General features: G+C 60.5%; 108 protein-coding genes and 1 riboswitch (2 of these 109 cut by a window edge). Of the genes, 55 read left to right on the forward strand and 53 right to left on the reverse strand.

Annotated features, from left to right (window positions below; all coding sequences use genetic code 11):
• The 3 genes from WGT02_RS12545 to WGT02_RS12555 form a co-directional block, all read right to left on the reverse strand.
• Positions 1–523, reverse strand: the 5' portion of a protein-coding gene (locus WGT02_RS12545; RefSeq protein ID WP_024312759.1) for an RNA methyltransferase. It extends 308 nt beyond the left edge of the window; the window shows 523 of its 831 coding nt (coding positions 1–523); its start codon is at positions 521–523; its stop codon lies off the left edge, out of view.
• A gap of 57 nt (positions 524–580) precedes the next feature.
• Positions 581–2569, reverse strand: a complete 1989-nt coding sequence (locus tag WGT02_RS12550) for an FUSC family protein (RefSeq protein ID WP_208250320.1) — start codon at positions 2567–2569, stop codon at positions 581–583.
• Between the two features lie 149 nt (positions 2570–2718).
• On the reverse strand, positions 2719–3249 hold the full coding sequence (locus WGT02_RS12555; protein WP_208250319.1) for a hypothetical protein: 531 nt from the start codon (positions 3247–3249) through the stop codon (positions 2719–2721).
• Between the two features lie 186 nt (positions 3250–3435).
• On the opposite strand from WGT02_RS12555, the gene WGT02_RS12560 reads away from it, so the two are divergent.
• From WGT02_RS12560 to WGT02_RS12570, 3 genes are all read left to right on the forward strand, one after another.
• On the forward strand, positions 3436–4647 hold the full coding sequence (locus WGT02_RS12560; protein ID WP_208250318.1) for an NADP-dependent isocitrate dehydrogenase: 1212 nt from the start codon (positions 3436–3438) through the stop codon (positions 4645–4647).
• A gap of 80 nt (positions 4648–4727) precedes the next feature.
• Positions 4728–5174 carry a GNAT family N-acetyltransferase gene (locus WGT02_RS12565; protein ID WP_024312762.1) on the forward strand — a complete coding sequence of 149 codons (447 nt, stop codon included), beginning with the start codon at positions 4728–4730 and terminating at the stop codon, positions 5172–5174.
• Between the two features lie 107 nt (positions 5175–5281).
• A complete protein-coding gene (locus WGT02_RS12570) occupies positions 5282–5902 on the forward strand; it encodes a glutathione S-transferase family protein (RefSeq protein WP_024312763.1) in 621 nt (206 codons plus the stop codon).
• A gap of 11 nt (positions 5903–5913) precedes the next feature.
• On the opposite strand, the gene WGT02_RS12575 is transcribed toward WGT02_RS12570, so the two are convergent.
• The 3 genes from WGT02_RS12575 to recA form a co-directional block, all read right to left on the reverse strand.
• The gene (locus tag WGT02_RS12575) at positions 5914–6765 is read right to left on the reverse strand and encodes a GyrI-like domain-containing protein (RefSeq protein ID WP_208250317.1); all 852 of its coding nucleotides are present in this window, start codon (positions 6763–6765) and stop codon (positions 5914–5916) included.
• Between the two features lie 140 nt (positions 6766–6905).
• A complete protein-coding gene (gene alaS, locus WGT02_RS12580; RefSeq protein ID WP_024312765.1) occupies positions 6906–9566 on the reverse strand; it encodes an alanine--tRNA ligase in 2661 nt (886 codons plus the stop codon).
• Positions 9567–9719: 153 nt separating this feature from the next.
• Entirely contained in the window at positions 9720–10805 is a 1086-nt protein-coding gene (gene recA, locus WGT02_RS12585) for a recombinase RecA (RefSeq protein WP_024312766.1), read from the reverse strand.
• Between the two features lie 241 nt (positions 10806–11046).
• On the opposite strand from recA, the gene WGT02_RS12590 reads away from it, so the two are divergent.
• The gene (locus tag WGT02_RS12590) at positions 11047–11991 is read left to right on the forward strand and encodes a carbohydrate kinase family protein (protein ID WP_024312767.1); all 945 of its coding nucleotides are present in this window, start codon (positions 11047–11049) and stop codon (positions 11989–11991) included.
• A gap of 28 nt (positions 11992–12019) precedes the next feature.
• Positions 12020–12946 (forward strand): pseudouridine-5'-phosphate glycosidase, encoded by a 927-nt coding sequence (locus WGT02_RS12595; protein ID WP_208250316.1) that lies wholly within the window; start codon positions 12020–12022, stop codon positions 12944–12946.
• A gap of 29 nt (positions 12947–12975) precedes the next feature.
• On the opposite strand, the gene cckA is transcribed toward WGT02_RS12595, so the two are convergent.
• Positions 12976–15576 (reverse strand): cell cycle histidine kinase CckA, encoded by a 2601-nt coding sequence (gene cckA / locus WGT02_RS12600; protein ID WP_208250315.1) that lies wholly within the window; start codon positions 15574–15576, stop codon positions 12976–12978.
• 287 nt (positions 15577–15863) lie between these two features.
• Between cckA and WGT02_RS12605 the strand changes: the two genes are divergently transcribed.
• Entirely contained in the window at positions 15864–16877 is a 1014-nt protein-coding gene (locus tag WGT02_RS12605; protein WP_024312770.1) for a flagellar biosynthetic protein FliO, read from the forward strand.
• 71 nt (positions 16878–16948) lie between these two features.
• Here WGT02_RS12605 and dksA read toward each other — a convergent pair whose 3' ends face one another.
• Positions 16949–17368 carry an RNA polymerase-binding protein DksA gene (gene dksA / locus WGT02_RS12610; RefSeq protein ID WP_024312771.1) on the reverse strand — a complete coding sequence of 140 codons (420 nt, stop codon included), beginning with the start codon at positions 17366–17368 and terminating at the stop codon, positions 16949–16951.
• 273 nt (positions 17369–17641) lie between these two features.
• Here dksA and WGT02_RS12615 point away from each other — a divergent pair, with 273 nt between their 5' ends.
• The 4 genes from WGT02_RS12615 to WGT02_RS12630 all read left to right on the forward strand — a co-directional run bounded on the left by WGT02_RS12615 (position 17642) and on the right by WGT02_RS12630 (position 21531).
• Positions 17642–18139, forward strand: coding sequence for a histidine phosphatase family protein (locus WGT02_RS12615; protein ID WP_208250313.1), 498 nt, complete (start codon positions 17642–17644; stop codon positions 18137–18139).
• 78 nt (positions 18140–18217) lie between these two features.
• A complete protein-coding gene (locus tag WGT02_RS12620) occupies positions 18218–19693 on the forward strand; it encodes a YcjX family protein (protein ID WP_208250312.1) in 1476 nt (491 codons plus the stop codon).
• Positions 19690–20769: a YcjF family protein gene (locus WGT02_RS12625; RefSeq protein ID WP_024312774.1), complete on the forward strand. Its 1080-nt coding sequence runs from the start codon at positions 19690–19692 to the stop codon at positions 20767–20769. The genes WGT02_RS12620 and WGT02_RS12625 overlap by 4 nt, the downstream gene beginning before the upstream one ends.
• Before the next feature lie 210 nt (positions 20770–20979).
• A complete protein-coding gene (locus WGT02_RS12630; RefSeq protein ID WP_024312775.1) occupies positions 20980–21531 on the forward strand; it encodes a hypothetical protein in 552 nt (183 codons plus the stop codon).
• Positions 21532–21582: 51 nt separating this feature from the next.
• Here WGT02_RS12630 and folK read toward each other — a convergent pair whose 3' ends face one another.
• The 3 genes from folK to folP are packed head-to-tail and all read right to left on the reverse strand — an operon-like array spanning position 21583 to position 23325.
• Positions 21583–22101, reverse strand: coding sequence for a 2-amino-4-hydroxy-6-hydroxymethyldihydropteridine diphosphokinase (folK, locus tag WGT02_RS12635; protein WP_024312776.1), 519 nt, complete (start codon positions 22099–22101; stop codon positions 21583–21585).
• Positions 22094–22462, reverse strand: a complete 369-nt coding sequence (folB, locus tag WGT02_RS12640) for a dihydroneopterin aldolase (RefSeq protein ID WP_024312777.1) — start codon at positions 22460–22462, stop codon at positions 22094–22096. The genes folK and folB overlap by 8 nt, the downstream gene beginning before the upstream one ends.
• Positions 22459–23325 carry a dihydropteroate synthase gene (folP, locus tag WGT02_RS12645; protein ID WP_024312778.1) on the reverse strand — a complete coding sequence of 289 codons (867 nt, stop codon included), beginning with the start codon at positions 23323–23325 and terminating at the stop codon, positions 22459–22461. The genes folB and folP overlap by 4 nt, the downstream gene beginning before the upstream one ends.
• 98 nt (positions 23326–23423) lie before the next feature.
• Between folP and WGT02_RS12650 the strand changes: the two genes are divergently transcribed.
• A complete protein-coding gene (locus WGT02_RS12650) occupies positions 23424–24050 on the forward strand; it encodes a DUF922 domain-containing Zn-dependent protease (RefSeq protein WP_024312779.1) in 627 nt (208 codons plus the stop codon).
• A 292-nt stretch (positions 24051–24342) separates the two neighbouring features.
• Here WGT02_RS12650 and WGT02_RS12655 read toward each other — a convergent pair whose 3' ends face one another.
• A complete protein-coding gene (locus WGT02_RS12655) occupies positions 24343–24663 on the reverse strand; it encodes a 2Fe-2S iron-sulfur cluster-binding protein (protein ID WP_024312780.1) in 321 nt (106 codons plus the stop codon).
• A 211-nt stretch (positions 24664–24874) separates the two neighbouring features.
• Positions 24875–25243 carry an Hpt domain-containing protein gene (locus WGT02_RS12660; RefSeq protein WP_024312781.1) on the reverse strand — a complete coding sequence of 123 codons (369 nt, stop codon included), beginning with the start codon at positions 25241–25243 and terminating at the stop codon, positions 24875–24877.
• Positions 25244–25709: 466 nt separating this feature from the next.
• Between WGT02_RS12660 and WGT02_RS12665 the strand changes: the two genes are divergently transcribed.
• Positions 25710–32198 carry a hypothetical protein gene (locus tag WGT02_RS12665; RefSeq protein WP_208250311.1) on the forward strand — a complete coding sequence of 2163 codons (6489 nt, stop codon included), beginning with the start codon at positions 25710–25712 and terminating at the stop codon, positions 32196–32198.
• An 84-nt stretch (positions 32199–32282) separates the two neighbouring features.
• Entirely contained in the window at positions 32283–33221 is a 939-nt protein-coding gene (locus WGT02_RS12670; RefSeq protein WP_208250310.1) for an IS4 family transposase, read from the forward strand.
• A gap of 50 nt (positions 33222–33271) precedes the next feature.
• Here the strand turns inward: WGT02_RS12670 and istB are convergent, their stop codons facing one another.
• Both istB and istA read right to left on the reverse strand, forming a co-directional pair.
• A complete protein-coding gene (gene istB / locus WGT02_RS12675) occupies positions 33272–34009 on the reverse strand; it encodes an IS21-like element ISRel16 family helper ATPase IstB (protein WP_024317380.1) in 738 nt (245 codons plus the stop codon).
• Between the two features lie 11 nt (positions 34010–34020).
• Positions 34021–35550 carry an IS21 family transposase gene (gene istA / locus WGT02_RS12680; RefSeq protein ID WP_208245675.1) on the reverse strand — a complete coding sequence of 510 codons (1530 nt, stop codon included), beginning with the start codon at positions 35548–35550 and terminating at the stop codon, positions 34021–34023.
• 233 nt (positions 35551–35783) lie between these two features.
• Here istA and WGT02_RS12685 point away from each other — a divergent pair, with 233 nt between their 5' ends.
• Positions 35784–36227, forward strand: coding sequence for a transposase (locus WGT02_RS12685; protein WP_208249392.1), 444 nt, complete (start codon positions 35784–35786; stop codon positions 36225–36227).
• Between the two features lie 150 nt (positions 36228–36377).
• Here WGT02_RS12685 and WGT02_RS12690 read toward each other — a convergent pair whose 3' ends face one another.
• The 4 genes from WGT02_RS12690 to WGT02_RS12705 are packed head-to-tail and all read right to left on the reverse strand — an operon-like array spanning position 36378 to position 40413.
• Positions 36378–36986 (reverse strand): ABC-type transport auxiliary lipoprotein family protein, encoded by a 609-nt coding sequence (locus tag WGT02_RS12690; protein WP_024312783.1) that lies wholly within the window; start codon positions 36984–36986, stop codon positions 36378–36380.
• 22 nt (positions 36987–37008) lie between these two features.
• On the reverse strand, positions 37009–38379 hold the full coding sequence (locus tag WGT02_RS12695) for an MlaD family protein (protein ID WP_208250309.1): 1371 nt from the start codon (positions 38377–38379) through the stop codon (positions 37009–37011).
• 9 nt (positions 38380–38388) lie between these two features.
• Complete coding sequence (locus WGT02_RS12700) at positions 38389–39234, reverse strand: ABC transporter ATP-binding protein (RefSeq protein ID WP_024312785.1); 846 nt, start codon at positions 39232–39234, stop codon at positions 38389–38391.
• A gap of 9 nt (positions 39235–39243) precedes the next feature.
• On the reverse strand, positions 39244–40413 hold the full coding sequence (locus WGT02_RS12705; RefSeq protein ID WP_208250308.1) for an MlaE family lipid ABC transporter permease subunit: 1170 nt from the start codon (positions 40411–40413) through the stop codon (positions 39244–39246).
• A gap of 99 nt (positions 40414–40512) precedes the next feature.
• On the opposite strand from WGT02_RS12705, the gene dgcA reads away from it, so the two are divergent.
• The gene (gene dgcA / locus WGT02_RS12710) at positions 40513–41496 is read left to right on the forward strand and encodes an N-acetyl-D-Glu racemase DgcA (protein ID WP_208250307.1); all 984 of its coding nucleotides are present in this window, start codon (positions 40513–40515) and stop codon (positions 41494–41496) included.
• Here dgcA and WGT02_RS12715 read toward each other — a convergent pair.
• Positions 41448–42668 carry an MFS transporter gene (locus tag WGT02_RS12715; RefSeq protein WP_024312789.1) on the reverse strand — a complete coding sequence of 407 codons (1221 nt, stop codon included), beginning with the start codon at positions 42666–42668 and terminating at the stop codon, positions 41448–41450. The genes dgcA and WGT02_RS12715 overlap by 49 nt on opposite strands.
• A gap of 160 nt (positions 42669–42828) precedes the next feature.
• Entirely contained in the window at positions 42829–43635 is an 807-nt protein-coding gene (locus WGT02_RS12720) for a UDP-2,3-diacylglucosamine diphosphatase (RefSeq protein ID WP_024312790.1), read from the reverse strand.
• Positions 43636–43880: 245 nt separating this feature from the next.
• Here WGT02_RS12720 and WGT02_RS12725 point away from each other — a divergent pair, with 245 nt between their 5' ends.
• The gene (locus WGT02_RS12725; RefSeq protein ID WP_208250305.1) at positions 43881–46193 is read left to right on the forward strand and encodes an NADP-dependent malic enzyme; all 2313 of its coding nucleotides are present in this window, start codon (positions 43881–43883) and stop codon (positions 46191–46193) included.
• A gap of 131 nt (positions 46194–46324) precedes the next feature.
• Positions 46325–47410, forward strand: coding sequence for a DUF2865 domain-containing protein (locus WGT02_RS12730; protein ID WP_208250590.1), 1086 nt, complete (start codon positions 46325–46327; stop codon positions 47408–47410).
• Positions 47411–47416: 6 nt separating this feature from the next.
• On the opposite strand, the gene bluB is transcribed toward WGT02_RS12730, so the two are convergent.
• On the reverse strand, positions 47417–48106 hold the full coding sequence (gene bluB, locus WGT02_RS12735; protein ID WP_208250303.1) for a 5,6-dimethylbenzimidazole synthase: 690 nt from the start codon (positions 48104–48106) through the stop codon (positions 47417–47419).
• Between the two features lie 40 nt (positions 48107–48146).
• Positions 48147–48329: riboswitch (cobalamin riboswitch) on the reverse strand.
• Between the two features lie 25 nt (positions 48330–48354).
• The gene (locus tag WGT02_RS12740) at positions 48355–49188 is read right to left on the reverse strand and encodes a TolB family protein (protein WP_024312794.1); all 834 of its coding nucleotides are present in this window, start codon (positions 49186–49188) and stop codon (positions 48355–48357) included.
• Positions 49189–49393: 205 nt separating this feature from the next.
• Between WGT02_RS12740 and WGT02_RS12745 the strand changes: the two genes are divergently transcribed.
• The 3 genes from WGT02_RS12745 (at position 49394) to WGT02_RS12755 (ending at position 52932) form a co-directional block, all read left to right on the forward strand.
• On the forward strand, positions 49394–51322 hold the full coding sequence (locus WGT02_RS12745; RefSeq protein WP_208250299.1) for an LTA synthase family protein: 1929 nt from the start codon (positions 49394–49396) through the stop codon (positions 51320–51322).
• A gap of 81 nt (positions 51323–51403) precedes the next feature.
• A complete protein-coding gene (locus tag WGT02_RS12750; RefSeq protein ID WP_024312796.1) occupies positions 51404–51925 on the forward strand; it encodes a DUF1003 domain-containing protein in 522 nt (173 codons plus the stop codon).
• A 131-nt stretch (positions 51926–52056) separates the two neighbouring features.
• The gene (locus WGT02_RS12755; RefSeq protein ID WP_208250298.1) at positions 52057–52932 is read left to right on the forward strand and encodes a hypothetical protein; all 876 of its coding nucleotides are present in this window, start codon (positions 52057–52059) and stop codon (positions 52930–52932) included.
• A gap of 154 nt (positions 52933–53086) precedes the next feature.
• Here the strand turns inward: WGT02_RS12755 and WGT02_RS12760 are convergent, their stop codons facing one another.
• Positions 53087–54460 carry a class II 3-deoxy-7-phosphoheptulonate synthase gene (locus tag WGT02_RS12760; protein WP_024312798.1) on the reverse strand — a complete coding sequence of 458 codons (1374 nt, stop codon included), beginning with the start codon at positions 54458–54460 and terminating at the stop codon, positions 53087–53089.
• Positions 54461–54749: 289 nt separating this feature from the next.
• On the opposite strand from WGT02_RS12760, the gene WGT02_RS12765 reads away from it, so the two are divergent.
• Positions 54750–56078, forward strand: a complete 1329-nt coding sequence (locus tag WGT02_RS12765) for a TadE/TadG family type IV pilus assembly protein (RefSeq protein ID WP_208250297.1) — start codon at positions 54750–54752, stop codon at positions 56076–56078.
• 6 nt (positions 56079–56084) lie between these two features.
• Here the strand turns inward: WGT02_RS12765 and gor are convergent, their stop codons facing one another.
• The 3 genes from gor to rpiA form a co-directional block, all read right to left on the reverse strand.
• The gene (gene gor, locus WGT02_RS12770) at positions 56085–57470 is read right to left on the reverse strand and encodes a glutathione-disulfide reductase (protein WP_024312800.1); all 1386 of its coding nucleotides are present in this window, start codon (positions 57468–57470) and stop codon (positions 56085–56087) included.
• Between the two features lie 105 nt (positions 57471–57575).
• Entirely contained in the window at positions 57576–58163 is a 588-nt protein-coding gene (locus WGT02_RS12775) for a DUF2059 domain-containing protein (RefSeq protein WP_024312801.1), read from the reverse strand.
• Between the two features lie 17 nt (positions 58164–58180).
• Positions 58181–58879: a ribose-5-phosphate isomerase RpiA gene (gene rpiA / locus WGT02_RS12780; protein ID WP_208250296.1), complete on the reverse strand. Its 699-nt coding sequence runs from the start codon at positions 58877–58879 to the stop codon at positions 58181–58183.
• Positions 58880–59070: 191 nt separating this feature from the next.
• On the opposite strand from rpiA, the gene WGT02_RS12785 reads away from it, so the two are divergent.
• Positions 59071–59778, forward strand: a complete 708-nt coding sequence (locus tag WGT02_RS12785; protein ID WP_037069758.1) for an HAD family hydrolase — start codon at positions 59071–59073, stop codon at positions 59776–59778.
• A gap of 57 nt (positions 59779–59835) precedes the next feature.
• Here the strand turns inward: WGT02_RS12785 and WGT02_RS12790 are convergent, their stop codons facing one another.
• Positions 59836–61710, reverse strand: a complete 1875-nt coding sequence (locus WGT02_RS12790) for a murein L,D-transpeptidase (protein ID WP_024312804.1) — start codon at positions 61708–61710, stop codon at positions 59836–59838.
• A 399-nt stretch (positions 61711–62109) separates the two neighbouring features.
• On the opposite strand from WGT02_RS12790, the gene fumC reads away from it, so the two are divergent.
• Positions 62110–63501, forward strand: a complete 1392-nt coding sequence (fumC, locus tag WGT02_RS12795; protein ID WP_024312805.1) for a class II fumarate hydratase — start codon at positions 62110–62112, stop codon at positions 63499–63501.
• Positions 63502–63661: 160 nt separating this feature from the next.
• Positions 63662–65269 (forward strand): fumarate hydratase, encoded by a 1608-nt coding sequence (locus WGT02_RS12800; RefSeq protein ID WP_208250294.1) that lies wholly within the window; start codon positions 63662–63664, stop codon positions 65267–65269.
• Between the two features lie 6 nt (positions 65270–65275).
• On the opposite strand, the gene WGT02_RS12805 is transcribed toward WGT02_RS12800, so the two are convergent.
• Positions 65276–65491, reverse strand: a complete 216-nt coding sequence (locus WGT02_RS12805) for a hypothetical protein (protein ID WP_208250292.1) — start codon at positions 65489–65491, stop codon at positions 65276–65278.
• 349 nt (positions 65492–65840) lie between these two features.
• Here WGT02_RS12805 and WGT02_RS12810 point away from each other — a divergent pair, with 349 nt between their 5' ends.
• Entirely contained in the window at positions 65841–66911 is a 1071-nt protein-coding gene (locus WGT02_RS12810) for a GGDEF domain-containing protein (protein WP_208250291.1), read from the forward strand.
• Positions 66912–67040: 129 nt separating this feature from the next.
• Here WGT02_RS12810 and WGT02_RS12815 read toward each other — a convergent pair whose 3' ends face one another.
• Both WGT02_RS12815 and WGT02_RS12820 read right to left on the reverse strand, forming a co-directional pair.
• A complete protein-coding gene (locus WGT02_RS12815) occupies positions 67041–67652 on the reverse strand; it encodes a pyridoxamine 5'-phosphate oxidase family protein (protein ID WP_208250289.1) in 612 nt (203 codons plus the stop codon).
• Between the two features lie 50 nt (positions 67653–67702).
• A complete protein-coding gene (locus tag WGT02_RS12820) occupies positions 67703–68656 on the reverse strand; it encodes an alpha/beta hydrolase (RefSeq protein ID WP_208250287.1) in 954 nt (317 codons plus the stop codon).
• Positions 68657–68701: 45 nt separating this feature from the next.
• Here WGT02_RS12820 and WGT02_RS12825 point away from each other — a divergent pair, with 45 nt between their 5' ends.
• Positions 68702–69169: a MarR family winged helix-turn-helix transcriptional regulator gene (locus WGT02_RS12825; protein WP_024312811.1), complete on the forward strand. Its 468-nt coding sequence runs from the start codon at positions 68702–68704 to the stop codon at positions 69167–69169.
• 1 nt (position 69170) lies between these two features.
• Here WGT02_RS12825 and WGT02_RS12830 read toward each other — a convergent pair whose 3' ends face one another.
• Positions 69171–70358 carry a low temperature requirement protein A gene (locus tag WGT02_RS12830; protein WP_024312812.1) on the reverse strand — a complete coding sequence of 396 codons (1188 nt, stop codon included), beginning with the start codon at positions 70356–70358 and terminating at the stop codon, positions 69171–69173.
• 26 nt (positions 70359–70384) lie between these two features.
• Positions 70385–70759, reverse strand: coding sequence for a gamma-butyrobetaine hydroxylase-like domain-containing protein (locus WGT02_RS12835; RefSeq protein WP_024312813.1), 375 nt, complete (start codon positions 70757–70759; stop codon positions 70385–70387).
• Positions 70760–70893: 134 nt separating this feature from the next.
• On the opposite strand from WGT02_RS12835, the gene moaA reads away from it, so the two are divergent.
• On the forward strand, positions 70894–71940 hold the full coding sequence (moaA, locus tag WGT02_RS12840; RefSeq protein WP_024312814.1) for a GTP 3',8-cyclase MoaA: 1047 nt from the start codon (positions 70894–70896) through the stop codon (positions 71938–71940).
• Between the two features lie 20 nt (positions 71941–71960).
• On the opposite strand, the gene WGT02_RS12845 is transcribed toward moaA, so the two are convergent.
• A complete protein-coding gene (locus WGT02_RS12845; protein ID WP_208250286.1) occupies positions 71961–72731 on the reverse strand; it encodes an SDR family oxidoreductase in 771 nt (256 codons plus the stop codon).
• A 201-nt stretch (positions 72732–72932) separates the two neighbouring features.
• Between WGT02_RS12845 and WGT02_RS12850 the strand changes: the two genes are divergently transcribed.
• Genes WGT02_RS12850 through WGT02_RS12865 form a run of 4 tightly spaced genes read left to right on the forward strand, consistent with a single transcriptional unit; the run spans position 72933 to position 75346 of the window.
• Entirely contained in the window at positions 72933–73841 is a 909-nt protein-coding gene (locus WGT02_RS12850; RefSeq protein ID WP_024312816.1) for a DMT family transporter, read from the forward strand.
• A 7-nt stretch (positions 73842–73848) separates the two neighbouring features.
• Positions 73849–74481 carry a molybdenum cofactor guanylyltransferase MobA gene (mobA, locus tag WGT02_RS12855; protein WP_024312817.1) on the forward strand — a complete coding sequence of 211 codons (633 nt, stop codon included), beginning with the start codon at positions 73849–73851 and terminating at the stop codon, positions 74479–74481.
• Positions 74481–74996 (forward strand): molybdopterin-guanine dinucleotide biosynthesis protein B, encoded by a 516-nt coding sequence (gene mobB / locus WGT02_RS12860; RefSeq protein ID WP_208250285.1) that lies wholly within the window; start codon positions 74481–74483, stop codon positions 74994–74996. The genes mobA and mobB overlap by 1 nt, the downstream gene beginning before the upstream one ends.
• Before the next feature lie 17 nt (positions 74997–75013).
• Positions 75014–75346, forward strand: coding sequence for a hypothetical protein (locus WGT02_RS12865; protein ID WP_225039662.1), 333 nt, complete (start codon positions 75014–75016; stop codon positions 75344–75346).
• Here the strand turns inward: WGT02_RS12865 and WGT02_RS12870 are convergent.
• Positions 75343–75519, reverse strand: coding sequence for a hypothetical protein (locus WGT02_RS12870; RefSeq protein WP_225039665.1), 177 nt, complete (start codon positions 75517–75519; stop codon positions 75343–75345). The two genes, WGT02_RS12865 and WGT02_RS12870, sit on opposite strands and share 4 nt — an antisense overlap.
• Before the next feature lie 34 nt (positions 75520–75553).
• Here WGT02_RS12870 and WGT02_RS12875 point away from each other — a divergent pair, with 34 nt between their 5' ends.
• Positions 75554–75802, forward strand: coding sequence for a GNAT family N-acetyltransferase (locus WGT02_RS12875; RefSeq protein WP_375678336.1), 249 nt, complete (start codon positions 75554–75556; stop codon positions 75800–75802).
• Positions 75803–75886: 84 nt separating this feature from the next.
• Here WGT02_RS12875 and WGT02_RS12880 read toward each other — a convergent pair whose 3' ends face one another.
• Positions 75887–78106: an OmpA family protein gene (locus tag WGT02_RS12880; RefSeq protein ID WP_208250281.1), complete on the reverse strand. Its 2220-nt coding sequence runs from the start codon at positions 78104–78106 to the stop codon at positions 75887–75889.
• Between the two features lie 324 nt (positions 78107–78430).
• Here WGT02_RS12880 and WGT02_RS12885 point away from each other — a divergent pair, with 324 nt between their 5' ends.
• The 4 genes from WGT02_RS12885 to WGT02_RS12900 all read left to right on the forward strand — a co-directional run bounded on the left by WGT02_RS12885 (position 78431) and on the right by WGT02_RS12900 (position 81376).
• Positions 78431–79207: an ABC transporter substrate-binding protein gene (locus WGT02_RS12885; RefSeq protein ID WP_208250279.1), complete on the forward strand. Its 777-nt coding sequence runs from the start codon at positions 78431–78433 to the stop codon at positions 79205–79207.
• A gap of 113 nt (positions 79208–79320) precedes the next feature.
• Positions 79321–80124: an ABC transporter permease gene (locus WGT02_RS12890; protein ID WP_024312822.1), complete on the forward strand. Its 804-nt coding sequence runs from the start codon at positions 79321–79323 to the stop codon at positions 80122–80124.
• Positions 80121–80951: an ABC transporter permease gene (locus tag WGT02_RS12895; protein ID WP_024312823.1), complete on the forward strand. Its 831-nt coding sequence runs from the start codon at positions 80121–80123 to the stop codon at positions 80949–80951. Before WGT02_RS12890 ends, WGT02_RS12895 begins: the two co-directional genes overlap by 4 nt.
• Positions 80952–81109: 158 nt before the next feature.
• Entirely contained in the window at positions 81110–81376 is a 267-nt protein-coding gene (locus tag WGT02_RS12900; RefSeq protein ID WP_208250277.1) for an usg protein, read from the forward strand.
• A gap of 15 nt (positions 81377–81391) precedes the next feature.
• Here the strand turns inward: WGT02_RS12900 and WGT02_RS12905 are convergent, their stop codons facing one another.
• Positions 81392–82114, reverse strand: a complete 723-nt coding sequence (locus tag WGT02_RS12905; protein WP_024312825.1) for a DUF2270 domain-containing protein — start codon at positions 82112–82114, stop codon at positions 81392–81394.
• A 125-nt stretch (positions 82115–82239) separates the two neighbouring features.
• Here WGT02_RS12905 and WGT02_RS12910 point away from each other — a divergent pair, with 125 nt between their 5' ends.
• The 5 genes from WGT02_RS12910 to WGT02_RS12930 all read left to right on the forward strand — a co-directional run bounded on the left by WGT02_RS12910 (position 82240) and on the right by WGT02_RS12930 (position 85102).
• Positions 82240–83055 carry a class I SAM-dependent methyltransferase gene (locus WGT02_RS12910; RefSeq protein WP_208250275.1) on the forward strand — a complete coding sequence of 272 codons (816 nt, stop codon included), beginning with the start codon at positions 82240–82242 and terminating at the stop codon, positions 83053–83055.
• Between the two features lie 303 nt (positions 83056–83358).
• On the forward strand, positions 83359–84042 hold the full coding sequence (locus WGT02_RS12915) for a glutathione S-transferase family protein (protein WP_024312827.1): 684 nt from the start codon (positions 83359–83361) through the stop codon (positions 84040–84042).
• Entirely contained in the window at positions 84039–84371 is a 333-nt protein-coding gene (locus WGT02_RS12920) for a helix-turn-helix transcriptional regulator (protein WP_024312828.1), read from the forward strand. Before WGT02_RS12915 ends, WGT02_RS12920 begins: the two co-directional genes overlap by 4 nt.
• 8 nt (positions 84372–84379) lie before the next feature.
• Positions 84380–84856, forward strand: a complete 477-nt coding sequence (locus WGT02_RS12925) for an SRPBCC family protein (RefSeq protein ID WP_024312829.1) — start codon at positions 84380–84382, stop codon at positions 84854–84856.
• 63 nt (positions 84857–84919) lie between these two features.
• Positions 84920–85102: a hypothetical protein gene (locus tag WGT02_RS12930; protein ID WP_024312830.1), complete on the forward strand. Its 183-nt coding sequence runs from the start codon at positions 84920–84922 to the stop codon at positions 85100–85102.
• 46 nt (positions 85103–85148) lie between these two features.
• On the opposite strand, the gene WGT02_RS12935 is transcribed toward WGT02_RS12930, so the two are convergent.
• Positions 85149–85964: a class I SAM-dependent methyltransferase gene (locus WGT02_RS12935; RefSeq protein ID WP_024312831.1), complete on the reverse strand. Its 816-nt coding sequence runs from the start codon at positions 85962–85964 to the stop codon at positions 85149–85151.
• A 111-nt stretch (positions 85965–86075) separates the two neighbouring features.
• Between WGT02_RS12935 and WGT02_RS12940 the strand changes: the two genes are divergently transcribed.
• The 4 genes from WGT02_RS12940 (at position 86076) to WGT02_RS12955 (ending at position 90255) form a co-directional block, all read left to right on the forward strand.
• Positions 86076–87209, forward strand: a complete 1134-nt coding sequence (locus WGT02_RS12940) for an ABC transporter substrate-binding protein (protein WP_208250273.1) — start codon at positions 86076–86078, stop codon at positions 87207–87209.
• A gap of 96 nt (positions 87210–87305) precedes the next feature.
• Entirely contained in the window at positions 87306–88442 is a 1137-nt protein-coding gene (locus tag WGT02_RS12945) for an ABC transporter substrate-binding protein (RefSeq protein ID WP_208250271.1), read from the forward strand.
• Positions 88442–89509, forward strand: coding sequence for an iron ABC transporter permease (locus tag WGT02_RS12950; RefSeq protein WP_024312834.1), 1068 nt, complete (start codon positions 88442–88444; stop codon positions 89507–89509). The genes WGT02_RS12945 and WGT02_RS12950 overlap by 1 nt, the downstream gene beginning before the upstream one ends.
• The gene (locus WGT02_RS12955; protein ID WP_208250269.1) at positions 89503–90255 is read left to right on the forward strand and encodes an ABC transporter ATP-binding protein; all 753 of its coding nucleotides are present in this window, start codon (positions 89503–89505) and stop codon (positions 90253–90255) included. Before WGT02_RS12950 ends, WGT02_RS12955 begins: the two co-directional genes overlap by 7 nt.
• A gap of 33 nt (positions 90256–90288) precedes the next feature.
• On the opposite strand, the gene WGT02_RS12960 is transcribed toward WGT02_RS12955, so the two are convergent.
• From WGT02_RS12960 to WGT02_RS12975, 4 genes are all read right to left on the reverse strand, one after another.
• Positions 90289–91113, reverse strand: coding sequence for an ABC transporter ATP-binding protein (locus WGT02_RS12960; RefSeq protein WP_024312836.1), 825 nt, complete (start codon positions 91111–91113; stop codon positions 90289–90291).
• 10 nt (positions 91114–91123) lie between these two features.
• A complete protein-coding gene (locus WGT02_RS12965) occupies positions 91124–91960 on the reverse strand; it encodes an ABC transporter permease subunit (RefSeq protein WP_024312837.1) in 837 nt (278 codons plus the stop codon).
• Positions 91961–92062: 102 nt separating this feature from the next.
• Complete coding sequence (gene ssuD, locus WGT02_RS12970) at positions 92063–93238, reverse strand: FMNH2-dependent alkanesulfonate monooxygenase (RefSeq protein WP_024312838.1); 1176 nt, start codon at positions 93236–93238, stop codon at positions 92063–92065.
• Between the two features lie 30 nt (positions 93239–93268).
• Positions 93269–94234, reverse strand: a complete 966-nt coding sequence (locus WGT02_RS12975; RefSeq protein WP_024312839.1) for an aliphatic sulfonate ABC transporter substrate-binding protein — start codon at positions 94232–94234, stop codon at positions 93269–93271.
• A gap of 250 nt (positions 94235–94484) precedes the next feature.
• On the opposite strand from WGT02_RS12975, the gene WGT02_RS12980 reads away from it, so the two are divergent.
• Both WGT02_RS12980 and WGT02_RS12985 read left to right on the forward strand, forming a co-directional pair.
• Positions 94485–95354: an NAD(P)-dependent oxidoreductase gene (locus tag WGT02_RS12980; RefSeq protein WP_024312840.1), complete on the forward strand. Its 870-nt coding sequence runs from the start codon at positions 94485–94487 to the stop codon at positions 95352–95354.
• Entirely contained in the window at positions 95351–96052 is a 702-nt protein-coding gene (locus WGT02_RS12985) for a DNA alkylation repair protein (protein ID WP_208250268.1), read from the forward strand. Before WGT02_RS12980 ends, WGT02_RS12985 begins: the two co-directional genes overlap by 4 nt.
• Before the next feature lie 68 nt (positions 96053–96120).
• Here WGT02_RS12985 and WGT02_RS12990 read toward each other — a convergent pair whose 3' ends face one another.
• Entirely contained in the window at positions 96121–97110 is a 990-nt protein-coding gene (locus WGT02_RS12990; protein WP_024312842.1) for a substrate-binding domain-containing protein, read from the reverse strand.
• 46 nt (positions 97111–97156) lie between these two features.
• The gene (locus tag WGT02_RS12995; protein ID WP_024312843.1) at positions 97157–98137 is read right to left on the reverse strand and encodes an NAD(P)-dependent oxidoreductase; all 981 of its coding nucleotides are present in this window, start codon (positions 98135–98137) and stop codon (positions 97157–97159) included.
• 213 nt (positions 98138–98350) lie between these two features.
• On the opposite strand from WGT02_RS12995, the gene WGT02_RS13000 reads away from it, so the two are divergent.
• Together WGT02_RS13000 and WGT02_RS13005 are read left to right on the forward strand one after the other, a co-directional pair.
• Entirely contained in the window at positions 98351–99094 is a 744-nt protein-coding gene (locus tag WGT02_RS13000; RefSeq protein WP_208250589.1) for an ATP-binding cassette domain-containing protein, read from the forward strand.
• Positions 99095–99129: 35 nt separating this feature from the next.
• The gene (locus WGT02_RS13005; RefSeq protein ID WP_024312845.1) at positions 99130–100128 is read left to right on the forward strand and encodes an ABC transporter permease; all 999 of its coding nucleotides are present in this window, start codon (positions 99130–99132) and stop codon (positions 100126–100128) included.
• A gap of 29 nt (positions 100129–100157) precedes the next feature.
• Here the strand turns inward: WGT02_RS13005 and WGT02_RS13010 are convergent, their stop codons facing one another.
• From WGT02_RS13010 to WGT02_RS13020, 3 genes are all read right to left on the reverse strand, one after another.
• Positions 100158–100646 (reverse strand): Lrp/AsnC family transcriptional regulator, encoded by a 489-nt coding sequence (locus tag WGT02_RS13010; protein ID WP_024312846.1) that lies wholly within the window; start codon positions 100644–100646, stop codon positions 100158–100160.
• A gap of 67 nt (positions 100647–100713) precedes the next feature.
• Positions 100714–101364, reverse strand: a complete 651-nt coding sequence (locus tag WGT02_RS13015; protein WP_024312847.1) for a uracil-DNA glycosylase family protein — start codon at positions 101362–101364, stop codon at positions 100714–100716.
• Positions 101358–101894 carry a thermonuclease family protein gene (locus tag WGT02_RS13020; protein ID WP_024312848.1) on the reverse strand — a complete coding sequence of 179 codons (537 nt, stop codon included), beginning with the start codon at positions 101892–101894 and terminating at the stop codon, positions 101358–101360. The genes WGT02_RS13015 and WGT02_RS13020 overlap by 7 nt, the downstream gene beginning before the upstream one ends.
• Before the next feature lie 106 nt (positions 101895–102000).
• On the opposite strand from WGT02_RS13020, the gene WGT02_RS13025 reads away from it, so the two are divergent.
• On the forward strand, positions 102001–103536 hold the full coding sequence (locus tag WGT02_RS13025; RefSeq protein ID WP_208250267.1) for a sensor histidine kinase KdpD: 1536 nt from the start codon (positions 102001–102003) through the stop codon (positions 103534–103536).
• A gap of 10 nt (positions 103537–103546) precedes the next feature.
• Here WGT02_RS13025 and WGT02_RS13030 read toward each other — a convergent pair whose 3' ends face one another.
• The 3 genes from WGT02_RS13030 to cobT all read right to left on the reverse strand — a co-directional run bounded on the left by WGT02_RS13030 (position 103547) and on the right by cobT (position 105450).
• Positions 103547–103744, reverse strand: a complete 198-nt coding sequence (locus WGT02_RS13030) for a hypothetical protein (RefSeq protein WP_024312850.1) — start codon at positions 103742–103744, stop codon at positions 103547–103549.
• A 189-nt stretch (positions 103745–103933) separates the two neighbouring features.
• Positions 103934–104314, reverse strand: a complete 381-nt coding sequence (locus WGT02_RS13035) for a diacylglycerol kinase (RefSeq protein WP_029709865.1) — start codon at positions 104312–104314, stop codon at positions 103934–103936.
• 119 nt (positions 104315–104433) lie between these two features.
• The gene (cobT, locus tag WGT02_RS13040; protein ID WP_024312852.1) at positions 104434–105450 is read right to left on the reverse strand and encodes a nicotinate-nucleotide--dimethylbenzimidazole phosphoribosyltransferase; all 1017 of its coding nucleotides are present in this window, start codon (positions 105448–105450) and stop codon (positions 104434–104436) included.
• A gap of 139 nt (positions 105451–105589) precedes the next feature.
• Between cobT and WGT02_RS13045 the strand changes: the two genes are divergently transcribed.
• The 3 genes from WGT02_RS13045 to WGT02_RS13055 are packed head-to-tail and all read left to right on the forward strand — an operon-like array spanning position 105590 to position 107304.
• Positions 105590–106372 (forward strand): adenosylcobinamide-GDP ribazoletransferase, encoded by a 783-nt coding sequence (locus tag WGT02_RS13045; protein ID WP_024312853.1) that lies wholly within the window; start codon positions 105590–105592, stop codon positions 106370–106372.
• A gap of 18 nt (positions 106373–106390) precedes the next feature.
• The gene (locus tag WGT02_RS13050; protein ID WP_024312854.1) at positions 106391–106606 is read left to right on the forward strand and encodes a DUF1289 domain-containing protein; all 216 of its coding nucleotides are present in this window, start codon (positions 106391–106393) and stop codon (positions 106604–106606) included.
• Positions 106603–107304: a TIGR02281 family clan AA aspartic protease gene (locus WGT02_RS13055; RefSeq protein WP_024312855.1), complete on the forward strand. Its 702-nt coding sequence runs from the start codon at positions 106603–106605 to the stop codon at positions 107302–107304. The genes WGT02_RS13050 and WGT02_RS13055 overlap by 4 nt, the downstream gene beginning before the upstream one ends.
• 31 nt (positions 107305–107335) lie before the next feature.
• Here WGT02_RS13055 and WGT02_RS13060 read toward each other — a convergent pair whose 3' ends face one another.
• From WGT02_RS13060 to WGT02_RS13070, 3 genes are all read right to left on the reverse strand, one after another.
• Positions 107336–108097: an ABC transporter permease gene (locus WGT02_RS13060; RefSeq protein ID WP_024312856.1), complete on the reverse strand. Its 762-nt coding sequence runs from the start codon at positions 108095–108097 to the stop codon at positions 107336–107338.
• Positions 108094–109020, reverse strand: a complete 927-nt coding sequence (locus WGT02_RS13065) for an ABC transporter ATP-binding protein (protein ID WP_024312857.1) — start codon at positions 109018–109020, stop codon at positions 108094–108096. The genes WGT02_RS13060 and WGT02_RS13065 overlap by 4 nt, the downstream gene beginning before the upstream one ends.
• A gap of 390 nt (positions 109021–109410) precedes the next feature.
• Positions 109411–110742: an extensin family protein gene (locus WGT02_RS13070; protein WP_024312858.1), complete on the reverse strand. Its 1332-nt coding sequence runs from the start codon at positions 110740–110742 to the stop codon at positions 109411–109413.
• A 287-nt stretch (positions 110743–111029) separates the two neighbouring features.
• On the opposite strand from WGT02_RS13070, the gene WGT02_RS13075 reads away from it, so the two are divergent.
• Both WGT02_RS13075 and WGT02_RS13080 read left to right on the forward strand, forming a co-directional pair.
• Positions 111030–112076, forward strand: coding sequence for a GGDEF domain-containing protein (locus WGT02_RS13075; protein WP_208250266.1), 1047 nt, complete (start codon positions 111030–111032; stop codon positions 112074–112076).
• Positions 112077–112185: 109 nt separating this feature from the next.
• Positions 112186–112370 carry the beginning of a DoxX family protein gene (locus tag WGT02_RS13080; RefSeq protein WP_024312859.1) on the forward strand. It continues 235 nt past the right edge of the window, so the window shows 185 of its 420 coding nt (coding positions 1–185); the start codon lies at positions 112186–112188; the stop codon falls past the right edge of the window.

Raw genomic sequence — 112370 nt, forward strand, 5'->3', positions numbered from 1 at the left:
CTTCCATGCCCGACTTCATCCACTCATAGGACATCAGCAACACGGCTTGCGCGATATTCAGCGACGCGAAAGCGGGATTGACCGGGAAAGTGACGATCTCATCGGCGAGCGCGACTTCCTCATTGGTCAAACCCCACCGCTCGCGGCCGAACAGGATTCCGGTGCCCTCGCCTGCGCGGAATTTCGCCCGTAGCGTCTCTGCCGCCACGACAGGCGAACGCACTGGTTTGAAACCGTCCCGCTCGCGCGCCGTCGTCGCATAGACGAAGTTCAAGTCGGCGATCGCCTGTTCCAGCGTCTCGAAGACCTTCGTGCCTTCGATCACATGATCTGCTTTCGAGGCGGCAGCCTGAGCCTTGTCGTTCGGCCAGCCGTCGCGCGGGTTGACGAGCCTGAGTTCCGCTAGGCCGAAGTTCGCCATGGCGCGCGCAACCATTCCGATGTTCTCTCCCATCTGGGGTTCGACGAGAATGATAACCGGACCTTCTGTGAGAAGTTGCCGCTCGCTGTTCGTGCCTGCCATGACGCTGGATCCTTTTGTTACGGGCGGAATAGCCAAGCCGGGCCAAAACGGCAAGGGTCAAGCGTTCGGGTAGAGCCTGTCCAACGTCGAAGTAATCATTTCCACGCCCAGGCGCGCGCCGGCATGTGACAGCGCCAAGTGCCGTCCGGGCGCACCGCTAGTCTTTCGGTCGACGAAAAAACACTCCGACTGACGCCCTGCCAGAAGCGTCACGCGTTGGAGCTCTGCGTCAATCAGCTTAATGCTCTCAGCATCGCACGCAGGGCCACCGTAGTAGTCTTTGGCCATGATCCGCGCCCAATAGGTCGCCGCGAGAAAGATTGCCAGCGTCTGCCTGGTGTGTCCCGGTCTGGTGACAACTGACCAGGTCGAACCGAGAGGACGTGCTGCAGCCGTTAGATCGCGGTAGGCAGCGTCTAGCTTTTGCGAAAGAGCGATCAGCAAATCTGTCGCTTCCCTCGCAGCCGCGGCCGAAAGCAGCTCCTGCAGCGCGGCAAACCATTTGCCAAGCGCGACATCGAGCGCCACCCGCGTTCGCGCCGGAAAGACGACGAAGGCAACGAACGTGCCCGCCGCCGCCCCAAGCATCGTTTCTTCGATACGCAGCATGAGCAGGTCGACCGTCAGCGTCCCGATCATCCCGTAGACCAGGCAGAGCGCGATTGAGACGAAGAAGGTCATCGTCGCGTAGGACGTCTGCAGGAAATAGAACGCGAGGAAAATGGCAACCGTCGTGACCGCCAGCGCAGCTACCACATGCGGCGTGAGAAACGTCGTCAAGACCAGCCCCATCGCAATCCCAAAGAGCGTCCCAAGGGAACGCTGCAGGGCCTTCGTCGCGGTGTCGCCACGGGAGTTCGTGTTGGTGAACACCAGGAAGGAAGCGAGCACGGCCCAAAACCAGCGCTCGCGCGATAGCATCAAGCCGAACGTCATCGCGATCGCGGATGCTAGCGTTACCTGCAGCGCCGAACGGATCAGGGGATTGGCGAGCGAAAAGTCGATCTTGGCAGGGGCGCCAACCGTTTCTGTCACGGCAGCGACCTCGACAAATCCGGTCGCGTAGCCCGTTTCGATCGTCCGCGCGAGCAGCGCGCGCGCCTCACCGAGGCGGATCAATGCCTGGCTCGTCTCAGCTTGCAATTCATCGGGCGTCACCGGCGTCCTGGGGATGGGATCTCCCTCGATGATGGCGTGAACGAGAGCAAACGGCGGCACGCTTTGCGAACTGAGTACAATCGCGCTCTCGGCGGCAAGGTGAGCGTCGAACAGGCGGATAGCCAACTCGGCGGCGGACTCCGTGCCGGCATCGAACACTCCCGTCGGTGGTCGCGGAATGAAGCCCTCCGCCATGAGCACGACTTCCTTCAGGCGCTCCTCCAGCTGGCGCAGTTCCTGCGCATCTTTGTCCGTCATTCGCCCCACGGACGCGAGCGCCGCGATCTTGAATAAAATTTGGTTGATGCGGCCGCGCACACTTTCCAGCGAACGCAAGAGATCCCGACGCCAATCATCGGGAAGCACGAGAGAACGCACAACATGCCCGATCAGCGCCGGAGCGACCGGTCCGATCGCAATCAGCGGAAGCTCTGCAATGGACGGGCGGAAGTAAGCACCCATGAAATAGGATGTGAAGGCGAACATGCCGATCGCATGCCCCCGCGGGCCGAACACCCGTCCGGCCGCGGCAAGAAAGATGATGAGCAGGAAGGCTGCGTCTGAGACAGAGCGATTTGCTTCCAGCGCTGCGGCAAGGCCAACAACGCAGACACTCGCCGCGCAACCAAATAGACGCGTCACAAGCTGCGACGCGCTACCCTTGTCTTTTACCGCGACGGCGCCTTCGATCGACAAGACAATGCCGAGACCGTAGGCAGCCGTCGGCAGCGGAAACAGCAGATGGTGGATTGCAAGCAGCGCCCCAAATGAAAGCGCTATCGTCAGCGTTACACGCGACGCCACTCGCAGACGCGACAGCGCCGGGTCGTGGGCGAGCAACCAGTCACGAAAGTCAAAACCGGAAAGCAAGCTGCTCTGGCCCCTCATTCGCGCCCCTCAGACAGCCAATGATAGAGGGCGTTTTCGACAAGTACCAACGGACGGGTTCGCCGTCCCTCCACACAACCGCTACTCGACGGTGAGAACCTAGCGCACCGACCATCTCGGAAAAATACGGCCCCGAGTTATCCGAGCCATCACTGGCCCTTGGCGATCTGCACCATGGTGTTCTTGAGCGAATTCGGTGGTTGCCCAGGATCACCCTCGGTGACGATGTCATCGATCACAGGCTTGCCGGCCTCGTCGAGCATCTCGAACCGAACGGTGGTCACGGCCTGCTTGTCCGATCCGTCATCCATGCATGTCGCCTTCTTGAAAGTGACAATCACTTCCGTCGCTCCGTCAGCGCCAGGCTTCGGCGTATAAGTCAAATCCTCGAGAGGGCATGCATCCTCGCCATTGACGATCACGTCGTAGTCGAAAGGCGAAACCCCGTCTTCGTCGGCAGCCGGGTTCTGGATCGCCGCCTGGTATTTGGTCACGAAGTCCTTGCTATACAGCCTCGAAAGCTTGCTTGCATCGAAGATGTCGATCCAGTCGCTGTCCGCACCCGACCAGTTCTTGATCGTTGCATCCATGATCTCCTTGACCGGTGCCGTAACATCGGCGGCAAGGATCAGTGCGGTCGAGCCGAGAAGGACCGCTAGGGCAAGAGAAATCTTCTTCATGACGAATATCCGGGCAATGGTTTCGCGGCGGAGACTAGCCATTTTCCACGGCTTGGCAATGGCCGCAAAAACGCCGCCGCCTCCCGCTTCCGGCTTTGCACTCCCGGCGCACAATGCTATAGCGCTCCGGATTTGATATCACCCACCCGGGACGCCCGTCCCTTCTAAGCTTAACGAGGCAGATACATGAAGAAGATCAAGGTCGCCAATCCCGTCGCCGATCTCGACGGCGATGAAATGACTCGCATCATTTGGCAGCTCATCAAGGATAAGCTGATCCATCCGTATCTTGACCTCGACATCGACTACTTCGACCTCTCCGTCGAAAACCGCGACGCCACCAACGACCAGGTCACGATCGACGCCGCCAACGCCATCAAGAAGCACGGCGTCGGCATCAAGTGCGCGACGATCACGCCCGACGAAGACCGCGTCAAGGAATTCAACCTCAAGCAGATGTGGAAGAGCCCGAACGGCACGATCCGCAACATCCTCGGCGGCGTGATCTTCCGCGAGCCGATCATCTGCCAGAACGTTCCGCGCCTCGTTCCGGGCTGGACCAAGCCGATCGTCGTCGGCCGTCACGCTTTCGGCGACCAGTACCGAGCCACCGACTTCAAATTCCCCGGCAAGGGCAAGCTGACCATCAAGTTCGTCGGTGAAGACGGCCAGGTCATCGAAAAGGAAGTCTTCGACGCCCCGGGCGCCGGTGTTGCCATGGCCATGTACAACCTCGACGAGTCGATCCGCGAGTTCGCCCGCGCCTCGATGATGTACGGCCTGATGCGCAAGTGGCCGGTCTACCTGTCGACCAAGAACACGATCCTCAAGGCATACGACGGTCGCTTCAAGGACATCTTCGAAGAAGTCTACCAGACCGAATTCAAGGATCAGTTCAAGGAAGTCGGCATCACCTACGAACACCGGCTGATCGACGACATGGTCGCATCCGCTCTGAAGTGGTCCGGCGGCTACGTCTGGGCGTGCAAGAACTATGACGGCGACGTCCAGTCCGACACGGTCGCACAGGGCTTCGGCTCGCTCGGCCTGATGACCTCGGTTCTGCTCACCCCGGATGGCAAGACCGTCGAAGCCGAAGCCGCACACGGCACGGTTACCCGCCACTACCGCCAGCACCAGAAGGGCCAGGAAACCTCGACGAACTCGATCGCCTCGATCTTCGCCTGGACCCGCGGCCTCGCGCACCGCGCCAAGCTCGACGACAATGGCGAACTCGCAAAGTTCGCGGCCACGCTCGAAAAGGTCTGCGTCGACACTGTCGAAGCCGGCTTCATGACCAAGGATCTGGCGCTGCTCATCGGCCCCGATCAGCCTTGGCTGTCGACCACTGCCTTCCTAGATAAGATCGACGAGAACCTGCAGAAGGCCATGGCATAAGCCATCAGCGATATGCGAACGGTGCGGCGGGGATTTCCCCGCCGTTTTCGTTTCAGCGACGTCAAAGGGGAACATGAACAATGACCACAACGATCCGTCCGCTACAACCATCCGACCGCGCCGCCTGGGAGCCGCTTTGGGCCGGCTATCAGCGCTTCTACGAGGTCGTCATTGCGCCGGAGACGACGGATCTGACCTGGGGTCGCTTTCAGGATCCCGCCGAGGACATGCACGCGCTCGGCGCGTTCGACGATAGCGGCCGCCTCGTCGGCATCGTCCACGCCATCTTCCATCGCTCGACTTGGTTGCCAAAGAGGACCTGCTATCTGCAGGATCTCTATGTCGACGACACGCAGCGCGGTCTCGGCACCGGCGCGTCTCTCATCGACGCCGTCGCCGATCTCGCCCGTGAACATGGTGCCGGTCGACTCTACTGGATGACGCACGAAACAAACGCAACGGCGCGAAAACTCTACGACAGGATCGCCGAGCGATCTGGCTTCATCCAATATCGCAAGGCGCTCTAAATAGTTGCGGACTTTGCGCTGGACCTCTCTGTCCTATCTCCCTGGTGGCCGGGCTTGATACACTATGTTCGGATCCAGGAACGCAAACAGAAAATGAGGAGGAGTGCATGGCAGACGAACTAATATTCTATACCAACCCCATGTCGCGTGGTCGCATCGCCCGCTGGATGCTGGAGGAGACAGGCGTACCGTACAAAACAGAGATCATGACCTTTGGCGGAACCATGAAGTCGCCGGAGTACCTTGCCGTCAACCCGATGGGCAAGGTTCCCGCGGTCCGGCATGGCAAGACGGTCGTCACCGAGTGCGCCGCAATCTGCGCTTACCTCGCTGACGCCTTCCCCGAGGCAGACCTTGCGCCAACGCCGGATGAACGCGGCAGCTACTATCGCTGGATGTTCTTTACCGCCGGACCGCTCGAAGCCGCAGCCACCAACAAGGCATTGGGCTTTGAAACGCCTCCCGACAAAGCCCGGATGGCGGGATATGGCAGATTCGCCGATGTGATGAACACGCTGGAGCACGCCGTCAGTACCACGCCCTACGTTGCCGGAGATCGCTTCACGGCGGCCGACGTCTACGTCGGCTCGCATATTGGCTGGGGCCTGGGCTTCGGCACCATCGAGAAGCGGCAGGCCTTTGTCGATTATCTCGGCCGAGTCACCGATCGCCCGGCCCATAAGCGCGCCGTCGCAATCGATGACGAGGCCATGAAGATCGCCCAGTAGCGGCCAGAGGCTCAGGCAATCGGCAAGTGGATGTCAGTCAAAAGCTCGGTCGGCGGCACATCGCGTGGGTTGTTGAGATACTCCTCGAACATCACACTGTCGCGAAGCTGCCGGCCTGAAGCGGGCAACCATTCCGCATAGAGCCACTGGTAAGCCTTATGCATGTCAGCATAGGGGCCTTTGTGGCGCTGCACCGCATACTCCCCGCCGTCCAGCACGCGGCGTTCGAACGGCGCCGCGGCGGAAATCTCGCCGTCGGTGGTCACACATGCGACCGACCGCAGCTTTTCGGCCGGCACAATGTCGGGATCGTCGAGATAGACACCAATCATGCGCATCGTAGGCTTGGCAAGCCCACGCGCATAGAGCGTGCCGAACAAGGTCTCGAACGCCTGGCTGATCTGCATGTACGAGCCGACATGCGGCACGCCAAGCAATTGAATTGGTTCAATCTCCCGTGAGGTAATGTCAAACATCGCTGCAGTCTTTCCGTTGGGTAAGGGATCAAAGGCTTTGTGGCTTCCCTCTTTCCGGTATTGCGCCGGCGGCATGCCGTAGACCGATTTGAAGATACGGTTGAAGGACTGGAGGTTGGGATAGCCCGATCGCTTTGCGATTTCCCCAACAGAAAGAGCGGTGCACACGATGTCGCCGGCGGCGCGATGCAGCCGCAGCCGCTTGACGGTCGCCGCAAGCGTTTCGCCGTGAACCGCCCGATAGATCCTGTGCCAGTGGTAACTCGACATGCAGGCGATGTCGGCAAGTCTGTCCATGTCGAGCTCTTCGTCGAGATGATCATGGATATAGGCCGATACCCGTCGCAGACGGTGCTCGTAGAGTGCCCATGCCGTTTCGCCATTCATGTCTGAACCTCGTGCAAGTCGATCGGCTGCAGAACACCATACTGCGATTTGACAAATCCTGCGGACTTTGACGGTTCCGCCAATGAAAAGGCGGGGACCTGCCCCGCCTTCCAAAGAGTTTCGTGCGAACGTCAGTTCGCTCAGCTTGCCAGCGCGACCGCCACAGCCTCGATCGCCTCGTCCGCCTTTGCCCCATCCGGGCCGCCCGCCTGCGCCATATCGGGACGACCGCCGCCGCCCTTGCCGCCAAGAGCAGCCGACGCGACGCGAACGAGATCGACGGCGCTGAACCGGCCCGTCAAGTCCGGGGTCACTGCAACGACTGCGCTTGCTTTGCCGTCTTCGGCAACGCCGATCAGCGCGACGACGCCGGAACCGAGGCTCGCCTTGCCGTCATCCGCGAGACCCTTGAGATCTTTGGGATCCACGCCCGAGATCGCCTTGCCGAGGAATTTCACACCGGCGACATCACGGACCGCATCGGCAGAACCGCCCTGCCCGCCGCCCATCGCAAGCTTGCGCTTGGCTTCGGCCAGTTCGCGCTCCAGCTTGCGGCGTTCATCCATCAGCACCTCGACACGAGCAAGAACATCGGCAGGCTGCACCTTGAGCGACGTCGCAAGCGATTTGACGCGCTCGTCCTGTTCCGCCAGGTATTCGCGCGCGGACTCGCCGGTGACCGCCTCGATACGGCGCACGCCAGCGCCAACCGCACTTTCGCCCAGAACGCGGATCAGGCCGATCTGACCGGTCGCGCCGACATGCGTGCCACCGCAAAGCTCGATCGAATAAGGCTTGCCCGCCTTGCCGCCGCGCACGCCCTGGCCCATGGCGACGACGCGAACTTCGTCGCCGTATTTTTCGCCGAACAGCGCCATGGCGCCCTCGGCAATCGCGTCATCGACGCTCATCAGGCGGGTTGTGACCGGCGAATTCTGCAGCACGATTTCGTTCGCCATGTCTTCGACGACCTTCAGCTCGTCCGCGGTCATCGGCTTCGGATGCGAAACGTCGAAGCGCAGGCGCTCGGGGGCGACCAATGAGCCTTTCTGGGTGACATGGGTACCGAGCACTTCGCGCAGCGCCTCGTGCAGCAAGTGCGTGGCGGAGTGGTTGGCGCGCAGGCGCGAGCGGCGCGAATGGTCGACCGTCAACGCCACCGCATCGCCTGCCTTCACGCTACCTTCGACGACGCAGCCGATGTGGACAAAGAGGCCCTCGCCCCTCTTTTGTGTATCCGTGATCTCGATCTTGGCCGTATCAGAGGTAATGACGCCAGTATCGCCCATCTGGCCGCCGGACTCGCCGTAGAACGGCGTTTGGTTGACGACGATCTGAACCTTGTCCCCGGCCGACGCAGACGCGACCGACGCACCGTCCTTCACAAGGGCCTGAACAACGCCTTCTGCGGTCTCGGTATCGTAGCCGAGAAACTCCGACGCGCCGTGTTTTTCCTTGAGTTCAAACCAGATCGTCTCGGTAGCCTTGTCGCCGGAGCCAGCCCAATGCGAGCGTGCTTCGGCTTTCTGGCGTTCCATCGCGTCGGTGAAGCCCGATATGTCGACACCGATTTCGCGGGCGCGAAGCGCATCCTGCGTCAGGTCGAGCGGGAAGCCATAGGTGTCGTAGAGCTTGAACGCCGTCTCGCCATCGAGCATGTCACCCTTGCCGAGCGTCGTCGTGGCATCGGACAGCAGCGAGAGGCCACGCTCCAGCGTCTTGCGGAAGCGGGTTTCCTCAAGCTTGAGCGTCTCGGAGATCAGCGATTCCGCACGGACCAGCTCCGGATATGCACGCCCCATCTCCTGAACGAGCGCCGGGAGCAGCTTCCAGATCAACGGTTCCCGGGCGCCGAGCAGCTCGGCATGCCGCATAGCGCGGCGCATGATGCGACGAAGCACATAGCCGCGGCCTTCGTTCGAGGGCAACACGCCATCGGCAATCAGGAACGCTGAGGAACGCAGGTGGTCGGCAATGACGCGGTGGCTTGCACGCCGCTCGCCCTCTGCCCTTACGCCTGTCACTTCTTCCGAAGCCTCAATCAGAGCCCGGAACAGGTCGATGTCGTAGTTGTCATGCTTGCCCTGCAGAACAGCGGCAACGCGCTCCAGCCCCATTCCCGTGTCGATCGACGGACGCGGAAGGTCGATGCGCTCATCCTTCATGACCTGCTCGTACTGCATGAAGACGAGGTTCCAAATCTCGATGAAGCGGTCGCCGTCTTCTTCCGGCGAGCCGGGAGGGCCACCCCAGATATGATCACCGTGGTCATAGAAGATTTCCGAGCAAGGGCCGCACGGGCCGGTATCGCCCATCGCCCAGAAATTGTCGCTGGTCGGGATGCGGATGATCTTCTCGTCCGGCAGACCCGCAATTTTCTTCCAGAGGTTAAAGGCCTCGTCGTCCGTATGGTAGACGGTGACCAACAACCGCTTGGCGTCGATCGCAAATTCCTTGGTGATCAGGTTCCAGGCGAGCTCGATCGCCCGCTCCTTGAAGTAGTCGCCAAAAGAGAAATTGCCCAGCATCTCGAAGAAGGTGTGATGGCGCGCGGTATAGCCGACATTATCGAGGTCGTTATGCTTGCCGCCGGCACGGACGCACTTCTGGGCTGTCGAGGCGGTCTTGTACAGGCGCTGCTCCAGGCCGGTGAAAACGTTCTTGAACTGCACCATGCCGGCATTGGTGAACATCAGCGTCGGATCGTTGCGTGGCACCAATGGGCTCGACGGAACGATTTCATGGCCGTTCTTCTTGAAGTAGTCGAGGAAGGTCGACCGGATATCATTCACACCGCTCATGCTATGCCCTTCAATGCTGCCAATAGGCAGGTCAAATCTTAAATCCAGTGGCTTTTATCGCTCGCATTAACCACTGTCCAGCAGACAAACAAAACCGGCCGCATTCTGATCGAGAATGCGGCCGGTTTCGAACTGTTCGGAACCTGTTGGGAACTATCCTTCGACGTCGTCCCCATCATTTGCATCAGGCCCGCCATTCTGCAGGAAGCGGTCGGCGATCAGTCCAGCATTCTGACGAAGCGATGCTTCGATCTCGCGTAGGACCTCCGGATTGTCGCGCAGGAAAATCTTCGCGTTTTCGCGACCCTGACCGAGGCGCTGACTGTTATAGGAGAACCAGGCACCTGATTTCTCGACGATACCGGCCTTCACGCCGAGGTCGACCAACTCGCCGGTCTTGGACACGCCTTCGCCATACATGATGTCGAATTCGACCTGCTTGAAGGGAGGCGCCATCTTGTTCTTGACGACCTTGACGCGCGTCTGGTTGCCGATCACCTCTTCGCGTTCCTTGACCGCGCCGATACGGCGAATGTCGAGACGAACGGAAGCATAAAACTTCAGCGCGTTACCGCCGGTCGTCGTTTCCGGCGAGCCGAACATAACGCCGATCTTCATGCGGATCTGGTTGATGAAGATGACCATGGTCTTCGACTTCGAAATCGAAGCCGTCAGCTTGCGCAGCGCCTGGCTCATCAGTCGTGCCTGAAGGCCCGGCAGGCTATCGCCCATTTCACCTTCGATTTCAGCGCGCGGCGTCAGCGCAGCCACGGAGTCGACAACGAGCACGTCGATGGCGCCGGAGCGCACCAGCGTATCGGTAATCTCGAGCGCCTGCTCGCCGGTATCCGGCTGGGAGATCAGAAGGTTCTGCAGATCGACGCCAAGCTTGCGGGCATAGACCGGATCGAGCGCGTGTTCGGCGTCGACAAAGGCGCAGATACCGCCCTTTTTCTGGCTTTCCGCAATCGTCTGCAGTGCCAGCGTCGTCTTGCCCGAGCTTTCCGGCCCGTAAATCTCGATGATGCGTCCCTTCGGCAGTCCGCCGATACCGAGCGCAATATCGAGCCCGAGAGAGCCCGTCGAGACCGTCTCGATCTCGACCACGCTCTCGTTCGAGCCCAGCTTCATGATAGAGCCCTTGCCGAACGACCGCTCGATCTGTGAGAGTGCCGCTTCAAGTGCCTTGCTTTTGTCCACCGATTTGTCCTCTACAAGCCGCAATGTATTCTGTGACATTCGATCCACCTTTAGGTTATTGAAGCCGCTCAAGCAATGTCGCCGCCGATCTCGATTTTGTACCGTATTTGTTCTCATCGCGCAAGCGAGGTTCAAATAATTGAAAGAAAAAGGTAAAATAGCCTGTGTTCTACATTTGTTTTAGTAATGGAAAGCAACGGCTTAGAGATAGGGCACTCGTCGCCAACCCGACGGCGGCGGCGGGACGATTCGTATCTTTCCGGCGATGCAGGACGATGAAATGAAGCAGAAGATTCTTGTCCTCGGCGGCGCACACATCGACAGGCGCGGACGCATTTCTGGCGGCACGGTGGCCGGCGCCAGCAATCCGGGCTCATGGTTCGAGGAGCCAGGCGGCGGCGGCTTCAATGCGGCGCGCAACCTTGCCCGGCTGGGCTTCGACGTGACGATGATCTCGCCCCGTGGCGGCGATCCGGTCGGCGAGATGGTCAGCGAGGCAGCCGATTTCGCAGGCGTTCACGATCGCCCCTTCGTTTTCTTGGATCGGAAGACGCCGAGTTATACTGCCATCATCGAGAACGACGGAAACCTGGTGATTGCCCTTGCCGACATGGATCTCTACCGCATGTTCATGCCGCGCCGGCTCTCGATCCGCGCCGTCCGCGATGCCTTTGCCGCGACTGATTTCATCCTCTTCGATGCCAACCTGCCGGCAGACACCCTGGCGTCGATCGTCGAGCGCGCCAAAGCGCTCGGCAAGCCGGTGGGCGCGATCGCAATCTCACCGGCGAAGGCAATCAAGCTGAAGCCGTGCATTCAAGGGATAGACTATCTTTTCCTCAACGAGGCAGAGGCCGCCGCGCTGACGGGCGAACGCCCCAACGATCCGGCGCACTGGCCATCACTGCTGGGTGACATCGGTTTGCGTGGCGGCGTCGTCACGCGCGGCCAGCGCGAGCTGATCGCCTTTGCGGATCGCCGCGTCGTTGCCCTGCAGCCGGCAAACCTCGAAGGCGTCGCAGATGTCACAGGCGCCGGCGACTCGCTCGCGGCCGGCGTTATTTCGGGATTGATGCGCGGGATTCCCTTGGCCGATGCCGTTCGGGAGGGCGCCGCTGCCGCAGCTCTTACGGTACAGTCTCCGCACGCCGTCAATGAAAACCTCTCCCCCGAGTTGGTCAGGGAGACACTTTCGCTTGTTCCACCGGCGAGAATTTTGCATTGAAGGCAATACCGACGAAATGGAAGAGACAATGACGAAACCGATCTCCCCCCTGCTGCCGATCGCCTATTCCAAAGAGGTCGCAAGCGCCAAGCAGCGCGGCGCGCCGATTGTGGCGCTCGAATCGACCATCATCACGCATGGCATGCCCTACCCCGGCAACATCGAGATGGCCCGCAGCGTCGAGGCGCTCATTCGTGAGGAGGGGGCCGTCCCGGCCACCATCGCAGTCATTCACGGTACGCTGCACATCGGCCTCGAAGCCGATCAGCTGGAGCAGCTGGCGCAGGCCAAGGATGTCCTGAAGGTCTCGCGCGCCGACCTCGCCTTTGCGATCGCCGAGCGCCGTCACGGGGCAACGACCGTGGCAGCTACGATGATAGCCGCAGAGCGTGCCGGCATCAAGGTCTTCGCCACCGGTGGCATCGGTGGCGTCCACCGCGGTGCCGAGGAAAGCTTCGATGTCTCCGCCGACCTCGAGGAACTTGGCCGCACCGGCGTCATCGTCGTTTGCGCCGGCGCCAAGGCAATCCTCGACATTCCGAAGACCCTGGAAGTGCTCGAAACCGCGGGCGTGCCTGTTGTCACCTATGAAAGCGAGGAATTCCCCGCCTTCTGGTCGCGCGCCTCCGGATTGCGTAGTCCGCTCACGCTCAACAGCCCGGCCGCAATCGCCAACTTCCAGACGGTGCGCGAGCAGCTTGGCATCGACGGAGGCATGCTGATTGCCAACCCCGTGCCGGAGGCAGACGAGATCCCGCGGGAGGAAATGGAGATCTACATCGAGCGGGCGCTCGACAGCGCCGAACGCGACGAAATCAGCGGCAAGGAGGTCACTCCTTACCTGCTCAGCACCATCTTTGACCTGACCGACGGCCAGAGCCTTAAGACCAACATCGCGCTGGTGGAAAACAATGCCCGACTGGCGGCAGAAATTGCCGTCGCGCTCGCAGGATGATCGTTTGAAAAGGGGCGCCGCGGCGCCCCTTAGCTGTCGAGCGTCTCCTTGACGACGACAGCAAGCTGCTTCAGGGAGAACGGCTTCGGCAGGAAGCCGAACTTGGAATCCGGCGGCAGGTTGCGCGCGAATGCATCTTCGGCATAGCCCGAAACGAAGATGAACTTCAGGTCCGGATAGTTCTTGCGCAGTTCGCGCAGCAGCGATGGACCATCCATCTCCGGCATGACCACATCCGAGACGACGATGTCGACCTTGCCCTCGAGCTCGTCCATGATATCGAGCGCCTCGACGCCAGAGCCGGCCTCGTAAACCGTATAGCCGCGGGTCTCGAGCATGCGCTTGCCGCCCCGGCGTACTGCTTCCTCATCCTCGACGAGCAGAATGACGGCAGATCCCGTCAGATCCTCGGGTTGCTCCGACGGTGTCGACGCCTGTCCAGCGGGCGCGCCCATGGCGGGCGTGACAGCGTCAGCTTCCGCGGCAACGGCCAGCTCGACAATGTGGCGCGGCAAGAAGACGCGGAAAGTCGTACCCTTGCCGACTTCCGACTCCGGCTGAATGTAGCCGCCCGACTGCTTGACGATGCCGTAGACCATCGCGAGACCAAGGCCCGTTCCCTTGCCCACCTCCTTCGTCGTGAAGAAGGGTTCGAAGATCTTGTCCATGATCTCGGGCGCGATACCGGTCCCGTTGTCTGAGACCTCGATGAGAACCATGTCCTCGTGCGGCATGTAGGAGTAATTGAATGCTGCCACCTCCTCCGCCGTTGCGTTCTTCGTGCGAAGCGTGAGCTTGCCGCCCTGCGGCATGGCATCGCGCGCGTTGACGCAGAGGTTGATAAGCACCTGCTCGAACTGCGACAGATCGGTCTTAACAGGCCAGAGATCGCGGCCGTACTCGACGTCAAGCTTCACATTCGTACCGGAAAGCAGGCGGTCGACCAGCATCCTGAGGTCGCCGACCACATCGGTCAGATTGAGCACCGTCGGCCGCATCGTCTGCTTGCGCGAGAACGCCAGCAGTTGCCGAACGAGCACGGCGGCACGATTGGCGTTGCGCTTGATTTCCATCAGGTCGGCAAAGCCAGGGTCGGCCGGTCGCGCCTGCAGCAGCAAATGATCGGAGGACAGCAAAATGGCCGTCAGAACGTTGTTGAAGTCGTGCGCGATGCCGCCGGCCAGGGTGCCGACGGCGTTCATCTTCTGCGTCTGCGCCATCTGCGCCTCGAGCGCCTTCTGCTCCGTCACCTCGACGGCATAGACGATCGCGGCCTCTTCCGGCGCCTCATCGCTCTGGTCGATCACCGCATTGACGTAGAAACGGAAATGGCGGGCTTCATCCGTTGGCGTGCGGGAGTCTATTGGAGGGATATCGCCCTGCCGGTCCTTTGCCGCCGCAAGCGCCTGCTGCAGCTTCGACTTGTCACTGTCCTGAACAATGACTTCGAGCAAAGCGCCGTTCTCCACATCATTCCGGGAGACTATCCCGGAAAACAGCTTCAGGAACGGCGCGTTGGTGCGCAGGATGCGGCCTTCGCCGTCCACCGAGGCAATCGCCATCGGCGTGTTGTTGAAGAAACGGGTGAACCGCATCGCGGCCGCCGACGCGGACTGATCGCTCTCACCGCTCTTCTGGCGCGTGAGCACAATCGACCGGCTTTCTCCAGGCGCACCATCGCGCATCGACGTCACGCTGTGGACGATCTGCGCCGGCAGGCTCTGACCGTTCATCTTCTTCAGGTCGAGATCGAGCGTCACGGTCTTCTTCAGACCCGGATCGGCCTGCACCGACTGAATGAGTGCAAGTCCCTCGCCGGCAACGAAATCGCCAATCGTTACCGAACCGGGAACGAATTTGGTGAGATCGATGCCGAGCCATTCCGCCAGTGTTGCGTTGAGATAGAAGATCTCCCCTTTGCGGCCGGCTGAAAAGAACCCGGCCGGTGCGTGGTCGAGATAGTCGATCGCATTCTGTAACTCCTTGAAGAACCGCTCCTGGTCGTCGCGCTCGGAGGTGATGTCGCTGATTTGCCAGATATGCAGCGGCTTACGCCCGATCTCCTCGCTGTGCAGGCTCCGCGCTTTCAGGCGGTACCAATGCGCTCCCGCACCGTTCGTCGAAGGGCCAAGCGACCGCAACAGGCGGAATTCCTCGCTACCCTCTCGGCCTTCGCGCAGCCCGTTGGAGAGACGATAGAGCGCTTCGTTCGACTCCCGATGCCGCGACAGCAGCGCTTCCAGTGTCTGAACCTCCGTCGACTTGCGGGCACCGGTCAATTCGCCGTAGGCCGCATTCGCATAAACGATGCGACCCTTCTCATCAGTTATCAGAGACCCATCGGGGTGGCTGTTCAAGAATGCTCGCGCCAGGCTGTCGGACTGCCGTTGTGGCATGACTTCGATAAAGCCGATCACCGACGACACGAGGAAGAAAATCCCGACCATGGCAAGCACGCCGAGAACGCCGAGTACCATTTCGTTGTCCAGAGAACTCTTGAAAACGACAAACGCGGCGGCTGCGCCGATGAGCACAAGCGCAAGCAGGATGATGCGCAAAGCCGTTCCCGTGCGCCCCCCGCGGTCCAAGAGCGGTTCGCTATAATCGTCGGCCTGACGCGGTCTCGTCATCTATTCCCTCGCATGGCCTGCCGGGCTTCACTCGTAACAGGGAGACAAAGCAGGAATCAGGCGCCTTTTCCTTCTTACCAATTTGCGGTCTCCGCAAAAACACTGGTCTCTGTGAAGACTGATTGAATTCACAAAGAAGAGCGCCAATTTCGCCATTAAAATGCGTTGTTAAGAAAGCATGTTCGAATTCCACTTCGGGTTGGCATGACTGGACAAGGCCAACGGGACTTGTCTACGAAGTGGTAAAGTCGCCAGCTGGTTCAAAACCGCGAAGGGAGTAAGCCAATATGTTCGATGATCTCATGGGAGCCTATGGGAGCCGCTTCCTTCTCGCCGCCGGCGGCGTCGGCATAGCTCTATTGCTGCTGATTGTCGTGCTCTGGATCATGCGCAGCCGCGCGCCTTCGCCCTTTGTGCGCGGCGGCCGCAATCGCCAGCCGCGGCTGCAGGTTCTTGATGCGGCGGCTGTCGATGCGCGCAGGCGTCTCGTCCTCGTCCGGCGGGACGACGTCGAGCATCTGATCATGATCGGCGGACCGACCGATGTCGTCATCGAGAGCCGAATTGGCGAGGCTGCCGACGCGGGATCGCCTGAGACGGCGGATCAACCTGCTCGGGCTTCGGCTCCGGCTCCAGTTCCTGTCCCCGTGATGCCGCTGCAGCTCGAGGCGACGTCCGAGGCTCCAGCACCTGTTCGCATCGCGCCGGCTGAACCACAGAATGCGCCGGTCCGCAGCCACACGCCAGCTGAACCCTACGTGCCCGAACGCGCGCCGATCGAAGCCCGACCCGAGCCGGTTATCGTCGCCACGCCGCCCTCGCCTCCGCCCGTTATCGCCGAACGTGAACGTGCGCCGCGCCCGGCGCCGTCGTTCGAGCCGCGACCGGAACCGAGTCAGGCGCCTGCGCCGATCGAGGCCTCGGTTGCCGCAGACATCCTCGATTCCGCCCGCCAGCGCGTGTTGCCGCAACAGCGCACCGAGCCGCAGGTCACCCCGCCCTCCGTCCAGAACACGCTCGCGCCGGTGCAGCCCGCATCGGCATTCGTCGAAGTTGGCACGCTGGCGCCTGCAGTGCAGCCGAGCGACTTCCAGCGCATACTCGAGGAGGAGATGACGAGTACGCTTGCCGCCGAACGCATCGTGCCGGCACCACAAGCGCCCGCGGCAAGGCCTAGCCAGGCGCCTGGAAACCTGCCTCGCCGTGACCCTGACATGGCCCCGCTCACCGGCGCAGATGCCGCACTTCAGAATGAAGTCGCCCGCATCTTCGGCGAGATGAGCGTTAATCGCGACAAATAGTTGACCGACCGAACAAAGCAAAAGGGCACCGCGGTTTGCGCGGTGCCCTTTTTGTTGTCAGCATGTCGGGCTCATTCGTCCCGGTAGACCTTTTCCCGGCGCTCGTGCCGCTCTTGGGCCTCGATCGAGAGCGTCGCGATCGGTCGAGCGTCAAGCCGCTTGAGGCCGATTGGCTCGCCGGTCTCCTCGCAATAGCCGTAGGTGCCGTCTTCGATACGTTGCAGTGCTGCGTCGATCTTGGAAATCAGCTTTCTCTGGCGGTCGCGGGCACGAAGTTCGATGGCCCGGTCGGTTTCGGACGATGCCCTGTCAGCAAGATCCGGGTGGTTTGCGCTTTCCTCCGCCAGGTGGTCGAGGGTTTCGCGCGCCTCTCTCAGAATATCGTTCCTCCAGGCGACCAGCTTGGCTCTGAAGTAAGCCCGCTGATTACCGTTCATGAACTCTTCCTCTTCCGAGGGTACGTAGTTGCTAAGATCGATCTTCTCACTCAACGCGATTCTCCTGAAGAACATCTCATCTGGCGGGTGTATATCGCGAGGACTACGGTTGATTCAAGCCAAATACGCTAGGTAAACAGTTTTTTAAATCTGTCATATTTTTGAGCTAACAGACTATTTTCTCACCACTATTCCGCCGGGCGCATATTCTCCTCCCGGTAACCCCGCACTTTCCTACCCCTGATTTGGCGGCAATACCTTCCGCTACGGTTGACGCACGGGCCGCTCACCCGCTACTGAAAAAGTCCCTTCGACGTGGATTTTCCTATGGCTGCAATCACGCCTCCGCCCTCCCGGATTTATCTGCTGCGGCACGCCGAAGCCGCTTGGGCAGCGCCTGGGCAACATGATTTCGACCGCCCCCTGAGCGAGAAAGGCTACGCGGACGCCGAGATCGTCGCCGACAAGGCGGCCAACAAGGGCTATAGGCCGGATCTGCTTCTCAGTTCGACAGCGGCGCGTTGCCGGGACACGGCGGATGCTGTGCACAGGGCTATGGGCTCGACGCTCGATCTTCGATTCGTCGACGAACTTTATAATGCCTCACCGGGCATCTACCTCGAGATCATCGATGCGCAAGAAGCGGCCGGCTCGGTGATGCTCGTCGGCCACAACCCGACCATGGAGCAAACGCTAGAAGTGCTGATCGGCCACGAGGCGCTTTGTCAGGCACTGCCGACCGGCTTTCCGGCTGCCGGCCTTGCAGTTCTGGACTATGACACCAGGTTGGCAGGCTGGCGCCTTGTTGATTTCGTGATCGACTAAGGTCTTTTCGCGGAACGTCTTTTCGCATCGACCTGCGGTTCCTATATGGCTTGTCACGACTAGAACCGGAATTCCGCCTTGCCGCCCAGCCTGACCTCCTTCTCCGATGACGCGCGCATCGCCCTGGACAATCTTGCGGACCGGGCATCGGGCCTGATCAATCCCACTGTGCGCCTTGGCGTCACCGGCCTCTCGCGTTCCGGAAAGACGGTCTTTATTTCCTCTCTGGTCCACAATCTTCTGCACGGCGGCCGCCTGCCGCTCTTCGAGCCTGTGCAGTCCGGTCGTGTCTCGGCGGTGCGGCTTGAGCACCAACCGGACGATGCCGTGCCGCGCTTCCAATACGAAGATCATATCCGCTCTCTCGTGAAGGATCGCGTATGGCCCGATTCCACCCGGGCGATATCCGAATTGCGCATCACGCTCGAATATCAAAGTGCCAGCGCCTGGAACCGTCTTTTCTCGCCGGGTCGGCTGTCGATCGATATCGTCGATTATCCGGGCGAATGGCTTCTGGACTTGCCTTTGCTCGGAAAGGACTACCGCGCGTTCAGCGAGGAAACGATCGCCTTGGCGGGAACGGGCATTCGTGCAGAACTCTCGCGCGATTGGCTGGCCCTCACCCACGCCACCGACGTTAACGCTTCAGCAGACGAAATGCGCGCCCGCGACCTCGCCACGTCTTTTGCCGATTACCTCAAGGCCTGCAAAGCCGACGAACGCTCGCTCTCCACGCTTCCGCCTGGCCGCTTTCTGCTGCCCGGCGATCTTGATGGCTCGCCCGCACTTACCTTTGCGCCGCTCACGCCTCCACCGGAAGCCAAACCGCAAAAAGGATCGCTTTGGGCGATGATGGAGCGGCGCTACGAAGCCTATAAATCGGTCGTGGTGAAGCCTTTCTTTCGCGAACATTTCGCCCGCCTCGACAGACAGATTGTGCTCGTCGATGCGCTGCAGGCCATCAACCGTGGCCCGGAGGCAGTTCAGGACCTCGAACGCGCCCTGACCGACGTTCTGGCGTGCTTTCGTCCGGGTACGAATTCCTGGCTGTCGTCATTGCTTGGCCGCCGTATCGATCGCGTACTCGTCGCGGCAACGAAGGCCGACCACCTGCACCATGAAAGCCATGACCGGCTCGACGCCCTCACCCGCCGCCTGGTCGATCGTGCCGTGCATCGCATTGGTATGGCAGGCGCAGGCATTGACGTCATGGCACTTGCCTCGGTCCGGGCCACGCGCGAAGCGACCGTGAAACGCGATGGCCATGAGCTTCCGGTTATTGTTGGAACACCGATGGAGGGTGAAACCATCGGCGCAGAATGCTTTGACGGCCTCAAGAAGACGGCGATATTTCCCGGCGACCTGCCGGAAGATCCGGAGAGCCTGTTCGAGCGCATAGAATCTGGAGACCGTGACGTCGCCCTGCCCGATGTCAGTGTCGTACGCTTTCGCCCGCCGCACCTTGAAGAGACAGGCGGCGGCATAAAGCTTTCTGTCCCGCATATTCGCCTCGACCGTGCAATGCAGTTTCTCTTCGGAGATCGCCTCGCATGATCAAGCCACCATCCGAACATCCCGCACACCGCGCGCCGGCTGCCTTTTCCTATGAGGAGGACGCACCGGCTCGGCCGACGACCGAAACCAACCGTGGCCAGCGAAGACCGGGTAGCTTTACAGACGATATCGTGTTGACCGCTGACGAGGATGATCCTTTCCTCAATCCCGAGAAGGATGTCCCTCCAATTCCGGTCGCGGTCCCGCGCAATCGCGGCACCTCGTTTGCGAAAATCGCAGCGGCCGCATTCGGCGTTCTCTTTTCGCTTGCCTTCGGCCTTTGGACTGACAGCCTTATCCGCAATCTCTTCAGTCGCGCAGATTGGCTGGGCTATACAGCGCTTGCGGCACTCGCAATCGGCATCCTGGCGGTGATCACCATCGTTATCCGTGAGACAGCCGGAATGATGCGGCTAACGGCCGTGCAGGCGATCAAGAGCGAAGCCGAGGCCGCCATGGTGGAGACGAAGCCGGCGAAGGCGCGCGCGCTGGTCAAGCGGCTGGAAACTCTGCTCTCCGGCAAGCCCGAGACGGCCAAGGGCCGCGCCGCGCTGAAAGCGACAGAGGGCGATATCATCGACGCGCCGCATCTCATCGCCCTCGCAGAACGCGAGCTTCTGGCGCCCCTCGACCGGCAGGCGCGGGCCTTGATCGTCAATGCCTCGAAGCGAGTCTCCATCGTCACCGCCGTCAGCCCGCGTGCCATCGTCGACTTGCTCTACGTGCTTTATGAGGCCGCCCGACTCGTCCGGGCTATGGCGGATCTCTACGGAGGGCGGCCGGGAACGCTCGGCATGATCAGGCTCATGCGAGACGTTCTGGCGCATCTTGCCGTGACCGGCTCGATCGCGGTCGGCGATAGCCTCGTGCAGCAGGTGCTTGGCCATGGGCTGGCGTCGAAGCTGTCGGCACGCCTCGGCGAAGGCGTCATCAACGGCCTGATGACCGCCCGCATCGGAATCGCCGCCATGGACCTTTGCCGTCCCCTTTCGTTCCATGCCCTGAAACGGCCGGGAATCGGCGACTTCATTGGGGATCTCACGCCATCCATGACATCGCGTGATAAGAATTCCTGAAAATTGACAGCTTTGTCGTGCTTGCCACGCGCTAAACGACACGCGAAAATACTTGCCATGAATTCAAGGCGCTAGCGCTCCGGTATCGGCGTACGGCGGCTGCGGAACGCGCTGTTGTTCAGCGCTTTCAGGCTCACAGGAAACCAACCGTTAACCATTTTTCGGCAAAACTTGGGTCCAGTTAAGCGATGGTGTCGCTAGGGAAAATCCATGTATTCACGCAAGTTTCTTCTTCTTTTCGGACTGGCTGCGGTGGCGTTGTCACCAGTCGCCGACATGGCTCCGTCGGCAACAGCGGCAACACGTGACAAAGCCTTCTTCGAGTCCGTTGCCGGCGCCTGGAGAGGCCCCGGCGAGATCGTTGCCGGCAAGTACAAAGGCACGAAATTCACCTGCAATCTCGTCGGCGAACCGGTGAGCGCTGGCGGCACTGGCATCAAGCTTGACGGAAGCTGCAGGGTCGGCGTCTTCAAGCAGCCGATGACCGCGCTCATCACCCAGTCTGGCAATTCCTACAAGGGCAAATTCCTTGATGGCGCCGATGGCAAGGGACTCGACGTTATATCGGGTGCCGTTACCCAGGATACCGTGGTCGTCGGCCTCAACCGTTCCAAGCTTAACGGCGCCATGATTGCCCGCGTCCGCGACGACAAAACCATGAACGTTACCGTTTCGGTCAAGGTCGAAAGCCAGATGATCCCTGTTATCGGCCTGACGCTCACGCGCCAAGTCGACGAAATCACCGTCGGTTCTGTCGAATAGGTTTTTGGTCCGCGCCTTTTGAAGCGGCGGACTCTCCGCCGCTTTTCTAGTTCAGGCCGTATGCCACCAGTTGCTGCTGTGATCGGCCACTTCGATCCCCTGCACATCGGCCTTCGCCAACCATTCGCGAACGGGTGCCCCGTGGACAAGCAGCTCCGGAGCAAAGTCGGCAAGTGGCATCAGCACGAAGCCGCGATCCTTCATGCGCGGGTGCGGAAGCTCCAGCCGTGGCGCGGATTGAACGACATCGGCATAGGTCAGAATATCGATGTCCAGCGTCCTCGGCCCCCAGCGCTCGATACGCTCTCGTTTCATTCCCCGTTCGATATCCAGGCAGACATCGAGAAGCGCCTCCGGGCCAAGCGTCGTCTCGACGGCAGCGCAAGCGTTGAAGAAATAGGATTGGTCGGTCTTGCCCCAGGGCGGCGTGCGATAGAGCCGCGATACCGCTACCACCCGGCAGTCGGGTCGCTGGTCAAGCGCTCTGAGAGCGACGGCCATTGCATGAGTAGGCTTGCCGAGATTGCCGCCAAGGCCGAGCGTTGCCGTTTGGAAAATGGCCTCAGGCAAAGTGTTCGACGCTCACCTGAACGAAATCGAGAACGCCCGGTACCGGTGCGTTCGGCTTGCGGACTGTGATTTTTGCACGCTTGATCTGCGGAAATTTCGAACTGAGCCCCTTGGCGATATCAAGCGCAAGCGCCTCGATCAGATAGCGACGCTTACCCGTGACGATCTCCTCGATCACGGTGAAGGCAATGCCATAGTTGACCGTGTCATTGATGGAATCGCTCTCCAGGGCATCGCCTGCGACGACGTCGAGCTCGGCATCCACAAAGAAACGTTGGCCGAGGAACTCCTCTTCGTCATGGACGCCATGGCGGGCAAAGAAGGCGCAGTTCTGAAGCGTAATAGTGTACGTAGTGCTCATGCCAAATTTCCTTGCTCGCAGCTATGGCTCGCCGCGAGCATAGCATCGGCGATTGCCAAAGCATCCCTGTTGATTGCGACATCGTGTACGCGAAAAATGCTAGCCCCGGCCAGACGCAGCAACACGCTAGTCGCTGCCGTTCCCGCATCCCGCTCGGCGGCTTGCCTGCCTGTGATGGCGCCGACGAAACGTTTGCGCGAAGTGCCGGCAAGCAGCGGCAATCCCAAGCGGTGCAACTCGCCGAAACGCGCCATCAGCTCCACATTTTCTTCCGTATCCTTGGCAAAGCCGAAGCCCGGGTCGAGCACGATGCGATCCCTCGAAACACCTGCGGCCGAAGCGATTTCTAGCGAGCGTTCGAGGAAGAAAAACTGGTCGGCGATCACATCCGGAAGCTTCTCCCGATCGCGGCCCGTATGCATCAGGCACAGGCCTGCGCCGGTATCGGCAACGATCTTCCCGATCTCGCGTTCCTTCTGCAGCCCGAATACGTCGTTGACAATATGCGCCCCTGCGCCGACGGCAAGCCGTGCGGTCTCAGCTCGATAGGTATCAATCGAGATCAGCGCATCGGTCTTGCCGCGCAGTGCCTCGATCACCGGCAACACTCGTGCCTGCTCTTCGGAAGGGCTGACGACATCCGCATCGGGACGTGTCGATTCGCCACCGATATCGATGATCCCAGCGCCCTCGCTGGCAGCTTGGAGGGCATGCGTCACGGCCGCATCGACGGTCTCGTATCGCCCACCGTCCGAGAAGGAATCCGGCGTCACGTTGACGATCGCCATGATCACGGCACGCGCGCCCAGTCCGATCTCACGACCATGCCCGACGCGCCAGAAACTGCTCCCAAGCCGTGCCAACGGTATTCATCCTATCGATCGAAAAAAACGCTAGCGATATTGCGCTGGTCGTGGCTATGCCCCAAGCTCCGGCAAACTTCAACATGAGTATCTGCAGAATGCTTTCCGTATCGCGTTATATGCCTCTCCTCCTCGGCTTTTCCATCGCGGTAGCAGCGTGCAGTCCAGCCGCTGCTACCGTGATCGCGACGCGAAGCTACTCCTATTTTGCGATCAAGGGTAAAACCGCGGACCAACTCGATCAGCAACTGAGCACCAACGGGCCGACCGCAAGCGGTTCGTCGGCTCGCCATCCGGGTGCGACCAAGATCCGCTTCGGCGGCGACGCCACCTATGTCCAGGCGGGAGGAAGATGCCGGGTCGCCAGCGCCAAGGTCACCGTCCACACGCAGATCATCCTGCCCCGCTGGACCAACCGCAAAGGCGCCAGCAAGCAGCTGTCGATGATATGGGATGCACTCTCGAGCGACATCAAGCGGCACGAAGAACGTCATGCCGAGATTGCGCGAAACCAGGCACGCGCAATGGAAAGGCAGATCCTCGCGCTTCCTCCGCAGCCCGGTTGCGAGCGCATGCAGGAATTAGTGACCGACGTTTCGACCCGCGGCATCGAGGAACACGACCGGCTGCAGGCACGATTCGACCGAATCGAAGCCGTCAATTTTCAGAGTCGAATGATGAGACTTCTGAACAATCGGATCAGAATATCCGGCGGCGCAAGATAGCTGATTCTCAAGCTCAAGGCGATCACAGAAGTTTAGCCGCGTAACAAAACTTGTGTGAAACTGCAGTCGCCCCAGTGATTTAGTGGTTATTTCTCAGTCTACCTAAATCAACCGCAACGCGGTAATATTCAAACATTCGAAAGTTCAGGTCCGTAAGCCCGAACTTTCGCTCCTGGGTTCTCCTGGCGCGTTGCGAAGCCGCGGATGATCCTCCCTCGTCCGTAGGTAATGCGCCTACCTCGCCTCGCTCGTCTAGCGGCCAGCGAGGCTTTTTTTTGGGGAATGCAGTGGATCAGGCCTGCCGCTCGGGCACGTGGACTGTAAGCCCATCCAGGGCTGCCTTCATTCTGATCTGACAGGATAGGCGCGACGTCGGACGCACGTCAAACGCGAAATCGAGCATGTCTTCTTCCATCGCTTCAGGCGGACCGACGCGTTCTGTCCACTCGTCGTCGACGTAGACATGACAGGTCGCGCAGGCACAGGCGCCACCGCATTCAGCCTCGATGCCCGGCACCGAATTGCGCACGGCATTTTCCATAACGGTCGATCCCTGATCGACATCAAGATCGAAGCGCGTGCCGTCGAAGGCGACAATGGTCAGTTTGGGCATGATGATTTCCGGTAGTCGTCAATGGGAGGGTCTGGATTTTTCTTCCAACAAATCGTCGAGGCAGTCAACACCGACCGCTCGATGCCTTTCATTCCAGATCGGGAAGCGGCGCGCTTGTCAAAATGCGCCATGCCGACAGTCACAAGCCGACAGTCACAAAAAGACCCGCTGCCCCGAAACGGATCAGCGGGTCTCGTATCTGACCTGCGGCTCAGCGGCAAAGCTTGAGGATAAAGTTCTCGGCTTCGATCACCGCAATGCCGACTGCCGCCATACTGGCAGCGTCGCCGCAATTGCCCTCGAGCGCTTCAGCGGCGGCATGAACGCGGAACGCACCCACGGCGCCGGCGGCGCCCTTGAGGCGGTGTGCCGCGGTCTCGATGATCTTCTCGTCGCCGGACGATATTTCCTGCAGGCAAGCCCGCGCCTGCCGCGCAAACATCTGCAGAACTTCGATTTCCAGGCTCTTGTCGCCCATTGTCTGGTTTGCCAGATGCACCAGATCCACCGGACGCTCCTGCGAAGGACGTGGGCCTTTGCAATTATCGGGTGCCGCAAACGCAATACTGACTGCTGCCATGTGCCAATTCTCCCGTCGTCTATCCCGCCGTTCGTTCATGCTGCGGGCGCGGCGTCGCCATCACGTTAAATTTCGGCACATTCAGGGCGGATTTTTCAGGTTATGGTTAACGTCCGTTAAACGCCCCTAACTCGTTGGTTTTTAAAGGGGCGCTTTTGTTAAATGGTGTTAACAAGACATTAATATTAGGGGATTTGACCGGTTGCGTTAATTGTCTAGCAGTCCCGGATGTGTCACTACGATACTACTGGGCGAGCTCTCTGGCACCTGCCTTTGCTCGCCAAGTGGATAATGGTAATGTTTTGATACCGTCTGTATGAAAAAGCAGCTATCCACTCTGAAATGATATGCTTATCCGTCCTCGGTGACTTGGACGGGCGGGCTCAGAGGCAAGGTTTTGTTCGGGCTCGGCGGGAAGTCCGGATGCGTTGTTGAACCGGCTGGGATGTAACGAGGCGTAACTTAAATGGCGAACAACAAGTACAACGAGTCGATCGAGGACAAGGCGTTCAAGGCATTGGACGAAGCGCTCCAGATCGACTTCGGAGAAGACGATACGCTGAACGGCAAGACCGACGCCTCGGAGGCCAAATTGTCAGAAACACCAAGTGTCCGCAATCAACAGAGCCAGACCGACGCCAAGCGCGCCCGCGCCGCCAACACACCTCGCCAGCCCGAGCAGCCGTCGCGCGCCCCGTCCTTCGCCGCCAACGACGCCAACCGCATATCGCCGGCTTCGCTCCTGAAATCCCTGGAGAACGGTTCCAGCCGCTCGGCCATCCGCAATGCAACCATCGTGTCGCTTCTCTGGATTGTCGCCGGCCTTGGCCTCATGGCCCTGCTTTATTCGCCGCAGATCTGGCAGATCCGCTCCATCGCCGATCTTTTGGCACTGCCGGGCGTCATCGCCGGCTTCATCGGCATCATCGTGCCGGTGCTGCTGTTCTACGCCTTCGCAGTCATGATGGCGCGTGCCCAGGACATGCGAAACGCGGCGCGCTCCATGGCCGAAGTGGCACTTCGCCTCTCCGAGCCTGAGACCGTTGCTTCCGAACGCATCATGACCGTTGGCCAGGCGGTTCGCCGCGAAGTCTCGGCGATGAATGAAGGCATTGAGCGGACCATTGCACGCGCTTCGGAATTGGAAACCCTCGTCCATTCCGAGGTCAATGCACTCGAGCGCAGCTACGCCGACAATGAATTGCGCGTGCGTGGTCTCGTCCACGAGCTCGGCTCTGAGCGCGAAGCGATCGTCAATCACGCCGAGCGTATCCGCACGTCGATTGCCGGCGTACACGACCAGCTCAAGGAAGACCTGTCGCTTGCCACGGAAGAGATCGCCGTACGCCTAGCAACCTCGGGCGAAGCCTTCGCCTCGATGATCGACACGCGCGCCGCGGCCATCACCGAGAAGTCGGAGTCGGCGATCCAGTCGCTGGGCACGCTTCTTGCGGCAAAGACGGATTCTCTGCTGCAGACGCTGACGTCCTCAGGATTCGCACTCACCAACGAATTCGACACACGGCTGGATTCCCTCACGTCGAGCCTGAGCGGGCACGGAGATCAGATCCTGCGGCAGTTCGAGACGCGTGCATCGACGATGGACAGCAACGCCGAGAAGCTCAACGCCGCGCTGAACGACCGTGCCCGTCAGCTGAACGAGATCCTGATCGCCCGCACCCGCGAGATCAACGAGAGCCTGACCGGTGGCGAACGCACCATCAGCACCACGCTGGATGACGTCCTCTCCAAGCTCAACAGCGCGCTCGACGAGAAGGGCTCGAGCTTCCGCCAGAGCCTGCAGTCGAGCGTCGACGACACCATTATGGATCTCGATCTGCGCTCCGGCTTCTTCGACGAAAGGCTGCAGGCAACCGTCGCGCAGCTCTCTACCTCGTTCGATGAGCGCGTCGCGGAATTCACCGATGCCTTCGACAAGCGCGCCGGCTCGCTCGACACCAAGCTGATGGAGAGCCTCAACCGCATCAACGACACGATGACCGGCGGTTCGGACTCGCTGAACGGCATCCTGAGCTCGAGCATCGAGCGCCTTGGCGCGTCGCTCACCGACCAGTCCTTCGCGCTGGCCACGGCCCTCGCCACCAGCCAGGAAGTCATGGAAAGCTCGCTGGCGGGCAAGGTTTCCGAAGTCACTGAGGCCATCCATACGCATACGACGGGTATGACGTCGGCGCTGAGCCACGCCACCTCCGAAATCTCCCTGGCGCTCGCATCGGGCACGTCGGAACTCCACAACAATCTCGCCGCACGCGCGACGGAATTCCGCGACACGTTGCTGTCCACGACTTCCGATCTGAGCTCCGCCGTCTCCGCGGGAACCGAGCAGATTACCTCGGCCTTTGGCCGTGCCGACGAACTGAATACGATGATCTCCAGGCGCGCAGCCGATATCACCCAGGCGCTTGACTCCGCGCATGAGCGGATCGACGGAGTGATGGCCGATCGCGGCGGTGCGCTGAGTGCTGCCCTCGCAGACACCCAGGACCGTTTCGAGAGTACGCTTGCAAGCCGCTCCGATGCAATCATCAGCGCCGTCTCAGGCAGCCACGAGCGCCTTGCCGACACGCTTGACGACAAGGCCATGACGCTCGCTATCTCGCTGGACGAAAGCCAGAACCGCTTTGAGGATACGATCGCCAAGCGTGCCGAAGCGATTGCCGCTTCGATCGCCAGCGGCCACGAAAAGCTTGCCGACACTCTTGATGACAAGGCGATGGCACTCGCCATCTCCCTCAACGAAGGGCAGTCCCGCCTGGCCGATACGCTTGGCCTTCACGTCGATGCCGTCGCAAACCAACTGGCCGGCAGCCACGAAAAGCTTAGCGAAGTGCTGGACGACAAAACGATGGCCTTGGCCATCTCCCTCAATGAAGGCCAGACGCGGCTTGCCGACACCCTCGGCCACCATACCGAGACGATCGCGAAGCAGATTGTCGGCGGCCACGAGAAGCTCACGGAGGCTCTCGACGACCGGGCAATGGCGCTTGCCATTTCCCTGAACGAAAGCCAGAGCCGTCTTGAAGACACGCTCGGCCACCACGCCGAAACGATCGGCAACTCACTTGCCGGCGGACATGACCGGATCACCGAGGCGCTCGACGACCGCGTCATGGCACTCGCCGCATCGTTGAACGAGGGCCATAGCCGCATTGAAGACGCGCTTGCCCGGCGCGTCGATACCATTGCCAACTCGATTGCGACGGTCCAGGACCGTCTTTCGGATACGCTCGACGAAAAAGCGATGGCGCTCGCTATCTCCTTCGGCGAAAGCCAGAGCCGCTTTGACAATGCCCTGGAAGCGCGCACCAATGCCTTGCTCGACACGGTGGCCGGCGCCGAATCCCGCGTTGCCGGCGCTTTCGTCGACAAGTCGGATGCAATTCGCAGCGCCTACACGGAGAACCAGGAACGCCTCGAGCGTTCGCTGAACGATCATGCATCGACGCTTGCTGGCACGCTCTCGAGCGGTGGAGACCGCATTGATTCGCTGACCGGCAACGCCGCTGCCCGCATCGAATACAGCCTGAGCAATGCGCATCAGCGACTGGAGACACTGCACGGCGATGCTGCATCCCGCATCGAAGGCGGCCTTGCCGCGGCACACGATCGCTTCGAGGCTCTGACCGGCAATGCAGCCACGCGCATCGAAAGTGGTCTGGACTCGGCACACGAACGTATCCGCTCGACCTTGGCCGATCGCGAACAGTCCATCAACCTCGCGCTCACCGACGCTCACAGCCGTATCAGTGACACCCTCTCTGACCAGGCGACGACGATCGGAGCATCGATCGCCACCAGTGTCGGCATGCTGGAAATGTCGCTGGAAGACCATGAGGTCTCGCTTCGCCAGACGATCGACAACAGTGGCCGGGCCCTGGAAGATCGCCTGCGCGACAGCACCGGCCATATTGCCGGCCGCTTCCAGGAGGCAGCAGGCGAGATCTCGCGCTCGGCAGAAACCTTCTCCTCGCAGCTCGACCAGTCGATCGAAGGCATGACCGGTCGCTTTGCTGAAACCGGGTCGCGTGTCGAGGCCGGCCTTGCCGCCCTCGAAAACCGCATTCGTGACGGCGTCGGCGGCGTAGCCGAGCAGGTCGACGCCGCTGGCGGCCGGCTTTCCGACACATTGGCGGACGGTATTTCGCGCATTGGCGTCCTTGGTGAAGAGGCAACGGGCCGCATTGCGGCAGCGCTCGACGACAGCGCCGTAAAGTTCGTGGAGACGATTGATGGCCGCACGGCCAATCTGACCTCCGGCATCGACACCCGCACGGCGAGCATCGACGAGGCGATGGAGCGTGGCAGTGCCCGCATTGAGGAGCGCCTGTCGACGATGGACCGGGCTCTGACGGTCGGTCTCGATGCCGTCAATCGCACGATCGAGGGCAAGGCTGCCGGCCTCGCCGCTTCGCTGCGCAGCGCCGTCGCCGAGACGACACAGGGCATGGACGACGAAGCCGCCCGTGCGGCCGAAAGCCTCGGCCGTACCGGCCAGCAGTTTGCGGAGGGCCTCGAGGCCAAGAGCAACGAGTTCAGCCGCGCAATCGAAGAACGGTCCGAACGGATCGTCGGCCGGGTCTCTGAAGCCCAGAACCGTTTGGCCGGCCAGGCAGCGGCCGTCGCTCAGACCTTCTCGGAAGCAGGCAACGCGATCATCAACAAGGTTGCGGAAGCGGAGACCCTGGTCAGCGGCCAGGTTGGCGCCATTTCCCGCGCGCTTGGCGACGCCCAGGCGACCTTCGAAAACCACGGCGCGGGCATCCGCACGACGATTTCTGATGCAAGCCAGGAAATCACCTCTACCATGGCAGAGGTCGAACGTGCTCTGGAAGCTCGCGGCAATGCAATCCGTTCAAGCCTCGAGGACCGCACGCGCGAAATCGACTCGACGCTGACCGATGTCGAAAAGGCACTCGATGCGCGCGGCAGCGCCATCCGTACGACACTCGATGACCGGACCCGCGAACTCAACTCGATGCTTTCCGGCCGCTCCACGGAACTGGCGCGCATTCTCGACGAGACGGCACGACCGCTGATCGATCGTTATGCCGACGCAGGCAAAGAAGCCGCGGCACGCATCACGGCGGCGACCGAGCGCAGCACCGAGCGTCTACGCAGCGAGAACGAGGCTCTGATCACTGCGATCGCCGCACGCACCGAGAGCGCTTCCTCGGCCGTCGACGCAATGGAGAACAGCCTCCTTGCCAACGTCAACAAGCTGATCGAGCGCCTGTCGGACAACAGCTCCGCCATGGGTCAGATGATGAGCAGTGCAGCCGAAAATCTAGCGGCAGTGGATGGCCGCCTCGGCGATACGACGTCGCGTTTTACCGAATCCGCATCGAAGGCCGCCGAGATGGTTTCCGCATCGACCCGCCTGCTCGAAGGCAAGGTCGATCGCCTGTCCGATATTTCAGGTCAGACGCTTGCCCAGGTCGGCGGCATCATCGGTCGGTTCGATGAGCATTCGAAGGTGCTCGGCCAGGCATCCGGTCTGCTCGCAGCGGCCCAATCGAACCTGGTTTCGACGCTCGAGGATCGCGAAACGGCACTGCAAAACCTCTCCGTTGGACTCGTCCAGCGCTCGGAGGAAATCGAGAAGACCATGCGTTCCCTGGGCGGTATGGTCGAATCCGCCTTCGACCGCGCCGAGCAGCGATCGAACCAGGTCAGCGGTACGCTGCGCGAGAGCGTACAGTCCTCCTTCTCCGACATCGGCCGCGTTCTCTCCGAAACCGAAAAGCGTGCAGAGGAAGCAGCAGCGACCATGCGCGCCGCGCTCGTCAAGGCCGGAGAAGACGCCAACGCGACAATCGACGGTGCCTTCGGCAACGCCGAGCGTCGCTCCGGCGAGCTCTCCAACCGGTTGCGCGGTGGCCTGACAGCGTCGCTGTCGGAAGTCGAGCGTATGCTCGGCGAGGCAGGTCGCGCATCCGACGGCGCTGCCCAGACCATGCGCGAGTCGCTTCGCGAGGCAGTCGAGGAGGCGGTATCCCGATTCTCTGGTGCGACCGAGGAGATCCGCCGCTCCGCTGGCGACATCCGCAAGGAACTCGATATGACCCGCAGTGAGCTGAAGCGGGGTGCATTCGATCTTCCGGAAGAAGCAAAGGAAAGCGCCGCTGCCATGCGGCGCGCCGTCGCCGAGCAGATCAAAGCGCTGCAGGACATCTCGCACATCGTTGGCCGTTCAACGCAGCAACTGGAAATTTCCGAGCCGGCGCCGCGGGCTATTGCTCAGCCACAGCCGGCGCCGCGTCCGGCCCAGCCAGCCGTTACCCAGCAGGCGCCGCAGCCTGCCCCGCCCGCAGCGCCGACCCAGGCACCGGCAGTGACCCCCTCGCCGATCGAAAGCTTCGGCCTGCGCGGTTCGCTGACGCCACCGACGCCTGCCGCCGCGACGCCGCAGCGCACACCCGTTGCGGCCTCGGCTCCGGCCTCGCCGGCAACCGGTGGCTGGATCAGCGACCTCCTGCGTGGCGCATCGCGCGACGAGGCCGCCGAGGAAGCTCCGGCCCGGCAACCGCCCCCCCGCGCTGAGGCTACCGCAGCAGCGCCGGCCCGCACAGCCGATAGCCGCAACCCGCGCCATGTCGTCGAGTCCCTGAACTCGCTTTCCGTCGATATCGCCCGTGCGATCGATCACGACGCGTCGGTCGATCTGTGGCGTCGCTATCAGCGTGGCGAGCGGGACGTGTTTACGCGCCGCCTCTACACGCTGAAGGGCCAGCAGACTTTCGACGAGATCAAGCGCAAGTACGATCGAGAGCCGGAGTTCCGCACCGCTGTCGATCGTTACATCGCCGATTTTGAGAAGCTGCTTGCCGATGTTTCCCGCGGCGATCGCGACAAGACGATCACCCAGTCCTATCTGACCTCGGATACGGGCAAGGTCTACACGATGCTTGCTCATGCCGCAGGACGATTGGGCTAAGAGGCCCTAGGCAAAAAAGAAATGGCCGCCAAAGGGCGTAATGCAGTTCACTTAGTGAGCTGCGGGCAAGTTTGATGGTTCAGGATGGGGATTCGTTTTCCCATCCTGTTTTTGTTTGTGATGTCACGCACCCTTGGACATTCGGCCGAATTATCGGCTCTTTCGCAGGCGATCGACCCGGACTGGATCGCTCAGGCTCTCGCCACGACAGGCAAGGCGAGCATCCGCAAGCGCAAGCTGCCAGCCGAGCAGGTCGTCTGGCTGGTGATTGCGTTGGCCCTTTATCGTCATCAGTCGATCCCGGAGGTGGTGGCCCATCTTGATCTGGTTTTGCCCGATGAGGTCAACGCGGATATTGCCAAGAGCGCGTTGACACAGGCACGGCAGCGCTTGGGTCAGGCACCGTTGGCGCAGTTGTTTGCAATGAGTGCATCATGCTGGGATGAACGCCACCAATCCGGGCGTGCCTGGCGGGGTCTTTGTCGTTATGCCGTGGACGGCAGCACGCTGCGGACGTCCGACAGCCCGGAGAACCGGGCGCATTTTGGAGCGCAGGCCTACGCGTCTGGCGTTGTCGCAAGCTATCCGCAATTGCGGCTGCTGACGCTGACGGCGCTGGCGACGCATCTGGTGCGTGATGCGGTGTTCGGAGCCTATGGCACAAACGAGATGCTCTATGCCAAAAGCCTGCTCGACCGGGTTCCGGACCATTCGCTGACGGTCTTCGACAAGGGCTTCTTCAGTGCCAGCCTTCTCTTGCAATTGCAGACGAAGGGACATGAGCGTCACTGGCCGATTCCGGCCAAAGCCAACAGCACATGGGAACGACTGGATCCGCACCCCACCGATTATCGGGTGCGCATGAAGGTCTCGCCCCAGGCGCGGCAGGCAGAACCGGACTTGCCGGCCTTCTGGGAGGTCAGGGCCATCGAGACGACCACCAGCCTGCCGATTCCGATGAAGCCGCCCCTTTGTTCCGAGATGATTGCGCCCCCGGATTCCGGGATGATCTCGCCCCCTTGAGGCTGGGGTCCTGCTGGCTGTGATTGTTGTCAGTTCATTCGTGTAACGAGTCAAGATTTCCGGCGCTGATTTCGCCGCAAGCTTTCGCCGGATAGGTCGATGCGGTGGGCGTTGTGAACGAGGCGATCGAGGATGGCATCGGCGTAGGTTGGGTTGCCGATGATCTCGTGCCAGGCTGATACCGGAAGCTGGCTGGTGATAATCGTCGAGCGGCGTCCGTAGCGATCTTCGAGGATCTCCAGGAGGTCGTGGCGTGCCTGCTCATTGAGCGGTTCCAGACCCCAGTCATCAAGGATCAAGAGCTGGACGTGGCCGAGGGTTCGCTGCAGCCTTGCATAGCGGCCGTCGCCGTGGGCAAGAGCGAGATTGGCAAACAAGCGTGGCACGCGTTGATAAAGAACTGAGCGATCGTCGCGGCAGGCCTTGTGCCCGAGTGCACAGGCTAACCAGCTTTTGCCAACGCCAGATGGCCCGCAAATCGCGAGGTTGTCGTGGGCATCAATCCAGTCGCCGCCGATCAGCTTCATGAACAGCGCACGATCGAGACCGCGGTCGCTGCGGTAATCGACATCCTCAGGCACAGCATGATGGCGAAGCTTGGCAAACCGCAGCCGGGCGGCAAGCTTGCGATCGTGGCGCGAACTCCATTCTCGCTCCAGCAGTAGCCCGAGCCATTCGGCATGGGAGAGTTGTTCGCTCTCACCGTTGGTCAGCAGTTCGTTGAACGCCTTGGCCATGCCGGTCAGGCCCATGGCATTCAATTTATCAAGGGTGGGATGTGCAAGCATATGTCGTCTCCTCAGTGGTAATAGCGGGGACCGCGGATGTTGGAGTGGTTGATCGGCTCGGGTGATGATGCGCCTGATGACGCCGACGGTCGGTCAAGGTGATTGTCGAGAATGGAACGCACCGAGCCATAGGTTCGAGCGCCGATTTCCAATGCCCGGCCGCAGGCTGCATTGACCCTCTCGCGCTCAAACGCTTTGACGAGGCGGATAATGCCCAGACAGGCTCTGTAGCCCTGTTCGGGATGCGGTCGATCGGCAAGAATACGCTCGCAGAGCAATGCAACGTCTGAGCCGATCGCGGAGGCTTCGCGGCTGATACGTTCGATCGTCCAGTCGGCAAAGCGGCGATGCGATGACGGCATGTGCTCGGGCGTTGTCGTGTGCTTGCCATTGCCACTCGAACGCCTGTGGGCGGCAATCCGCTCACCTTTGTGGAAGATCTCGATGGTATTGGCGGTGATGCGGGCCTCGACCTGCTCACGCGCAAAGCGGTAGGGCACCGAGTAATAGTGCTTGTCGATATCGACATGATAATCGAGACCGGCCCTGCGTATCTTCCATTCCGCAAAGACGTATCGTTCCACAGTCAGCGGACGCAGGGCGGGATAATCCAGCTCTTCGAACAATTGCCGTCGCGTGCGCCCGACGCGACGCAGGACGCGCCTGTCGTTGAGATCAGCGAGCAATTCAGCAATCGCCGCATTCACGTCGGCAAGGCTGTAAAAGACGCGGTGGCGTAGTCGACCCAGCAGCCAGCGCTCGACAATGCGAACCGCGGCTTCGACCTTCGCCTTGTCCCGAGGCCGGCGCGGTCGTGCCGGAAGAACAGCGCTTCCGTAATGAGCCGCCATCCCGGCATAGGTGCGATTGACCTGCGGATCAAAATGGCAGGCCTTGATGACGGCGACCTTGGCGTTGTCGGGAACCAGCAACGCCGGTGCGCCACCGAACGCCTCAAGCGCAAGCAGGTGACATTCGATCCAGTCGGGCAACGTTTCGCTCCAGCGAGCATGTGCAAATGAAAGGCTCGATGCGCCGAGCACTGCGACGAACAGGTGGGCTTGCCGCGTCTTTCCCGACAATCTGTCGACGACCACCGTGACCGTGTCGCCGGCATAATCGACGAACAGCTTTTCGCCGGCCGCATGGTTTTGGCGCATTGTCACCGGCAGCTTCAGCGCCCAGCCGCGATACAAATCACAGTAACGGCTGTAGCGATATCCCTCGGGATGAAGGCCGATATACTCGTCCCAGAGGATCTGCAGCGTCACATGCTTGCGCTTCAGTTCCCGGTGAACAATTGCCCAATCCGGCTCAGCGCTGCGGCGATGACCGGTCTTCGTGCCGGCAGCCTTGTAGAGAGCCGCTTCCAACATCGCATCGCTGACGTCCTCGCCCAACGGCCAGGAAAGCCCAGCAATGTCCACACGGCGCAGCGTCTCACGCACCGTCGACGGCGCCGCACCAACGCGCACCGCAATCGACTTGTGGCCAAGGCCTTCCTCAAATCTGTATCTCAGTATCTCGCGGACACGCCGCATCTTTAGTCTCTCCGCTGGCATCGCGTTCCTTCCTCTCAGGCAACTGAAAGGACGAACGTCTCACCAGCAGAACACCCCGACAAACACCCCAATCAGAGGGCGGCATCATCTCGGAACAAGGGGGCGGTTAATTCTCGGAATTGGGGGGCGGCATCATTTCGGAATGCGGGGGCGGATTGCCTCGGAATCTGCACACCAGCCATGGCAAAAAGCGCATATTGTTGACATCGCTGATGGACAGACAAACTTATCCGGCAAGCGAAATCGTCCATCAGTATGAAGAGCGATGGCGCATCGAGACAAGTTATCGCGAACTCAAGCAGGAGCTTCTCGGTAGCGAACTGACCCTGCGAAGCGGCACGCCGGAGACTGTCTATCAGGAGGTCTGGGGCGCGTTGCTGGCCTACAATCTGGTGCGGCTCGAAATGGCAGAGGTCGCGACCGAAGCCCAAGTCGAGCCAACCCGACTAAGCTTTATCACAGCCCTGCATTACCTGCGTCACGAATGGGGATGGATGGCGATCGAAGCACCCGGCAAAATCCCCGCCCACCTCACCAGATTGAGAAACAGATTGGCAGACTTGTTGCTGACAGAAAAACGGGGGCGATCATGCCCCCGTGTCGTCAAAAAACTGCCTGCCAGATACCCGATAAGAGCCGTAAGCAAACCTAAGTGAACTGCATTACGCCAAAGGGCGGCCATTTTCGTTTCGGGGTCATTGTTTGCGGTCGCATTTCATTGAAGTCTCGGATGCGGTTTCCACCGGTCATGCCGGCCCCAGTCGGTAGGGACCTGCGGCACCTTCCCGCCTACCCGGCATGGACGATCAAATAGACTGCAGCGTCCAGTTGACGATTTCAGCAGATACACGTGCAAACGCGCGATCGAGGCCCTTCACAAGACCATCGTTCGATCCGCCCGCAGGCACCTCTTGTCTGAACACTTTCTGAGTTCTCACGGAACCATTGCGGTCATTCAGGATCTTGGCTGAAATCTCAACCACCGCACGGCTGCCGGCGGTCGTGTCGATCTCGAAGGAGCGGATATCCGTCACCAGCTGATAATCGATCGCGAGCCCCTGGCCGGGGACGCCGACGCCGCCGAGCTTGCCGGAGTTCTCATAGGCTTCGACCAGCTTCGCCTGAACTATGCGTGGCAGCTTGTCGCCCCATTGCGCCTTGGAAAGATACTGTATTTGCGATGGAGCCACCCGAATGACGATCTGTTCGCTGTCGATCGCCTTCAGCGCGGTCGGTTGCTGCACCAGGATCTGGCGGCCTTTTGCCGCCGGTCCACTGCCGGTCACCGACGCTGAGAGATCGTAGGTGTCGTTCTTTGCAGCCGTCCCGCAGCCCGCAAGGCCTGCCAATAGCGGCAGCGCGATCGCGGTTATCGATATCCACGAACGACGCTGCAACACATCCGATACGGCCATATGCGCTCCCCTAATATCCCTGTTAACGCCGCGTCCGGCCGTCATATTGCTTTACCGTATCCCCGCCGAAAATCAGCCGCTGCGGATTGCGGTCGAAATCGCTGATCGTATTGCTAAGATTCTGTACGGTTGAGCGCGTGTCGTTGATGAGCGACTGAATATCGCGCAGCCCACCGCTGGAAAACTTCTGCAGATTGTCGGCAATCGGACCAATCCGCGAGTTGAGGTTGTCGGCGACCTTCTTGAACGAGGTGAGCGTGTCACGCGCCTGCGCAAACAGCGACTGCGTATTGTCCGTTCCGAGCAGCGCATCCAGCTTGATCAGAATGCCGTCGACGCGCGTCGAAGCCGAGTTCAGCTTGTTCGCCATCTGCGAAACGTTTTGGATCGTCTGATCAATGTCCTTCTGCCGGGCCGAAACGGTGTTCGCGACGTCTTTGATCGATGCGACAGCGGTGCGCGCATCCTTGGTTGCCTGCGAGATGTCGTCTACGGATCCCTTGACCTTCGCCGGATCGATCTGCGCTACCAGAGTATCCACCCGATCGAGTGTCGCCTGCGCCTTCTTGCCGAGGTCATTGTAGGTCGTCGCCGTTTCCTGAAACTTCTCGATCGCTCCCTTGAAGTTGCCTGAAGCATCGGCGACGTCGCGGCTGACCTTCTCGGCATTCCTGAGAATGGTATCGATCTTCTTCGCATCGACGGCTTTCACCAGCGCCTCGACCGCCTCCAGCGTCGAGTCGACACGGCCTGAGACCTTGCGAACCGTATCGGACAGCTGTCCGACACTTTGCAGGAACGAGTCGATGTTGCCGGAGTTCTTGGCCAACGCGTCGGAGAACGTCTCGGCATTCCGCAATGTCTTGGTCAGCGGCCCACGCGCATCCTTCACAAACCCCTGAACCTGCCCGATGGCATCGTTCGCGCGGTCGAGAATCTTATCTGCCGTCGCCAGAAGGTTCGTCACACTCGACTGGTCCGCGATGATAACCGCTCGCTTCCCGGTGTCGATCGACTGTTGAAGGATGTTCTTTTCGCCGATCTTGCCCCCCGACAGTTCGATATAGGCAGCACCCGTCAGACCCTGGATTTCAAGGATCGCCTTCGTCGAAGGATAGATCGGCGCATCGACCCGGACTTCGGTGAACGCCAGCGAGAAGCTCGGATCGTCCGCATCGATCGACAACGACTTGACCGAACCGACCTGAATGCCGTTGAACCGCACCGGCGAGCCGACGCTCAAGCCGTTCGCGGAGCCGGGGATACGGACGATCAGTTCGGCCATTGGCCCGCCACGCCCATATTCGGCCATCCAGTAGACGAAGCCGAACGCCGCCGCGATGACAAGCACCGTGAAAAAGCCGACAATCGTGTAGTTCGCTTTTGTTTCCATCGTATCCGCTCACTTCCCGCGGCTGTCTTGCGCCAGGCTGTCCTTGCCTGCGTGGCCACTCTGCGGCACGATCGAACGCGCCCGCTTGCCCTTGAAATAAGCCTGAACCCACGGATCGTCGAAGGCCAGCATGTCGTCGATCGTTCCCTCGACCATTACCCGCTTCTTGCCAAGCACAGCAATGCGGTCGCAAACCGAGAAGAGGCTGTCGAGGTCGTGGGTGACCATGTAGACGGTCAGTCCGAGAGTGTCTCTGAGCCTTGCAATGAGCTCATCGAACTCCGCAGCACCGATCGGATCGAGGCCCGAAGTCGGCTCGTCGAGGAACACCAGTTCCGGGTCGAGCGCCAAGGCGCGCGCCAGCGCCGCACGCTTGATCATACCGCCCGAAAGCTCCGACGGGTATTTGTCGGCGGCATCCGCCGCCAGCCCGACCAGCCGGATTTTCAGTTGAGCCAGTTCGTCCATCAGCGATTGCGGAAGATCCAGATACTCGCGCATAGGCACCTGGATGTTTTCCTTCACCGTCAACGAGGAGAACAAGGCTCCTTGCTGAAAGAGCACGCCGAGACGCATGTCGAGTGCATTGCGCTGCGGTTCGTCCAGTTCGTCAAAATCCTGACCAAGGATCTTGATGTTGCCGGAACGGCGCGGCAGCAGCCGAAGCACCGTCCGCATCAAGACCGACTTGCCTGTCCCCGACGCACCGACAAAACCCAGTATCTCGCCGCGATAGATATCGAGGTTCAGATTGTCGAGAACGACCTTCGACCCGAAACCCACGGTCACGCCGCGCGCCGAGAGCACGACATCCCGTCCTTCATCGTTTCTGGTCTCTGCCTGCTGTCCGTCCACGTACGATCCCTAGAAATTGATGGCCGCATAGAACATGGCAAAAAGCCCGTCCATGAGGATAACGACGAAGATCGCCTTCACCACCGCCGCCGTGACATGCTGGCCAAGCGACTCAGCACTACCGCCTACCTTTAAGCCCTCCACCGCCGCAACGATACCAATAACCAGCGCCATGAATGGTGCCTTGATCATCCCCGATAGAACCGTCGATAGCGTGATCGCCTCGTGCAGGCGCGCGATGAAATTCGCGAAGGTAATGCCCGAATAGCCCCACGCCACGACCGCAGCGCCAAAGAGCGACGCGAAATTCGCAATGACAGTCAGCAGCGGCAGTGCCACCGTGAGCGCAACCAGACGCGGGAAGATGAGCACTCCAACAGGATTGAGCCCCATCACCTTCAGCGCATCCACCTCCTCGCGCATCTTCATCGAACCGATTTCGGCGGTGATGGCGCTGCCAGAGCGGCCGGCGATCATGATAGCTGTCAGAAGTACCCCGATTTCGCGAAGCTGCAGGATGCCGACGAGGTCGACGACGAAGACCTCGGCACCGAAATAGCGCAGCTGAAAGGCGCCCTGCTGCGCGATGATCGCGCCGATCAGGAACGACATCAGCAAGATGATCGGCACCGCACGCACGCCCATGTGGTCGATCTGATTAACGATCGACGCCGGCGATACGCCGCTACCGCGCCCGAATTTCATCTGCGCGCCGCGGACAGCGGAGCCGAGGATATACATCGCAGCCGCGAGGTTATTCCAGATATCGAAGGTAATCTTACCGATCGGCGCGAAGATCCGCTCCGTCCAACTCGGGCTTCGCTGCGGCTCCTGCTCGGGCTGCGGCGGCTCCTCGGAGAACTCCGCGATCATTTCGTCGATATGCGCGTTGCTGCCTTCGAAGCGTACGGTGCTACCGGCGCCTTCTACTTGCTTCTTCAGCCGGCAGAGCAACCAGACCCCGGCCGTGTCGATATCCGTCACGCCGGAAAGGTCGAGCGTCACCTCACCGCTGCGGCCGGCTGTGAGTTTTTCGAAGTCGCGCAGAATGAGATGCAGGTTGGCACTTCGCCAATTCCCCTCGATATGAACGAGCTGTCCCGAGCCATGGGTCTGGTCGTCCACATGCAGTGAGGCGGCGTTACGGGTTTCGGACTTCAAAACGCTTGTGTCTTTCAAGGCTTACGGCGACATTGCCGACTCGCGAACTAGCGGTTCGCCGCTTCGGATCAATATACCCAAGCCACACCAAATTTCCATGCGCGCAGGATTGCAAATATGCCACGGTCACTTGAAATTCAGACGGAATCCTTCCCCATTGCCGGCGCATTCACGATCTCGCGCGGCGCCAAAACGTCGGCGGACGTGATCCTCTGCACAATCCGGGAACGCGGCATGGTCGGCCGGGGCGAATGCGTTCCCTATCGCCGCTATGGCGAGACGATGGAAAGCGTCGCCGCACAGATCGACGCTGCGGGACCGCTGATCAAGGGTGGCCTGACGCGCCAGGAACTGCAGCGTGCAATGCCGCCCGGAGCCGCACGCAATGCCGTGGACTGCGCCCTCTGGGACCTCGAAGCGAAGAACTCGGGCAACGCTGTCATCAACAGCCTGGGACTGGCTGGGCTGCAACCGCTGACGACGGCCTTTACGATCTCGCTCGGCGAACCTGATGTCATGGCAGCCCAGGCGCGTGCGAACGCCGGTCGGGCGCTGCTGAAGGTCAAGGTCGGCACCGGCGACGACGAAAGCCGCATCCGCGCGGTTCGCGATGCTGCCCCTGATGCGGCCATCATCCTTGATGCCAACGAAGGCTGGCCAGAGGAAACGCTGGAGCACCATCTTCGCATCGCTGCCGAGGCGGGTGTCGTCTTGGTCGAACAGCCGCTGCCGGCAGGCAGGGACGAACTCCTGGCCGAGATCCGTCGTCCGCTGCTCGTCTGTGCGGACGAGAGCGTACATCATACCGGCGACCTCGCGAGCCTTCGCAACCGCTACGACGCGATCAACATCAAGCTCGACAAGACTGGCGGCCTCACCGAGGCGCTTGCGATGAAGAAAGAGGCGCAACGCCTTGATTTCAAGATCATGGTTGGCTGCATGGTCGGCACGTCCCTGGCTATGGCGCCAGCCGTATTGTTGGGGCACGATGCCGAGTTCGTCGACCTGGACGGGCCGCTACTCCTGGCTCGCGACCGCGAACCCGGGTTGCGTTACGCAGCCTCCCTCGTTTGGCCGCCGGAAACAACGCTTTGGGGCTGAAGATAATAGGCCGCGATTACGAGGCCCAGCCCGGTTAGGGCAACCAGCGCCATGACGTAGTAGCTTGCGAGGCCGAGCCACGCGTAGACGTAGCCGGAAGCAATCGTCATTAGTCCCATGAACATGCCGTTGTAGAAGAAATAGGCGCCCTGCGCCGACGACTCCTGGGTCTCCTGCACCGAGGCGACGATCCGTCTCTGTACACCCGTATGCACGAAGGCATAGGTGCAGGAATGCATGCACTGGAGCAGAAGGAAGCCCCAGAAACCCCAATGCATCGGAAACAGGATCCAGCGACACACGCTGACCGCCGCACCGAAGCGAATGAGCGTCCAGGCGCTAAATCGGCGACTCAGTCGACGAGACAGAAAAAACACCGTCACTTCGGCCGCGACGCCGGCACTCCAAAGGACGGCAATCTGCGTGCCGGAGAAGCCGAGATCGCGCCAGTAGAGGGACGCGAACGCCTGCAGGACCGCGTGGCTCGACTGTTGGATTGCGACGCCGATCAGCAAAGCGAGCAGATGAGGCTGCCGTAGCGAACTCCCGGTCGCCGCCGAGATATCGACCGGTGTGCCACGCCTGCGCGTCGGACCGATTCGTGGGCAGTAGATCGCCATCACCACCGTTGTCACGAAGCCAAATGTCATGACCGGCAACACCATCTCGCCGCCCCAACGCCCGATCAATTGCCCGCCGATCAGGGTGGAGACGATGAACGCCACCGAACCCCATACCCGCATCGAACCGTAGTCCAGGCCCCAGCGCCGGACACCGGAGATCACGATCGACTCGACGACCGGGACGTAACAGGCAAAGGTTGCACCCTGGATCGTGTAGACGATCAGCACCGGCCAGAATGTATTGGTCCAGTAGAGCGCGATCGCCGTTAGCAGCGATAGGCAGCCAGAAAACAGCAACACATCCGCCCGTTCCTTCATCCGGTCGGCATACATCGCGACAATAGGGGCGACGAGGACTCGCACGACCATCGGCACGGCGAGAATGACGCCGATCTCATGGTCGTTGAACTGGTGCAGCGCAAGCCACATCGGGAAGAACGGTAAGGCCACGCCATTGACGAGTAAAGGCGCACAGTACGACAAGGCACTGAGCAGCCGAAAGCGCGGCGGTGCCTCCTCACTTGCCGGAGGATTTTGAGCGGGAATCATCGGTGGACCTGCAGGAAACTGAACGTTGCCTAACACATCAACCTAAAGGCGACTATGGCAAGAAATTGCCCATCTGAAACGTTTCAAAAAATAAATAGGGCCTGTCGCAAAGACACAACGGGCTAAATTGATGCATAGAATTGGGGAGCGAAGGCCGCGCTTAAGCGGCCTGCTGCGCGACTTCCTTTTCACGATGGCCGATCGCCATCGGCATCGGCTGTATGCCACTCGTTGCACGCCACTCGATCAATTCAAACGTGCCGTCCTGATGCTCGGCAATCGCCGTGCAGCTTTCGACCCAGTCGCCGGTATTGATGTAACGGATGCCGTCCATGTCCTCCATCACCGCGTGGTGGATATGGCCACAGATCACGCCGTCGGCACCGTGCTTGCGGGCTTCTTCAGCGACGACACGCTGGAACTCGCCGATGAAGTTGACTGCGTGTTTGACCTGCAGCTTGGCCCATGCCGAAAACGACCAATAGGGCATGCCCATTCGGCGGCGGATGGCTGCTAGGCCGATATTGATCATGATCGCCATGTCGTAGGCCCAGTCGCCGAGATAGGCGAGCAGGCGCGCGTTGCGCACGACGACGTCGAACTCGTCGCCATGCAGCACGAGGTATTTCTTGCCGTCGGCCGCTTCGTGCATCATCCGTTCAGCGACCTCGATGCCGCCGAAATGGGTGCCCGGAAAGTCGCGAAGGAATTCGTCGTGATTGCCCGGGATATAGATGACCCGCGTGCCCTTGCGCGCCTTGCGCAGCAGCTTCTGGACAACGTCGTTGCAATCCTGCGGCCAGTACCAGCTACGCTTCAGCCGCCAGCCGTCGATGATATCGCCGACAAGAAAGATGGTATCCGCCTCGTGATGCTTGAGAAAGTCGAGCAGGAAGTCAACTTTCGCGGCCTTGGAGCCGAGATGCACATCGGAAATGAAAAGCGTACGGAAGTGCCGCGTATCCATATTGTCCCTCACAAGCATCCTGCTCGTGTCCCATCGTTCACCTCCCCCTCCAAAACCAGAGTCGTGTTTCAGGAAGATGACATGCTGCTGTCCCGGTGGATTTTCCCGGTTTCGGTGGACCTGCGCTGACGTCACGGCAGATTTGCGTTGTTTTCGCATTTCGAACGGAAATTCCGACTGTTCCGCCATGCCGTTTGATGTATTGAAAACACTCCAAGACAGCATGCGGCAGCTCGGAGGCGACGATGGATCATCAGGAAAAGTCCAAGACGGAAAAGAATTTGGCAGGTGGAAGCCTCGACGAGCAGGCGCTCTACTTTCACCGCTATCCCCGTCCGGGCAAGATCGAAATCCAGGCAATCAAACCGCTCGGCAACCAGCGCGACTTGGCGCTCGCCTATTCCCCGGGTGTTGCAGCACCATGCCTGGCGATCCGCGATAATCCCGAAACGGCCGCCGACTACACCTCGCGCGCCAATCTGGTTGCAGTCATTTCCAACGGCACGGCCGTTCTCGGCCTCGGCAATATCGGTCCGCTTGCCTCAAAGCCAGTCATGGAAGGCAAGGCCGTCCTTTTCAAGAAATTCGCAAACATCGACGTCTTCGACATCGAAGTCGAGGCACCGAGTGTCGATCAGATGGTCTCCACCGTCGCCTCGCTCGAGCCGACCTTCGGCGGCATCAATCTCGAGGATATCAAGGCGCCGGAATGTTTCGAGATCGAGCGTCGGCTCCGCGAGACCATGAAGATCCCGGTTTTCCACGATGACCAGCATGGTACCGCCATCATCGTCGCTGCCGCGATCCTCAATGGCCTGGAACTGGCGAACAAGAAGATTGACGAGGTCAAAATCGTTGCCTCAGGCGCCGGCGCGGCAGCCCTTGCTTGCCTCAACCTCCTCGTCACGCTGGGTGCCAAGCGGGAAAATATCTGGGTCCATGACATCGAAGGCCTCGTCTACGAAGGCCGCGCCGAATTGATGGACAAGTGGAAAAGCGTCTATGCCCAGAAGAGCGACACGCGCACGCTCGCCGAAAACATCGGCGGCGCCGACGTCTTTCTTGGCCTTTCCGCCGCCGGCGTGCTGAATCCGGAACTGCTCGCGCAGATGGCCGAGAACCCGCTGATCATGGCGCTTGCCAACCCGACGCCGGAGATCATGCCCGATCTCGCCCGCGCTGCCCGCCCCGATGCGATGATCTGCACCGGTCGTTCCGACTTCCCGAACCAGGTGAACAACGTTCTCTGCTTCCCCTACATTTTCCGCGGGGCGCTGGATTGCGGCGCAGTGACGATCAACGAAGAAATGAAGATGGCCGCCGTGCGCGCCATTGCCGCCCTTGCACGCGAGGAACCATCTGATGTCGCAGCCCGCGCTTATTCCGGCGAGACACCGGTCTTCGGTCCAAACTATCTGATCCCCTCGCCCTTCGATCCGCGCCTGATCCTGCGCATTGCCCCGGCAGTCGCGAGAGCCGCTGCCGAGAGCGGTGTCGCGTTGCGTCCGATCATCGATTTTGACGCCTATCTCGATCAGCTCAATCGCTTCGTCTTCCGTTCCGGCTTCATCATGAAACCGATCTTTGCGGCGGCCAAGAACGCCGAGCGCAAGCGGGTTATCTTCTCCGAAGGCGAGGATGAGCGCGTCCTGCGCGCAGCACAGGTCCTGCTCGAAGAAGGCATTGCCGAGCCGATTCTGATCGGCCGCCCATCGGTCATCGAAACCCGCCTGCAGCGTTACGGTCTGCGCATCCGCCCGCTTGCAGATTTCGACGTGATCAATCCGGAAGACGATCCGCGCTTCCGCGAATACGTGGATCTTTACTTCTCACTGGTCGGACGGCGTGGCGTCATTCCGGAAGCGGCCCGCACGATCGTGCGCACAAACACGACGGTCATTGGCGCTTTGGCGCTAAAGCGCGGCGAAGCTGATGCGCTCATCTGTGGCCTGGAAGGCCGCTACGAGAAGCATCTGCGCGATGTCCGCCAGATCATCGGCAAGAGGCAAGACGTTTGCGACTTCTCGGCGCTCAGCCTGCTGATCTCGCAACGCGGTGCTACTTTCTTCACCGACACCTACGTTACATTCAATCCGAGCGCCGAAGAGATTGCCGAGTCCGCAATACTCGCCGCAGAGGAAATCAAGCGCTTCGGCATCACGCCGCGTGCTGCCCTCGTATCCCACTCGAACTTCGGTTCGCGTGAATCCGAGAGCGCGACGAAGATGCGCGCTGCGCTTCAGCTGGTGCGCGAGGCTGCGCCGGAACTGGAAGTCGACGGGGAAATGCACGGCGAAAGCGCAATCTCCGACGCGCTGCGCAAGCGCGTCATGCCCGATACGACACTGCATGACGAAGCCAACCTGCTGGTCTTCCCGAACCTCGATGCGGCCAACATCACATTGGGCGTTGTAAAGTCGATGATCGATGGACTGCATGTCGGGCCGATCCTGCTTGGCGCGGCACTGCCGGCGCACATCCTGGCGCCTTCCGTGACCTCCCGCGGCGTGGTCAACATGGCCGCCCTCGCCGTCGTCGAGGCTTCACAGCCAGCATGATTTGCGGCAGATTGAAAAAAATGCGTTAAGGTTCCGACCGCAGCTTGTTGCGACAAGCGGGCTAGCAATGAAGGCGCGGCAGGACGCCGCGCCTGATGACCCTGGTATTTGCTCACCGATGGGACGATGCCTTGAAGCGCTGGATTTTGTCACTCACAGCCGCCCTTGCTCTGACCGGGCCGACCCATGCCCAGATGCCGGCGATCTGTGGCGACCTGCGCGGCCGCCTCGCCGACCTGCCGCAGATCATCGGCAGCACGCCCGAAGTGCGCAAATACGCCAGCGCCATAGCCGAACAAAACCTTGAACTTCGCAAACTCCGGAGCGATCTGCGCCAAAACGGCTGCACGAGCGGCAGCATGGTCGTGATCGGCGATGATGACGGCTACTGTGGCGAACTCGAGCGCGCCGAAGCCAAGATGGTCGACAACATCCGTTATCTGCAGCAGCGTCGCGACGAACTGCGCGGCCAGAGTGAGGATGTCCGCATGAGGAACGAGCTTCTTGCAGCGCTCGACGACAACGACTGCAACGAGGCGCAGTGGCCCGCTGACACCGGCCAAGGATATGCGCCGCCACCCAGCATCGAAGATCAGGCGTTGCGGAACGACACATTCATTCCCTTGGGTGGCGATCCAAGCCAGCGCCGTTATGGTCTCCCGGGCCTGTCGCCGCTCTCTCATCTGAACACCGTATGCGTGCGAAGCTGTGACGGCGGCTTCTTTCCGTTGAGCTCGAACGCAACATCCCAAGACTTTGCCCGCGATGCCGACACCTGCTCGAAGATGTGTCCCGGCATCGAAACCGAGCTCTTCTATCATGACGTCTCCAGCACCGAGACATCGCAGATGATCTCCGCGACGACAGGCGCTCCTTACACCGCCATGCCGAATGCTTTCGCTTACAAGAACCGCAAGCCCGGCGAAAAATCGTCCTGCAGTTGCGATCTTAACGCTTACTACGCGCGGATGCGAAAAAACCAATCGATCAGCGAACCGCCACAACAGGGATCGATCACAACGATCGAAACCAAGAAGCCTGAGATGGAGAGCCATGCCGTCGCACCGGCCGCGCCTCAGCCTCAGGTGCCGGACAGGCCCTATGATCCGGCAGGAAGCAAGGTGCGCCAGATCGGCCCGCAGTTCCTTGCCGGCGACCAAGGTACGATCGACCTCAAGAACCCGGCAAAGCCAGGCCCCCAGCCGCAGCAACAGTAGGCCGCATCATTCCGCTGAATTGCCCCAAAGATCCATGAAGACAAGCTCCTCGAGCGGCAGGCGCTGGCGCCATCCTTTGACCGCCAGCTCCGGCTGTTGATAGAGTTGATCGACGTAGCCGACACAGAGCCAGGCAACGATCTCGACCCGCTCTGGAACGCCGAGAATCCTTTTGATATCGGACTCGTGAAAGATGCTCACCCAGCCGACCCCCACGCCTTCGGCGCGGGCTGCGAGCCACAGATTTTGCACGGCGCAGACCGTGGAGTAGGAATCCATTCGTGGGTTGTGCGTTCGGCCGAGAACGACATCGCCGCAGCGATTGGGATCACAGGTGACGCAAATGCTGAGCGGTGCGGCTCGGATGCCCTCCAGCTTCAGCGACCGGTAGAGCTGCTGTCGCTCCCCCTGAAACATCTCGCCGGCCTCGCGGTTGGCGTAATCGAACGCCTGCCAGACCGCCTCCTTCACCTGCTGATCGCGCACCAGAATGAAATTCCAAGGCTGCATGAACCCGACGGACGGCGCGTGATGCGCAGCCGACAAAAGCCTGATGATGACGTCATCCGGTATGGGGTCCGGGAGAAATTCCGAACGTACGTCACGACGCGTCGATATCGCCCTGTATACGGCGTCACGTTCCTCGGCCGAAAAGGCTGCGGCTCCCGACAGGGAGCCTGAATTGTCTGGTCGCATCGTCAATCCCCAACAACACAACCGCCCCGCCGTCCACGCGGGTCAGTCTATGATGTCGGGCCGGTCTTCTGACTTGGCGTCATCCGGCTGCCGCGCCTTCCCGATACTGGACCAGTGGCTTGTTGCGGCAGTCGTCAGCCTTACAGCGTTGGGCACGTTTCGGTCTTTCACCGAATTCCCGATTCTCCCGCCTGAGACGGGCACCCGACGGAGGGTCTATGCCGCGAAAAATCTGTCGATGCAATCCTTCATGCTGAGATCGGGTAGTACCGCACATAGGCGAACTCATCGCCTGACGGCGACCAATTCGGCACGTTGATCGTTCCCTGCCCACCAAAGAGTTTGAAGAGCGTCGTCAGGTTGCCGCCATCCATATCCATCAGCCGCAGACAAACATCGAGATCGCGAGGGTGGTCGAAGACGTCGGGGTCGTAGGAGAGGATCAGGACCTTATCGTTGTTGGGCGACGGATGAGCAAACCAATTGCCGTAGTTGTCGCTGGTGATCTGTTCGAGGCCGGTCCCATCCGGATGAATGCGCCAGATCTGCATGAGGCCCGTGCGGCTGGAATTGAAGTAGATCCACTGGCCGTCGGCCGAATAATCTGGCCCGTCGTTGCGCCCCTCGCCGCGTGTCAACCGCTTCTCGTCGCCGCCGTCTACCGAAATCGTGTAGATGTCGAATAGGTCGTCGCGGATGCCGCAATAGGCGAGATCCTTCCCGTCGGGCGACCAGCCGTGCCAATAGGACGGCTGATTTTGCGTCACCAGACGCGGCGCGCCGCCTTCTGCCGGAAGTACATAGATCGTCGATTTCCCGAACTCGGTCTTGTCGGAAATGACGATCTGACGGCCGTCAGGCGAGATGCCGTGATCGTTGTTGCAGGCCGTGGCAAATCCGGTATCGACTTTCTCGACCTTGCCCGAACCGTCAAGCACCAGGCGGTAGAGAAGCCCGTCACCGTTCAGCAGAAGATAGCCTCCATCCGGCGAAAAGTTTGGCGCTTCCACCAGTTGCGTGGTTTGCCAGACAACGCGCGCCTGGCCTGTTTTGATGTTGTAGATCTCGATGGAACTTCTCAATCTGAATCCTCCTGACATCGAACTCGTCAGACCTACGACGGCTCGCCGCTCGGCACAAGCAAGTGAACCGAAGCGGGCATCCGCGGACGGCGCCGGCGGCGCTTTATCCACCGATCACAAATGTGGGAAACATAACGGTTCATCTAGCGTTCATGACGAAGATGTGACAGTTCGATGAAGCTTTTATGACGTTGGAGTTTCTTAGTTGATCGCGTTGGGAATGAGGTCCGCAGCGGCAGCGCGTTTCGCGTCGCTTTCCACTGGTGTCAGGGGAAGCGCCCAATCGCCAGCTTTACGCGCTGCGCTCGGAATTTGCCTTTCGGCCCTGATTGCTCTCTTCGCCACTGTAGCGGTCGAAATAATCGCCCGCGATGGGTTCGCCGATGTGCGCGAATTCCTGACATCGCCGGTACGCCCCGGCATGACAACGGTCGTGATGTTGACCGTCCTGATGCTCTCGCTGGACGCTGCCCTGGGAAGACGATTCATTTCGGCGTTGATCGTTCTGCCGCTGGTGCTCGTTCCCGCCATCGTCTCCAGCCAGAAGCAGCATTATCTCACGGACCCCCTGTACCCGTCCGACGTCCTATTTGGGCGCCAGATCATGGAGTTGCTTCCCGTGATGGCGCGCGACCGGCCGTGGACAGCGGTTGCCATGGTCGTTGGCATCGTTCTTTCCGCGGTCGCGATTGCCGTCCTGTGGCATTTCGCTTGGCGCCGTTGTCCGCGGCTCTCAAGGACCGCCCAACTGCGTCAACTCTGTATCGGCTTACCTGTTATCGCAGCTTTTGGCGCGTTGATGGATTATTCCAAATACTCCTACATACGCGATCGCCTTCAGGTTTTGCCGATGATGTGGGATCAGAAGGAAAACTACCGCAGCAACGGCTTCATCCTCGCCTTCATCTTCAACATTCCGATGGCCGACGTGGCAGCGCCGGTCGGCTTCGGTACGCAGGCGCTTGATGCTATTCCGACCCGCAACTACGGCTATCTCAGTGGCCCGCGCGAAAAGCCCGACGTGATCATGCTGATGAGTGAATCCTTCTGGGATCCGACCCGGCTGAAGACCGTCACCCTGTCGCCGGATCCGATGCCGAATATCAGGGCCGAGCAGTCGGGCCATGTCTTCTCACCCGAGTTTGGCGGCATGACCGCCAATGTCGAATTCGAGGCACTGACGGGCTTCTCGAATGCCTTCCTGCCCTATGGCAGCATTCCCTACCAGCAGTATATTCGCAGCAACGTCCCCTCGCTTGCGACGTTCTTCCGCGGCGAAGGCTATGCCGCCCGGTCTCTGCATCCATTCAGCGGCTGGTTCTGGAACCGCAACGAAGTCTACAAGGACTTCGGTTTCGAACAGTTCCGCTCTGAAGAAACCATGCCTCCGATGGAAAAGAGGGGCATCTTCGCTTCGGACGAGTCCCTCATGAAGGAGATCATGAACGAGGCCGACGGTATTGATCGTCCGTTCTTCTTCTTTGGTGTCACTCTGCAGGGACATGGTCCCTACGAGCCGAACCGTTACGTACACAACAGCGTCGACATCAAGGGCAACCTGAACGATGCGGACCGGGCAACGCTGGCCACCTATACGCAAGGGATCAAGGAAGCCGACGACAGCCTCAAGATGCTGATGAATTGGGCCGAGAAGCGCGATCGCGAGACGATCATCGTCCTCTGGGGCGATCACCTTCCGCCACTCGGCAACGTCTACACGGCGACCGGCTACATGCCCGACCAGGTTGCCACGCGCAAGGCATCGGTCAGCGTCATGAAGCAGGAGCACGAGACGCCGCTCGTCATCTGGTCCAACAAGAAAGGCAGCAAGAAGGATGTGGGTACGATCAGCCCGTCGCTCCTTCCCTACCATCTTCTAAAGTTCGCCGGCTTCGAGCATCCCTACTACACGGGCTTTCTCGGCCGCGTGCAGAAGAAGTACAGCGTCATCGATCGCTATCAGCTGATTTCGCGCGACAACACGCCGTCGCCCGATTGGGTTTTGAAACCGAAGAGCCTCGATCCCCTCGTACGGGACTATCGATACCTCCAGCACGACATCATGTTCGGCAAGGCTCAGACGCTCGATCGCTTCTTCCCACAGCATGCGTGGCTGTATGCGCAAGGCACGTAAAAGAGCGGCACAAGCCCGCATTGCAATTTGAAAACATTACGGAATACTGGCGCCCGAGCGATCTAGCATTCGGAGTCGGCAATGCATAACCTATCGGACCTCATCCACCATCACTTCGACAAACCCGATGAACTCGGCGAAATCGAGAAGCGCGTTCTCGCAAAAGCCCACGAACGCAAGATAATCTCGACGGACATTAACGCGGCCTTGCAGGCGGAATCTTCCGCTGGAGAGCGCCTGGCGGATTCGATTGCCCGCATCGGCGGCTCCTGGTCGTTCATTGTCGCCTTCTTCCTGTTCCTGTTCTTCTGGTGCGTCGTAAACACCGTCGTCCTATTCACCCGCGCCTTCGATCCCTATCCCTTCATCTTCCTCAATCTCGTGCTCTCGATGCTTGCCGCAATCCAGGCTCCCATCATCATGATGTCGCAGAACCGGCAAGCAGAGCGCGATCGCTTCGAGGCGGCGAAAGACTACGAAGTCAATCTCAAAGCAGAACTTGAGGTTCTCTCCCTGCATCAGAAGATAGACATGCGGGTGCTCACCGAAATTGCAGCATTGCGCGAAGACATCGAGCGGCTGAATCAGCGCCTGCCAAGTTGACGAAATGATCCCGGGCCGTAGAATTTAACTATACCGAGCAATTAACGACCCGCTCACCAAGTTCCGCATTGAAACACCGTCACAAATGTAAGAGGAGCAACTGGAACGAATTCTATCCGACCGCGAAGACGATGTTCACTGGCCGACTGCATACACGCGATGAAATCCTTCATCACCCCTTGTTTCTGTCGATCGAGCGTCAGATCGCGCTCCATCTTATCGGCATTCACAAACGCGCTCCTCGTCTTGCCCGCCTCGCCGCCTCGCACCAAAAGTGGCTGCTGACGCAGACGTTGTTTGCCATGCATACCGGACGCGATCGAGGCAAACCCGTTTCAGGGCTGACGGCTGGTCGCATGATGCAGGTCGCCGAGGAGTTTGATCTCGCCAGCAAAAATACGGCAGCCTCATTCCTTGCCGAACTCATCGCCTACAAATTTCTGCGGGATGCTCCTGATGAAATGCCCGATCGGCGCCTGCGTCGCCTCGAGACGACCGAGGTCAGCGAGGAAGCCATGGCCTCGTGGTTCCTGGGGCATATGGCCTGCCTTGATCAACTCGACGACGGCAATCGTGCCAGTCTAACCGCGGACGAGCCCCGGCTCTTTCATCTCGCGCAGCCGCGTGCTGCACGCGCCCTCATCCAGGAGCCGATCTGGAAGGAGCCACGGAGCAGTATCGGCCACTTCCTCTGGTCCGATGTCGGCGGCCTCGTGCTGCACGATCTGATCAGCCGCCTCCCCGACGATGCGCGGGAGCACAAGCGCGTCCTGCTAGTGGGCGTGAGTATCAGCGAACTCGCAAATGAGTTCGGCATCTCCCTCACCAATCTGAAGCGGATGTTCAAGCGCGCCGAAACGGATAACCTGCTTGGCTGGGAAAGCCCTCGCAACCGCGGTGCGCTGTGGCTTTCCCGGATATTCATCGAAGACTATTTCCACTGGCAATCCGCAAAGTTCGCCGAACTGGACAGCGCGATCCACTGGGCCGCCAGTCAGATCCGCTAGCACACCACCCAACAGTCGGCGGCCTGGGTTGGAGACGCTCGGCATCACGTCCGGCGAAGCCTTGTAGGCACGACCAACGCCCGCCCCACAGTCTGTCCTAATCCAATAAAAAAGCCCGGCGTCGGCCGGGCTCCTTTTCTTCCGTCTTGTTTGATCAGCCGTTGACGGCCATCCGCTTTTCGTCGCGGCCGCCCTTCATGCGCTCGGCCAGCAGGAAGGCAAGCTCCAGCGCCTGGTCGGCGTTGAGACGTGGGTCGCAATGCGTGTGGTAGCGATCGTGCAGATCCTCTGCTGTCACAGCACGGGCGCCGCCGGTGCATTCTGTCACATCCTTGCCGGTCATCTCGATGTGGATGCCGCCCGGATGCGAGCCCTCGGCGCGATGGATCTGGAAGAAGCTTTCGACTTCCGACAGGATCCGCTCGAACGGACGGGTCTTGTAGCTGTTGAGCGTGATCGTGTTGCCATGCATCGGATCGCAGGACCAAACGACCTTGCGGCCTTCGTGTTCGACCGCACGGATGAGGCGCGGCAGATGATCGGCGACCTTGTCGTGTCCGAAGCGGCAGATCAGCGTCAGCCGGCCCGCTTCGTTCTGCGGATTGAGGATATCGATCAGGTTCAGGAGGTCGTCCGCCTGCAGCGACGGACCGCACTTGAGGCCGATCGGGTTTTTGATGCCACGGCAATATTCGACATGCGCGTGATCAGCCTGACGGGTGCGGTCGCCGATCCAGATCATGTGACCGGAGGTCGCGTACCAGTCGCCAGACGTCGAGTCGACGCGCGTCAGCGCTTCTTCATAACCAAGCAGCAGCGCTTCATGGCTCGTGAAGAAATCCGTCTCGCGCAGGCTCGGATTGTTTTCCGAGGTGATACCAATCGCCTTCATGAAGTCCATGGTTTCGCTGATGCGGCCGGCAAGCTTGCGGTAGCGCTCGCCCTGCGGGCTATCCTTGACGAAACCGAGCATCCACTGATGCACGTTCTCGAGGTTGGCATAGCCGCCCATCGCAAAGGCGCGCAGCAGGTTCAACGTCGCCGCCGACTGGCGGTAGGCCATCGCCTGGCGCTCCGGGTTCGGAATACGCGCTTCCTCGGTGAACTCGATGCCGTTGACGATGTCGCCGCGGTAGCTCGGCAGCGAAACGCCGTTCTGCGTCTCGATCCCGGAGGAGCGTGGCTTGGCGAATTGACCGGCGATGCGGCCGACCTTGACGACTGGCAACTGCGCACCGAACGTCAATACGACGGCCATCTGCAGGAACGCGCGAAAGAAGTCGCGGATGTTGTCCGCGCCATGCTCGGCGAAGCTCTCGGCACAGTCCCCGCCCTGCAGCAGAAAACCGTTACCCTCGGCAACATTGGCAAGGTGCTTCTTGAGACGGCGCGCTTCGCCCGCAAAAACGAGCGGCGGATAGGATGCGAGCTGGGCTTCCGTTGCTGCCAATGCCGCCTGGTCCGGATAGTCCGGAACCTGCTGGATCGGTTTTTGCCGCCAACTGCTCGGAGTCCAATTCTGTGCCATCTCACTCACCTGTTCCAGCATCCGGTCCAGTCCGGATGTTCCGTCCTAAAAATGTTGGGCGGCTTATAAACCTTTAGCACCATCTTGCATAGCGGCGTTCCGCTCTTTGGCGCTACCGATTCAATCGACGAACAACGAACGATATAAAGGAATTCGGCGACGTGTTTTCAAACAGCGGGCGTGCGATTAACGATCAATATACCAAGACAGTTTGTATCTAATTTAAGCTTATACCGTAGAAACCCATCAATTCTGATGGGGCGTCATGAGGACTCCCGCTTGAACACCGATGGCATGGTGGAACCGTGGGACTGATTTCGTGCGCAGCTTGTATCGTTTCTGTACTGACCGTTCTGGCAATTTCGGCATGCTGACAGCCATCCTGATGGTGCCGCTCATCGGATCCGCAGGCGTGGCCGTCGACTTCGCGCACGCGCTTAGCCTCCGCACGCAGCTCTACGCGGCGGCCGACGCAGCAGCCGTCGGCGCGATTTCAGAGAAGTCGGCCGCAGCCGCCGCCGCAATGAAGATGACCAGCGACGGGCCGATCTCGACCGGACAGGACGACGCGCGAAACATTTTCGTTGGCCAGATGCAGGGTGAACTGACGGCAAGCCAGGTCGCCGTCAATGTCCAGGTCAGCCGCGCATCCAACAAGCTCAACTCCGCGGTTACCTTTACTGCGTCTATTCCGACGACCTTCATGCAGATCTTCGGTCGCAAGAGCGTCGACATATCAGGCACCGCAACGGCAATGTTTCAGACGGCCTCGTTCATGGATTTCTACATCCTGATCGACAATACGCCCTCGATGGGTGTCGGCGCCACGCCTGCGGACGTCGCGAAAATGGAGAGCAAGACGCCCGATACCTGCGCTTTCGCGTGCCACGTCGTGTCTGAAGCCGGCGTCGAGGATAAGAACAGCTATTATAATATCGCCCGCAACAACGACGTTGCACTCCGCGTAGACGTTGTGCGACAGGCGACCCAGAAACTGACCGAAACGGCTAGGACCGAGCGCGCCTCCGACAACCAGTTCAGAATGGGTGTCTACACCTTCGGCAAGAAGGCGGAGGACGTAAACCTGACAACGATTTCCGAGCCAATCACCGACCTTGCCAAGGTCGCAAGCTATACGAACGCCGTCACTTTGATGTCTATTCCGAGACAGGGCTATAACAACGACCAGCAAACAAGCTTCGACAACTCGCTGACGCAGATGAACAAGATCATTTCGACACCGGGCGATGGCAGCACCGAAGCCCAGCCGCAGAAGATTCTGTTCTTCGTGTCGGACGGCGTCGGCGACAGCAAGAAGTCGAACTGCACGAAACCGAAGACCGGCGAGCGCTGCCAGGAGCCGATCGACATCTCCTTCTGCAAACCGCTGAAGGATCGCGGCGTCAAGATCGCAGTGCTCTACACCACCTACCTGCCGCTGCCGAAAAACAGCTGGTACAACACCTGGATCAAGCCTTTCCAGAGCGAAATCCCGACGAAGATGCAGAGCTGCGCTTCGCCCGGTCTTTACTTCGAGGTCACGCCGACCCAGGGCATCACAGATGCCATGCAGGCGCTCTTCCTCAAGGTCATCCGTACGCCTCGCATCACAAGCTGATCGGCGTCAGACGCGGATGCCATCCCGTATGCGGTAGCTCGGTGCATACATCGTGACGAGCTCTTCCGCCGCCGTGGGATGCACAGCCATCGTCCGGTCGAAATCGTCCTTGGTGCAGCCGGCTTTGAGCGCGATGCCGAGGATCTGCGCCATTTCTCCGGCATCGTGGCCGAGGATATGCGCTCCGACGACCTTCCGACCGGACGCGTCGACAATCAGCTTCATGATCATCTTCTCGCCACGCCCTGACAGGGTCGCCTTCAGAGGACGAAACTGGGCACGGTAGACCTCGAGTTCCTTGTAGCGCTTGCCCGCCTCCTCCTCGGTCAGCCCGACAGTACCGATCTCAGGCTGCGAGAAGACTGCCGTTGCGATCGTTTCGTGATCCGGCTTGGTCGGGTTATCCTTGTACTCGGTCTCGATGAAGCACATCGCCTCGTGGATCGCCACCGGCGTCAACTGTATCCTGTCGGTGACATCGCCAAGCGCATAGATGTGCGGGACGCTGGTGCGCGAATATTCGTCGACCACCACCGCTCCGCGCTCGTCAGTCTTCACGCCGGCCGCTTCCAGGCCGAGGCCTTCGGTATTAGCGATGCGCCCAAGCGCCAGCATCACGACATCGGCCGTCAGCGTGCCGTTGTTCAGCGTCTCAACGGAAAGACGGCCGTCCTGCTTCGATACCTTCTCCAGCGTGTCGTGGCAGAGAATACGAATGCCCTTGGCGGACATCGCCTCGTGCAACCCCTGGCGAAGGTCCTGATCGAAACGAGAAAGGATCTCCGCGCCACGGTAGATCAGTGTCGTCTCGACGCCAAGGCCATGGAAAATATTAGCAAATTCCACCGCGATGTAACCGCCACCGGCAATCACGATCGACTTCGGGAGCTCGTCCAGATGGAAGGCCTCGTTGGACGATATGCAGAGTTCGTTGCCCGGCAAAGCCATGTGCGGGTTCGGCCGGCCACCGGTCGCGATCACAATCGTCCTGGCGGTCACCGTCTTGCCGGTGTTGATCAGTCGAACCGTATGGGCATCGACGAGCTCGGCCCGCGTTTCCAGAATTTCTGCGTTCGCCCCCGCAAGCCCCTTCTTGTAGAGCCCTTCCAATCGCGCAATCTCGGCGTCCTTCGCGGCAATCAGCTTCTTCCAATCGAACGAACTCTCGCCCACCGTCCAGCCGAAGCCGGCGGCATCCTCGAAGTGCTCGTGGAACTGAGCCGCGTAGACGAAAAGCTTCTTGGGTACGCAGCCACGGATCACGCATGTTCCGCCGTAGCGGTATTCCTCTGCGATCGCGACCTTCTTACCGAGCACGGCTGCAACGCGGGCGCTGCGAACACCCCCTGAGCCACCGCCAATGACAAAGAGATCGTAGTCGTAGGACGTCATGAGAAACTCCAGAATCGGCTGGTGAGGTGAAAGTGATATAGTATCGACCGCCGCAAAAACAAAAGCCCGGACGATGCCGGGCTTTTGATCTTTATTGACGCCAGTTTACGGCTTCGGCTTTGCGACCGGCGTAGCGGCTTTCGGCGCGGCCGTTGCGGCCGGGTTGGCCGGATCGGCGGCCGGCGGCGGCGCCTTGATGACCTTGCTGAGCTCGGTGCTCGCCTGCTTCTGCAGATCGCGAGAAATGCCCTGCGCCCAGATGTCGGCGGCCTTCACGGTTTCGCGCGATGCGATCGGGCCATCCTTCAGCAGCTTCTTGCCAACCGGCGAGTTGTAGAACTCGGCGATCGCGTTGAGTTCCTCGACGGAGAATGCCTTGGCATAGGTCAACGCGGCTTCCTTCTCGAGGTCGGCGCGGCGCGGAGCAAGGGCCAAGGCCTGCTTGTCGACCTCAGCGGTGATCGCATCCTGGTAGTTCGGCGAATCCTGGATGAGATCGGCCTTCAGGCGTTCAGCCAAGCCAGGCAGGATGTTGTCGAACTGCGCAGTGGCGCCAATCGCGTCGATGGCAGCGCGGGCTGCCTTCAACTGCTCCGGAGAGGCTTCCTGAGCGTGTGCGGCAGAGCCAAATGCGACGCCCGAGAGAATAACGGTCGCAGCAGCAAAACGGCCAAGACCTGCAAATTTAATCATAAGTTTCAATGCTCCTGTTACCTGTTCGCCCGCAGCGTGCGCGCACCTGCTGGACCTGCAATGATCGCAAGCGCCGCCATTTTGAGAAAGAGCCCGTGTTCAACGACCCCGGGTATTGAATTCAGACCGTTTGAAAGCGCCTCTGCATCAGGAATGCGGCCAAAAGATGCATCGATGATGTAGTGGCCGCCGTCCGTCATGAAGTCTTCGCCACCGCCTTGGCGCAGCGTCAGGCTGCCGCCCAACCCCAATTTCGAAGCCTTCTTTTCGATTGCCATGCGCGTGGAGACAAGCCCGAACGGATTGATTTCGATCGGCAGCGCGAAGGCGCCCAGTGTCGCCACCAGTTTGCTCTCGTCGGCAATGACGATCATGCGCTGCGATGCCGCAGCAACGATCTTCTCGCGCAGCAGTGCGCCACCGCCCCCCTTGATGAGCGTCAGGTCGGAATCGACCTCGTCTGCGCCATCGATTGTCAGATCGAGTTCGGGCAGTTCATCGAGTGACTTCAGCGGAACGCCAAGCTCGAGGCAAAGCCTCGCGGTGCGTTCAGAGGTTGGCACTCCTTCCACCTTGAAACCGGTGGCAACCTTTTCCGCGAGCAGGCGCACGAACTCTTCGGCAGTGCTCCCGGTTCCGATTCCAAGCCGCATGCCGTATTCGACATGAGCGAGTGCCGCCTCGGCGGCTTTGATCTTCATTTCGCGGGCATCCATGCGCCGCTCACTCCGATTATTGCGTTGGATGTGCTGTTTACACGGCTCGCTTGCCAAACGAAAGCCAAAATAGCGTAATGATTTTCGAAAAGCCGTGAGCATTTACAACTGGTCGCGTTTGCCGCGAAACGTTGCTTTTCCCGTCCTCATCACCTACTGCCGAATGACACCATTTCTGAAAGGCGGAATCCTTGACCCCTGCCCTCGTTGTATTCGATCTCGATGGAACGCTGCTCGATACTCACGCCGATCTCGTGCAAAGCCTGAACTATACGATCGCCGCGATCGGTTTGGCACCAGTCGGCTACGACGACCTCACGCATCTCGTCGGACAAGGCGCCAAGGTGATGATCGAGCGGGCCTGCAACCTTCGGGGACATCGGCTATCACAGGAGCAGATCCCGGCCCTGCTCGACCGCTTCATCACACACTATACCGACAACATGCCCGGACATACGCTCCCTTACCCGGGCCTTGTCGAGGCAATGGATCAGTTGAAGAGCGCCGGCTACACGCTTGCCGTTTGCACCAACAAGCTCGAAGGTCTGGCGCGCGGCCTCATCGGGAAGCTTGAACTCACTCACTATTTCAACACCATTACCGGCGGCGATACCTTCACGATCAGGAAACCGGACGCCCAGCATCTTCTCGGAACCATTGAACGCGCCGGCGGCGACGTCCGCAGGACCATCATGGTCGGCGACAGCGTCAACGACATTCTTGTTGCTCGAAATGCGGGGGTGCCTTCGATCGCCGTGCCGTTCGGCTATTCCGACGTCCCCGTCGAGACTCTCGCGCCGACCCGCGTCATCACCCATTTCAAGGAGCTGACGCCTGCGCTCGTTGATGAACTGATCGGGGATTTTGCTTCCGCGGAGCCGGCCGCGGCAGCAGGCTGACGCAAAAGCAAAAGGCGGCTCGCCGGCCGCCTTTGTCGTGTTATCTGCTCGGCGCGGTCAGATCTGCGCGTCGCGTGCCTTCGTCGTGGCCTCGAAGGCCTTCTGCACATAGGCGTCGCGGCCATATACGTCGTCGAAATACTGCACGACGCCATCCTTGTTCGGCCAGGCCGTGAAGTAAGCTACGTAAACCGGTATCTTCTGCGGAACCTGCAAGGCGTGGTTCTTGCCTGTGGCGATTTCCTTGCCGATCTGGTCCACCGAAGTGTTCAAGACGGCTGCCGCCATCGCACGCGGCTCAGCAAGGCGCACGCAACCATGGCTGAGGGCACGCATGTCGCGCTTGAAGAAGCTCTTCGAGGGCGTGTCATGCATGTAGATCGCATGCGCGTTCGGGAACAGGATCTTGAGTTCGCCAAGGGCGTTGTCGTCGCTCGGCGGCTGGCGCACCGAGACGTTGGTCGTAGACCCGTACCAGTCGACGCTGGACGACGCCACGGCGCGGCCGCCAACCGTTACTTCATAGCCCATCCGATCCAAATAGCTTGGGTCGGAGCGCAGGCGCGGCAACATCTCGTTGATGATGATCGACTGCGGCACGCCCCAGAACGGGTTGAACTCGACCGTCTCAATCTGGTCCTGGAAGAAGAAGGTCTGGTGCGACGGCTGACCGACGACGACACGCATCGACAACTGTTCCTTGTTGTCGTTGTGGTAATAGACCATGTAGGCTGGCTGGTTGATGAAAACGTAACGCGAGCCGAGGTCAGCCGGCAGCCAGCGCGCTTGCTCCATGGCAACGATCAACTTATCGACCTTCGAAGCGTTGCTGTCGCCGCCGGTCATGGCGCGGACCGTGGCCTGGCCGATGACACCGTCCGGCTTCAGGCCATGTTCCTGTTGGAAACCTTCGACGAGTGCAACGATCTCCGGCGAATAGTCGGTGCTACCTGTATATGCGGCGAGCGTCGCTGCATGTTCGCCCTTGAGGGCGGCCGAACCGCGCTTGTCGATCGCCTTCACGATATTCGGGATTTCGGAAGAGTTATCGCCCGGACGAAGCAGGCCGCTCAGGGCAATATCGATGCGGTCGTCGCTTGCGCCTTCGGCGCGCAGCTTCGCCAACTCATCCTCGAGCGCAACAAACTGCGGCCCATCGGGCGTCCGGCTTCTGAGATAGGCTGCCGTATCCGGGCTCATGCGGGCGAGCTTCAGCACCGGCGCGAGGTTCACATCCTTACGCTTGAAATCATGATAGCCGGAGAGCTTGTTCGGATCGATGCGTCCGCGCACGGTATCCTGCACATAGGCGAGCACCTTGGCAGAAAGCTCCAGTTCGAACTGCGTCAGGGCGCGGTCGCGGATCGCTGGATCCGGATTGGTCGGATCCTCGGTCGGCACCGGGACCGCATAGTCGGCCGCGTCGAGACCAACCGACGCCGCGTCTGCCAATACGGCCATCGCGGCCTTGGCGCGATCATTCACATCCGTTCCGGTGAGCCAAACCAGCGGGTTCTTCACGTCACCATAATAGGCCTCTAGCGCCTTGGCGACGTCGACGGGTGCGCGCACCTTTGCCTCGATGAGGAAGCGGCGCTGAACCGACGGCATCGTCTCGGTCACCGCCGACGCGTCGGCGACTGCCCCTGTGACAACAGGATCGGTGAACTTGCCGGTATCGACGAAGCGCATCGCATCGGGCTGGTAGGTATAGTAGCGCGGGCTTGACACCTTCGGCAGCGGCGCGTCCGGAGCCGACTGAAGGAACGAAGGAACCGATGACCTCGGATTGACAATCGTGCTCTGCGTCCGCGCGCGATCCCCGCGGATCATATCCATCAACGTGTAGGCATGCGCGGGCGCGACACCCATCGCAGCTATACCGCAGGAAAGCGCGAGTGCGGAAACCGCACCTCTCAGAAGGAATGTCATACTTTTATCCAGTCCCAGTGTCATGCTGTCTTCAAATCGCGGGCGAGACCCGCCTCAGAACTCGTTTCATCCTGCGCGAGCGTCACATGGCAGAAAGCAGGCGCCGCCGCCAGCCTCGGCCAACTCAACCTACAGTAACGCGACGAACGCTTGCGTTGATCCGCAGTTCACACAAAATTATGAAATTATTGGTTAATTTTTTACTTTATTTTCGCGTTAAGACACAGTGGTCAAAAAGCCGCTGAAAGATAAAAATTCAGCCGTGTCTAAAAGATCACTGATCCTGCCAAATAATATGAATTGCCCATTCATGTTTTCATTTCTGGACGGTTTTCTTCGGCCGGTTTCGGCCCTATAAGACCGCATCTCTGAGAGGCACCGCGACAGAAAGGCATGGCCATGACCTCCACCCGCACCGAAGCAGATACGTTCGGCCCGATCGAAGTGCAAAATGACCGATATTGGGGTGCGCAGGCGCAGCGCTCGCTCGGCAATTTCAAGATCGGTTGGGAAAAGCAGCCGCTTTCGATCGTTCGCGCCCTCGGCATCGTCAAGCAGGCAGCGGCCCGCACAAACATGGCGCTCGGCCAGCTCGAGCCGGCGATCGGCAACCCCATCGTTGATGCGGCGCAGGAAGTCATCGACGGGAAGCTCAACGACCATTTCCCTCTGGTCGTCTGGCAGACAGGTTCCGGCACGCAGTCGAACATGAATGCCAACGAGGTGATCTCCAATCGCGCGATCGAATTGCTGGGCGGCGTGATGGGCTCGAAGAAGCCGGTGCATCCGAACGATCACGTCAATATGAGCCAGTCGTCGAACGATACTTATCCGACGGCGATGCATATCGCCTGCGCAGAGCAGATCGTGCGCCACCTATTGCCGAGCCTGAAGCACCTTCATGCCGCCCTCGACATGAAGGTTACCGAGTTCAGTCACATCATCAAGATCGGCCGCACGCACACGCAGGATGCGACGCCGCTGACGCTTGGCCAGGAGTTTTCGGGATATGCCGCGCAGGTCGGCTCCGCCATCAAGCGTATCGAAATGACGCTCCCCGGCCTTTGCGAACTGGCCCAGGGCGGTACTGCGGTCGGTACGGGCCTCAATGCGCCGGTCGGCTTTGCCGAGAAGGTCGCCGACGAGATTGCGCAGATCACCGGCCTGCCTTTCGTCACCGCCCCGAACAAGTTCGAAGCGCTCGCCGCCCATGACTCGATGGTCTTCAGCCACGGCGCCATCAATGCGGCCGCCGCCGCTCTCTTCAAGATCGCCAATGACATCCGCCTCTTGGGCTCCGGCCCGCGCGCCGGCCTCGGCGAACTCGCGTTGCCGGAAAACGAGCCCGGCTCCTCCATCATGCCGGGCAAAGTCAACCCGACGCAGTGCGAAGCGCTAACACAGGTCTGCATTCACATCTTCGGCAACAACGCGGCGCTGACCTTCGCCGACAGCCAGGGTCACTTCGAGCTCAACGTCTACAATCCGATGATGGCCTACAATTTCCTCCAGTCGGTACAGCTGCTCGGTGACGCCGCCGTCTCCTTCACCGACAATTGCGTCGTCGGCATCGAGGCGCGCGAGGACAACATCAAGGCCGGCCTCGACCGGTCGCTGATGCTGGTCACGGCGCTCGCCCCGAAGATCGGCTATGACAATGCCGCCAAGATCGCCAAGACCGCACACAAGAACGGTACGACGCTGAAGGAAGAAGCCCTGGCGAGCGGCCTCGTCACTGTTGAGGAATACGACACGATCGTCCGTCCCGAAACGATGATCGGCCCGAAGTAAATCCGGCGAAGAGCCTGATCGAAGTCGCAGACACCGCCGCCCTCGCGGCGGTGTTTTCACGGGCTTTCATGACTAAAACAAACAAGTTTTAGAATTATTGCAATTGCGAAGATGCCCGAATAGACCATCTGCGATTTCGGTCCGCATGAAAGGCCCTTCGATGGCTGACGATCTTTTCCCCCTCAGCAAAGACTCCACCCAATACCGCAAGATCAGCAGCGACTACGTCTCTGTCGACAGCTTCAAGGGACAGGACATCCTGACCGTCGAGCCGGAAGGCATTCGCCTGCTGGCCGAAACGGCATTCGCCGACATCAACCATCTCCTGCGGCCCGGCCATCTGAAGCAACTCGCCTCGATCCTCGAGGATCCGGAAGCCACCGACAACGACCGCTTCGTCGCCTACGATCTGCTGAAGAATGCCAACATCGCAGCCGGCGGCGTGCTGCCGATGTGTCAGGATACCGGTACGGCGATCATCATGGCCAAGAAAGGCCGCCGCGTCTGGACCGAAGGTGAGGACTATTCGGCTCTCGCCAAAGGCGTGATGGACGCCTACGAAAAGAAGAACCTGCGCTACTCGCAGCTCGCGCCTGTCAAGATGTTCGAAGAAAAGAACACCAAGAACAATCTGCCGGCGCAGATCGATATCTACGAGGAGGGAACCGACGCCTATGACTTCCTGTTCGTCGCCAAGGGTGGCGGTTCGGCCAACAAGACCTTCCTCTACCAGGGCACCCCGTCGCTCTTGACGCATGACCGCATGATCGACTTCCTTAAGGAGAAGATCCTTACGTTAGGTACGGCAGCCTGTCCCCCCTACCATCTTGCGATCGTCATCGGTGGCACCTCCGCCGAGATGAACATGAAGACTGTCAAGCTCGCCTCGACGCGCTATCTCGACGATCTGCCGACCGAAGGCTCTGAAAGCGGCCACGCCTTCCGCGATATCGAGATGGAGAGGGAAATCCACAAGCTGACGCAGCAGATGGGCATCGGCGCTCAGTTCGGCGGCAAGTATTTCTGTCATGACGTACGCGTCATCCGCCTGCCGCGCCACGGCGCCTCGCTGCCGATCGGCCTCGGCGTCTCCTGTTCCGCCGACCGTCAGGCGAAGGGCAAGATCACCCGCGAGGGCATCTTCATCGAGCAGCTGGAGACGGATCCGTCGAAATATATGCCCGAGATCGACCAGTCGAACCTGTCGGAATCGATGGTCCGCATCGACCTCAACCAGCCGATGTCCGGCATTCTCGCCGAGCTCAGCAAGCATCCGGTCAAGACCCGTCTCTCGCTCACGGGAACGATTATCGTCGCACGCGACCTCGCCCACGCCAAGATCCGCGAGCGGCTGGAAAAGGGCGAAGGCATGCCCGACTACATGAAGAACCATCCGGTCTATTACGCCGGTCCGGCCAAGACCCCGGCAGGCTATGCCTCCGGCTCCTTCGGCCCGACCACGGCCGGCCGCATGGATTCCTATGTCGACCAGTTCCAGTCTTTCGGCGGATCGATGGTGATGCTTGCTAAGGGCAACCGCTCCCGCGCCGTGCGCGAAGCCTGCAAGAAGCACGGTGGCTTCTACCTCGGCTCCATCGGCGGACCGGCCGCGCGGCTGGCGCAGGACTGCATCAAGAAGGTCGACGTCCTGGAATATCCGGAGCTCGGCATGGAGGCCGTCTGGAAAATCGAGGTTGAAGACTTCCCGGCTTTTATCGTCACCGACGACAAGGGCAACGACTTCTTCCAGGAATTCAACCTCGGCTGATCGGCCTCAATTCGTCGCTGCGGTCGCCCGATGGTCGACCGCAGCGCTATCGATCTCGCTCTTGGAGCCCGCAATGCTGAGTACATCCTCTGCCCTCACACTGGCGAGGACGGCGCTGCGCAAGACCCCATCGAAGGAGCCGTCCTGCTGGTTCAGCGCGACAGACCCAGCGACAACGACGGCGACGAGCACGATGGGTGAAGTGTCACAAGACGTTTTCATGCTCTCTGGCCTTCCAGCGGAGCCCCGCGGCTCGCTGGGAAGGGACGTGCGCCACTTCGGCGACGCACAACAGCGCGACCAATCGACGCCGACTGTCAACAATTTAGAGACGATCGAAAGCAACCAAAACGGCCGGTGGGATTTTTTATTTCGCGTTACTCGCGCATAAGGCGCAACAATTGTTACGTCGATGCAAATTCTCAGATAAAATCAATGCGATAAGCAAGTATGGAGAAGATCGGACAAATCTCGTATGTAATCATTGGTATATCCCCCCTTAATCATTTCCCAATATTTGTAGGATAACCAATTAAAGACTGCATTTGACATTCAATTGAGGAGTAGTCGCATGACGACGGCCGCAGCGCCAACGAGGGCGCAGGTTCCCGACGTGGCAGGTCAGATCACGTTCGCCATGCGCTCCATGGGCGTTGCGCCGATCCCTCGCAATTACGAACTCTTCTACGAAGCCTACATCGGCTCCAACCCGGCGCTGACTCGCGACCTCGCGGCGCTCGGCAGTCAGGCGACGCAGGGCGAATTGGATGCCCTCGGTGCACAATACTTTGCGCACAGCCCTGCCCGCGTGTTCGACGACGCGCACGGTCGCATCGCCGCCGAGCTCGAGACACTGTTGCGCGTCCTTCGCCAGGAGCAAATATCGCTGGAGAGCTACAACAAGCTTCTCGGCGAAACCTACAAGCGGATCAGCTCGAAGAACCATACAAGCGTGGAGCTTATCGAAAACGCCCTCACCCTGCTTACCGAGGCAACCGGCGACACCATGGCGCACGGCGAACGCACGGTCGAGAACGTCGTTCAGCGTTCGCAGGAAATGGATCAGGTCCGCAAGGAACTCGACGAGTATAAGCGCATTGCCAATACTGACTCGTTGACGCGCCTGTCGAACCGACGTGCCTTCGACGACCGCCTGTCGGCCGTCTTCAACAATCCGGCAATGCGTCCAGTTACCGCGCTCGTGCTTGCTGACATCGACAACTTCAAGAAGATCAACGACACCTATGGTCATCCGGTGGGTGACAAGATCCTTGCGACTGTCGCCTCGGTCATCCGAGCCAATGTACGCCGCGACGTTTTCGTCGCCCGCACCGGCGGCGAGGAGTTCGCCTTGATCATCGAGGGCAACACTTCCGAGGAAGTGATGGGAACGGCCGAACGCATCCGCCGCACATTGGAAACGACACCCTTCACGAACTCGCGCACGAGGGTCAACTACGGACCCGTCACCGTATCGGTCGGCGTCTGCATGGCAACCTACGCCGAGGACGCCGGCGAGCTTTATCACAAGGCCGACGTGGCGCTTTACGGCGCCAAGAATTCCGGCCGCAACTGCAGCGTCCTCTTCGAAGACGGTATGCAGAAAGACTTCACAAAAAGCTGGCTGATCTACAAGGCATAAATCTTAGCCGATACCGTCCCGGCCTGCCCGTTGCCGTCGATGAGCTGCGATCGTCACGACACCTGTCGCTATCGCAAGCAACAGCCATCGATAGCCTGCGTGCGAGCCTATTCGGAAGAACGACTGAATTTACCACATCGTCTTGGCCGCGCGTTGCGGCCATTCGCGATCATAGGTTTCGTAGTCGAAATCCCCGGTCGCCGCATTCAGCATCAACCCCGGTGTCGGCAGGCTCTTCGGATCGACGAAGGTTTCCGGGTTCCATAGCTCGGAACGGATCAGCGCACGAGCACACTGGAAATAAACCTCGTCGATCGTGATGACGATCACCGTCCGCGGATATTTTCCGTCCATCTCGAAGCTGGAAAGGACCGCCTCGTCATTGGTCACGACGCCGCGCCCGTTGATGCGCATCGTTGTGTTCGATCCGGGAATGAGGAACATCAGCGCCAGGCGCGGGTCGCGGACGATGTTGGAGAGCGAATCGACGCGGTTGTTGCCGCGCCAGTCCGGCAGGTGCAGCGTCCTGTCGTCGATGATGCGCACAACCCCGCCAATATCGCCGCGCGGCGAACAGTCGAGCCCTTCGGGTCCCACGGTCGCCAGCGCCACGAAGGGCGATGCCTCGATCATTTCGCGATACAGCGGCGTCAGACAATCCGTCACCTTGGCCACGGATGCCTGCGTCAACCCGCCAGCGTAGATCGCCGCGAGTTCTTCCACCGTTTCGACGATTTTCATGGTTGTCCTGCCCGCGTTGTCGTGGCGGCCTTTAGCTGCCTAGCGTGACGTTACAATGACATACGCCTGGCGGGAAGATCGAAAAGCGGAATGATCTCAGCAGCTTTGTCCGCATCGCCCTCAGCGAGAAAACCGGTGATTGCATCCAGAACCGGCCGCGCCCCGACGATCCGGCGATGCCCGAACCCATTGGCCCAATAGAGCCGCACATGATCGCTTGCCGCCGCGTAACGCCGCGCGTGGTTGGCGTTCACTTCCTTATCGTCTTCGGCATGCACGATCAGCACCGGGCGCCGGATCGCGTCGGCGGCCCTGCTCGCGTCGAATTCCTCCAATCGCCGGCCGGTGACCCGGAACACCTCGGTCTCAAGCACCTGTTGCGCCGACCGTCCAAGGCCGATCATCTTTCCGAAATCCTTGAAGAGCCAGTGCATCTCGCTCGGCGAGCCGATCAGCGCGAGCTTCTCCGGGAGCACGGCAGTAACACCGGGCAGCATCCCTGCCGCCGCCACCATCAGTGCAGCGCCGCCGAAGGAGTGGCCGATTGCAACGTCGAACGCCCCGAATCGACGCTCAGCTGCCGCGATTGCCTTCACCGCCATGCCCATGTGGAGAACCCGCCCTGCCGCGCGGCCATGGCCGGGAAAGTCGACTGCGATCACCTCCGCGCCGGTTGCCGCCAGCGTCTCCGCGAGATCGCCCATATACGCGCCGCTCGATCCCCAGCCGTGCGTCACAAGATACCGGGGGCGGCGCCCCAAAGCGCCGCCGTTCAGCCGATAGGCATGCGCCCGTCCGCCGCCGGTAAGACGAAGCGTGAACCGCTCCGCTCCGGCGAGCTTTTCCGCGCCCGCTGCATGTGCTGCTTTAGCCTTCTCGCCCTTGGGCTTCGTGGAGGGCGTTACGCAAAACAGACGGAATGCCGCCTTTCCGGCGATGCGCGGCGAAACCGACTGCAACAGCGAAAATCCGAGGCGGGTGACCTTCAGCGCAAAGTTTGTCATAGTGGGAATCCAACAATGTTCAACACTGAACAATAAAGTACAACGATGAACAAAAATCAATCCCTACCCTGGGATCATCCGCGTTTTCGCAGCTGGATCGCTGTCGCCCGCGCTTGCCAGCTCATGCAGCAGTCGCTCGGCCGCTCGCTCACCGAACTCGATATCAAGACCCCGCATCTCGATATTCTCATCAATCTCTACCGCTTCGAAGGTATCTCGCAGCAGGAACTCGCGCGCAAACTGCTGGTCGGCCGCTCGAACATGAGCATGCTCCTGCCGCAGATGGAAAAGCGCGGGCTGATCGAACGGCGTAGCGACGAGAAGGACAAGCGCGTGCTTCGGCTCTTTTTGACGCCGGAAGGCCGCGATGTCACGCAAAAGGCCATGGTTATTCAGACCGATCTCATCGAGCGCGTGCTGTCACCCGAACCGATCGAACAATGCATGGCGATGGCCGATTCGATGGAACGGATCATCCGTGTCCTACAGCAGGACTTGGTCTACGAAGACTGATTCAGTGAACGGTGTGGCCGACTGCCCCCCCTGCAAGGGATTTATATTCCCATGCGGCCACGATGATCAGCACCAGCGTCGCAAGGATACCGGCAAGGTAGAGCTCGATGAACGGTGCGATGAAGGCAAGCAGGATCAGCAGCACGAGGCCCCCAAGGTGCGACAGCGGCAAGCGCGCGCTGGTCGCTCCCTTGAACCAGAGATTGCCGGCAAGGAACAGTCCGGAGCCACCGAGCACCGACGCTATTACGCCAAGATTGCCGGTCTCGTGCGGGTGCGAGAACATGAACTCGACTGCGACGGCATGGACAATGATCCCTGCCAGGATTGGAATATGCGCATAGGTGAACGCCTGCCGCGCCACGCCTCCCGGCTTTTCGTCGTGCTCGATGCGATGCGCCGCCCGCTCGTGGCCGAAACGGAAGTAGAGCCACCACATCGCCACCGTGCCGACGAATCCGGTCCCGAAGACGACCGCGGTCAACGTTGAAAATGGCATTTCAGAAAATGTCCGCCCCGAAACCAGCACCGCCTCGCCGAGGCAGATGATGACGAAAAGCGCGCAACGCTCGGCCATGTGGGCGCCTGACACGTCCCAGTCTAAAGTGGTCGATTTGCCAAGTCCCGGCACGGCAAAGCCGCTCGCCGGACCGGCATATTCGATGGCAATTGCAATAAGCCATGCGATCATCCGCGCGTCATGCTGCAGCAGGCCGCCGGCGATCCAAAACACGCCGGAAAAAATTAGCCAGCTACTGATGCGGACGAAGTTCTGGTACTTGGAGGCGTCCGACTTGACCGCATAGGCCGCGAAAAGAGATCGACCGACCTGCATGAGCACGTAAGCGCCGGCAAAGAGCAGCCCCTTATCGCCGAAAGCCTCCGGGATAGACGCGGAAAGAACGAGGCCAAGCAACATCAGCACGACGAGCATGCCCCGAACCGGCATCTTGTCGGGATCGAGCCAATTGGTCACCCAGGCGGTGAATATCCACACCCACCAGACCGCAAACGTCATCAGGCCGGCCTCAAGAGCGCCGATCGGCGTATAATGGGCCGCCAGGGCGTGCGAGAGCTGCGAGATCGAGAAGACGAAAACGAGATCGAAGAACAGTTCGAGAAAGGTCACCCTACTTTCACTCGGGCTGCCCTTGGCGCGCAGCCAGTTTCGTTTGCTCGTTCCCGCCATGCACTCCCCCTTGTGGCCGTTGTCGTTCAGCGTGGCTTCTCTGACGTGTCGCGGTTCATGCCCTTGTCGCGCAGCTCTTCTTCATAGGCAGCAAACAGCTCTTCGCCATGCTCGCCAAGTTCGCGCAGATAGGTCCAGGTATAGATGCCGGTATCGTGCATATCGTCGAAGCCGATGCGCACCGCATAGTTGCCGGTCGGTGTCAGAGAGATGATTGCGACATTCCGCTTGCCAGGCACCGTCACCCTCTGTCCCGGCCCGTGCCCCTGCACCTCCGCGGATGGAGAAAGCACACGCGCCATCTCGGCGGAAAGATCGAAGCTCTGCCCGTCGTTGAACGTGACAACGAGGTGCTGCCGGTCTTTCGAAACTCTGAGTTCAGTCGGCCAGATATCGCTCATGATCCCATTCCCCTTCAAAATCACGAGTAGGCAATGCAGCGTGGCGAGGCAAGTTCAATTTGCCGTGCCCAAGAAGCGTTTCCCTTGACGCGGCAATAGCCTATACGCACATTAGTAGCATTGCGGAGGCATTCGTGAACAGCAACGTCGGAACGACAGGCAGCGCATCGCCACTGGTCGCAGAGGCAAAACCGATGATCGACCCGTTCAAGCGGGCCGTGACTTATCTGCGCGTGTCCGTCACCGACCGCTGCGATTTCCGCTGCACCTATTGCATGGCCGAACACATGACCTTCCTGCCGAAGCAGGAGCTTTTGACGCTCGAGGAACTCCATCGGCTCTGTTCCGTCTTCATCGCGAAAGGTGTGCGCAAGCTGCGGCTCACCGGCGGCGAACCGCTGGTGCGCAAGAACATCATGTATCTGGTGCGCGAACTCGGCAAGCAGATCGGCTCCGGCCTCGACGAGCTGACGCTGACCACCAACGGCTCGCAGCTCTCCCGCTTCGCCGACGAGCTCTATGATTGCGGCGTGCGCCGCATCAATGTTTCCCTCGATACGCTTGATCCCGACAAGTTCCGCCAGATCACCCGCTGGGGCGACTTCCACAAGGTGATGGAAGGCATCGATGCGGCACAGAAAGCCGGCCTCAAGGTCAAGCTCAATGCGGTGGCGCTCAAGGACTTCAACGACGTCGAAATGCCCGAGATGATCCGCTTCGCGCATGGTCGCGGCATGGATCTGACCGTCATCGAAACCATGCCGATGGGCGAAATCGAGGAAGACCGCACCGATCGCTACCTGCCGCTGTCGAAGCTGCGCGCCGATCTCGAACGCCAGTTCACCTTCTCCGAGATCGGCTACCGCACCGGCGGCCCGGCCCGCTATGTCGAAGTCAGGGAGACCGGCGGCCGGCTGGGCTTCATCACGCCGATGACGCATAACTTCTGCGAAAGCTGCAATCGCGTGCGGCTGACCTGCACCGGCACGCTCTATATGTGCCTCGGACAGAACGACGCCGCCGATCTGCGCGCTGCCGTGCGCGCCACACCAGACGACGGGTTGCTCTATGCCGCGATCGACGAGGCGATCTCGCGCAAGCCGAAAGGCCACGACTTCATCATCGACCGCACCCATAATCGACCCGCCGTTGCCCGCCACATGAGCGTCACCGGCGGGTGACGCTCGCCGGATCGTGCAAACTACGTCCGGTTGATCGATACCCCGCCATCCGCCAGCATGGCTGTTCCCGTGACGAAGCTCGCCATATCGGATCCGAGGAAGAGCGCCGCCTTGGCGATCTCCTCTGGCTGCGCCAGGCGTTTCAGCGCATGCAGGCCGTGGATGAAGGCCACGAGTTCGCTATCGGGATTCTCGAAATTGGCCGGATTCATCGCGGTATCAGTGCCGCCGGGCAACAGCGCGTTGACGCGGATGTTCTTCGGACCGAGCTCCGCCGCGAGCACCTGCACAAGACCGGTCAGTCCCGCCTTACTGGCTGCATAGGCACCCATGCCGGGCATCCCCGCCGTATGGCCGACGAACGTCGAGGTAAAGACGATCGATCCGCCGCCGCGCTCGATCATCGCCGGCACCTGGTATTTCGCCGCAAGGAAGGCACTCGTCAGGTTGACCGCAATCATCTCATTCCAGGCACCGAGCGACAGTTCGGCCACGGGTGTGGATTCGCCCGCGCTGCCGGCATTGTTAAAGGCGACGTCTAGACCGCCGAAGCGTTGCAACGCCACCTCGACCAGCCGCCGGTTCAAAGCCTCCTCGCGCACGTTGCCCGCGACCGCGACCGCCTCGCCGCCTGCATCCCCGATCTCTTCCACCAGCATGCCCAGTTCGGCCTCGCGCCGCGCCGCCACGACCAGCAGCGCACCTTCCGCGGCGAAGAGCTTGGCCGCTGCCCGGCCGATACCGGAACTCGCGCCTGTTATGATCGCAACCTTGCCATCCAAATATCTCATATCGGAACCTCCGCTTGTTGTTGCCGGTATTCCAAATCTCAGAGATTGGGGCTGGCAGCCACCCGTTTCCTGCAGTGTCGGCACGCATCGCCTGCATTATTGTGCACTGCGCAATCGAATTATGTCAGGTGTGGCTTTCCTTCGATTCCCATCCCGCCTGGCACCCTCTAAAAGGACGTGTACGAGAATCGGAATATCGACATGCCGCGGTCCCGCAATACCCAGGGCGCCATCTACATGAGTTCGGCCATGGCCGGATTTTCCTGCAGCGACGCACTCTCCAAATCAGTCATCGCCTACATGAATGCCGGCCAGATCATGTGCCTGCGCGGCCTCTTCACCAGTATCTTTGTCTACGTCATCGCGCGCTACATGGGCGCATTGCGGTCGTGGCGCATGGTGCTCAAGCCGATGGTCATCGTCCGCGTCATTTGCGAGATATTGGCAGCCGTTACTTATATTACTGCGCTTGGAATGATGCCGATCGCGAATGCTTCAGCCATCCTGCAATCGCTGCCGCTGGTCGTGACCTTCGGCGCGGCGCTGTTTTTCTCGGAACCAGTCGGCTGGCGTCGCTGGTCGGCGATTCTCGTGGGGCTGTTTGGTGTACTGATCATCATTCGACCGGGACCGGACGGCTTCACGGCCGCCGCACTCCTGTGCGTCGGCAGCGTGCTCACCACGGCCGGCCGCGACCTCGCCACGCGCGGCATCGGCCCGGAGATCCCGTCGCTGATGATCACCGTGGTCACTGCCGTCTCCGTGACGATCGTCGGCGCCTTGCTGACGCCGCTGCTCGGTGGATGGCAGCCGGTTAGCGTTGCGTCGCTTTTCCATCTGTTACTCGCGGCCATTCTCGTCCTGATCGGCTATCAGTCCGTGATCATGGCGATGCGAACGGGCGAAATCTCCTTCGTGGCGCCGTTCCGCTACACGAGCCTGATCTTCTCGACATTGCTGGGCTTCGTCTTCTTTGCGGAACTCCCTGATTTCTGGACACTCACCGGTGCTGCAGTCGTCATCGCGTCCGGCCTCTACACGTTCTATCGTGAGGCCAAGCGCCATGTATCCCCGGTCGCCCAAGAGTCCGAGCCGAGAACACCTGTCTGAGGCAATTATGAACGATTTTTCGCTGGATAGATCCAATATACCGGGCGTCGTCCTGGCCGGCGGGCGCTCCTCGCGGATGGGCCGCGACAAAGCCTCCGTGCAGCTCAGCGGCCGCACCTTGCTGGAGCGTGTCGTCGAACAGCTTGAGCCGCAGGTAAGTATCCTTGCCGTCAACGCCGACGCGACGCCGGAAAATTGCCGCCACCTGTTCATTCCTGATATAGTTCCCGGCAAAGCGGGACCGATGGCCGGCATCCATGCCGCGATGGCCTATGGCGCGACGCTCGGAGGTGTTACGCACGTGGTCACGGTATCGGTAGACAGTCCATTCTTTCCCCGCGACCTAGTCGACTGGCTCGCCGCCGCCATCGATGGGCCCGAGAAAATTGCCATCGCGGCCTCGGAAGGCCGCAGTCATCCGGTGTTTGGCTTGTGGCCCCTCAAGCTTGCCGATGATCTGGAAGCCTGGATCGCCACGGACGAAAAACGCCGCGTGCGGGACTTCCTCTTACGGCATGACGTTACGGAAGTTGCCTTTCCGCTGCGCCCGACGCGCGCGAGCCTTCTCGATCCGTTTTTCAACGTCAACACGCCCGACGATCTCGCCGAGGCGGAACGCTGGCTGAGGGTGCTGGTCTGATGGAAAACCCGAAAGTCTTTGGCATCGCAGGCTGGAAGAACTCGGGCAAGACCGGCCTGGCCGTCCGCCTCGTCGAGGAGTTTACCCGCCGCGGCTACAGCGTTTCGACGATCAAGCACGCCCATCATGATTTCGACATCGACAAGGTCGGTGCCGATAGCTACCGCCACCGGCAGGCCGGCGCCCACGAAGTCACTATCGTTTCCGGCACGCGTTTCGCCATCATGCACGAGTTGCGCGGTGCCCCCGAGCCAACATTCGAAGAGATCCTTGGCCGGATTGCGCCCTGCGACCTCGTATTGATCGAGGGCTACAAGCGCGAACCGATCCCAAAGATTGAGGCCCGGCGGCTGGAAGCAGCCAACCAGGAGCCTCTCGCGCCGACAGATCCCTTCATCGCCGCCATTGCGGCCGATCACCCGGTTGCCGAAGCCTTTCTGCCGGTCTTCAATCTCGATGATACGCAGGCGATCGCAGATTTCATTTCGGGAATGGTGGAACTACCTGCAAAGTAGCTTGTTGCGAGGGAGCCATGAACCACTACGGCACCGAAAAACAGCAGCGACTGCAGCGTCAGTCCGACGAGGCACAGGCGAGGATTGCGGCCACACCCGGCCTCGTGCAAGCGGGTCGGTTCTTCTCGTTCGACGATTTCGACCGCATCGACTGGGCCTTTGTCGATGAGCGCCTCGCCAAAGACGGTGTCTTCGGCTTTCGCATGATGCCGACGACGCGCATCGAAGACATCCGTTGGAAGCTCGGATCGTCCTACCGGGTTGACGTGTGGACCGTCTGTAGGGCGACCGCACGACGGCAGTCGCCGCTTGCACCCCGATCCGGGCGGCCGGCCTACCCGACAGGCTAACCTGCCTCGACGTTTTGGCCCGTCCCGAAGACGAGACGGTTCGGCGCATTCAGCTCTGCATGGCGCACAATGGCATCGCGCCGTTCTCCACCGACATGCTGCTTGGCAAGATCGTGCCGGCTGTGACGGTCGCCGTCGCAGGCGAGGACGGCGATATCGTCGCCACGGCTCACGCGAATCTGCCCTTCAATACCTACAGCAGCTATCGTGGCGTCGCCTTGGGTCGGCTTGACAACGGTCACAGCAGATCAGCGTGGAAAAGGGCTCGGCCGGCTTGTCAACGGTCTGGCAATTATGGCCGCATTCGAAAAGCTGGGCGCAGACGAAGTGGTTGAGTTCGTGCACGCCGACAATAGGGCTTCGCGCCGCATGATTGAGGCCTGCGGCCTGCGGCTCGATCCGACAATACTTTGCGGCCTCGCAACACCGATCGTTGACGCCCGCTTTACGACCTAGAGCTTCGCTACCCACGGCAAAGGGTGTGGCGTGCAAAAAAGCCGCCGGTCTCCCGGCGGCTCTCGATCAGTTCTGACTGTCGGCTCAGTTGCGTGAGGCGACCGGACGTACGAGTGCCGTCACGCGACGGATGGTGACGCGGCGGTTTTCCTGGTTCGGCCCCTGCGTGTTGACCTTGAGGTAACGCTCGCCGTAGCCCTGCGTCGCCAGGTTTTCAGGCGGGATGCCGTAAACGTCGGTCATGACGTTCGCCACCGATTCCGCGCGCTGGTCCGACAGGACAAGGTTGCTCTGGTCGGAGCCGACAGAATCCGTGTGACCTTCAATCAGGAACGTTTCCGCCGGATCCTTGCGCAGCACCTCGTTGATCGCATCGGCAACCTTGCGCAGGCTGCGCGCCTGGCTCATCGGGATCTCGGCACTGCCCGTCGCAAACGTGATCGTATCGAGGTCGATACGGCGAACCTTGTCGCGGATACGCGCCGAATACTTCACCTCATCCAGCGAATAGACACGCTCCACAGGCTCCACAGGCGGCTCGCGAAGGAAGTCATAGTAGTTGCGGTCGTCATCGCTGCTCGTGTCCATGATGTAGTCATCAAGCGGAATGCGCAGGCGCATCGGCGGCAGATCGCGACCCGGATCCTCGAAGTAGCCGCGGTCCGGATCTTCGTAGAGATCCGGCGAATAGTAGAGGACCGACTCGCGCCCTCGATTGTCTACGCGCGACCGCTGAATGATGTCGCCATAGCGGTTGCGGATCGTCACGATCTGATAGCCGTCACGGTCGATCGTCTCGCGGTAGCGGTCCCGCGGCAGCTGCTCGTAAATCGGACGCTCGCCGTCACGTAGGAAGCGCCGGTCGTCATCACCGCGAACGATCGTCTGGTTATTGATCTGGATGATCACGCGATTGTCGTCGCCGCGCTCGCCGAAGCGTGCGCCTTCCGGCCGCTCGAACTGCGGACGCCTGTCGAGGCGTCGGCCTTCCTCGCTGGTGACGGCTTCGATCCTGATCGGCGCGGCCTTGGCGCCTTCGGTTACGATCTGGGCGTCAGCATCGGATTTCGGAACGCGGAAATTCTGCTCCTGGCCACGCTGCCTGTCGCGATCGCGACGGGACTGGATGCCACCGGAGCGATCGGCGTCCTTGTCGCTATCGAGAACGGCGGCACCGTTTTCAACAGGCAGAACGACGGTTTCCGTGCTCTTGCTCGGATCCGCGGCAATTGCCTTGCGACGCTCGAGTTCCTTGGGCGTGATCGTCTCTGGAGCCGGAATAACCTGTTCGGCCTGACCCGTTGCCGGCTGATCGGTCGGTGCTCCTTTCGGCTGCGCCGGGATCTGCTCGCCCTGCTGCTGGGCAGGCGCCTGCTCACCCTGCTGAGGTACTGGGACCTGTTCGCCCTGCTGTTGGGCCGGCTGCGCACCGCCAGGCTGGGCCTCTGTCGCCGGTTCCTGTGCCGGAACGGGCGGCTTCTCGGGAGCCGGCGGGTCCTGTGGAACGGGGGTCTGTTCCGCTGCCGGCTTCTGCGTTTGCTGCTGCTGCGCTTCAGCGGCGGCCGGCTTCTTACGTGGCTTTACCGGCTGCTCCGAGCCTTCGGTCGCCTGCTGCTTGCTTCCCCCCTTACCCTTGGGCTGCGACTCTGCACCCTGCGGCTGAGCTTGCTCCTGCTGCGGGGCGGCCTGTTCCGTCTGAGGTTGCGGCGCGGCCTCCTCCAGCGATTGTTGCTTGTCGCGCTTACGACGCGGCTTTTCCTGGTTCTCCGCCGGCTGCTGTTGCTGTGCGGGAGCTACCTGCTCCTGCGGCGCGGCAGGCTCTGCCTGCTCGGCGGCGGGCTGCCGTTTCTTGCGCGGCTTTTCGGCGGGAACTTCTTCTTGTAGCTGCTGAGACTGCTGCTCGGCCGCAGGCTCCTGCTGACGGCGGGGCTTCTCTGCCGGTGCTTCCTGTTGCTCGGGCTGCGCCTCCGCTGCTGGCTGACGCTGCTTGTGGGGCTTTTCGGCGGGCGCTTCCTGCTGTTGCTGCGGTTGCTCGGCAGGCGCCGCCTGCTGTGGGGGCTGCTCCTGGGCCGCCGGCGCCTGTTCCTTGCCGCCGCCGTCGTGCTGCTTATGCCGCTTCTTCAGAAGCTCTTCGTCGGAGGGCGCATCCTGCGCAACCTCGAAGCTGCCCGCGACCGCTTGCGGCGCTGCGCGAACCTGATCAACGCTGGCAACTGCGGCAAAGGAATGCACTGGAGGCATTACGAGCGACAGTGACAACAGCGGAAAGGCGGCACTGGCAAACAATCTCGATTTCATACCCATAGGGGCTCCTCGTTGACTTTTATGCTTTTTGAGACGCGGTCGTGGCCACGTCCGATTTTGGGGCACTCACCCGCGGCGACAACCGCGCGAGGACTGCATTTGTTCCACGAGTCTTAGGAACTGGACTATTAACCCGGTATGAATGTGGCAGTGCGGCATTGTTCATCTTCGCCATAGTTGGCTGTCCGCCGCGCCCCTGCGATTCCAGTTGCAATTCCGCTGAAAAAGGTTTGATTATCGCGCCAAGGCAGTGTCCGCACCGCCCCATTCTGCCTCCGTCGCAAAAGAAAAATACGAACGGCGGCACCAACAGAGAGGACTAACATGCGTATCTCCACCCGTATTCTCGCCGCCGCTTCCGTCGCCGCGATGTCTCTTTTCGCAGGCGCCGCGATGGCTGATGGCGAGAAGTATGTCATCGGCACGGACTCGACTTATCCGCCCTTCGAATATGTTGACGCCAGCGGCCAGTTCCTGGGCTTCGACATGGACATTGCCCGCGCGCTCTGCGCCGAGATGAAGGCCGAGTGCACCATCGTCAGCAGCGACTGGGACGGCATCATTCCCGCGCTGCAGGCCAAGAAGTTCGACATGATCATCTCGTCGATGTCGATCACGCCGGAACGCTCGAAGCTCGTCGACTTCACGAACAAGTACTACAACACCCCGCCGGCAATCGCCGTACCGAAGGATTCGACCGTCACCGACGTTGCCGGCCTGAAGGGCAAGACGATCGGTGCACAGACCTCCACCACCCACTCGAACTATGCTGAAAAGCACCTGCCCGATACCGAGCTGAAACTCTATCCGACCGCAGACGAGTACAAGCTCGACATCACGAATGGCCGCGTCAACGCCGTCATCGATGACATCGTCGTTCTGTCGCAGTGGGTCAAGTCGGATGCCGGCGCATGCTGCAAGATCCTGACGCCCCTGCCAGTCGACAAGGAAATCAACGGCGTTGGTGCAGGCATTGCCGTGCGCAAGGGTGACGACGCACTGCGCGAAAAGTTGAACACGGCGATTGCTGCGATCCGCACCAGCGGTGAATACAAGAAGATCCAGGACAAGTACTTCGACTTCGACGTTTACGGCCAATAAGAAAAGCTGTAGGTCGCTCATAAAGCTGATGGCGGAAGGCTTGCTCTTCCGCCATTTTTGTTTGACAAGAATGGAAAGATCAAAGCGGTACAAACCGCGAGGGGAAAACTGGCATGGGCGGATTATTTTCCGCGCTAGGCTCATTCTGGGCCTGGATTGGGTATATCTTCGATCCGCTTTGCGGACCTGCAGGACTCTTCACCTGGTTCGCCTCTTCGACGATCCTGGCCTGTGGCGACACCGGTTGGGGCGATGAGATCGCCGCCGGCCTGAAGGTCACCGTTGCGGTCGCGCTGGTTACCCTGCCAATCGGACTTATCATCGGCTTTCTCGTGGCGCTCGGCCAGCAATCGGAAGAGAAATCGGTTCGTCTGGCCGCCGGCATCTACACCACGATCTTTCGTGGCCTGCCGGAACTGCTGACCCTGTTCATCATCTATTACGGCATGCAGATCCTGATCCAGTCGGTCCTCGCCTCGATAGGCTACGACGGCCGCATCGAAATCAACGCCTTCTTCGCGGGCATGATTGCGCTTTCGGTTGTATTCTCCGCCTATTGCTCGGAAGTGTTGCTGTCGGCTTTCCGGGCCATTCCGAAGGGCCAGTACGAGGCAGGGGACGCGCTGGGCTTTCATCGCGGGCGAACCCTACTCTTGATCGTGCTGCCGCAACTCGTGCGCATCGCCCTTCCCGGCTTGGTGAACCTCTGGATGATCCTTCTCAAGGATACGTCCTACGTCTCGATCATCGGCCTTGCCGATATCCTGAGGCAGACCGGTGTCGCCGTTAAGGTCACCAAGCAGGCGTTCCTGTTTTATACCGTCGCCTGCGCTCTCTATCTCGGCCTTGCCGTCATTTCCTCCTTCGGCCTCAGCTACATCGAGCGGTGGGCCAAGCGGTCGGAGATCAGCCGATGAGCCATGCCCAGACGCTCATTCCGGCGCAGCCGGCGCCGAAGCAAGCGCACAAGCCGATCACCGCCACGCGCATCACCGGCTACGTCGTCGTCGCCATCTGGATCGTCCTTGCCGCCGCCCTTATCGCGATGGTGGTGAGCGGCTGGGATCCCGAGAAGTTCACCCGCTACGGCCCCCGCTATTTGCATGGCCTGTACACGACGATCGCGCTGGTGGCGATCTCGGTGTTCTTCGGAGCGATCCTGTCGTTGCCGCTGGCCTTTGCCCGCATGTCAAAGAACAGGTTCATCAATGGCATCGCCTACTGCTACGTCTATGTGTTCCGTGGCACGCCGCTGCTGGCCCAGCTCTTCCTCATTTACTATGGCCTGGGCAGTTTCCGTCCACAACTGGAAGCTGTCGGCTTATGGTGGTTCTTCCGCGAAGCCTGGTACTGCGGCCTGTTTGCGATGACCATCAATACCGCCGCCTATCAGGCTGAAATCCTGCGTGGCGCCGTCCAGAGCGTTCCGCGCGGCCAGCACGAGGCCGCAGCCTCGCTCGGCATCCACAAGATCATCGCCTTCCGCAAGATCATCCTGCCGCAAGCGCTGATCGTCGCCTTGCGGCCCTACGGCAATGAGATCATCCTGCTGATCAAAGGCTCGGCGGTCGTTGCCATCATCACCGTCCTCGACCTGATGGGTGAAACGCGTTACGCCTTCTCGCGCACCTTCGATTATCAGACCTATCTCTGGGCGGCGATCTTCTATCTCAGCATGGTCGAAGCGCTACGCCATCTCTGGGGCTGGATCGAGCGTCGCCTGACCCGCCACCTGAAACGCTAAGGACTTGGCAGCACTCGCCAAAGAGAGCTGCTAACGAATTGAAATTTCAGAATAAATCCATATTCCTCTAGCAATTCGTCTCGCTTCGGTTAAGCATGTCATGGTTCCATTTCAAGGATCGCTAATGCGCGATCATTGGAACGAGAAGCGAGACGACGATGCACAAGGACATGGAAAGGCAGCTTCGAGGCTACGGCCTCACGACCGCCCAGATCATCTACCGCATGCCGGATCACCAGACGATTCTTCAGACCTACATCTGGCAGGACTACGATCTTGCTCCGGACTTTCCCGAGATGCGCCGCTTCCTCAAATTCTGGCAGGAAAAGCTCGACGGGCCGCTGCATTCGGTACGCTACATACACCGCAAGCTCATCTCGGCGACCGAATGGCGTGCGCTGAAAGGTGAGTTCATCCTCAACTGACCGTGCAGCGGCTGGTCAGACATGAGCCTCCCCTTGGACGAACTCGCCTTCGTCCATCTGGCGACGCAGTGCGCCATATAGAATGCCGAGATAGGCCAGCGCGACGATACAGAGCACGGCCAAACCGGGGATAGGGCCAAGCGCCGCGTTGTCGATGACATAGGTCCAGGAATGCGCCTGCGTTAGCGGATTGCCTTCGGTCTGAAGCTTGGGTGTCGTGATCTTCAGGCACCATGCGAGAAGCAGGATGAGGTACATCCAGCAATAGTTCCGGCGCAGGCGGCGTTGCACCGCCCCGCGATAGCTCAGCAGAAATTGCGGCTTGCGCAAACTTTTGGCGATGGCGCCGGCCCAATCGGCTTTGGGCTCGCCGTCTGGCGCAAGAATTTGAGCAAAATATCCCCGCTCGAGCTTTCGCACGCGGGCACGGTAAATATCGAAGAAACGGTAGCGGCGCGCCTCGATGAGCAGCAGCAGCGTGATCAGCATCATACCGAAAAGCAGCACGCCATGGTGAGAGGTCGGTGTCGAGAGAGATACCGAAAGCAGCGCTGCCGCAACCGTGATGGCCCAGTTGGATGTTCGGTCGATGCGATCGCGCCAGCTTATCATCCGGCCGAGCTCGCCACGATAGTAGTGGCTGAGCGTATTCGTGATCTCCCCGGGGCTCGCCGGAAGCCCCGGGCGCGGACTGTCCAACTCCTTCTCGAAATTTGCCTTGCTGATTTCGGCGACCATGGCATTTCCTCCATTTTGTTTTTATCCATTAGAGGGAGCTTATTCTGCTCCCCGAACGTTGCCATTGCAAAAGGCATTCAGTCGCCGTAGACGCAGCTCTGGAATAAAAACGGTGGTGGATTGCTATGGCCAAGAAGATCGACGAAGACGCACTTGCGGAAGCCTACGACCGGGCGCTTGCTCTCGAGAAGGCAGGTGATGTCGATGCGGCTGTGAAAGCCTATGAGGAAGTGCTCGCCATCGATCCCGAAGATCATGGGGGCGCAGCCGTCAGGATCGCCTCCATGGGACGCGGCGAAACGCCGACCAAGGCGCCGGATGCCTATGTCGAGACCTTGTTCGACCAGCACGCCGAGGTCTTCGAGGATGTTTTGGTGGAACAGCTCGGCTACCACGTACCGATGATGGTCCGCCAGCGCCTGCAGGAGCTCAACCTCGGCCCCTTCAAGCGCATGCTCGATCTCGGCTGCGGCACCGGCCTCACCGCCGGCGCGCTCGGCGATCTCTGTGAGGACATGACGGGCCTCGATATCTCCGAGAACATGGTCGAGATCGCCCACGAAAAAGAGCTCTACGAAACGCTCTTCGTCGCAGAAGTCGAGGAGTTCCTGGATGACAATGACGAGGATCCATTCGACCTCATCACCGCAACAGACGTCCTGCCTTATTTAGGCGCGCTCGAACCGCTGTTCTTCGGTGCCGCCGAAAACCTCAACCCAGGTGGCCTTTTCATCTTCTCGTCGGAAGAGCTCCCCGAAGCCGAGGCCAAGGGCCAACCCTACATGGTCGGACCCCATCAGCGTTTCCTTCATTCCGCCGCCTATATCAGCGATCGGCTCGCAGCGACCGGGTTCGAACTCGTCGAGATGAGAGGGATCAACGTGCGCATGCAGGAAGGTCATCCAAGCCCGGGCCATCTGGTCATCGCGCGCCTTGGCTGATACCAGCAGCGACGGAATATCGCGATACATCGCCGGCGCCACTGAATGCAATCGTTGATTGCGACCCATTGGTAAACGAATGATGATTTAAAGCTAAACTTCTCATCAGCAACCCTGAGGAGAGGTCGCATGGAATCGTCGCACCCGCCCAGCGTTCGAAGCGGCTGGACAACGGGCCAACAATCGCGGCTCCTCCGTCCGCTGATAGTTAGCCATTCGCGCAACTTTTTTATTGAAGATACATCGATGGCCTGATACTTAGCCATTCACGCAAGTTTTCAAACAACGTGAAAGGCTGGCCGTATGTCGCTCTTCCTCCACAGTCATCCGCTTGCATCGTTCTGCCACAAGGTCCTTGTCGCGCTTTACGAGAACGCCACACCCTTTGAGCCGGTACATGTCGACCTCGGAAACGAGGCGTCGAGAGCCGCGTTCCTGAGCGTCTCGCCGCTCGGCAAGATGCCGGTGCTGCGCGATGAAGCGCGCGATCGCACGATCCCCGAGACGACAATCATCATCGAGTATCTCGATCGGTATTATCCGGGTGCGGATGCCCTTATCCCGAACGATTTCGATAAAGCGCTCGAAGTTAGACTGTGGGATCGTTGCTTCGACCTGCACGTGCAGGAGCCGATGCAGCAGATCGTCGCCGAACGACTGCGCGCCGGCGGCGATCCAGCCCGCGTGGTCCAGGCCGAGGCGGCCCTTCGGAAAGCCTACGACCTGATCGAGCAGCAACTTGGCGATCACCCATGGATCGCCGGGGACAGCTTCACCATGGCCGATTGTGCCGCCGCCCCCGCCCTCTTCTACTCAGAGACCCTTGTGCCTTTCGTGAACCAGCCAAGATTGCACGGCTACTATAGCAGGCTTCTGGCGCGCCCGTCGTTTGCGCGCGTTCTGGAAGAGGCGCGACCATACTTCAAGTTCTATCCCTATCGCGAGCGGCTGCCTGCTCGCTTCCGACCGGATGAAGCTGCGGAATGATCCACGAACCTGCCGCGCTCGATCAGATGTTCCAGGCGCTGTCGGACCGCAGCCGGCGCGGGATGATCGATCGTCTCGGTCGTGGGCCTGCCTCCGTGTCGGATCTCGCAGGGCCTCTGTCGATGGCACTTCCGACTGTTATGAAGCACCTTGCGGTTCTGGAAAAGAGCGGACTCGTCCGCTCGGAAAAGAGCGGCCGTGTGCGGACCTATCGCCTGCAGACGGAGGCGCTAGCGCAGATGGAGCGCTGGCTTGCCGAGCGCAAAGCAAGCTGGAACAGAACCTTCGACCGCCTGGAGCAGTTCCTCGCAGACGACCAACCGGAGTGAAGAACGACATGACGAAGCATTCCGCCATGCACGAGACATTCGCGATCGGGCGAAAGATGCGGGCGCCCGTCTCACGCGTCTTTGCTGCCTGGGCCGATCCGGAGGCCAAGCGCCAGTGGTTTGCTTGCCACGACGAATGGGTATCCCTCGAATATAGCCTAGACTTCCGCGTCGGCGGCCAGGAACGGAACCGCGTTGCCGACAGCAACGGCGTTCCGCACGCCTACGAGGCGCGCTACCTCGACATCGTGTCGCAAGCCCGCATCATCTATGCTTACGACATGAAGCTTGGCGAAACACGCATTTCGGCCTCGCTCGCGACAATCACCTTCGAGGCGACACCATCAGGAACAACCATGCTCTTCACGGAGCAAGTCGTCTTCCTCGATGGTTACGGCGACGGTGGCTCGCGTCGGCAGGGAACCGAGATTTTGGTCGATCGCATCCAAGCCTACGTCGAGCGCGACGTCAGCACCGCACACTAAATATTGGACCGCTTTCATGCTAGATTTGCGTCTTAACAATCCCACGGCTGCAAGTGAGGCGGTATGGCTGCAGAGAAGCGATCTTCACACAGTGGAACCGCACTAAAGCGGCGGCACAAATTCAATCCCAAGCGCGGCCCCAGACCACAAGTCCTGGCCAATGCCAACCGCACGGTTGTGTGGGCAGCTTCCTTGGTCGTCGTTGCTTTTTTCGTGATCGTCACGGTCAATGCATTGCTGTTCTAGCCGCCTCGAGGATCGCCGCTCGTTGTTGCAGTTCCTGGTGGCCGCCTCAGCCGCCCGGTTTACGTGCACTGATGGCAAAACGATGCTGGATGCCACGTGACAGCGCCTTCAGATAATTCCAGTGCTTCGCCTGGCTCTTATGGATTTCGCGCAGGTTCGTGTCGATCGTCATGCCTTCGAAGCCCGCGCCGCCGAGCATTCCCGCGACCAGCTCGGCCCGCGCCCCGTTCGAGAAATGAACGCGCGAAACGATGTCGTTGTGATTTTTCATCAGTTCCAGCGGTGCATGCTGCGGATCAGCCTTGAGCAAACCGACCCTCTCCATGGTCTTCGCAAGTGCTTTCAGCATCCGTTCCACACGGCCCGCCTTCACGAAGTCACCATCGACGATCAGAATCGTTCCGCCGGGCTTCAGGACGCGCATCCATTCGGAAAAAGCCGCCTCGGGATCCACGAGTGTCCAGACGAGGTGGCGGGTTATGATGACGTCGTACGTCGCATCGGGTTCCATCGTCGCCTCGACGTCCGCCATCCGAAATGAAATAGACCGTCCCCTCGCCTTTGCCTTGGCGCGCGCCCGCTCGAGCATCGGCTCAGCCCAATCCAACCCCGTGACCCTGAACCCAAGATCGTCCATCAAGTGGGAAACAACGCCGGTGCCGCTTGCGAGGTCGAGGGCCAGCCTGCCGTCGCCGGGCCCCAGATGCTTTAGAATCAGGCGATGCCAGGCAACACGCTCGGGCTCGGAAAAAATCTCGTGCCCGGGAGACAGATCGAAGGTCGCCGCGCGGGCCGACCAGTAAGCCTTGATCTCCTCGCGAAGCCCGTAGTTGTGCCCGCCTGCAATTCCCATTTCACTCATGCTCATGCCAATCGCTATTTCAGTTTGAAATCGTTCTAATAGATATAACTTGACTGTTTAAGTCAGAAAATAATAGACGACGAAAAGTTTTCCACGGGGGTATACTTTTCGATGCGACTTACAGGCAAAACAGCAGCGCTTGCAATGGGTCTTCTCGTCTCCATGGTCCTGCCGGCCCTGGCCGACAAGGTCACGGTCAAGGATGTCACCGGCCGTAGCGTCGAAGTGAACGCTCCCGTCAATCACATGATTCTCGGCGAAGGACGGCAGATCTACTTCCTGGCCGCCCTCGACAAGGAAGCACCTTTTGAGCACGTCGTCGGCTGGCGCGACGACCTGCCCAAGGCCGATCCTGAATCCTACCAGGCCTATCTTACGAAGTATCCCGACATCGCCAAGCTTCCGACCTTCGGCGGCATGAAGGACGGTACCTTCGATATCGAGCAGGCCGTGGCCCTCAAGCCCGATGTCATCCTGATGAACGTCGACGCCAAGACAGCAACCGAAGAAGCCGGCTATATCGAGAAGCTCGCCAAGGTCGGCATCCCGCTGGTCTATGTGGATTTCCGCGAAAAGCCGATGGAAAACACCGAGCCCAGCATGCGCATCATGGGTCAATTGATGGGCAGGGAGGCTGTCGCCGAGGACTTCATCAAGTTCCGCGCCGACAGCATCGAGCGGGTGACCGACGTTCTCGAAAAGAACAACCCGGCCAAGCCGGTCGTCTTCGTGGAGCGCGCCGGCGGCTATTCCGACGATTGCTGCATGTCCTTCGGCGACGAGAACTTCGGCAAGATGGTCGAGATTTCAGGCGGCAAGAACATGGCCAAGGACATCATTCCGGGCACCTTCGGCACCGTCAATCCGGAGCAGATCATCGCCTCCAATCCAGACCAGATCATCATCACCGGCGGCAACTGGGATAAGTATGTGCCAGGCGGCGCCTGGGTCGGCGTCGGCTATGGCTCGGACCTCAAGGAAGCGCACCGCAAGCTCGAGGCCTTGACCAAGCGCCCTGCCTTTACCGGCGTGAAGGCCGTCGAAGACAAGAACGTTCACGCCATCTGGCACCAGTTCTACAACAACCCCTACCAGTTCGTGGCAATCCAGGAGATTGCAAAGTGGCTGCATCCGGATCTCTTCGCGGATCTTGACCCTGAGGCAACCTTCAAGGAGTTGCACGCCCGCTTCCTGCCACTGGAGTACAAGCCGGGTTACTTCGTTTCGTTGAAGGACGACCGGTAAGACGCAGCCGGCATGACCCGAGAGGTCAGCCGGCGCACCGCAGGGCGAGCCGCAAACGTGCGGCTCGGTTCGTTTTTGCTTCAAATAGAGGTCTCCATGCGGTTCACGACACTCCGGCACGTTGCCGCCCTTTCGCTGGCGCTCCTGACCACCCCCGTCCTGTCAGCGGAAATCACCGATGTCGCCGGCCGCACGGTCGAGGCCGACCTGCCCGCCAAGCGCGTCATCGTTGGCGAGGCGCGCCAGATCCATGTGATCGCGGCGCTCAAGGGTGAGCAGGCCTTCGACACCATCGTCGGTTGGCGCAACGACCTCATCAAGAAGGACCCCGACAGTTACAAGGCCTACGCCGAACGTTTCCCACAGATCGAGAAACTACCGCGTTTCGGCTATGTGCCCCAGGGCGATTTCAGCCTCGAAACAGCGATCTCGTTGTCGCCGGATGTCATCACGCTCAATCTCGAATCGGAAAAGTCCGCAAAGGAAAGCGGTTTCGAGGAGAAGGCGGCCGCCGCGGGCATCAAGGTCGTCTATCTCGATTTCCGAATTGATCCGGACAAAAACAGCGAGGTTTCGATCGAGCTTGTCGGCAAGCTCTTCGGCGCGGAAGAGCGGGCCAAGGAGTTTATCGCCTATCGCCGCGCCGAGATTGCGCGCGTGACCGACAGACTTGCGACCGTCGAGGATCTCAAGCGGCCAAGCGTCTTTATCGAACGCGCGCCCGGCATTTCCGGCGAAAACACGTGCTGCCGCACCTTCGGCCCGGTCAATTTCGGCGCCATGGTCGAACAGGCTGGCGGCCACAATGTTGCTGCCGACGGCATCAAGACAACGTTCGGCGATCTCAATCCCGAACAACTCGTCATCTCGGATCCGGAGCATGTCATCGTTACCGGATCAAACTGGGCAGCCGAATCCGACATCAACCAGTTCGTGCCCGTTGGGCGCGGCGCGGATATGACGCTGGCGCGCGAGAAGCTGGCAAATCTCATGACACGCACACCATTTCCTGAGTTGAAGGCCGTGAAGAGCGGCAACGTGCATGCCGTCTGGCATCAGTTCTATGGCGCGCCCTACGAGTTCTTCCCGATTCAGCAATTCGCCAAGTGGTTTCACCCGGAACTCTTCGCCGATCTCGATCCCGAAGCCGACTTCGCGGAATTCCACAGGAAGTTCCTGCCGGTGACGTACAAGCCGGGCTATTTCGTTTCTCTTGAAAAAGGCTCCAACTGATGGCCTCATTCGGTCAGGTTCAGGTTGAAACGACGGGGCGCGAGCAATATCGCGCCCTTGCGTTTCGCCGTATCCTCATCCTTGTCGCGCTCACCGCGGCGCTCTGTTTCAGCATCTCGGCCGATATGGCGCTCGGGCCTGCCAACTATGCGCTTTCGGACGTGTTGTCGGCGCTCTTTGACCCCGCCGCGGCTGCCAACCAGCTTCGGGTCATCATCTGGGATATCCGCATGCCGATTGCCTTGATGGCGGTCACCGTCGGTGCCTCGCTTTCCGTGGCGGGTGCGCAGATGCAGACGATCCTTTCAAACCCGCTGGCGAGCCCCTTCACGCTGGGCATTTCCGCCGCCGCGAGCTTCGGCGCCGCTCTGGCACTTGTCGGCGGCGTTGCGATCTTTCCGGGCGCGATCGAATACATGGTGCCGCTGAATGCATTCCTGATGGCGATGGCGGCTGCGCTCTTCATCCACTTTGCCTCGACCATGCGCGGCGTGAGCGTCGAAACGATCGTGCTCCTCGGCATTGCCCTCGTCTTCACCTTCAATGCCGCACTGTCGCTGCTGGAATACCTCGCCTCCGAACAGGCGCTGGCCGCCGTCGTTTTCTGGACGATGGGCAGCCTGACCAAGGCCACTTGGGCGAAGGTCTATTTCACTGCCGCGGTGCTTGCTGTCACTGTGCCGCTCTTCATGCGACAGGCCTGGGCGCTGACCGCCCTGCGGCTCGGGGACGACAAGGCCGCCAGTCTCGGTATCAACGTCCGCCGGCTGCGTCTGCAAACGATGATGATCGTCAGCCTTCTGGCCGCCATCCCGGTGTCGTTCGTCGGCACGATCGGCTTCGTTGGGCTCGTCGGCCCGCATATCGCCCGCATGGTTGTCGGCGAAGATCAGCGCTTCTTCCTGCCGGGCTCGGTCATCTGTGGCGCACTTCTCCTGTCGGTGACATCGGTCGTCAGCAAGATCCTGATCCCAGGGGCGATCCTGCCGATTGGCGTCATCACGGCGCTCGTTGGCGTACCCTTTTTCTTCATTCTCATCTTCAGCAACAGGAGGCGCGCATGGTAGCGCTGGCCCTCGCAGACGTCGGCGCCGCCTACGGGCGCATGACCGTTCTATCAAACGTGAGCATCGACGATCTGAAAGGCGGCAGCGTCACCGCCATCATCGGCCCCAACGCGGCCGGCAAGTCGACGCTGTTCAAGCGGATTGCTTGCTTGGTGAAGGGTCCCGGACTGGTCGAGCTTTCCGACACCGATCGCGGATCGCGAACGATCTGCGACATGCCGCAGGATACGGGCGCCAATGCCGTACTGACCGTGTTTGAATCGATCCTTCTGTCGGCCAAGCAAGGCAGCGGCTGGCGGGTCGCCGACGACGAGCTTGATGGCATCGATGAGATCCTGAAGGCCCTCCGTATCGAAAACCTCGCCTTCCGCGGCCTTGGCGAACTGTCCGGAGGTCAGCGTCAGCTCGTGTCCCTCGCGCAGGCATTGGTCCGCAAGCCTGAAGTGCTGCTGATGGATGAGCCGACCTCTGCACTCGACCTCCACAGACAGGTCGAAGTGCTAAGCTTTATCGCCGACCTTGCCCGCCGCAACGGAATGATCGTGCTGATCGCGCTCCACGACCTCAATCACGCGCTGCGCTATTGTGAGAACACGATCGTCATTGCCAGTGGCATGATGGCGGCGAGCGGGCCGACGTCGCACGTCATCACAGACGCCATGCTTCGCGACATCTACAAGATCAACGCCCGCATCGAGCGCTGCTCGCAGGGCACACCGATGGTGATCGTCGACGGCGCGATCTGAGATTCGCCTGTCGGACATCACGAACGGTTCAGTTCAGTGAGCGGTGTCCGTCCCCAGGATCACCGCGAGCAGTCGCCCTTCGAGTTCGGCAAGCTCCGGGTTGCCGTGGCGGCGCGGGTGCGGATAGGGGATCGCCAGGTCAAGCGCAACGCGCCCCTCGTCCAGGACGATGACACGATCGGCAAGATGCACCGCCTCGCTGACATCATGCGTGACCAGCACCGCGGTAAAGCCCAGCTCTCGCCATACGCGATTGAGCAGTTCCTGCATGGTGATCCGCGTCAGTGCGTCGAGTGCGCCGAGCGGTTCGTCGAGCGCCAGGACGCCGGGCTTGCTCACAAGTGCCCGCGCCAGCGCGATACGCTGCCGTTGGCCGCCTGAAAGACGAGCCGGCCATTCCTTCACCTTCTCGGCAAGCTGTACCTCACCGAGTACCGCCTCGACCTCAGCGGCGGCGACCCGCTTGTCGATCCCGTCACCGAGCCCGACCGCCACATTTTCGGCGACGCTCAGCCAGGGGAGCAGACGAGGCTCCTGAAACACGATCCGGGCGTTCGCCTCGGAATCCGCGCCATCGGGGTTTTCGAAATGCAGTTCGCCGCTCGTCGGCTCGTCGAGCCCCATCAGGATCCGCAGCAGCGTACTCTTGCCGCAACCGCTCTTGCCGATGACAGCGACGAACTGGCCGGCCGGAATGTGGAGGTTGATACCGCGCAGCACGCGGTTGCTGCCGAAGCTTTTCTCAAGTCCCTTCAGCGTGATTGCCGCAGCACCGGTGCCGGCCGGTGTCGCACGATCTGTCTCGTATTCAATTTCATCCGCAGCCCCTTGAAAACGCTCATGCGCGATGATGGTCATGGCGCCACTCCTACTTTTCGTAAACCGGGTTCCATTTGAGCGCCCGGCGCTCCAGGGCACGGGCAACGACATCGGCAAGCTTGCCGAGAACGGCGTAGATCACCAGGGCCAGCACGACCACGTCGGTCATCATGAATTCGCGGGCGTTGTTCGCCATGTGACCGATGCCTGATGAAGCCGCGATCGATTCAGACACGATCAAGGTCAGCCACATGATGCCGAGCGCATAGCGCAGGCCGACGAAGATCGACGGCAGCGCGCCGGGGAAGATCACTTTCCGGAACAAGGTCCAGCTTCCCATCCCATAGACCCCGCCCATCTCGATCAGATCGCGGTCAACGTTGCGAACGCCGTGATAGGTGTTGAGATAGACCGGAAAAAGCACGCCGAGAGAGGTCAGGAATAACTTCGATTCTTCTCCGATCCCAAACCAGAGGATGACCAGCGGGATCATGGCGAGATGCGGGATCGTGCGTAGCATCTGCAGTGTCGTATCCGTCAGCTGCTCCGAGACTTTCGAGACGCCGTTGGCGATGCCGAGGAGGAAACCGATCGAGCCGCCGACCAGCAATCCCGCAAAGGCGCGGGCGGCGCTGACCAGAATATCATGGGGAAGCTGCCCGGTGACGGTCGTCGACCAGAAGGCCGCGGCGACGTCAACAGGTGATGGCATGATGCGGGAGGAGATCCAGCCGACTGACGAGGCCAGCTGCCAGGCGGCAATGATTGCCACGGGCACGAGGAAGGGAAACACCTTATCGCGCCCCGGAAGCGAGACTCGGAGGCTTCTCTTGCGTTCAGCGCGCTCGGTCAGCGCCCGCCCGATCGGCGTATCGAAAGTCGACATGAAGAATTTCCTCGCTTCTGCGTACTCTATCTAGCTTCCGGACCCGGTGCGTTCCCCAATGAAAAAGCGCCGCCCGACACCGGGGCGGCGCCAATTGGCGGATCAGGAGCCGGAGACCACTTTCAGGTTTCCGCCATGGCTGCCGCCGCCGAAGACCTGATGCTTTCCGAAATCGGTCTGGAAGCCGTGTCGCTGCTCTTGGCGCGTGATCCCGAGTTCGGGGAACAGCAGCTCGGCAACGCGGTAGGCCTCCTCGAGATGCGGATAACCGGATCCGATGACGGTATCGATACCGACATCCTGATATTCGCGCAGGCGCGCGGCCACTGTCTTCGGCGAGCCGACCAGTGCCGTCCCTGCCCCGGCGCGCACTAGGCCGACACCGGCCCACAGGTTCGGCGAGACCTCCAGCTTTTCCCGGCGACCGCCGTGCAATGCCGCCATGCGCTTCTGGCCGACAGAATCGGATTCCTTGACGAAGCGCTCCTGCGCCTCGCGGATCGTCTCATCGTCGAGTTTCGAGATCAGGCGATCGGCCGCTGCCCATGCCTCCTCGTCCGTTTCGCGGACGATGAAATGCAGGCGAATGCCGAAGCTGACCTCGCGCCCCTTTTGCGCGGCAGCGGCGCGCACCTTTTGAACCTTTTCGGCAACCTGGGCCGGTGGCTCGCCCCAGGTCAGGTACTTGTCGACGCGACCGACCGAGAAATCGATGCCGGCGTCCGACGAACCACCGAAATAGAGCGGAGGACGCGGGTTCTGGACGGAGGGGAAGCCAAGGCGCGCATTTGTCGCCTTGATGTACTTGCCGTCGTAGCTCGCGGTACCTTTTTCAAGCAGCTCTTCAAAAACGGTGAAGAATTCATCGGCATGGGCATAGCGCTCGTCATGCGCGAGATGAATGCCGTCGCCTGCAAGTTCTGCCGGACTGCCGCCGACGACGATGTTGAGCAGCAGGCGCCCGTTCGAAATACGATCGAGCGTCGTCGTTAGACGCGCGTAATATGCCGGCGAGGCCGTGCCAGGACGGATTGCCACCAGGAACTGCAGCCTCTCGGTCTTGGCGGCAAGAGCTGCGGCGGTAACGAAGGATTCTTCGCAGGCCACGCCCGTCGGCAGCAATACACCAGAATAGCCCAGGCGATCGGCTGCCTGGGCAATCTGCGTGAGATAGCCGATCTCTGGAGCACGCGTCTGTTCGTTCGAGCCAAGATAGGCGCCATCCCCCGAGGTCGGGATGAACCAGAGAAAATTGATAGGATCGTGTTTGCCGGTCATGGATCTGATGCCTTCTAGTCGGAATTGAAATCAGCTTGCCTTCGCACGCCAGACGATATCGCCGGTCTTCAGCTGCTTCGGGACGATGCCGAGCTTGTAGAACTCATCTGCCAGCGCCTGCTGGTAGGCCGCAGCGGCGTCCGTAATGCCGGATACGCTGCCGAGATCGGCGCCGGCACGCGTCAGCGTCACGCGCGTTACCTCCGGCGGCACGCCGGTGATTTCGGAGAGCTCCGTGACTGTCGCTTCGAGATTGCTCTGTGCGGACCGGCCGACCTGCGCAAGTTCATCAAGCACGTCGACGATGACCTGTCCGTTCGCATCGGTGAACTCGGCATTCGCAAGGAAGAAGCTGTAGGAGTCGACAATGCCCTCGGCCGTGGTCAGAACCCGAGTTTCGGGATCGGCCTGAGCAATGGCCAGATATGGATCCCAGATCGACCATGCATCGATGCTGCCGTTCTTGAAAGCAGCGGCCGCGTCCGGCGGGCTGAGATCCAGACCCTCGATATCTTCCGGCGTCAGGCCAGCCTTGCGCAAAGCCTTGACCGTTACATTGTGGGCGCTCGAACCGCGCTTGAAAGCGACCTTCTTGCCCTTCAGGTCTTCGAGCGTCTGGATCGGCGAATCATTTCGGACAAGGATTGCCGAGCCTGCCGAACTGCCCCGATACAGTCCCACATAGTAGAGGTGTCCACCGGACGCCTGGGCGAAAAGCGGCGGCACGTCGCCCGTTGCACCGAAATCGAGCGCACCTGCGCCGAGCGCCTCCAGCAGCGGCGGACCGGAGGTGAATTCCGACCAGCTGACGGTGATGCCTCTGTCGGCAAGCCGCTTTTCCAGCGCGCCGCGCCGCTTGGCCAAAGCGAGTACCCCGTTCTTCTGCCAGCCGATGCGGAACTCGGACGCTGCCGCACGCGCGCCTTTGATTCCCGGCAACAATGCCGTGGCCGCAGCCGCGCCGAAAAGCCCCAGTGTTTGACGTCGTGAAATCACAGTTGTTCCTCCTTGGAAGTCGGCAGGTCTCACCTCTCCAATGTTTCGATACTCCAATTCTGATAAACTCTATAAACTCAATCGACATTTATATTTATTATCTTTGTGCGCTTGCGGGATTATCCGGACCAGTATTCGCTGCTTTCGGGGAAAATTTTTCCGCTGCGAGGTCACTTGCGGCCCCGGCGACTTTTCGCGCGCGGTACTTTCGGCTAATCCTCGTGCCCTGCAATCGCGAAAGGATAGGCACATGGCAAAAGTCGCATTCATCGGTCTCGGCGTGATGGGGTTTCCCATGGCGGGCCACCTCAAGGTGAAAGGCGGCCATGACGTCACGGTCTATAACCGGACCGCAGGAAAGGCCGCCGCCTGGGCGGAGAGATTCGGCGGCAAGTCGGCCCCCACGCCCGCGGAAGCCGCAAAGGATGCTGATTTCGTCTTTACCTGTGTTGGCAATGACGATGATCTCCGCGCAGTGACAATGGCGGAGAACGGCGCTCTCGAGACGATGAAGCCGGGTGCGATCCTGATCGACAATACGACCGCGAGCGCAGAAGTCGCCCGCGAGCTTTATGGCGCGGCGAAAGACAAGGGCTGTGGCTTTATCGACGCCCCCGTCTCCGGCGGGCAGGCAGGCGCCGAAAACGGCGTTCTGACCGTCATGTGCGGCGGCGATGAAGCCACGTTCGAGAAGGCGAAGCCGGTGATCGATGCTTACGCCCGCATGGTCGGCCTCATGGGACCGGCCGGCGCCGGTCAGCTGACCAAGATGATCAACCAGATCTGCATCGCCGGTCTCGTCCAGGGGCTCGCGGAAGGCATTCATTTCGGCAAGCGCGCCGGCCTCGACATCGAGAAGGTTGTCGAGGTTATCTCCAAGGGTGCCGCCGGCTCTTGGCAGATGGAGAACAGGCACAAGACGATGAACGCGGGCAAGTACGACTTCGGCTTCGCCATCGATTGGATGCGCAAGGATCTCGGTATCGTCCTCAACGAAGCGCGCCGCAACGGCGCGAAGCTGCCAGTCACCGCCCTTGTCGACCAGTTTTACGGCGACGTACAGGCCATGGGCGGCAACAGATGGGATACGTCCTCGCTGTTGGCTCGACTCGAGAAATGATCGGTCCTTCCTCCACCGCCGCGGAGCTGATTGCGCATCTGCAGGCGTTGCGCTCGGAGGAAAATATCGCAGGTATGGCCCGTTTCGGCATCGTCATCGAAACGGCGCTCGGAATCTCCACTCCAGACCTCCAAAAGATCGCCAGAGCAGCGAAGCGAAACCACGCCCGTGCCCTCGAGCTTTGGCAAAGCAACGTCCGCGAGGCGCGTCTACTCGCACTCTATACGGCCGAACCGAAGAAGCTCACACCAGATATCGCGCGAACCTGGGCCGATGATTTCGACTCGTGGGAAATAGTCGATTGCGCGGCCGATCTTTGCGTCGAGGCCCGCATCGAGGCACTAGTCCCCGAATTCGCAGCCGATGATCGGGAGTTTGTCCGGCGAACCGCCTTCGCGATGATGGCAGGCGCTGCCGTTCATTTGAAGCAAGAGCCGGACGAGACGTTGCTGGCATGGCTTCCGCTCATAGCGGCACATGCTGCCGACCCGCGCAATTTCGTGCGCAAGGCGGTGAACTGGGCGCTGAGAAACATCGGCAAACGCAACCTCCGCTGTCATGGTCGCGCGCTGGCACTTGCCGAGAGCCTTGCCGCGTCGGACGACCGGACAGCCCGCTGGATCGGCAAGGATGCAGTCCGGGAACTGACGAGCGAGAAGGTCGTCGCTAGGCTGGAGCGGACATCGGCGGCGCAGTGATCGCCGCATTCGTCCGTCAAAGAGCAGCGGGCGGACGATCTTCGCCCACCCACTGTCCCTCCTGCCAACTATTTCTGGATGCAGGTATCGACCGTATCCTTCGTGCACTCATCGAGGCCGGTGAAAACAGGATCCTCGACCGGCTTGCCGGCGATCAGATCCATCATCACCGATGGTGCCTTGTAGCCCATCTCGAATGGCCGCTGGCCGACAAGTGCCGTCACGAGGCCTTCCTTGGCGATGGCGACTTCATCGCCGATCGTGTCGGCCGCACCGATGACGAACTCGTTCTTGCCAATCTTCTCAGCCATCGGCTTGAACAGGTCGCGATAGGGCTGCGGCGCGCCGAACAGCGGCCAGCCGCCCATGATGCCGAAGGCATCGAGGTCGGTGTTGGCGGCGAGAATATCGGTCATCGCCTGCACGCCGGTGGCGCCGTTGTCGTTCGTGAAGACCGGGCAACCGGCAACTTCCGTCCACCCGCCCTCGCCTTTCAGCTCGGCCAGGCCTTTCTGGCCGGTCAGGGTGTCACGCATCCCCTGAGCGCGGCGCAGGATATTGTCGGCGCCAGGATTGCCTTCGATCGTGCAGATCTTGCCGCCCTTCGGCTTTGCCTTCTTGATGTATTCGCCGATGCGTGCGCCCATCAGATAGTTGTCGGTGCCGAGATACGTCTTGCGCAGTGCTGAGTCTTCTGCCGCAAGGTCGGCGTCGAGCGTCATGACAGGCACTTTAGGGCTTGCCGTTCTCAGCGTCTGTGCGATCAGTTTGGCATTCGACGGTGAAATGGCGATGGCCGCCGTTTCCGCTTTGCCCAACATATCCTGAACGATTTGCGCCTCGCCGGCTTCATCGGAGGTCGATGCAGGACCAGTGTAGAAGCATTCATATTCGGAGTCCGGATTTTCCTTGTTCCATTTCTGACAACCTTGGTTGATCGCCTCGAAGAACGGGTTGTCGAGGCCCTTCACGACGATGACCAACTGTTTCTTGGCCGCCAGGGCCTGTCCGGCCGTCAGCGCCAGCACCGCGGCTGTAAGCAATAATGCCTTCCTCATAGTTACCTCCCATTGAAAATGGCGGACGCCATCGCCCGCCACATGATCAACCCGGATACCAGACGATGCGAGGATCCTCCTCCGAACGCACATACCCCCAGGCCGAGTCGATAAGCATTTCCGGATCGTAGACGGGCCGCCATCCAAGCAGGTACTTCGCCTTGCTGTTGTCCATCCAGTTCGAATGGAATTGGCTCGGTATGTCGACCGAGCCGAGCTCGCGCGTCCGCGCAAGGTGGGCCGCAACCTCACCGTAGTCGACGGGTCGGTCCATGCAAATGTTGAACAGCTGCCCTTTGGCGCGCGGATTGTCGAGCGCGGCAAGGATCGCGGAGACGAGGTCGTCGACGTGAACGAAATTGCGCTTCAAGGGCCTGCCGTCAGCATCACGCAACAGCGGAACCGCGTGCTCCCGTGCATAGCGTTCCGCGTCAGCCCGCGGCACGAGCGCCTTCCAGTCCGGCCCGCCGAAAACGTCGTCGCCGAACGACAATGTGAACTTGAAGTCGTCCTTCTCCATGATCCAGGGCGCACGCAGACAGCAGCCATTGATGCCGTACTGGATTTGGAACTGCACCAGCATCACCTCTTCCAGCACCTTCGACAGCGCATAGCAGCCGGGATAGGCCTGATGCGGCGTCGCTTCAGTGATTGGCGCTTCATGGCGATAGAAGAAGTGGCCGATCCCCGCATCGCCGCCGATGAGAATGAATTGGCGCGCAGTGGCGCTCGTTCTGAAGCCCTCGAGAAGCCAGAAAAGTCCCTTGACGGTGACGTCCATGACCTCGTCTGGCGTCTCCTTGCACGTCGCGAGATGCACGACATGCGTGACATCAGCGAGCGCATTCCTCACCGCCTCGCGATCGCTGATCGAGCCGCGCACCGCCTCGACACGCTCGGTTTCTGGGCACAAGCGATTATGACAAAGCGCGCGAATGCGCGCCTTTGAAAATCGCGGATCGTCGAGCAGCCCAACGATGAAGTGCTGCCCGACCTTGCCCGTTGCACCGGTGACAAGGATCAGCATGCTCTCCTCCAACAACAGCTAATATACAGACACTTCCGCGCGTCAACGAAATTGTACTACAAAACGAATAATTGTAGCGGGGACCGCAAATTAGCGACATCCGATTGACGGTTTCGCGTGGTTCTGGATAAATGTCGAGAGCGCTCGCGGGGACGAAACTGGCGGGCGAAATCGCGGCTCGAAACAGGGTCGCGGCTTTGGGAGGCTAGACGGCTGGTGGCAGTTCTCGAGCTCGCCAACATCTCAAAACATTTCGGCGCCATACAGGCGGTCAACGACGTTTCGTTTTCGCTCGAGGCGGGAGAGGTCGTGGGCTTGATGGGCGACAACGGCGCCGGCAAGTCGACGCTCGTGAAAATGATTGCCGGCAATTTCCGCCCAAGCCACGGAACGATGCAGCTTGATGGTCAAGACCTCATTCTGCACAAGCCGGTCGAAGCCCGGCAGCGGGGCATCGAGATCGTCCACCAGGACCTGGCGCTTTGCAACAATCTGACGGCTGCCGCCAACGTGTTCCTAGGCCAAGAAATCCGCCGCGGTTTCGGGCCCCTGCGCATTCTCGACTACAAGACGATGTACAGGCGCGCCGGCGAAATCTTCAGGGAACTGAAATCGGAGACGCGCCCGCGAGACCTGGTCAAGCAGATGTCGGGCGGTCAGCGCCAGGCGGTCGCGATCGCCCGCACCATGCTGGCGGAGGCAAAGCTCGTGCTCATGGACGAGCCCACCGCCGCCATCTCCGTGCGCCAGGTTGCCGAGGTTCTTGCCCTCATCCGCCAACTGCGCGATCGTGGCATCGCCGTCATTCTGATCAGCCACCGCATGCCTGATGTCTTCTCGGTTGCTGACCGTGTGATTGTCATGCGGCGCGGGCGCAAGGTTGCCGACAAGCAGATCGCGGCGAGTTCGCCGGAGGAAGTCACAGGGCTCATAACGGGCGCAATCGAACAAGTGTGATCCGTACCCGGTCCTAACGTAAGTGAAGGTCGACCATGGCAATAACCCTCGATCAGACGATAGCGCAGAAGCAACGCAGCTGGTTCGCATCGGTATTCGCGAGCCAGACCTTCTGGGTCCTCGTTGCCGTCGTTCTCGCCTGTATCTTCCTGTCCTTCGCGACCAGCTCCTTCGCCACGCCCGCCAACCTTTACAACATCACCCGCAACGTCACCTTCATCGCGATCATCGCGCTCGGCATGACGCTGGTCATCATCACGGGCGGCATCGACCTCTCGGTCGGTTCGGTCCTTTGCCTCTGTAGTATGGTGCTCGCGGTTACCATGCATGCCGGCTACGGCATCGGAACGGGCATTGCAGCCTCGATTGGCACAGCGCTGGTGGTCGGCGCGTTCAATGGCATCCTGATCGCCTATCTCGATTTCCCGCCCTTCGTCGTCACGCTCGGCATGTTGTCGATTGCCCGCAGCCTCGCGATGGTGGCCTCGAACAACACCGTCGTCTTCCAGTTTGGCCCGGATCACGACAAGCTGCTGGCGCTCGGCGGCGGCGCATGGCTCTTCGGCATCGCCAACCCAGTGCTATACATGGCGGTTCTGGCACTTCTGACCGGCTTTGTGCTGCGCTGGACGCGATTTGGTCGCTACGTCTTCGCCATCGGTGGAAACGAGCACGCCGCGACGCTGACTGGCGTGCCCGTCAGGAAGATCAAGGTCGCGATCTATATGATCTCGGCGTTGTCGGCCGGTGTTGCCGGCATCATCCAGACCGGCTGGCTTGGCGCCGTAACCACGAACATCGGCGCGGGCATGGAACTGCAGGTGATTGCCGCAGCCGTCATCGGCGGCGCCAATCTCGCCGGCGGCGTCGGCACCGCCTTCGGTGCCATCGTCGGCGCTGCCTTGATCGAAGTCATCCGAAACAGCCTTGGCTTGCTTGGTATCAATGCCTTCTGGCAGGGCACCTTCATCGGCGGCGCGATCGTTCTCGCGGTTCTTTTCGACCGGCTGAGAAACCTGCGGCAAAGCGAGTAGCAGAAGGCGCAGCGACCAGCGGCGTCCCCTCAGTCCTCGTTCGATTTGGCGTTGTCGAGAATCATGTAATCGAGCGGCAGCTGCGTCGAATACTTGATCTGCTCCATGGCGAAGGTGGAAGACACGTCGCGGATCTCGATCTTCGCGATCATCCGCTTGTAGAAGGCGTCATAGGCGGCAATATCTGGCACGACCACGCGCAGCAAATAGTCCACGTCGCCGCTCATGCGATAGAACTCGACCACCTCGGGAAAATCGGCAACGACTTCCGAAAAACGCCGCAGCCACTCGATCGAGTGCGTTGCTGTCCGGATCGACACGAAGACCGTGACCTTGGTGTTGACCTTTTCCGGATCAAGGATGGCGACGCGGCGCTTGATGACGCCATCCTCTTCCATCTTCTGGATGCGCCGCCAGCAGGGTGTCGTGGAAAGCCCGACCTTCTTGGCGAGATCGGCAACGGCCAAAGTCGAATCTTCCTGCAAAAGGCGCAGGATCTTGCGGTCAAGACGGTCCATACAGCAAAGCCCCTTCGAATTATTTTCTCTGTATAGCGCGATTCCGGCAGTTTAAAAGAATTTTGTTTCAGTCAGTCAGGAGTTTCACGCGTTCCCGCAGAATTGGCAGCAGCTCCGCCTCGAACCACGGATTGCGCTTGATCCAGGCCGTGTTGCGCCAACTCGGATGTGGCAGCGGCAAAATTGCCGGTGAGCGCCGATGCGACAGCGTCGCCCGCCAGGCCCGCACTGTCTCGGTCATGTTTTCGCGGCGCTTGGCGCCCATGTGCCAGGCCTGCGCATATCGGCCGACCGCCAGCAGAAGTTCAATCTGCGGCATCGCCGAAATCGTCCTGCTCTGCCAGTGTGGTGCGCATTCGCGGCGCGGCGGCAGGTCGCTACCCTTGGCGTCATAGCCGGGGAAACAGAAGCCCATCGGCACGATGGCGAAGCGATCGCGGTCGTAAAACGTCTCCCGATCGACCTGCAGCCAGTCGCGCAGGCGATCGCCGGATGCATCGTTGAACGGAATGCCGGTCTCGTGAACCCTGAGGCCAGGCGCCTGCCCCGCGATCAATATCCTCGCCTTCGACGATATCACGGCGACTGGCCGTGGCTCGTGCGGCAAACGAGCGACCGCCCCGCCAAGCGGCGCGTCACGACAGATGCGGCAGGCTGCAATCTCCTGCCGAAGAGCATCCAGCACCCACTCGTCCGGCGCGTTTTTGCCAATCACCATCCAAGCAACCCCATGATGCCACGAGCATCTGCACGCGGCGCATGGTCGCGGACGCTGCGGGGCATCTCGAACGTGCCTGCCCAGAGTCCGGCTTTCTCCACCCGCGCCCGCGCTTCCTCGTCGCCATAGGCGCCATAGGATACCGCCATGCCTCTGCGCACCATTGCAGCGTTAAGATCGACGCCGCCGGAACGACAGACGACAAGCAGACGATCGAAGCGGTCCCGCTCCGTTCCGCTGCACTGCGTATCTGCCGGCACGATAAGAACCTGCAGTGCCCGCTTCGCCTCCTGCCCGCATGCCCATGCGCTGCCTGCCCGTTCGCACCTCTGGCTGAGCTCCGGCGCATCGATGCCGTAAAGCCGCATTCGCTCCTTGCCGAGGTTCAGGCTGTCGCCGTCCGCCGCATGAAATTGGCCGGAATAAACCGTCTCGGCCCCGTCGTTCAGCTTGGCTGCAATCAGCCATAGGAATGCCAGCAGAGCCAGCGCCGTCACGCCGTCGCGCATCACCCGCAAACCGCGTGTCACGCTTTCGCCTCCTTCAAAAACAAATCCTTGGCAAAGATGCCTAACATCATCTTAAGAATTGCGGTCTAGGGTGTAGACACCCGCGGATCAAGTTTCAACGTGCACAATGAGTACAGGCGTTAGCACATCGGCCGATAAGAACATCGTCGACAAGTCACGCAGTCACCGGAACAAGCCTGTGTCGAAGGCTGTTCGACTGACGCGGGAACGCCTCCAGTCGAGCCACGCAGCAAGCGGCGCATTCGATCGCGACGTCCTCGTGATGTACATCAATGCTGTCCCCCAGGGCGCGTCGATCGTACCGCTCTTCGTCATCATTATTGCCGCTCTCGGCGTCTACTTCACCGAAAACACGCAGATCTTTCTGTGGGCGCTGCTCACGCTGACGGCCCATGCCGCAAACGTGTTCCTCGCGCGACGCGCCCGCGGTCAGGAGATCAACGCGACAACCGCGCGCAAATGGCGCCGCGTTCTCTTGCTTGGGCAATTCATGGTTGGCTGCTGCTGGGCGGTGTTCGCCCTGCAGGACTGCACCGCATGCGAGCCCTCTAGCTTCCTGCTCTACAAAGGTGCCACGCTGCTCATTGCGCTCTCCGTCACGGCAATGTCGAACTTCATGCTGACGCCGTCGGTCCTGATAACCTTTGCACCTGTCGTTCTCGGACTGGTTGCCAAGGCCGGGCTCTCCCGCGAAATCCTCGAGATCAGCCTGACGGCCATCTTCACCACGACGGTGATCCTTTTCAACTACATCAGCGACCGGCTCTTCCAGTCCAACCTGAAGATCCTCGCATATCAGGCCGAGAAGGACGATCTGATCGCCGAGCTGGAAGTCGCAAAATCTATGTCGGATGAAGCCCGTCGTCGGGCGGAGGAAGCGAACCTGGCAAAGTCCCGCTTCCTCGCCTCCATGTCACATGAATTGCGCACACCGCTTAACGCCATCCTGGGCTTCTCGGAGGTCATGTCTGCCGAGGTGATGGGGCCGCTCAACAACCCCACCTACAAGGAATACACCAACGACATCCACCGCTCTGGCGAGCATCTGCTGAACCTTATCAACGAGATCCTCGACCTGTCGCGCATCGAGGCTGGCAAATACGAGCTCAGCGAGGACGCAATCTCGCTGCTGAACATATCAGAAGATTGCATCGGCATGGTGCAACTGCGCGCCCGCGGCAAGAACATCACCATCTCGCAGCAGTTCGAGGCCGAATTGCCTGCCGTCTGGGCAGACGAGAAAGCGCTGCGCCAGGTCATCCTCAACCTGCTTTCGAACGCCGTGAAGTTCACGCCACAAGCCGGCGAAATCCACGTGAAGGTCGGCTGGACGGCAGGCGGCGGCCAGTACATCTCCATCAAGGACAACGGTCCCGGAATTCCGGAAGAAGAGATCCCTGTAGTCCTGTCGGCTTTCGGCCAGGGGTCGATCGCGATCAAGAGCGCAGAACAGGGCACCGGCCTCGGTCTGCCGATTGTTCAGGCGATCCTCGCCAAGCACGACGGCCAGTTCATCCTCAAGTCGAAGCTGCGCGAAGGCACCGAAGTTATAGCGATCCTGCCCGCCAAGCGCGTGCTGCAGACCGTCCCGGCAGTCGAGGATACGCCGGTGGTTTCCCGCAAGCGTCGGAGCTTTGCGTAGCCGTCCTAAATTAGTCGATGATCCGCTTCAAATCAGGGTCGTCTTTTAAGTCCTGCAGGTCATTGTCGATGCCGGTCGGATCGGTCAGGTTCTTGAGAGCTCGTTTGGCGGTCTCGCTGAGTTCTACGGCGCCTTGCGCGCAGCATGCAAGACAGCGTCTCGCGATGCCGTCTCGGGCATCCAGCCTGTCGGTCAGCGACAGTCTCAACGCGTCATTGCGAGCCTGCTCTACCAGACCAACGGATCTATCAAGGCAGTCGAACTGGGCAAGAAACTCGCGGCCACGTCCGCGGCGAAGCTACCGCGCTAGTGGTTTCTGATGGCTGCCGCCTACGGCCAAAAGCATCACTATTTGCCGAGCGATGCATCCGCCGAGGAGCGCACCTTGCGGGCGCCGTCATCCGAACAGCAGATGCTTCCCGATCGTGAACACCAGGAACACGCCGCATGCGACGATCATGCAGACGACGGCGAAAGATCCGAGATCCTTGGCGTGCTTTCCCACCATCGAGATCTCGGGCGAAATCCTGTCGATGACTTCCTCGATCGCCGTGTTCAGCGCCTCGACAGCGAAGAGTGCGAGAAACAACACAGTGGCGATCATCAGCTCGGCGAGTGCCGCACCGACAGCGATCAGCAGGATCAGCGAAACCGCGAAGAACAACAGTTCCTGCCGGAACGCAGCCTCCTTGATCAGCCGCCGGAAACCGCCGATCGAATAGCCGGCTGCTGCAAGGAAGTGGCTGATGCCAGTGAGTTTTGTCACGGCAGGTTTCATCAAGTGCCCTCGTTGTCCATCAATGGCGGCCGTTGCCGCCACCAGTCAGAAATTGCGAATACCGGTTCACGACCCCCGCGGCAAGAACTCTGTCATCAACCTGTCACAAACCCGAAAGCTCAGTGCTTGTTGCTGACGCCGGCCTGCGAGAACGTTGCCATGCCGGAATGGCAGGCCGCCGCTGCCTTGACGATCCCGGCCGCCAGCGCTGCTCCCGTCCCCTCGCCGAGCCGCATGCCGAGCGCCAGAAGCGGCGTCTTGCCGAGCATCTCGACGGCCCGCAGATGACCCGGTTCGCCGGAGACGTGACCGATCAGGCAGTGGTCGAGCGCTGAAGGATTGGCGGCCTTCAGGATGGCGGCGGCCGCCGTTGCGACATAACCGTCGATCAATACCGGGATCCGCTCGACTCGCGCGGCAAGGATGGCTCCAGCCATCGCCGCGATTTCGCGGCCGCCGAGGCGGCGCATGATCTCCAGCGGATCGTCCAGGTGATCGCTGTGCAGCGCGACCGCCTTTTCGACAGCAGCAATCTTGCGCTCCAGCATCTCGCCTTCCGAGCCGGTTCCCGGACCGACCCAGTCGCGCGCGTTGCCGCCGTAAAGCGCATAGTTGATCGCCGCTGCGATCGTGGTGTTGCCGATTCCCATCTCGCCGATGCAGAGAAGATCGGTGCCGCCTGCGATCGCTTCCATGCCGAATGCCATGGTCGCCGCGCAATCGCGCTCCGACAACGCGGGCTCCTCGGTGATATCGCCGGTCGGGTAGTCGAGAGCGAGATCGAATACCTTCAGGCCGAGATCATAGGCCACGCAGATCTGGTTGATGGCCGCGCCGCCGGCCGCGAAATTCTCGACCATCTGCTGCGTCACGGCCGACGGAAACGGCGTGATGCCCTGCCTAGTAACGCCGTGGTTGCCGGCGAAGATCGCCACCAACGGCCGGTTCACCGCCGGTGCCTTGCCCGTCCAAGCGGCAAGCCAGAACGCAATTTCCTCGAGCCGGCCGAGCGCGCCGGGCGGCTTCGTCAGCTGCGCATCGCGTTCGCGTGCGGCTGCGAGTGCCCTGGCATCCGGCCCCGGCAGATCGCGCAGAAGTGCCCGGAAATCATCGAATGGCAGGCCTGAGACGCTCATGAATTCGGTTTCCTTGTCTTGGTCGATAACTTGTCTTTTCGCTGCAAATCAGCTTCTTTCGTCGCCACTCTCTTAAAGGCAGCCGCGGAGGCGAACAACTCCAAAAGCGCTGCATATGGTCGCGGGGTCGAGCTGCACGATGAACATTGGAAACTATGCGGCCGACGTCGCTCGCGCCGTTGCCTTTCTCAGCCGCATTCCGATGCCGCCTTCTGCCTTCGTCGATTTCAACGGCAAGCTTGACAGGGCCTCCCGCGCCTTTCCGGTCGCAGGCATTGTCATTGCGCTCCTGCCCGCGCTTGTCTTCCTGGTGATGCTCTGCCTGCATGCAGACCGGCTGATGTCGGCTTTCGTCGCGCTTGCCGTACAGGCGGCATTGACAGGCGCGCTTCACGAAGATGGTCTGGCCGACTGCGCCGACGGCCTCGGCGGCGGGCGCGACCGCGAGCATGCACTCTCGATCATGAAGGACAGCCGCATCGGCACCTATGGCGCAATCGCCTTGATCCTGTCGTTTGCGCTTCGAGCAGGCGCACTCGCCGCAGTCGCACGCGCAGCCCCGCCCTTGGCCGCAGCGCTCGCTCTGCCGGCGATAGCCTGCATCAGCCGTGGCGCGCTTGTTTGGCACTGGCATCGGCTGCCATCGGCAAAACCCGATGGCGTAGCCGCCGCCGCAGGACAGCCGAGCGAAGGCACGATGCATATGGCGCTTGCCTCCGGCTGCCTTTTGTCGGCTCTGCTGCTCTGGCCAAGCCTTGGCCTCCTGCCCCTCGTCTGCGCGCTTCTTGCCTGTGGTTTGTCGGTCATGGCCTTTACCCGGTTCGTCCGTCGCAAGCTCGCCGGGCATACAGGCGACACGCTTGGCGCGGCCCAGCAGATTTCGGAAATCGCCACCGTCTGCGCCCTTGCCATGGCTTTGTGAAACCTCGATATAGATTGCATGCAAACACCCTGCATCCATGTCTGCTCGATCGATCCGGAAACCGGCCTGTGCATGGGTTGCGGCCGTACGCTTCCCGAGATCGGCGGTTGGATGTCCTTCTCCGACGAGGAACGCCGGCAGCTGATAGCCATATTGCCCGCGCGGCTTGCCGCAAGCCGACTGGCAATCCCGCCACAGCCGATGATGCAGGCCACAGCGGAGCAGCGTGCATGAACCGTCTGACGATCGTCCTTGCGGTCCTTGGCCTGGGTCTCGCCGTACTCATATTCAGCGATGACACGAACCGGATCTTCGGCATGAGGACCGACGATTTCGGCCGCGTCGTTTATCTGCTTCCGATCGCGCTGATGCTGGCCGCCGGCGTCTGGGCACGGCGCACGAGCGCAAGTGAGACCCTGCGCAATTTGATGATCTGGCTTGTGCTGATCCTCGCTCTTGCGACCATCTATCTATATCGGCAGGAGGCGCTTGGCATCGGCCACCGCCTGCTCGCCGGCCTTGTCCCGGGCCGCGCAGTCGTCGTGACCACCAGCGAGGGCGTCGAGGAGGTGATCCTTCACAAGCTCCTGAACGGTCACTACGAGGCCTATGTCACGATCAACGGCCAGAGCATTTCGATGCTGGTCGACACGGGTGCAAGCATGATCGCGCTATCCCGCGAGGACGCGGAGCGGGTCGGCATCATTCCCGAGAATCTCGATTATTCGATGAGCGTCATGACGGCCAACGGTCGCGCCCGCGCAGCCCGTGTGACGCTCTCCGAGGTCGCGATCGGCCCGATCATCCGTCATAACGTTCCGGCCAGCGTCGCGCAGGACGGAAAGCTCGACCAGAGCCTCCTCGGTATGAGCTTCCTCTCCACCCTCGGATCTCTGCAGATCCAGACGGACGAGCTGCGGATGCGAGACTAGGGACGGCCCTTGGACCTCGCGCAGGTAGCAGTTAATTTCGCAGCCTGTATCCCGTCTTGAAGATCCAGCCCAGCGTCCCCAGGCAAATCGCCAGGAAGATCGAGATCATCCCGAGGCTCACCAGCGGATTGACGTCGGCAATGCCGAAGAAGCTCCAGCGGAAGCCGCTGACGAGATAGAGCACCGGATTGAAGTGGCTCACCGCCTGCCAGAACGGCGGCAGCATGCTGATCGAATAGAAGCTGCCACCAAGGAAGGTCAGCGGTGGCACGACGAGCATGGGGATGAGGTTCAGCTGTTCGAAGTTGGTCGCCCAGATGCCGATCATGAAACCGAACAGGCTGAAGGTGATCGCCGTCAGCAGGAAGAACAGGACCATCATCACCGGATGCTCGATCCTCACATCCACAAATATATTCGCCGTCAACAGGATGATCACCCCGATCATCAGCCCCTTTGTCGCCGCAGCGCCGACATAACCGAGCAGGATTTCGCTCATGGCCACCGGCGCCGACAATACCTCGTAGATCGTGCCGGTGAATTTCGGAAAGTAGATGCCGAAGGATCCATTGCTGATGCATTGGCCAAGCAGCGTCAGCATGATCAGCCCCGGTGTGATGAAGGCGCCGTAGGAAACGCCCTCCACCTGTTGGATCCGCGAGCCGATCGCCGCGCCGAAAACGATGAAATAAAGCGATGTCGAAATGACAGGCGAAACGACGCTCTGCAACAGCGTCCGGCGTGTGCGCGCCATTTCGAAGAAGTAGATGGATTTGATTGCTTCGACGTTCATTTCGCTCCTCCCACGAGCGCCACGAAGATGTCTTCCAGCGAGCTCTGCTGCGTCGAAAGATCCTTGAAGTGAATATTGTGCTCGCCGAGCCGCGTCAGCAGCGTTGCGACGCTCTCCTGCTCGTTCTGGGCATCGAAATCGTAGATCAGCCGGCTGCCGTCTGCGGCGAGCGAAAGACCGTTGCCGGCAAAACGGTCCGGCAGCTCCTGCAGTGGCTCGTTCAATTCGAGAATGAGCTGCTTGCGGCCAAGCTTCGCCATCAGCGCCGTCTTGTCTTCCACCAGCAGGAGCTCCCCGCCGTTGATGACGCCGACGCGATCGGCAATCTCTTCTGCCTCTTCGATGTAGTGCGTGGTCAGGATGATCGTGACTCCGGAGCGCCGCAGCTTTTCGACGACGTGCCACATGTCCTTTCGCAGCGTCACATCGACGCCCGCGGTGGGCTCGTCGAGGAAGAGGATTTCCGGCTCATGCGACAGCGCCTTGGCGATGAGCACGCGCCGCTTCATGCCGCCCGACAGTTGCCGCAGCATGTTGTCCTTTTTGTCCCACAGCGAAAGGTCGCGGAGCACCTTCTCGATATGCGCCGGATCGGATCGCTTGCCGTGCAGCCCGCGCGAGAAGCTGACCGTATTCCACACCGTCTCAAACTGGTCCGTGGTCAACTCCTGGGGAACGAGGCCGATCAAAGAGCGCGTCGCCCGGAAATCCTTGACCACATCATGACCGTCAACGGTCACTGTGCCGCCACTCGGATTGGCGATACCACAGACAATCGAGATCATCGTCGTCTTGCCCGCGCCGTTCGGTCCGAGCAAGGCCAGAATCTCGCCGCGCTCGACATCAAGGTCGATACCCTTGAGCGCTTGAAATCCGTTGGCATAAGTCTTGGTGAGATTTCGGATGGAAATGATCGGGGCCATAAAGGGCTCTTCTGACATCTGCGGCGGGAGTTGCTGGGGCGCTATATATCCGCTTTGAGTAGTTTTGACATCCCGGCACAGACGAACAGAGTATTCACTTGCGTGAAAACGCGTCTGAAAGAAAAAACCATTCGCGCCTGTGGAAAACTCCAAAGCGGCAAGATGTCATCAACCGGTGATATTTCTCAGCCATAAAGACGGCGAGGCAAGCAAGCGCTCTCCGTCCCGCCGCACCCCTTGCGGAGAGCCGCCTGAGCGATCTCGTTACGCTCCCTTTGCTTCCTCGACATGCAGTGAAGTGTATCCAGTCATCACATGCCGTGACCCGGCCGGGCGGCGCCGCCCGCGCTGCGTTCGCCTTGGGCCGGCTTTCGAGCCGGCCTTTCCTTTTCAATCGCAGTAGACTTTGCCGCTCTGGCGCGCCCGGAGATCGAAGTGGAAATGGTTCCAGTGCTCCGGATTGCTGCCGGGTCCGAGCACCGTATTGAAATACTTGCAACTGTCGCTGCGCACGGCCTGCAACAGCCGGCCCTCCCGGAACGAGAACAGCCCTTTCTTGCGCACGTCGATCGCGTGACCGCTCTTCAGGACGAATTTGCCGACATCGATTGCGTTGCCGCGGGCATGCTCGGACATCGGGTTGTAGCGCTGCCGGCTGTTGTTCATGCGGCGGCAGCTATATCCGCCGAGAGGCTGAATGGTCTTGATGCCGGACCAGTAGCGAAAGCGGGCGGAAGGCGCGAGTTCGTTCTTGACCCATTTGGCGAAGGCGAGTGTCACCTGGCAATTCAGTGTCACCGCTGGCCGGACGCCGATATTGCCGGAAAGGCCCTGCAGGGAAATCGGGTACGGCACCTGGCAGGCAGGCCCGTTCGAGATCGGCGGCTTCTCGGAATAGACGACGCCCATGCGCTTCAAGTCGCGACGGCAGGCAAGCTCCGAGGCCGGCATCACGCTCGGATCTGCGGGGGCGGCCGGTTCACTCATCATCGGCGCGGTCGGGTTGTTGGGTCGCAGCATGGCGACCTGCTGTTCCTCGTTCTCTTCCGGCACGCGCGCCGGCGCGACCACCGGCCTTCCATCGGTCCACACAGGCGCGTTGCCCATCTGCGCCTGCGCGGCCGGCGCGGGGATCCGCACGCGGTTGAGCTGGGTGGGATTGTCGGTACCGATGCCATCGACAACGGGCTGATCGGACTGGCCCTCGGCAATCTGTTGCTGTTGCTCCTCGGCAAGACCGACGGCGGGCTCGGCTCCAAGTTCAGCGTCCATATTGACGCCGCCCGCAGGCACGGCGAGCTGCTGCGTGCCGCCCCAGGTCGTAGGCTGGTTGCGAAGAGAGCCGGCTGCGCCCTGTGCGCCCGCCATTGCCTCGTCGCTATCGATCATCGGCAGTCGCCCGGCCTGCGCAGGTGCCTGAAGCGCTTGCGATTGGCTCTGGGCGCGGCGTTTTCCCGTTCCGGCAAGATTGGGCGTGTTGAGGTAGTCGACGGATCCGGCAGCATCACTGACCGGCGCATTTGCTGCCGGATAGGCCTGCTCACTCGGTGCCATCTGCATCCGCGCAGCAGGCGCGCGACGCTCAGGCGGAGAGATCGACCCCACCCGTGTGCCATTGTCTACGTCGCCGGGCGGAATAAGGCCATCGGTCGAACACGTTGCCAGTGCTGTCGAGAGCAGCACTGGCAACACGTATTGCCGAAGAATGGAAACAAACGCCATGCTCTCATCGCTTCCGAGGAACGGCAGGGATCTAAAACTTAAGCCGAAATTTAATGAAGAACGGTGAACGAAAGCTTACCTGGATTGCTACCGCCCGCGTCTTGAGCCCGATAGAGAGCCGCAACAGCACACGCAGGCCCGAGGGAGAAACGCTTGCCCGGACGCGCAGATGTTCCGGTTTGGGCATCGGTTTGTTCGACAACGCAATTTGCTGCACAATGCACAGAACGAAATCTTAAGTCATTCCAACGATTGTAGGATTTGGATCGCCAACCGTTGGGTCGGGCATGAAGCTCCTCGCTACTTTCGCCAAAATCGCCGCTCGCCTGGCACCATCCCGGCGTGGCAGCCAGACTGTCATAGAGGCGCTCCAAAGTGCCGTCGCGGAAAAAGAGCAGCAGCTCGAACAGCAGGCGATTGCCCTCGCCCACAGCCGAAAGATATTCGATCGCTCATCCGAAGCCGCCAGGATCGGCGTGTGGGAATGCAGCCTGCCGGACAACCGCCTTGTCTGGACCAAGATGGTCTATGATCTCTTCGACGTGCCATACGAGGCCGATCTCGATCGCGCGGAAATCTTGAAATGCTATTCCAAGGAGTCGCTTGCCGAGCTTGTACGGCTGCGCAGCCGCGCGATCCAGGAGCAGAGCGGCTTTACGCTCGACGCGGAGATCGTGACACCCAAGGGCAATACGCGTTGGATCCGCATTACGGCCACCGTCGAATGTGAGGGCGATGTCCCTGCCCGCATCTTCGGCATGAAGCTCGACATCACGGCCGAAAAGATGATGTTTGACCAGATCCGCTATCTCGCCGAATTCGACATCCTGACGGGCCTGCCGAACCGCGCGCAGTTTCAGACGGCCCTGCAGCGCCTGCCACTACGCTGCATCAGTGGCAGCAGCGCCGCCCTGCTGCTCATTGATCTCGACGGCTTCAAGGGCATCAACGACACCTTCGGCCACCAGGCTGGCGACGAGTGCCTCAAGGAAACGGCAGAGCGGCTGCTTTCAGCGTGCAAGGGAGCAGACCTCGTGGCCCGCATTGGCGGCGATGAATTTGCGGTCCTTGTCAGCGGCTACGACAGCGCCGAAAGCGTCGCCAAGCTCGCTGAGACCGTCGTCCATTGCCTCACCCACTCGGTCGAACGGGACGGCGCCAGAATGCATGTCGGCGCGTCCGTGGGCGTCGCCTTCTTCGATGCATCAATGAACTCCAACATCTTTGTTTGTGCCGATGCCGCACTCTACAAGGCCAAGACTGACGGCAAGAACCGCTTCCAGGTCCACGAGGCTCCCGCGTGTATCGACAATCCGGAGATGGACGCTGCCTAGCCTCCTGCTCGCGCTAGGGCTCAGGAGGCAAGGCTGGCGAATTCTCGTCTCTGGTCTATGATGCGAGCGCGCTGCCTGAGGTCGTTGGCAGCGCGGCACGGAGGTTCATATGGCAGACGGCAAATCCTCGGTCGGCACAGGAGCGATCGACATTGCGCTATTGATCGGCCGACTGCTTCTCGCCTGGATCTTTCTGCATGAGGGCGTCTCGCTGGCGCTCAATTTTTCGGGGGCCGTCGAGATGGCTGCACAATTCGGATTGAGCGTTCCACTGCTTGTAGCAACGATCGCTCT

The sequence above is a fragment of the Rhizobium sp. T1470 genome (assembly GCF_042140505.1).
Taxonomy (GTDB): domain Bacteria; phylum Pseudomonadota; class Alphaproteobacteria; order Rhizobiales; family Rhizobiaceae; genus Rhizobium; species Rhizobium favelukesii.

What these genes read in the sequence shown, in the direction of transcription:
- WGT02_RS12550 (WP_208250320.1), bottom strand. Translation starts at nt 2,569, where the DNA reads ATGAGGGGCCAGAGCAGCTTGCTTTCCGGTTTTGACTTTCGTGACTGG.
- WGT02_RS12555 (WP_208250319.1), bottom strand. Translation starts at nt 3,249, where the DNA reads ATGAAGAAGATTTCTCTTGCCCTAGCGGTCCTTCTCGGCTCGACCGCA.
- WGT02_RS12560 (WP_208250318.1), top strand. Translation starts at nt 3,436, where the DNA reads ATGAAGAAGATCAAGGTCGCCAATCCCGTCGCCGATCTCGACGGCGAT.
- WGT02_RS12565 (WP_024312762.1), top strand. Translation starts at nt 4,728, where the DNA reads ATGACCACAACGATCCGTCCGCTACAACCATCCGACCGCGCCGCCTGG.
- WGT02_RS12570 (WP_024312763.1), top strand. Translation starts at nt 5,282, where the DNA reads ATGGCAGACGAACTAATATTCTATACCAACCCCATGTCGCGTGGTCGC.
- WGT02_RS12575 (WP_208250317.1), bottom strand. Translation starts at nt 6,765, where the DNA reads ATGAATGGCGAAACGGCATGGGCACTCTACGAGCACCGTCTGCGACGG.
- alaS (WP_024312765.1), bottom strand. Translation starts at nt 9,566, where the DNA reads ATGAGCGGTGTGAATGATATCCGGTCGACCTTCCTCGACTACTTCAAG.
- recA (WP_024312766.1), bottom strand. Translation starts at nt 10,805, where the DNA reads ATGTCACAGAATACATTGCGGCTTGTAGAGGACAAATCGGTGGACAAA.
- WGT02_RS12590 (WP_024312767.1), top strand. Translation starts at nt 11,047, where the DNA reads ATGAAGCAGAAGATTCTTGTCCTCGGCGGCGCACACATCGACAGGCGC.
- WGT02_RS12595 (WP_208250316.1), top strand. Translation starts at nt 12,020, where the DNA reads ATGACGAAACCGATCTCCCCCCTGCTGCCGATCGCCTATTCCAAAGAG.
- cckA (WP_208250315.1), bottom strand. Translation starts at nt 15,576, where the DNA reads ATGACGAGACCGCGTCAGGCCGACGATTATAGCGAACCGCTCTTGGAC.
- WGT02_RS12605 (WP_024312770.1), top strand. Translation starts at nt 15,864, where the DNA reads ATGTTCGATGATCTCATGGGAGCCTATGGGAGCCGCTTCCTTCTCGCC.
- WGT02_RS12615 (WP_208250313.1), top strand. Translation starts at nt 17,642, where the DNA reads ATGGCTGCAATCACGCCTCCGCCCTCCCGGATTTATCTGCTGCGGCAC.
- WGT02_RS12625 (WP_024312774.1), top strand. Translation starts at nt 19,690, where the DNA reads ATGATCAAGCCACCATCCGAACATCCCGCACACCGCGCGCCGGCTGCC.
- WGT02_RS12630 (WP_024312775.1), top strand. Translation starts at nt 20,980, where the DNA reads ATGTATTCACGCAAGTTTCTTCTTCTTTTCGGACTGGCTGCGGTGGCG.
- folB (WP_024312777.1), bottom strand. Translation starts at nt 22,462, where the DNA reads ATGAGCACTACGTACACTATTACGCTTCAGAACTGCGCCTTCTTTGCC.
- WGT02_RS12650 (WP_024312779.1), top strand. Translation starts at nt 23,424, where the DNA reads ATGCTTTCCGTATCGCGTTATATGCCTCTCCTCCTCGGCTTTTCCATC.
- WGT02_RS12655 (WP_024312780.1), bottom strand. Translation starts at nt 24,663, where the DNA reads ATGCCCAAACTGACCATTGTCGCCTTCGACGGCACGCGCTTCGATCTT.
- WGT02_RS12660 (WP_024312781.1), bottom strand. Translation starts at nt 25,243, where the DNA reads ATGGCAGCAGTCAGTATTGCGTTTGCGGCACCCGATAATTGCAAAGGC.
- WGT02_RS12665 (WP_208250311.1), top strand. Translation starts at nt 25,710, where the DNA reads ATGGCGAACAACAAGTACAACGAGTCGATCGAGGACAAGGCGTTCAAG.
- WGT02_RS12670 (WP_208250310.1), top strand. Translation starts at nt 32,283, where the DNA reads ATGGGGATTCGTTTTCCCATCCTGTTTTTGTTTGTGATGTCACGCACC.
- istB (WP_024317380.1), bottom strand. Translation starts at nt 34,009, where the DNA reads ATGCTTGCACATCCCACCCTTGATAAATTGAATGCCATGGGCCTGACC.
- istA (WP_208245675.1), bottom strand. Translation starts at nt 35,550, where the DNA reads ATGCGGCGTGTCCGCGAGATACTGAGATACAGATTTGAGGAAGGCCTT.
- WGT02_RS12685 (WP_208249392.1), top strand. Translation starts at nt 35,784, where the DNA reads ATGGACAGACAAACTTATCCGGCAAGCGAAATCGTCCATCAGTATGAA.
- WGT02_RS12690 (WP_024312783.1), bottom strand. Translation starts at nt 36,986, where the DNA reads ATGGCCGTATCGGATGTGTTGCAGCGTCGTTCGTGGATATCGATAACC.
- WGT02_RS12695 (WP_208250309.1), bottom strand. Translation starts at nt 38,379, where the DNA reads ATGGAAACAAAAGCGAACTACACGATTGTCGGCTTTTTCACGGTGCTT.
- dgcA (WP_208250307.1), top strand. Translation starts at nt 40,513, where the DNA reads ATGCCACGGTCACTTGAAATTCAGACGGAATCCTTCCCCATTGCCGGC.
- WGT02_RS12715 (WP_024312789.1), bottom strand. Translation starts at nt 42,668, where the DNA reads ATGATTCCCGCTCAAAATCCTCCGGCAAGTGAGGAGGCACCGCCGCGC.
- WGT02_RS12720 (WP_024312790.1), bottom strand. Translation starts at nt 43,635, where the DNA reads ATGGATACGCGGCACTTCCGTACGCTTTTCATTTCCGATGTGCATCTC.
- WGT02_RS12725 (WP_208250305.1), top strand. Translation starts at nt 43,881, where the DNA reads ATGGATCATCAGGAAAAGTCCAAGACGGAAAAGAATTTGGCAGGTGGA.
- bluB (WP_208250303.1), bottom strand. Translation starts at nt 48,106, where the DNA reads ATGCGACCAGACAATTCAGGCTCCCTGTCGGGAGCCGCAGCCTTTTCG.
- WGT02_RS12750 (WP_024312796.1), top strand. Translation starts at nt 51,404, where the DNA reads ATGCATAACCTATCGGACCTCATCCACCATCACTTCGACAAACCCGAT.
- WGT02_RS12755 (WP_208250298.1), top strand. Translation starts at nt 52,057, where the DNA reads ATGTTCACTGGCCGACTGCATACACGCGATGAAATCCTTCATCACCCC.
- WGT02_RS12760 (WP_024312798.1), bottom strand. Translation starts at nt 54,460, where the DNA reads ATGGCACAGAATTGGACTCCGAGCAGTTGGCGGCAAAAACCGATCCAG.
- WGT02_RS12765 (WP_208250297.1), top strand. Translation starts at nt 54,750, where the DNA reads ATGGCATGGTGGAACCGTGGGACTGATTTCGTGCGCAGCTTGTATCGT.
- gor (WP_024312800.1), bottom strand. Translation starts at nt 57,470, where the DNA reads ATGACGTCCTACGACTACGATCTCTTTGTCATTGGCGGTGGCTCAGGG.
- WGT02_RS12775 (WP_024312801.1), bottom strand. Translation starts at nt 58,163, where the DNA reads ATGATTAAATTTGCAGGTCTTGGCCGTTTTGCTGCTGCGACCGTTATT.
- rpiA (WP_208250296.1), bottom strand. Translation starts at nt 58,879, where the DNA reads ATGGATGCCCGCGAAATGAAGATCAAAGCCGCCGAGGCGGCACTCGCT.
- WGT02_RS12790 (WP_024312804.1), bottom strand. Translation starts at nt 61,710, where the DNA reads ATGACATTCCTTCTGAGAGGTGCGGTTTCCGCACTCGCGCTTTCCTGC.
- fumC (WP_024312805.1), top strand. Translation starts at nt 62,110, where the DNA reads ATGACCTCCACCCGCACCGAAGCAGATACGTTCGGCCCGATCGAAGTG.
- WGT02_RS12800 (WP_208250294.1), top strand. Translation starts at nt 63,662, where the DNA reads ATGGCTGACGATCTTTTCCCCCTCAGCAAAGACTCCACCCAATACCGC.
- WGT02_RS12805 (WP_208250292.1), bottom strand. Translation starts at nt 65,491, where the DNA reads ATGAAAACGTCTTGTGACACTTCACCCATCGTGCTCGTCGCCGTCGTT.
- WGT02_RS12810 (WP_208250291.1), top strand. Translation starts at nt 65,841, where the DNA reads ATGACGACGGCCGCAGCGCCAACGAGGGCGCAGGTTCCCGACGTGGCA.
- WGT02_RS12815 (WP_208250289.1), bottom strand. Translation starts at nt 67,652, where the DNA reads ATGAAAATCGTCGAAACGGTGGAAGAACTCGCGGCGATCTACGCTGGC.
- WGT02_RS12820 (WP_208250287.1), bottom strand. Translation starts at nt 68,656, where the DNA reads ATGACAAACTTTGCGCTGAAGGTCACCCGCCTCGGATTTTCGCTGTTG.
- WGT02_RS12825 (WP_024312811.1), top strand. Translation starts at nt 68,702, where the DNA reads ATGAACAAAAATCAATCCCTACCCTGGGATCATCCGCGTTTTCGCAGC.
- WGT02_RS12830 (WP_024312812.1), bottom strand. Translation starts at nt 70,358, where the DNA reads ATGGCGGGAACGAGCAAACGAAACTGGCTGCGCGCCAAGGGCAGCCCG.
- WGT02_RS12835 (WP_024312813.1), bottom strand. Translation starts at nt 70,759, where the DNA reads ATGAGCGATATCTGGCCGACTGAACTCAGAGTTTCGAAAGACCGGCAG.
- WGT02_RS12845 (WP_208250286.1), bottom strand. Translation starts at nt 72,731, where the DNA reads ATGAGATATTTGGATGGCAAGGTTGCGATCATAACAGGCGCGAGTTCC.
- WGT02_RS12850 (WP_024312816.1), top strand. Translation starts at nt 72,933, where the DNA reads ATGCCGCGGTCCCGCAATACCCAGGGCGCCATCTACATGAGTTCGGCC.
- mobA (WP_024312817.1), top strand. Translation starts at nt 73,849, where the DNA reads ATGAACGATTTTTCGCTGGATAGATCCAATATACCGGGCGTCGTCCTG.
- mobB (WP_208250285.1), top strand. Translation starts at nt 74,481, where the DNA reads ATGGAAAACCCGAAAGTCTTTGGCATCGCAGGCTGGAAGAACTCGGGC.
- WGT02_RS12865 (WP_225039662.1), top strand. Translation starts at nt 75,014, where the DNA reads ATGAACCACTACGGCACCGAAAAACAGCAGCGACTGCAGCGTCAGTCC.
- WGT02_RS12880 (WP_208250281.1), bottom strand. Translation starts at nt 78,106, where the DNA reads ATGGGTATGAAATCGAGATTGTTTGCCAGTGCCGCCTTTCCGCTGTTG.
- WGT02_RS12885 (WP_208250279.1), top strand. Translation starts at nt 78,431, where the DNA reads ATGCGTATCTCCACCCGTATTCTCGCCGCCGCTTCCGTCGCCGCGATG.
- WGT02_RS12890 (WP_024312822.1), top strand. Translation starts at nt 79,321, where the DNA reads ATGGGCGGATTATTTTCCGCGCTAGGCTCATTCTGGGCCTGGATTGGG.
- WGT02_RS12895 (WP_024312823.1), top strand. Translation starts at nt 80,121, where the DNA reads ATGAGCCATGCCCAGACGCTCATTCCGGCGCAGCCGGCGCCGAAGCAA.
- WGT02_RS12900 (WP_208250277.1), top strand. Translation starts at nt 81,110, where the DNA reads ATGCACAAGGACATGGAAAGGCAGCTTCGAGGCTACGGCCTCACGACC.
- WGT02_RS12905 (WP_024312825.1), bottom strand. Translation starts at nt 82,114, where the DNA reads ATGGTCGCCGAAATCAGCAAGGCAAATTTCGAGAAGGAGTTGGACAGT.
- WGT02_RS12910 (WP_208250275.1), top strand. Translation starts at nt 82,240, where the DNA reads ATGGCCAAGAAGATCGACGAAGACGCACTTGCGGAAGCCTACGACCGG.
- WGT02_RS12915 (WP_024312827.1), top strand. Translation starts at nt 83,359, where the DNA reads ATGTCGCTCTTCCTCCACAGTCATCCGCTTGCATCGTTCTGCCACAAG.
- WGT02_RS12920 (WP_024312828.1), top strand. Translation starts at nt 84,039, where the DNA reads ATGATCCACGAACCTGCCGCGCTCGATCAGATGTTCCAGGCGCTGTCG.
- WGT02_RS12925 (WP_024312829.1), top strand. Translation starts at nt 84,380, where the DNA reads ATGACGAAGCATTCCGCCATGCACGAGACATTCGCGATCGGGCGAAAG.
- WGT02_RS12930 (WP_024312830.1), top strand. Translation starts at nt 84,920, where the DNA reads ATGGCTGCAGAGAAGCGATCTTCACACAGTGGAACCGCACTAAAGCGG.
- WGT02_RS12935 (WP_024312831.1), bottom strand. Translation starts at nt 85,964, where the DNA reads ATGAGTGAAATGGGAATTGCAGGCGGGCACAACTACGGGCTTCGCGAG.
- WGT02_RS12940 (WP_208250273.1), top strand. Translation starts at nt 86,076, where the DNA reads ATGCGACTTACAGGCAAAACAGCAGCGCTTGCAATGGGTCTTCTCGTC.
- WGT02_RS12945 (WP_208250271.1), top strand. Translation starts at nt 87,306, where the DNA reads ATGCGGTTCACGACACTCCGGCACGTTGCCGCCCTTTCGCTGGCGCTC.
- WGT02_RS12950 (WP_024312834.1), top strand. Translation starts at nt 88,442, where the DNA reads ATGGCCTCATTCGGTCAGGTTCAGGTTGAAACGACGGGGCGCGAGCAA.
- WGT02_RS12955 (WP_208250269.1), top strand. Translation starts at nt 89,503, where the DNA reads ATGGTAGCGCTGGCCCTCGCAGACGTCGGCGCCGCCTACGGGCGCATG.
- WGT02_RS12960 (WP_024312836.1), bottom strand. Translation starts at nt 91,113, where the DNA reads ATGACCATCATCGCGCATGAGCGTTTTCAAGGGGCTGCGGATGAAATT.
- WGT02_RS12965 (WP_024312837.1), bottom strand. Translation starts at nt 91,960, where the DNA reads ATGTCGACTTTCGATACGCCGATCGGGCGGGCGCTGACCGAGCGCGCT.
- ssuD (WP_024312838.1), bottom strand. Translation starts at nt 93,238, where the DNA reads ATGACCGGCAAACACGATCCTATCAATTTTCTCTGGTTCATCCCGACC.
- WGT02_RS12980 (WP_024312840.1), top strand. Translation starts at nt 94,485, where the DNA reads ATGGCAAAAGTCGCATTCATCGGTCTCGGCGTGATGGGGTTTCCCATG.
- WGT02_RS12985 (WP_208250268.1), top strand. Translation starts at nt 95,351, where the DNA reads ATGATCGGTCCTTCCTCCACCGCCGCGGAGCTGATTGCGCATCTGCAG.
- WGT02_RS12990 (WP_024312842.1), bottom strand. Translation starts at nt 97,110, where the DNA reads ATGAGGAAGGCATTATTGCTTACAGCCGCGGTGCTGGCGCTGACGGCC.
- WGT02_RS12995 (WP_024312843.1), bottom strand. Translation starts at nt 98,137, where the DNA reads ATGCTGATCCTTGTCACCGGTGCAACGGGCAAGGTCGGGCAGCACTTC.
- WGT02_RS13005 (WP_024312845.1), top strand. Translation starts at nt 99,130, where the DNA reads ATGGCAATAACCCTCGATCAGACGATAGCGCAGAAGCAACGCAGCTGG.
- WGT02_RS13010 (WP_024312846.1), bottom strand. Translation starts at nt 100,646, where the DNA reads ATGGACCGTCTTGACCGCAAGATCCTGCGCCTTTTGCAGGAAGATTCG.
- WGT02_RS13015 (WP_024312847.1), bottom strand. Translation starts at nt 101,364, where the DNA reads ATGGTGATTGGCAAAAACGCGCCGGACGAGTGGGTGCTGGATGCTCTT.
- WGT02_RS13025 (WP_208250267.1), top strand. Translation starts at nt 102,001, where the DNA reads ATGAGTACAGGCGTTAGCACATCGGCCGATAAGAACATCGTCGACAAG.
- WGT02_RS13035 (WP_029709865.1), bottom strand. Translation starts at nt 104,314, where the DNA reads ATGAAACCTGCCGTGACAAAACTCACTGGCATCAGCCACTTCCTTGCA.
- cobT (WP_024312852.1), bottom strand. Translation starts at nt 105,450, where the DNA reads ATGAGCGTCTCAGGCCTGCCATTCGATGATTTCCGGGCACTTCTGCGC.
- WGT02_RS13045 (WP_024312853.1), top strand. Translation starts at nt 105,590, where the DNA reads ATGAACATTGGAAACTATGCGGCCGACGTCGCTCGCGCCGTTGCCTTT.
- WGT02_RS13050 (WP_024312854.1), top strand. Translation starts at nt 106,391, where the DNA reads ATGCAAACACCCTGCATCCATGTCTGCTCGATCGATCCGGAAACCGGC.
- WGT02_RS13055 (WP_024312855.1), top strand. Translation starts at nt 106,603, where the DNA reads ATGAACCGTCTGACGATCGTCCTTGCGGTCCTTGGCCTGGGTCTCGCC.
- WGT02_RS13060 (WP_024312856.1), bottom strand. Translation starts at nt 108,097, where the DNA reads ATGAACGTCGAAGCAATCAAATCCATCTACTTCTTCGAAATGGCGCGC.
- WGT02_RS13065 (WP_024312857.1), bottom strand. Translation starts at nt 109,020, where the DNA reads ATGGCCCCGATCATTTCCATCCGAAATCTCACCAAGACTTATGCCAAC.
- WGT02_RS13070 (WP_024312858.1), bottom strand. Translation starts at nt 110,742, where the DNA reads ATGGCGTTTGTTTCCATTCTTCGGCAATACGTGTTGCCAGTGCTGCTC.
- WGT02_RS13075 (WP_208250266.1), top strand. Translation starts at nt 111,030, where the DNA reads ATGAAGCTCCTCGCTACTTTCGCCAAAATCGCCGCTCGCCTGGCACCA.